Source organism: Vibrio sp. 1078-1 (assembly GCF_033340475.1).
In genome coordinates this window covers 1-114,296 of record NZ_JAWOWM010000001.1, presented here as the reverse complement: position 1 = coordinate 114,296, position 114,296 = coordinate 1, and the positions used below count along the sequence as shown (strand labels likewise).

Genomic DNA, 114,296 nt, shown 5'->3' with positions numbered 1-114,296 from the left:
AGTGCTCACGTTTTGGGTAAAGCAGATAAAGCGGCAAAATCGCATCCGTTTGCCATTCTGGAAGCAAACTCACGAGTTGTTCTTTTTGTGCAGGTTCGAGTTTAGCCAATGCAAATTCATCTAACATGGCTACACCACAGCCAGCCAAAGTAGCATCCAACATGGACTGGACAAGATTAAAACTCAGCGTACTTTCTAACTCAATGCTGCACTGCTGTTGAGTTTGCTTATGCGTAAACGTCCACTTGTCTAACACCAAGTCACGACTTTTATAAAGGATGTGCTCTAAGTCACCAAGCTCCTCTGGCGTACTTACATTTGGTTTATCAGCTAAATACGAGCGATGAGCGATCGGTTTACAGTGTAAAGTGCGTAGCTGATGGCCGACGTATCCCTCTGGGGGAGTATCGGTAAAGTAGAATGCGATATCAAACCCAGCCTCAATCAAGTCGAGAGGTGTCTCTGTGAAGATCACTTCAACACTCACTTGTGGATGTTGCAATCGAAACTCGATCAATGTTTGGCTGAGTAACGCAGCTCCGAAAGAAGCGGACGCCGCTATTCTCAATTTTCCCGATACGATCTCGTTTGCCATGACTTGCTCATTGATCTGCTCAGCGCCTTCGAGCAGTTGCTTTACCTGCTGATAAAACCGCAAACCATCGTAGGTCAAATTAAACTGGCGCGTAGTTCGCTGAATAAGCTGCACCGACAATATGTCTTCAAGCTGTTTAAGTTGCCGACTTACATGCGCATTCGAACAATTCAGTCGCTTTGCTGCACCAGCAATACTTCGTTCCTCACACAAAGCGACGTAAAGTGGTACGTAGCTGAGCCATTTTATTTCCATACAGTAATTCTGAATCTCTAAAATCAAACTACTGGAAATAATAGAAAGCCTCTAAACTCTGTACAACCTAAATTTGAAAGGATGAGTTATGAGTGTTTTCGACACGTGGTTAAAAGGTCAAGTCATTAAAGATCACATCACTAATCCCAATATCATCGTTGGCGATTACAGCTATTACTCGGGCTTCTATCATCAAAAAAGCTTCGAAGAGCAAGCGGTACGCTACTTGTTGGGTGACCCCGTCACACTTCAAGAATGGCAAAGTAGAGAACCCGATAGCATCGACAAATTAATCATTGGCAAGTTTTGTTCCATCGCTTCTGGAGCCACCTTCATGATGGCAGGAAACCAAGGTCATCGCATTGACTGGATTTCGACCTTCCCCTTCTCTCCTGAAGACTTTGGAGAAGGCGTACAAGACGGTTTCGAGCGTGCCGGAGATACAGTGGTGGGGAATGATGTTTGGATTGGCAGCGAGGCGATGATCATGCCCGGAGTAAACATCGGCGATGGAGCCGTCATCGGAGCACGCGCAGTAGTGACGAGAGACGTCCAACCTTATTCGGTGGTGGTTGGAAACAACCAAGTCGTACGTCAACGATTCAGCGATAAAGAGATTGAAACTCTACTCAATATCCAATGGTGGAACTGGCCAATAGAACACATTAAACAAGCAATGAAAGTAATGTGTAGCAGCCAAGTCGGTGCGCTTGCGGACTACTATCAAGAGCACATTGTCGATTTGTAGATAAACAAAAGCCCACACATCTTGTTGCGACGTGTGGGCTCAGTGAGTAAGAAAGCTTAAACCGCAGCGACGTCCTCTTCTTCCAAGTTCGCCGAGACTTTAATTTCGTATTGATTGAAACGGAACGAACAACCGCCATGAGTGCGCTTTGTCGTTACCTGCTCGTCGCCAAACTGCACCGTCACGCGTGTGAAGACACGCTCTTTGGCTTCGACAATATTTTCTTCTAACGCGACTTCAAAGTCGTGTTCCGTTTGTTCTAGCTTTTGCTTTATCGCTTCAAGCTGCTCGTTGTTTTGTGTTTTCATCACGTCAATCTGAGCTTGTTCTTCGTCGGTACGTTCGGCTTTAGGACGTTTCTTAAATTCGAGCTCTTTACGAATCACATCCATCGTGCCTTCTTGAGCGCGTTTGTATTGTTCTTTAAGCTCTGCTAATCGTTCCTTAAATGCAGAATAGCGTGCGAACGCTTCTACCTTAGTGGCGGTGTCGCCTTCTACGCCCAATTGTAAGCACACCACTTTGCCACCGACTTTTGCATCTCCGCCGCTGAGCGTGCCGTTCCTACCGTTCGCGTCTAGCACCGTCAGATTGCGCCCACAAACAATATCGTTATTCATGCTGTGCACCGCCAACTCAATATCTTCGCCGGCTTGCAAATCACAATATTGGGCGTAGCTGGCACGAATCGAACCTTTGGCTTTGACGTGACAACTCTTTGGCTGGCCATCACTCACGGTATGGCCAATGATCCCTTTACCAACTTGGATGTCGTCTTGCGCTTGTACGTCAGCCGATTCAATGAAGCCGCCTACAGTAATAGAACCCGTCGCTTTAACAATCATGCCAGATTCAATGTTGCCACCGATAATCACATTCCCTTTGAATTTCACGTGGCCTGTATTCACGCCAACGCTATTGAGGCAGAGTGCGTTATCAACTTCGATGGTTTTGTCTTTAATCAGAGGCGTACCGGATACCGATGCAATCAATAGGTTTGGGTCTTGCTTGCTTATCTCGGTGCCCTTGCCTGGCTTCATTGGGCTGTCTTTTCCGGCTTGTGGAGGAATCACTCGCCCTTGAACAGTAAAACCAGGCGTACCTTTGGTCGCAGGCGTGCGGCGCATCACCTCATCGCCTACGTCAACCGCGATAGTTTCACCGAGGTTACGTAAATCAATTTTGTCGCTAGCAGATTGGCCGTCTTTGGGTTTGAGGATGCGTTTGGTGATGTCTTTAACGAGAGGAGTAAAAAGAGCGTCTTTGCCTTTGATAGGTTGCTTACCAACCGCTACAGGTTGAGAAAAAGTTTCGCCGGGTTTGAGCTGAGTGCTGACAACCAACACTTTCTTCAAAGCCAGTTTGTTGATGCCTTTCGAAACTCGCGCTTGAGCAAGGGCTTGAACAATCTCGGGGCCACGTAAACCTCGGCCTCCGTACGCACCGACAACGTTCATACTGGCGAGCATGTCATTATTCGATAATTCGACCTCAACTTGCGCGTTGCGTTTTTCCGCAATGACGATGCCTTCGTAAGCTTCGTCTTTACGTTCTTTGGCGCAGTTAATGAATCTCACGACTTCCCCCTCAACAACAAACATCCTTTCAGCGTTCATTGCGACGAGCAGCTCGTTTAATTCATTTTGATTTAGCTCACCACCGAGGTCCACTTCTCCCGGAAGACGGGCTATCACCTTGGTCTTATCTTCAGATAACTCAAGACACAGCTTCCACATACCCTTACCACTTTGCTTCCCATCAACACTTTCAGTCTAACCAAATCCGTTTTCTGAACAAACCTCGCATTTCTTATTATAGGGCTCACGTCACTAAAGAAAGTAATCCATCAATAACGGTTAAACAGCATATTAAGAGAAAACTCGATTTAACCTAAAGCTCAATCAAGATACACGCTGAAACAAAAAGGAGCTGGATTTACAGTGTAAAATCAGCTCCCAATAATTTCATTTACAGTGTAAATTTCCCTTTATTGTTTACAGTGTAAATCGCTCCAAATGTGTCTTACTTCGTCCCTTAACTGCTGCTCAACTTGCCTTCTTCCAGGTAAACCAAATTGCTGAGCACATTCAGTCCAACTGCGGTTAAGAAAAAGCTTACTAATCATCAAGTCGGAAGCAGAGTTCAAACCTAAATTAAGTAACCACTGTTGAAGCCACACAGACACAGACTCATAACTGTTACCACCATCAGCATAACATTCAATTAGTAATAACTTAGCGGGATGAAGTGGACTCATTCCCAAAGGTTGCGACAATAGAGCTCGAAAAATAGGGGCTTCTAATTTTGGATAGACGTCAGCCACATTGTTAGACAACATTTCTTCAAATAGCGCCTGAGATTGGTCGACCCAAGCCGTCTGTTGGGAATCACAAGGTTTGACCATCAAGACTGAATAACAACCGCTAGCAGCATCGCGCATTGACCCTAAGCGAATTGTACGGAAGTTCGATTGTCGCCAGAAATAGAGCAACTCTTCCGTCGCACCAAAACTCGTGGATAAGTAGGCAATGTGTTTAGCAGCCATTTGCTCAAGTTGCTGCAGAATTTTTTGACCAATGCCTTTGCCTTGCAATGCTGGATGAACCGCAATTCTCATGACTCGCAGCGTCGATAGATTCGCGACATTCGGGAATCCTAGGTGGTTTGCAATCGTAATTGGGGCTAAGTGTCCTTTAGGACGACGCTTACCAAGCTGGATTTCTTCAATCAATTCATCGTCAAGGCCCCCCTCTTCGACCGCTAATATCACCCCCACAACCGCATTATCTTGCTTAGCAAAATAGAGCTGACTGTTGTCGTCTTGCAAAAGGTGAATCAAATCATTCGGCGAGGTCTGATAATGAGCATTCACCAAAAGAGCGAAGCACTCACGCAGCAAACTAGGCTGCGATATCAAATGGTTCTTATCGGCTTTAGAAAGGGAAATTGAGTCGACCTGTTTAAGTTGATGGTGCGTTAACTCCGCATCCAACAAAAACGCGTCATAGAGCCATGATTCAAGCGCATCATTCATGCTCCAGCGGATGGGCTGTGTCATGTGCCATGTTTTCATTCCCGAACGCTGTTTCTGAAGCCAATCAACAAATTTAATCGTAAAGCCCCGGCCACAACCTTCATAACCATGAACAGTCGTAGAAAAAACGAGTCGATGATAATGTTCGGTAATGCTTTTGAGCATAGGAACTGGAATTGCAGCCGCTTCATCGACAAGTAACAAATCACATTCAGGTCTGCTCGATAGAAGTTCGTCAGGAGCAATGAATTGAATGGCTCCCTGCCCTGATTCTAATCTGTCCTTCCTAATACGCTGCGCATTTGGAAGTAGCCGCAAAGCATGTTGGTAAACAGGCTCAACGGCTTTTATAGATGGTGCGGTAATTAAGATTCTAAGTGGCTTCTGCTGTAATAAGCTCGCACACGCAATGCCGAGGGCACTTGTTTTTCCACGTCCACGATCAGCGGTCAAAATTAATGGTCGCTTTCGATGTCCTGTCACCACCTTTTCAATTAGAGAAATGGCATGTTCTTGTTCCGTGTAGTGGCTTTCTTTTTCTGCTTGCTTGATGTCTGGAGCCGTTGGCAATGGTTTGTCTTGCTCAATAACAACGAGCTTCTCCCATTGTTTGTGCATCCATTGCTGAGCAAAATTCGCATTTTGTCGCAGCTCAGTAATGACAATAAGAAAACCGCCGCCAACCAATGAGCCAAGCGCGGCGGTAAAACTATTGGCGTCAAAGCCATTTCGAGCATCAAACAATAGAACGTCACACTCTCTGCCTAGCAACATGTGCCCTTGTTTAGACGAAACACTGGATACGTTTTTCAAACCAAAATCACCAACAGAAAACCAACGTTGATGGCGCTGCGTTTTATGGAACTCTGACATCAACGCATTTTGCCAAGAAGCCTCGCCTTGAATGACAATACCAATCCTTTGGAAAGATTGGTGAGCTTGATGTTGAAGTGATGAAAGGAAATCAGATTGTGTCTGCATTTTGTCTATCCAACGTTGAACTGACGCAATGGTATCACATCTTTAATTTGACGCTTCTCAGATATAAAAAAACCGCCCGGAGGCGGTTGATTCAATCATCATTTGTTATTGCAGTTTGGTTTGTACAAACGCAAGAATCTCTTCCATTAAGCTGTCGTCAACTTTCTTCAAGTTCAACGCCAGGCTGCTACCTTTTCGGCTATAGCTTGCTCGACCTTTAACTAAGTCGACTTTTTCCGTCTTCTTACCAGGTTTTGCTGGTGCAAGTTCAGTAATCCAATTTTCGATGCTTTCCGTGACTTCTTTTGTCAGACGAGCAACGCCTTGAGCTGTGCTTCGCTGCCATAAAAACCCTTCGCTAGAGCGACATTTATCTAACAGCTCTTGCTGCTGCTCTGGCGTCAGCGTTGAAAACTGTTTGTGCAGTTTCACGATAGTTGGACGACCGAGATCGCCAACATTCGGATACGCTTGAAGCAGTTCTAACGGTAATGCTGCGGCTTTTAAAGCGCCACTTACCAACGCTTCACTGCACTGGAACATTTTTGCCAATGCTTTCTGATCTTCAGCTTCACCACTATCAAGCTTAGCCTGCATCTCTTTCCCTTTTTCATATAAAGAGAGCGGCTTGTGAGCATTTGCCACATCAGACAAAAACTTAGCATGGTCAGTATTAATGTTGTCAGCAACATAAACCAAAAAGTCTTGTTCAGCGAGGATACAAGACATGCGACGACGGCTACCATCTAAAACTTCGATCTTGCCATCTTCAGTTCTACGACCCACAGCTGGATATTGTTGGCCACGCTCTTTGAGTGTGACTAAAACATCAGATAAAGCATGTTCGTTTAAGAACGATTGCTCACGAGCGTTATCAACAAATACTGTTGTTTCTGTCGCAACTTTATTTGCAGGAATACGCACAAGTTCAAACTGAACAATATTTTCACCTGCAACTGCTAGTTCAATCGTTTGAGCTTTCTCTTTTGCCGCAGTTTGCGCCTCTTGCGGAGTCACAACACGACGCTTATTCGTTTTGCCAAATAATTTCGCGTTTAATTCAGACGTTTTCAAAGCCATTTACTTATTACCCCTGATTCAATGACGGCCAATTAGAGTGCAGCACACGCTCTAATTCCAGTGCGCTTTTATGAACAGCGTCTTGCGCGGTAGCTAGTGTCTTCTTACCGCCTTCAAAATCGCTTACTGTCAGATCAAATACTGTGCTGTAGGTATCGGCACAGGTTTCAAACGCACGGCTACGAGGAATAGTAGCCATCATAACTTGGTCACCTAGAAGATAGTTCATTTCAGTTAAAACAGAAACTTGCTTCTTATTGTCGTCCTCAAACATGGTTGGCATCAAGCGAACAAACTCAAGACCATTCCAGTCCTCCGGGAACATTTCATATACCGTAGGCAAATGCTGGAAGAAGTTTACTGTTGAAGCCCAATCCAGACGCTTAGCCGCACAAGGAATTAGCAAGGCATTTGATGCATACATAGCATTCCATACTAATGGGTCAACGTGTGGACCGGTATCAATCATAATGATATCGAAGTCATCAGCAATTTTATCAATCAGTTGCTCTTTCAGCAGACGGACGATATCGAGTGATGGGTCTTCAGATAGCGTTTGCCATGCTTCCGCATTAAACATCGCGTCTTCTGGAAACGCTGAAATCGACTTTAAGTTCGGATATTGCGTTGGCAGCAATACGTTTTTACGTAAAAATTCACTGTCAATTTCCACACCATCAGGCACGTTACCCAACATAATGTCTACCGCAGAATAGATATTATCATGCTCTGCCATGCTGATTTGCGGGTTGAGGAATAAACGTAGCGAGCCTTGTGGGTCTAAGTCGATTAAACAAATACGGTATCGTTTATCCAAATTTAGCGCTAAACATGCCGCTAAATGAACCGCGGTCATTGATTTACCTGTACCGCCCTTTTGGTTCTGCACATTAATAATCCAAGGTTTGTTACCTGAATTCTTTTTACGCTCATGAAATTTAGGCACTTCAGCCGCATCCATGAGCATGTGTGCTTCTTCTAACGTAATTGAATAATGATTCGCGTTGTTTTTAGTAAATTGATGCCCAGCGGCTTCCATTTTACCAATCGCGTCGTCGAGCTTACGGCGAGTTAGACCAGAACGGGTTTCCATCATCGCTTTCGACATTGGTGGGAAGTAGTTATCGCTTCGCTCTTCTAAAACAATTTCAATACGGTCAGCTTGAACCTGCTGAGTCAGCTCCGCTAACTCAAGAAGGTTTTCAATCGTTTTTTCTCTTTTCATGCCAAATTCCGTTGGAAGGATTTATAATTGCAATTGTACAGCAGTAAAGACCAAAAACAACAAAAAGGTGCACGAACATTTTGAATTACCATCACATAAAAAAACACCCAAATCGACGCTTTTATGATTTATGGTCAAAAAGATAACTATTTTTAATCAAATAATCTTCTCATAAGTGGACACCTAAACTTAAAAATAAAAAGTGTTACAGCGTCACTCATTTACAATGTAAATCAATTTTCTACCGGAACGATTATAATCTTAAGCTAAATTACGGGTTATGTTAGACCAACCTAATTTAAACGATAAATAGTAAGTAATATCGGAACAATAAAGACCTGAACACCTTGATCATGTCTCCGAGCAAAATAGGGCAGTTCCAGCGAAACATCTATGGAAGTATGATCAAGGCATGCTTATGATCATGCTTCCGTGTTAATAAGCAAATCCGAAAGCATGATCATGGAAAAATAGAGCAGAGTACGGTGTAAACACGCAAATAAAATAAGATCCATTAATCGGAAATATGATCAAGCCTTAGAATCTCTCGGAAGCATGAGTTTTCTTCTCTGATTTACGGTTGAGTGCAGACAGAACGGGGGATTGAGCAGAAATTGACGTTATAGAAGCCGGAACAATGAAATTGCTCAAGTTGCTATGATAAATCACGCTCTCATGATCATGCTTCCTGTAAATAAGCAGAGACTAGGATTTACTTCTAAATATGAGCGACTTGAATGTATTTTAATCAGATGAGTGATATCTCATCAATATGGGCGCCAGAACGATAGATATATTGGCTCTTGATCATCGATCCGAGTATAAATAACATCACCAATGCACAATATAATCATCGTGAAGATCATTATTAAATACTGCATCTGTGGATAACCTGTAAAAACATCATGATCATCGTTTCAAGACTCTTTTGATCATCTTTTCATAACCTTAATGATCATGCTTACGAATAAATATGATCATGCTTTCAGGTTATTGTTGATCATACTTTCAGACTTCTTATGATCATAGTTCCGAAACACATGGAAATAATAGTCTTATAGAACAAAAGCTTAGCGAGAAATTTCAAGCCAGATCATTAGATCATATAATCAATTAAGATCAGATTAATCAAAAAGATCAGTTATTTAAAAACAATCTTTTTTCTTTATTTATGATCTGTTTTTCTTTATTCTTCGGAACCATAGCACAACTACGGCTAGTGTGATCTGGATCTAAAATGACGGCTGATGAAAAAATTCTGATTAAAGCACCGAGAAGCCACAAAGATGGCCATCTTTTTGAGGTACATGAATCCTCTGCGGATTGGGTAGAGCAGTACCAACATTTCAAAGGGGTGACCAAAAGCATCTTAGAGTTGCTTAATCTGATCTCATTACGAGGCTTCAGCAGCAAGGATGGTTTGGTTTCAACCACAGAGATTGTGGAAGCAACAGATGGGCAACTCACACGTGCAGCCCTGCAACAACGTTTGCGCGCGGCAGTAAATATTGGTTTATTTACTCAAACTCCAGTGCGTTTTGAAGAGGGACTTGCTGGTAAAACGATGCTACATAAATTTGTGAATCCCAATCAGCTTATATCTGTGTTGGGAGCAACAAGTCTCGTTACCGACAAAGTTCGTCAGAACGAAAAACAAAAACGTTCGAAAGCATTGGCTCAGACTCAAGTAAACAAACGTTTGTTGAATGAGCACGGGTTAAACACACCTCCCACGATGAAAGATGAAGCCGATCAATTTGTTGTATCTCCAACAAATTGGGCTGGGATCATTGACCAAGCACTTGCGCCACCAAGAACTCGAAAAAGTTATCAGAAATCCATGGTGTCGATCTCTGGCACTAAAGCCGTTATTGAGACGCGATCATCCAAAAATATCATGACTGTGGATGATCTCATGACCCTGTTCGCTCTCTTCACGTTAACGGTTCAGTATCATGATCATCACAAAGATCAGTATCAGCTTGATGCTGCTCACGTACCAAACAAAACGCCGCTATACATCACTGATATTTTGTCGCTCAGAGGCAAAAAAGACAGTGGCCCAGCTCGTGATTCCATTCGCGATAGCATTGATCGCATTGAATTCACTGATTTTCAGCTCCATGAACTTACGGGACGTTGGCTAAGTGAAAACATGCCAGAGGGCTTCAAAAGTGATCGTTTTCGTTTTCTTGCTCGAACCATCACGGCCTCTGAAGAGGCACCTGTGGAGGGAAGCGATGGTGAAATTCGTATCAAGCCAAACTTATATATTTTAGTTTGGGAACCTTCGTTTTATGAAGAGCTGTTAACGCGCGATTATTTCTTCTTGTTTCCGCCAGAGATCTTGAAACAACATACTTTGGTGTTTCAACTGTACTCTTTCTTCCGTAGTCGCATGGTTCGTCGTCACACGGATTGCATGCTACTGAGTGAGTTAAATCAGAAGCTTGCACGTAACATTGAATGGCGTCGGTTCTCCATGGATCTGATCCGTGAGCTGAAACGCTTGTCAGACGGCAAAGGGACAGACGATCTTTTTGTGGTGAACTTATGGGGCTATCACTTAACGATCGAAACTATGATCGAGAATGATAAAGTGATGGATTACCAGATCGACATCAAATGTGACGTCGAAGAGGTGTTGCGTTACTCACGTGCTCGTACAACCAACGCAGGAAAGCGTAACATGGCGCCTACGCTGCCAAACCCACTTCGTAATGAGATGGTAACCCGACAACAGCTTGAGGAGCTCTCAGGCATCATAGACGGCGAATTTGAGCCCATTCAACGCAAAGCACCGTCTCCAAGAGGAAATTTAGGGCGACGCGTGAAGCAAAGAAAACATTTGGTAGAGATCAATGCTGATGAGATCACCATTACTCTATCTAAATATACCTCACCAGAGGCTCTAGAACGCAGTATAACGGCTTTGTCTGCGATGACAGGGCACTCGTATGCCTCAATCAAAGAAGAGTGCTCAGATTACATAGAGAAGCTCGATTGGCTAAGGGTAGGGGATGAGCCGATTCCTTATGAGACATTAAGTAAAACCGTCGAGCTGTTTAACACCCAGAACGATGTTAAGCATCTTACCATCGAGCGCTTGATTGCGGGGTTAGCGGTGCGTCGGAAAGTTTGTCGTCAAATCTTCGATGGTCACATGGATGAAATGGTATTTCGTGCCTTGGATGAAATGGCGATTTAAAAGTGTCGCTTGATGTGTATCAAGCTATAGGTGTGATGTATCGGTTTGAAATGTAACAATGTCTTTCGATGATAAAAAACAGACTTAACTCTTACAAACCACTGACATTAGAAGCCAAGCCTAATACTACTATTTATCCCGAATAGACAACCTTTTGTCCTTTCTGATGATTAATAGATTGGCTCATATTGTTACATTCATTCTGAATAGACTTCGCGAGTTTCTCCTCAGGAAACTCGCTTTTTTTTGCCTAAAATTCCGCTAATTAAGCCTTGATCATTTTTCCGGACTAATGAGGTAAACCTTGATCATGCTTCTTGGATTCATTCCAGTGTAATGAACGCATCAACGCAACATGTGATTCGATTAAGCTATGGGCTTGTTCCTGCCACTTGTTTTGATCACACTGCCGATTACAAAACTCTAACGCCACAACGGTGAGATGCTGAAGTCGTCTCAAACACCAATCTTTGATCAGAATATCAGTCGAGACTTGGCATGCTGCTTGTTCAAGCTTTGCACTCGTATAAAGCAAGGTTTGATATGCTTTCTGAGGGTCTTGGTAGCTTGCATGTTGAAACACGCGTAAACATCCATCCAACCAGCAAGCAATCGCTTTACTTTGAAGATCACTCAATTCGGGTCCAAACACGTCATCAGGCACCTGATATAAGATCGTTTCTAATTTTTCTACTTGATCATGTTTCCGCTGTTCGTACCACATGGCGATTTGATCTTGCCAAGTACTCAAATCCATTACGCTGCCTCAGTCCATTGTTTTACATAGTGATTTGGCCCTATTTGATCAAATTCGTCGACAATTATGCTGCTACGTTGACGAATTTCATCGGAATCTATCGAATAGTTTGGCTCATTTTTCACTAAGTTACCAAAAGGTAAGTCAGGATCAGGAACAGCAGAAATCAACAGCTTAGTATAAGGATGCTGCGGATTCTTAAGTATTGAATGAGTGTCGCCCCATTCAACGATTTGCCCTTTGTACATTACTGCGGTTTCTTCCGCTATGTAGTGCGCAGTCGCCAGATCATGAGTGATGTATAAAAAACCAATTCCCAGTTCTTGCTTCATTCGTTGCATTAAATTCAACACTCCCAAGCGAATAGAAACATCCAGCATAGACGTAGGCTCATCCGCAAGAATGATTTGCGAACCTACCGCTAGAGCCCTTGCTAAGTTTACTCGCTGACGTTGCCCACCACTGAGTTCGTGAGGGAACTTACTCAATGTCTCTTCAGGTAGTTCCACCAGCTTTAGAAGCTCTTCCAAGCGGGCTGGGATGTCGCGCTCGTTTTTGACTTGTTTATGAATTTTTAAAGGACGTGTTAGGTGATGGCGAATGGTATGAGTTGGATTGAGAGAGCCAAACGGATCTTGAAACACCATTTGTACTTTACTGCGATATTCTTGTAGAGCCGATCGTGACGTGATCTCATTTATGTCAGTGCCATTGAAAAGGATCTCGCCTTGCGTTGCTGGATAGACTTTGGTTATTAAACGAGCGCAAGTACTCTTACCGCAGCCTGACTCTCCAACCAAAGCCAAGGTTTTTCCTGCGTACAGATCAAAAGTCACTCCTTGAAGCGCACGAAAGGTTTCCTCTGTCGCTAAACCACCGCCCACTTTGAATTCTTTAATCACATTTTTCATTTGGATGATAGGCTGGCTCATGGTTACGCTCCTTGTAACTCTGGTTGTTTTTGGACGTCATGGATGTTTGGGAAAGAAGCCCATAGCTTTTGCGTGTAGGGGTGTTGAGGCTGATTGCGTATATCGTATGCTCGATTGACTTCGACGATTTCTCCGTGACGCATGATTGCAATTCGATCACATAGTTGGCTCATGAGTGCCAGGTCATGAGTGATAAAGAGGACTGAAAAACCGAACTCATCTCTAAGCTGATAAATTTGCTGTAAAATTTCTCTCTGTACCACTACATCTAATGCTGTTGTGGGTTCATCCATAATGATCAGTTTTGGATTTAGAGACAAAGCAATGGCTATCACCAACCGCTGACGCATTCCTCCTGAAAATTGATGAGGATATTCTGCTAAGCGTTCTCGAGGAATATTGACCAAGTCCAACAACTTTTCTGCTCTATCTTTTGCTTGAGCGTTAGTGAGGCCTTGATGGTGTCGTAACACATCTGCAAATTGCTCTTGTATCGTTAAGACAGGGTTGAGTGAGTTCATCGCGCTCTGGAACACCATGGCGATTTCACTCCACCTTAGAGCGGTCAGTTCAGAGTCTGAGATACTAAGGATATCTTTGCCATCAAACCATATTTTACCGCCAGAAATGAACGCTGGCGGCTTATGAAGACGATTTATTGAGAATGCGATTGTGCTTTTACCACATCCAGATTCACCGGCAAGACCAAATACTTCGCCTTTGCCGATATCAAAGCTGACGGACTTTACCGCATTAAAATCACCATTATCAGTGATGTAATCGACGCACAAATCTCGGATCTGGATGACCGGGTCATTGTGGTATGCATGACTTAAGTTAATACCATCCATATAAACACCTTACCAATCTAAAAGATAATTATTATCATTATCAGGTGTGGCGGTTTTTAGAAAGTATCAAACTATGAATCAGTGAAGTGACTCGAAAGTTAGGTGAAACAGGAAGTGGTGTAATGCGTCGTTGATAAAACTAAAGAAGAGCAGAATTGAGAGCTAGATCAGCACACTTTTCGTAGGGGGAATTACTCAAATTTAATCGTAAATTTGTCCCTTGGCAAAACTTAAATGATGAATCTATTAAGGAGTTAACGAAAGGGCGGGAGGGGTCACATTTCCCTACAGTTTTTCTTACCACCTTGTTCCGGTTTTGCTATAGATTACGCATCGAAAACATGGTGTGTTCGGAGGAAATATGTCCATTAATTCTATCGACCATGACGAGATGACCAACATCGCTCACAAATGGGAATTACCTGATGAGGAAACCGTTGTGAAGCCAGAGAAAACAGTGAAATCAGCAGAAGCCAGAAGACGCATTGAAGCGTTACGTGAGATCCGTGAAAGTGGGTTGACCATTGAAGAAGCAAGGGAGCTTGGCTTGATACACTGATCGCCTCAGGTTGGTTTAGCAACCCATAGGGTAGTCGACGGACTGCCCTTTTTATTTTTTCACTCTATTACTCTCTTATTCAAACCCTCCATTTATCTGTCTTGCGCCTCAAAAGCACGAGTTTCACACTCACGTCCCGTCCCGAAGAAGTTTGACAATCTGACCTTGTGTTACTAGATATATCAGTAGCGATATGCTTTTTGTTGATTATCGCAACCACAAAGCAAGGAGCGCAAGTATGGTTGATCAAATCCTTTTTTATGAGCCCGATGAACCCCACGGTTTTCTCTCAAATTTTTGCCATGCCCCAGTCAATATCTCCTCCCAAACTTGGCCCACCAGCGAACATTATTACCAAGCCCAAAAGTTTCTCGATGCTCAGTTGCAAAGTAAAATTCAGCACGCAAGCACCCCTGATGAAGCGTTTGCTTTAAGCCGTAAATACGAACACTTTGTCAGAAGCGATTGGGACGATATAAAGTTGGCTGTTATGGCTTTCATCGTTAGGGAAAAGTTTCTACAAAATCCACCATTAGCGCAGCAATTAATGAGAACGGGTAATGCTTGCCTAACAGAGCATTCTCATAAAGATGCCTTTTGGGGAGACGGGGGAGATGGTAAAGGAGAAAATCATCTAGGAGAGATTCTGATGAATGTTCGAGCAGAGCTGAGACATGTTGAGCCTTACAATCTCGTGAAGTTTATCGATAAAGCCAAATTGCCCACCCAGTGGGGCACATTTATGATGTACGGCTTTATTGAAGCCGCGACAAATAAAGAGCATCTTGCTCTGGTCTATGGCGAGCCAACAAAAAGTGCAGCACCACTTATTCGGTTGCATTCGGAGTGTCTTACCGGAGATGCTCTATTTAGCACGCGTTGTGACTGTGGTTTTCAGCTTAATAGAGCGCTACAAAACATCGTCAAAGAGGGATGTGGCGTGCTGCTTTATTTACGTCAAGAAGGGCGTGGAATCGGCTTGATTAATAAAATTCGTGCCTATCACCTACAAGATGATGGCGCAGATACCGTGGAAGCAAATGAGCGTTTAGGTTTTGCCGCTGATATGCGTGATTACGCGTTCTGTAAAGGAATGCTAGAGCATTTGGGGATTGACGCTGTGCGTCTAATGACGAATAACCCACGCAAGCTCGCCGCCTTAAAAGCGGTTGATATTAACGTCATTGAACGAGTGCCATTACAAGAAGGGAATAACCCAAGTAATCAACATTACCTGCAAACCAAGGCGAGTAAATTGGGGCACATGTTTGATCCTAAGTTTGTTAACCACACTAAGTAAGTGCTACAGATTTCCCAGAAACAAAAACGCCAACGTATCATCGTTGGCGTTTTTGTTAATGAGTTGATTCATTGATACTTTTGAATGATTTCATCAATTTCCCCTGAGGCTTTTAATTCAACGAGTCGTGTATTGATGTAATTTTGAGTTTCTGGTTGCATTTGAGGTGAAAAAGCCAGGTAGATTGAGTAGTCAGGAATAACCGAGCTGAAAGGCTGTATCTGAAAATTCTCTAACGGCAAATTGAGTCGCTTTAAGTTGTAAAGGACTCGGGATTCCATCTCGACAAAAGCTGTATCTCCAGGGGTTCGGCTTATCACTCGGTATGCGGCGTTGTAGTCTTTCACACGCATTTCATTGACACTGCCATTTTCAAAGAACGGTGTTAAATTTGGATAATCAAACCCCAGCAGTAATACAATAGAACGACCATGCATCGTATCCATATTTTTGAATTCTAAAGGCTTCTCGCTACTCGACACCAGTACATGTTTTACAGTGTAAATGGGCTCCTCAGATAAATTTTCCGATTGCACCTTGCCCCAGTTCGGGCTGCCATAAGTTAACCAGTTTGGCTCAGCGCCTTCTTCCAATATGGAAATCATGCGCTTAAATGGATAAGTGTGATAATTCACTTGGTAATCCGACTCCGCGAAGATAGCGCTGACGATATCGGTCACAATTCCGGAGTGCATTTGTCCCTGTTGTTCAATTTGAAATGGTCGAGCTTGTTCAGCAATGACGTAATAGTTCACTTGATTTGCGGTCACATGAGAACTTACAACAATTAAGCTAAAAGCCAATCTAAGTAGAAGTCTTTTCATCGTATCCTCGATTATTATTTGTGCGTAGCTATATTTAGAGTAGCGCAAGTTTATCGGAGCGGTTTCATATGGATGAAAAAGAGCGATCTCAACGTCGTTTTAGTATCGGCAACCAACTTATGTTGGCGGTATTAACGTTGAGTTTAATCTTTACGGTCATCATTTCTACAGTGAGCTTATATCGAGTTTTTCACGAAGATTTAGCCCATTTAGATGTTGAATTAAAGCAGGTTGAGTCTAGCTATTTATCGAGCTTTTCTGCGAGTTTGTGGGTAGAGGATAGGGAGCTGTTGCTGACACAAGCTCAAGGTGCAATGCGTATGCCCTCGGTGGACTACTTACGTATTGCTAGTGAAGACGAAGTTATCATTGAATTAGGTTCGGCGCTTTCTGAGGATGTTGTCGAGAGAAGCTGGCCGATGCAGTATCGGGTCGGCGATAAAACGTATGATCTCGCGATATTAACGGTTCAATCGGATCTTAGCGCGATATATGAAGATCTTTGGCAGCAGTTCTTTTTTCTACTTACGACAGAAGCGATCAAAATTCTTGTTCTCATCATTGGTGTTCTTTGGGTGGCGTTTCGCTTGTTGGTCAATCCGTTACAATTGCTGTCTGGTGCGGTGAGCGATTTTCGTGGCGGTACAGTGCCGAGTAAAGTGACTCTCCCTAAACGATGGTGCTTTGATGAAGTGAGTGTTTTGGCAGAGAAATACAACCGAAGTGTTGAGAAAGTGAAAGAGCACCAGACTGAGTTAGAGGCTGAACGCGATAGGGCAGAAGTCGCTAATCGTAAGAAAAGTGAGTTTCTTGCCACTATGAGTCATGAGATCCGCACACCGATGAATGGCATTATTGGTGTGTCGTCGTTGCTCAATGACACCGACCTCGATCCCCAGCAAAAAGAGTTTGTAGAGATCATTGACAGTTCTTCTCACTCACTAATGACGATCATCGACGACATTTTGGACTTCTCTAAAGTTGAAGCTGGCAAAGTAGAGCTGGAATACACGAGCTATGATCTTCGCGAGCTACTTGACGATGTCATCAGTTTACATAGTGTCAAAGCCAAGCAGAAAAACTTACAGCTGCTCAGCGATATTGATCCTCACTTGCCAATGGAAGTGCAAGGTGATGCCACACGATTGAAACAAGTTCTGAACAATTTGTTGAGCAACGCGATTAAATTTACCGAGCGCGGCCATGTGAAGCTTCTTGTAGCGTTATCTCGACTTGATGGAGAGACCGCTCATATCCGGTTTCGGGTTGTGGATTCTGGTATTGGTATTGCGAAAGAGCACCAACAAGCAATCTTCGAACGCTTCCAACAAGCTGATGGTAGTACCACCAGAAAGTATGGTGGGACAGGGCTTGGTTTGGCGATAGCTGCACAGTTGGTTAACTTGATGGGAGGGGAAATACAACTAACAAGTGAGCTTGGGCTGGGAAGCTGTTTTGAATTTTCGATTCCTGTTGCTGTAATAAATGCGCAATCGACCTATACCGACCAACTTAATGTATTAGATTTCCCGAAAGCGGAAGACAACGAAATCAGCCCTCAAGATAATGATAAACCTTGGGTATTGGTTGTTGAAGATACCATCGTCAATCAGAAGGTAGTTCGCATCATGTTAGAAAAACTGGGTGTGCGAGTGAGTGTTGCCAACCATGGCGAAGAAGCATTGCAGCTGTGTGATCAGCAGCCTTTCGATTTGATTTTTATGGACTGCCAAATGCCTGTGATGGATGGGTTTATTGCTACGGAGCGAATTCGAAAAATGGGAGAGTGGGGGAAACACGTTCCAATTATTGCGCTAAGTGCCAATGTCATTAAAGAGGATCAGCAACATTGCTTCGATGTTGGGATGAACGAGTTCGTGGCTAAACCCGTTACCAAGACTCGATTACAACAAATATTCGAACAGCATTTGCCAAAAGCACTGAAAATCAGCGCTGTGCCTAAATAGTTAACTTGAAATCGATCAAGTTAAGTGCGTTTCTATTCTGTAATTGTAACTCTGTGTGATATAGTGCCCGGCTAGTATTTAAAGTACCTTGAGGCTGTGAATGTCGTTTAATCTATCCCTATTGCCGCCTGACGAAAAAAACAAAATCGAACTGGATAAGCAGGCGTCGTTTTTGGTTTGGAAGCTCAGAGAGGCCAAATCTGGTCCTGAAGCAATAGAAGAACAGTTGTCCAAGATTAACGATGCTGATGAAAAGGCGTTTTTTCAGCAATCGGTCGAAAAGTACAAACGAGTAATGGGTGTCGCTTAACGCGAACCGTGGCAATGGTTCAATCCAATGTGACGAATGAGGTAACCTCCCTATTCCTTTGCTAAGCGAAATTGAAAAGGTTTCGCTTTTTGCTAAAATCCTTCGCATTAAATTTGAATTTAGAGAGACATCCCGATGGGAAGAAGTTTTGAAGTGCGCAAAGCCTCTATGGCGAAAACTGCAGGCGCGAAAATTAAAGTTTATTCCAAATACGGTAAAGAAATTTACATGTGCGCGAAAAACGGTGGTGGTGATCCAGACATGAACTTGTCTTTGAAACACCTGATCGCAAAAGCGAAAAAAGACCAAGTTCCTGCGCACGTTATCGATAAAGCGATCGACAAAGCGAACGGTGGCGGTGGTGAAGACTACACTCCTGCACGTTACGAAGGCTTCGGCCCTGGCGGTACTAGCGTTATCGTTGACTGTCTAACAGACAACGGCAACCGTACTTTCCAAGATGTACGCCAATGCTTTGTGAAAGTCGGTGCGAAAATTGGTGTTGAGGGCTCGGTTTCTCACATGTTCGACCACCAAGCGGTATTCCAGTTCAAAGGCGACGATGATGAAATCATCCTAGAAACGCTAATGATGGAAGACGTAGACGTTACTGACGTTGAGCTAGAAGACGGTGTTATCACTGTATTCGCACCTCACACTGAATTCTTCAAAACAAAAACTGCGCTTAACGGTGCATTCCCAGATCTAACGATCGATGTTGAAGAAATCACATTCGTTCCGCAAACTCATACGCCTGTATCGGGTGAAGATGCTGAGAAGTTCCAGAAATTCCTAGATCTTCTAGATGACTGTGATGATGTTCAGCAGGTTTACCACAACGCAGAGCTGTAATTAATTCGCTCATATCGTTGTAAAAAGGCTTCCTCAGGGAAGCCTTTTTTTGATCGCTTTTTCTCAAGCAGAGCTATGCGTTACGATATTTGGAATAACACAGCGACATGATTACACCAAAACAGATACCTTGAGTTAGCATCGCCGTGCCGCCATAGCTAAAGAAGGGAAGTGGGCTACCCATTACTGGCAACAAGCCACTCACCATGCCCGTATTGATAAAAGCATACAGAAAAAAGCTCATCGCTAATGCGCCACTTACCAGCCGACTAAAAAAGTGGTCAGACTGACATGCAAGCAACATAACGCGTGCAGTAATAAACAAGTACAATGCGAGTAAGACTAAACTGCCAACAAAGCCCCATTCTTCCGCATAGGTCGAAAAAATAAAGTCCGTATGACTTTCTGGAATAAAGCCAAGTGTTCCCTGCGTTGCATTCATCCAACCTTTGCCTTTCATACCGCCTGAGCCAATCGCAATCAAAGATTGGATGATTTGGTAGCCCGAACCCAGTGGATCGGACTCAGGGTGCAAGAACTGTGTTACACGGCTCTTTTGATAGGTTTCCATAACGAAGAACCATAAAATAGGTGTTAACGTTAAAATGCTCGCAATAAACCCGCAGATTATTTTCCAGCTCATGCCAGCCAAAAACAAAACGAACAATGCATAAATGATGGTAAAAACTGCACCGTCTAAGTCCGGTTGTAGCGCGATTAACCCAGCAGGAATCATTGTAATAAGTAAGCAAAACGCAATTTTCCGACTGTCTGGTCGACCTCCTTCAATATGCAGCATCCAGGCGATCATGATCGGAATGGAAAGTTTGATTAGCTCAGACGGTTGAAAGCGGAAGAAGCCGATATCGAGCCAACGTTGAGAGCCATTGGTGCTATCACCAAATAAAGCGACAGCAAGTAGCAGAGCAACCGCAATAATGTAGAGATATGGAGCTGAGCGCTGATAGCTGGACGCTGGAATCGAGGACATGACCAAGATACAAACTAATGTCAGTCCGCAGCGCGCCAAATGTTTGAAGAGCATCGCCTCATTAAAGCTACTGGCACTCCAGAGAGTGAGCGAACTTAACAGCATGATCGGAATGATCGCCATTAGCAGTGGCAAATCAACTCTTGGGAAATAACGCTTATTCATTTTCAACGACCTAATAACGCACCTATTTTGAGTGCGAAAACAACTAAAACTCGAAGAGTTCAAACTATTCCGATGCTAAGAATCTCGATTCGGAAACAACAGACACCATGCAAAGGTGTGTAAGAAAGGAGAGTGCGACACTGTCTGTTATGGGTAGTTGTGAGATGGATAAATACACTAGCCTCAGATTTTAAGCTAGTGTTTTTATTGTGACTGCCGTAAAAATGTAGCGTTACGAATGAGCGGAATTGTATTTTCTGTTTAAGTGAATGTCATTCATCCTCTCTCAATACCATTCACTCTGCATAACTGCCATTGGTCGCATGCAAAAGCAGCGTGCGACCTTCTCCCTTAATCTGAAACCATCAAATCACGTTCAACTAAGGACAGTACATGATGGTTTCTCAATCTCGCTCAATCAAAGCTCTTAAACTGGCAAGTACGTTTATCGCCGCATTTGCACTTAGCAGCACTCTGGCTCTGGCTAATCCAAGTGAGCGCACACTCAGTCAATTCAACCAAGCAGCGCAAGGTGACTCTGGCTTAGTTGATACCGTTTACGGCGAATTATCCAAACAACTCGAAGAGCAAGGCGCAACGCCGGTGACCTTGGTTTACTTGGGCAGTGCGGAGACGTTGCAAGGTCGTGAGGCGTTTATGCCTTGGAACAAGATGAAGTTCACCGAGCGCGGTCTTGCCACTATCCAAAAAGGTTTGGATTTAATGGCGAATCAGCCAGTTCCACTGCAAGAGCAACAGCGCTTACAAGGCTTGCCGGAATACCAATTAGCCACCGCCATGGCAGCTACTACGTTTACCTCTCTGCCAGACATGTTCAATCACTTTGAGCGTGGCTACGAGCTGTACCTTTCTCTGCTCGATGAACCGAGTTTTAGTCAGCAACCTTTCGCCGCAACGTCTTGGATTTATCGCTACGCCATTGAAGCAGCACTAAGAGCTGAAGATGTTCAACAAGCCAAAACATGGTTGGCGCAAATGGAGCAGTTAGGTGATAGCAATCTAGAAACGCAAACCGCAAAAGCGTTGTTAGCGAAATATTAGGGAGGCGCCATGATCGTATTTAATCAACTTAGCCGTGATTACGCCCTTGGTAGCCAAACGGTACGTGCATTGCGAGACGTGTCTGGTGAAGTGTTTTCCGGCGAAATGGTGGCATTATGCGGACCGTCTGGCTCAGGCAAAAGCACCTTACTTAACGTGCTTGGCATGCTGGATACTCAATACCAAGGTCAGGTGACATTTGCAGGCAGCCCATACCCAACCGGACAAATGCAAGCGGCGAAAATGCGCCGCGAAAAGCTTGGCTTTGTGTTCCAAAAATTCAATCTTGTGCCCGTGATGACGGCGCTAGAGAACGTGGCGTATCCGCTGCATCTCAACGGCTTTTCAAAAGCAGAACAAACCGAGCTCGCCACACAAATGCTAGAACACGTTGGCTTGGGCGAGTTTATTCATCACATGCCCGATAACTTGTCGGGAGGTCAGCAGCAGCGTGTGGCAATTGCTCGTGCGTTAGTACACAAACCGGCGTTGGTGATTGCCGATGAACCCACTGCAAGCCTTGATAGCCAAACTGCCAATAAGGTCATCGATATCATGAAAGGGCTCGGACACGAGCTTGGCACCACTTTTATCGTCGCCACACACGACCCTCGTATGGCATCTCGCTGCGATCGAACCATTGAGTTGGTGGATGGCAAAATCACCCAAACGCACGCAAGTGTGGAGGAGGTTTCATGGGCAAGCTAATTCCCGTTTCGGTTCGCCTTGCTTGGTTGAACCTGCAACGCAATCGCCGTCGCAGTTTGTTGTCGATGTTGATCATTGCCATTGCCGTGTTTGCGTTAACCAGTGCGGGCGGTTTTGGTCTGTACACCTACGACAGTTTGAAAGAGTCGACAGCGCGTGACACGGGGCATCTGACGTTAACCACACCGGGTTACTTCGCCAAAGAAGAAGAGATGCCACTGAGTAACGGTTTAACTCACGCCGACGACATCACTAAGCAATTGATTGGCTTAAACGAAGTGCGAGGCGTGCAGCCACGAGTTGAGTTCAGTGGTTTGATTTCCAACGGCAACAAGTCGTCGATCTTTATCGGTATTGGCGTTAACGAACGCGAATTCGATATGAAAGGACCGTTTTTAGACGTGCGTGAAGGGCAAACGCTGTCCAACATTAATGCATCGCGTTATGACCCAGCAGAGCCAGAAGTGATGCTCGGTGTTGATTTGGCGAACAACTTAAGCGTGCACGTTGGCGATTGGATCACCTTGCTGGCGACTACAACCGACGGCGCATTGAACGCGTATGACTTCAAAGTGCGTGGCATCTATTCAACCGGCGTACCAGAGCTTGATAAACGCCAGTTGTACGTGCACATCAACAGCGCGCAATCGCTGCTCGGTTCAGACAAAGTCAGTGCGTTATCTGTCTTCCTGTTCGACACCAGTTTAACTACCCAAGTCGAGCAACAAGTGGCTTCGGTTCTGAGTAAGCAAAAGCAGAACTTTGGTGATCAAGATATTGAGATTACGCCTTGGCAAGAACGCGCGTTCTTCTATCTCAAAGTTAAAGATTTGTACGACCGTATCTTCGGCATCATGGGCGCAGTAATGGCACTGGTGGTATTTGTCGCGCTGTTTAACACCATGACCATGTCGGTAACGGAGCGCACCCGTGAAATTGGCACCTTGTCAGCACTTGGTAGCTACCCTCACGAAATCATTGCTGGGTTCTTGCGCGAAGCAGGGTTACTTGCGGTGATTGGTAGCTTAATCGGCGCTTTGTTTACAGGGTTAGTTACCGTCTTACTGATGGTCGTGGATGTGCAAATGCCGCCACCGCCAGGACGTACAGAAGGTTACCCATTAACGATTTACTTCTCTTGGGAGCTGGTGGCTGTCGCAGGATTTGCAGTATTGATGATTTGTTTGGTTGCGGCGTTTTTCTCGGCGCGCAAAGGGGTGAACAAGCCAATTACGGAGGCACTGATTTATGTTTAATTTCAAATCACTATTACCAATTGCACTGCTGACGGTAAGCGGCGTTGCAAGCATGAATGTCAGTGCAAATGAAACAGCGCTAGATGCACAGCAAGTTGCGCAATTGATTGAAAAAGCTGACAGCTACCGCTTGCAAGATGATTCCTCCAAAGTGGTGTCACTGGTGCGCTTATATCAAGACCAAGAGTTAGATAAAACCCGCCTTTACCATGTGTACACGCGTCCAAATCGTGAATCGTTGGTGGTGTTCAAATCGGCAGTCGAAGCCGGGCAAAAGATGCTGATGATGGGCGATAACTACTGGCTGCAAATGCCAAAGAGCCGCCGTCCGATTCGCATTACGCCGATGCAAAAGCTGCTTGGTGAAGCGTCTATCGGCGACATCTCAACGCTGACGTGGAGCCAAGATTATCAAGGTGAATGGAAAGCGACAGAAACCGTCGCTGTGAACGGAGAAAGTGTCGCGGCTTATCACCTTGCTTTAACCGCGAAAACCAAAGGGGCGAGTTATCAGAAGATCGACTTATGGTTGTCTGAGCAAGATGCGTTTCCAATCAAAGCCGATCTTTACTTGCGCTCTGGCAAACTCGCCAAGCAAGCGCAATACGGACGTGCAAGCGACAACGGTGAAGACTACGTCAGTGAGATGACCTTGCTTGATAGCATTCAGCCGAGCAAAAAGACCGTTATCGAGTATCAAGAAATCGTGCCTTGGCAGCTGGATAACAAGTTCTACAACCCAAGCTATTTGCCGAAAGCCAATACGACTCAGCTTTAGCCTGAACTCCGTAAATAGATCCATGAAAACGAGCAAGGAAATCACATGAAATCGCACCAGCCTAACCTTAACAAAAGCACCAGTTTGTTGATTGCTGCGTCGTTGTGTGTGGGCGCAGCAGCCCCAGTTTTTGCCAATGATGAGCTGAGTTTTGAGTGGGATTGGGCTGTCAGTTACGAAACTGCCAAGCAGCGTGACAGCGCATTTATGCAAGCGCAGGGCAGTTCTCGTGATTCACTTAATGCACTGTTGGATGTGCAGGTGAACTATCAAAACTTCAGTGGCTTGTTTGCTCTGTACAGCCAAGGTTTGTACCTCAATCAACAAGGAAAGAGTGATTGGTGGAGTGAAGCTGATAACCAACTGCTGATTCGAGAACTTGCTTGGCTAGGGGAGTGGCAAGTCGGTGAAACCACACTTGATGTGAGCTTAGGTAAGTTGCGCGTTGATTGGGGCGTGGGTTATGGCTACCGACCTTTGGATCTGTTTAAGCCTTATCGACAAAATCCTGTTGGCTTAGTAGCAGAAGAAGGTGCGGGTGTGTTTTCACTCTCACACTACGATATGGCAGGCGAGTGGACGGTGATTGCAACGGATTCAAGCTGGGGGCAACAAGACCAGAGTGCACTTGATCAAGCCGCAGAGCAGCAAGGTGTTGGTATTCGTCGTTATGCGCTGGTGAGTGACACCGAGTATCAACTTATTGGTTATTACGATGATGTGCGCCGAGGTTTGCTTGGCGCCAGTGCCATTGCTGTGTGGGATGAATCCATCGCCATGCACGGTTCCATGCTGTGGCAAAAGCAAAGTGTCGGCTACCAGTTTCAGCAAGATGACCTTTACCAACCCGTTTCAGTTGAGGAGCAGGGCAGCGTATTCCAAGCCTTAATTGGGTTGAATTGGGCAAACCAAGCCGGACACAACGTGATTGCTGAATATTGGTACGACAGCCGTGCATGGTCGAAAGGCGAATGGCAACAAGCAATAGAGCGTGGCGAATTACTCTCTCAGATCCCCGACCATAATGTATCTCTACTTGCGACAAGCTACGCCCAAGGGTTTCAGCATGCCAATATCGTTCAGCATAACGTAATGTTGCACTGGAGTTGGGATTTGGAAGCATGGGCTGCATGGAACGGCAAAGCGGATATGGGCTGGCTAAGTGATGTAACCCCCACGTTGGATGTGATGCTGTCGCCACAAGATGGTGGTGTGATTGTCACGCAGTGGCTTAACTACCAATGGATTGATACTGGCGATCAAAGTGTAGAAGTGGAAGTTGCCGCACGCTTTTTAACCGGAGACGACCAATCTGCTTACGCACAAATCAATGATAAGCATATGATTGTATTTAACATCAAAGGGAAATTCTAAATGTGTTCAGCAAAATCAGTGGTGAAAAGTGGATGGCCGCGTAGCTTATTAGTGACCACGGCATTTTGTCTCTTTATCGCAGCAATGACGCTCTCGGTTTGGGGCGGTCTATTTTACATTCATGTAGCGGTTAGCTTTGGATTTGGCTATTCGGCTATCTTCTTCTCATGGTTGATTGACCGTTTGTTTCCAACCATCCCGCGTATGATAGAAGTGGTGTGTTCGCTTGTTGCCTGTTTATTGTTTGGGGTGATTAATGCGCAATTTTGGCTCGGAGAGTATTTTGGTATCTCCGATATGATCCCTGTTGGCTTAATGGGATTACTGTTTAGCGGTATGTGTTATTTCTATTTTTACTCGCGTGAGAAAGAGGCGGTTGCTCAACGAGAGTTGGAAGCCATCAAGCGCGAGAAAGCAGAGCAAGATCGTGCGCTGTTGCTGAGTCAGCTTAAGCAGATGCAAAGCCAGATTGAACCGCATTTCTTATTCAATACCTTGGCAAATATCAGTGCGCTCATGTCGCAAGATGTCGATAAAGCCAAGCTAATGCTAGAACAGTTAACCGCGCTGCTGCGTGCGACGCTCAAAAGCTCACGCGAAGAACACACCACCATAGACAATGAAACGGCGTTACTTGAGGCTTACTTAGGCATCCAACAAACTCGTTTGGGTGATCGACTCAGTTACAAGATTGAGGTGGAAGAAGGGCTAGGCAGAACCGAATTACCGCCGATGATGCTCCAACCTTTAATCGAAAACGCCATCATCCATGGTATTGAGCCGAAGCGAGAAGGCGGCGAAATCAGTTTGCTCATCAAGCGTGAACGACAGAACTTGAAGATTGAAGTCAGAGACACGGGTGTTGGCTTGAATCATGTTAGTGGGCACATGGGCTCTGGCGTCGGTTTAAGTAACCTCAAGCAGCGAGTTGAAGCTTTGTTCGCAGGGCAAGGAGAGGTTTCTATCAGTGAGTCTGCTCAGGGTGGTGTTTGTGTTCGCCTGAGTTGGCCAATGGAATCGTAATCAAGGAAGAAAGGAATGAATACAGGGTTTACTGCCATTATTGCTGATGATGAACCGCTATTGAGGCATCATCTTGATAAAAGCCTAGCTGAAGTGTGGCCAGAGCTAGAGGTGATAGCCAAAGTCGCCGATGGTGAACAAGCGTTGCAAGCCATTGAGCAAAGCCAACCTGATATTGCGTTTCTCGATATTCGTATGCCAGTTTTGGATGGCATGACATTGGCGCAAAAACTCAATCAACTCGCCAATCCACCTTTGATTGTGTTTGTTACTGCGTACGATGATTACGCCATCAAAGCCTTTGAACAAAATGCCGCCGATTATTTGCTTAAGCCTATCTCGGATGAGCGCCTCCTGACGACGTGTGAAAGAGTGAAAGCACGCCTTGCTAAGCGAGAGCAACAAAGCAGTAATGTGCAGATGAGCAGCCTGTTAGAACAGTTGCAGCAATTATCCGCGCCACAAACGCCGCAATATCTTCAGTGGATCAAAGCGACGCAAGGGGAAGATATTCATCTGATTGCTACGTCTGATGTATTGTATTTCAAAGCGGAAGAAAAATACGTTTCTGTGTATGCCCAACAAGGACAAGGCAAAGTGCAGGAGTATTTGATTCGCACCTCGTTGAAAGAGTTGATAGGGCAGCTTAACCCAGAACAGTTCTGGCAAGTACACCGTTCAAGCGTTGTGCAAGTGTGCAAAATTAGCAAAGTAAACAAAGACTTTGCTGGAAGAATGTTTGTTCACGTTGGAGAAACTAAGCTCGCTGTGAGCCGTGCATCTCAAAGTTTGTTCAAAGGGATGTAATCGCTAGAACTGCTCACTCTTTACACTGTAAACTCGCTGCTCTTAAGCCACATTATCAAGGAAGATAAATGAGTTATCGCGTAACCCTGTTAAATGCGACGGGAGAACTGTCTCCAATTTCTGAGTATTTGCATCAGAAACTTGATGATCTGAGCTCACAACTTTCTAGTTACTTTGATTTAAGCAACATTGACCTCACCATTAGCCCATTTGATCGCAATGACGTACCGCAGACGGGGATTGGTGGCTATTGCTTAAGCGCCTATCGTGTGGAGATTCTTCTTAATACCCAACGTGCAGATATTAAAAACGTTATTGAGAAAGAACTAGCTGCGGTGTTAGCGCATGAGTTGCATCACCTGTTCCGTATGCGAGCGGGAGAAAGTGGCGTTGCACTTGGTGATGTACTAATTATGGAAGGGTTAGCTTGTCACTTCGAACGTAAGGTGAATGGCGGCGTCACTCCGAGCTTGTTTGAGCAAATCAAAGATCAAGATTGGCGCCCTTTCTACGCTGAGATGAAAGGCAAGTTGACCAGCTTAGATTACAACTTCGACGCTTACTTTCTTGGCAGCGATGAAAGCCGCTGGCCGAAATACATGGGATATTGGGTTGGGTACAACCTTGTTGCTGAATATCTGGCTGATTTTCAAGGCTCTGAACTGGATTTGGTTGGAGCCAAAGCTGAGCTTTTCTATCAATAACTTCGTTATAAGCCCAACTAATCGGCTGAGTCATAAAAACAAAAAGCGCCTAAGTCATCAGACGTTAGGCGCTTTCTTCGTTTTATAGCGACGATTTCTCTGCAGAGGCGAATGGGTTTATTCGCTGATCGTCACTTTCTCGATAATGATTGGATCGCATGGCACATCATCGTGACCAAGCTTAGAGGTCGTTTTTACTTTCGCGATGCGATTTACGACATCCATACCCGCGGTCACTTTACCAAACACGGCATAGCCCCAGCCTAGGTTGGTGGTTGCGGTGTGGTCTAGGAAATCATTGTCTTCCAAGTTAATGAAGAACTGTGCCGTTGCAGAGTGCGGAGCATCGGTTCGTGCCATTGCGATAGTGCCAACAAGGTTCTTTAGACCACGGTTTGCTTCGTTCGCGATTGGTCCGCGTGTTGGCTTTTCTGCCATGTCTTCGGTATGACCGCCACCTTGAATCATAAAGCCGTCGATAACGCGGTGGAAAATGGTGCCGTTGTAGAAGCCATCTTCACAGTATTTTTTGAAGTTCTTTGAGCTAACTGGCGCTCGTTCTAGGTTCAGTTCAATCTCGATGTCACCGAAATTGGTGGTCATAATAATCATCTTGTTTGCCCTTGTGGGTGCTAAGTTGGCGGCATTATAGCTAAGTCGCATTATGATAGCAGAAATAAAAACAGCGACGTTTTGGCGTCGCTGTTTGCATGTTGAGTGTTTGAGGAAAGCTCTAGACCGTAAAGCGACCGACCAAGTCGTACAGCTCGTTAGCTTTGTGGTTGAGGTTGCCACTGCCTGCGCGGTTTTGATTCGCAAGGTGCGCCGATTGGCTGCTTTGTTGAGAGATGACTTCGATGCGTTGTGAAATCTCTTGCCCAACTTGGCTTTGCTCTTCGGTTGCCGTTGCGATCAAGGTGTTCATGTCCATGATGTTAGCAATTGCGGCTTGGATTTCTTGCAGTGCGGCAGAGGCTGCTCGTGCTTCTTCAACCGTTGCTTCACCGCGCGCTTGGCTCGAACCCATGGCTTTCACTGCCGCATCCGAGCCAGACTTCAACTGCTCAATCATTTGGTGAATTTCGCCTGTGCTGTCTTGAGTGCGACTCGCCAGTTTACGAACCTCATCGGCAACGACTGCGAAGCCGCGACCTTGTTCGCCTGCACGGGCTGCTTCAATGGCTGCGTTCAGTGCCAATAGGTTGGTTTGCTCGGCGATATCCTGAATCACTTCTAGAGAAGAAGAAATGTTTTTTACGTCGCTCTCTAAACGAGAAATCACCGTGCTGGCTTCCGACACCTCTAGCGCGAGCGCTTCGACAGAGTTCGCTGCTGAATCAACAATGTGTTTTGCTTGTTGTGAGTTTTCATCGGCGTCTCTGGCTGATTGCGCTGCTTGGTTAGCGTTGTTTGAAATCTCGTGCGCCGTTGCTGTCATCTCGGTCATTGCCGCTGCGACTTGTTCGGTCTCTTCACGTTGACCAGAAGCTAATTCATCCACTTGCGATGCACGCTGTGACATCTCGTTGGTCTCTGAAACCACTTCTTGTCCTACGTGGCTAACGCTCTTAATGATGCCTTGCAGGCTTTCAACGAAGATATTGAAGTTACGGCTAAGTTGGGTGAACTCCGGCACGCTCGATTCTTCCATGCGCGCGGTTAAATCTGCATCGCCTTGCGCGAAAGAGTGAATTGAAGCATCAAACTGCTCAATAGGTTTCATGATGCTGCGGTTAACAAACACGGCAAAGACTGCAACTATCGCTGTAATCGAGGCACAAAACAGGGCTATCGCAGTTAGTGTGGTGTTGAGATCTTCGTGTGCTGCTTTTTCCATGTCTGCCACAATGGCGTCGATATCGTCAGTGTAGAAGCCCGTACCCAACATCAAGTCCCATTCAGGAATAAAGACTGAGTAGCTGAGTTTCGGTAGTGCTTCACTCTGACCGAGTTTCGGGAAGTAATAAGTCGTGAACTCACCAGTTTTGGCATTTTTTAGCAAATCCTGAATCAGGTAATTGCCTTTCTTGTCCTGCAAGTTATAGAAGTTTTCCCCGATGCCTTTGGTGTTTTTACCCACCACGACGCGAACGCCTTTTGAATCATAACCAAAGATGTAGCCGGATTGACCAAACTCTAGTTGTTTCAAGATAGGCAGAGCCTCTTCCAGTGGGGCATTTTGTGCGAGTAGCGGTTCGACAGCGGAACGCGCCATTTGTACGTAACTTTTGAGTTCGGCTTTTTTCATCTCCATCATTCGACTTCGAGTTTGCTCAATCTCGTGCTCGTTGTAGGCCGTGGTTTGTACGTAGGTGAACCACATCATGCCTATTGCCATAGTTAGAATTGGAATTATTGAAAGGATATATAGTCGTTTTCTGATCGTCAGATTCATAGAGACGTCCTTCTCTCGGCGCAGCGTTACAAGTGACAAGCTGAATAAGCTTGCCTGATAAAAGTGTTAATACTTATTGTTGTAATGCTTAGAGATTAACCGAGTTAATCAATCAGAAGTACTGGAAATTTGTAAATCTAGACGAAGGTCGTAGCATTTTTAAGCGGGATCACAATTAACGTGAACACGACCCACTATTGCAACGAGAAGTCCCTGTTAACCAATATGAGACGCGATACCTATTCTTTGCGAATTTGAGGTAAAGCCAGTCAGCAACAGGTTTAACGAGGCGCCAACGCAGCGGTGCGTAGAGCCAACCGCGACCAACTAATTGCCACGCACGATGAGTCACGTCCAACCCAAGCAGAAGCTCCCCCTTTTCGTTGAGGGCGTGCAAAATGGTGTTGGCTTGCTCCGGATCGATCTGCGGATAATCTGCGAATGCATCACTATAGATATCGACGGTTTTGATGTGCTGCTTGGCATCGCGTTGTTTTAGCGCCTTCATCTCTTTGGCACAAAGCGGGCAGGTTCCGTCATAAAATATGATGAGTTTTGTCATTGCGGTTTTCTTGTTTGAGATTTTCTAATCGCTTTTACGTGGCGAATTTTCTTTTGGTTCATTGTTTTGCAAGTAATGCAGCCAATTGTCGCGAATGTTGCCGTAATTGAATTGGCAGAACTCTTTGCGATCACGCAGGTAGTCTTTTTCTACTTCATCGAGTAAGGCTTTGTATTGCTCAGGATCACTACCGTACACCAGACATAACGTTGAAAAGTAACGCTGCAAATCAAAGCTGTGTTCGTCAATGTACTCGCCAAAATCGTAGTAGTCCGGTCTGTCGTCGGATTCGAATGCGAACATGTCGGCGGCGCTAATGGCCATATCTGCGCCATCTTCTAGGAAGTCAATCATTAAAATAGTGGCAAAATTATCGACCGCATCTTCTTCTTTTCCGAGAACAGGGATGCTTTGATCTTCGATGTAAGCATGTCCAGCTTCATGAAGTAAAGTGTGCAATAACGTATCTAGCGCCCCTGTTTTTGGGGATTTTCCGAAGCGTTCTTCATACTGATTATTGGAGAAGTAATTGAGCGACTCCAAATAAAAAGTGTAAGGAACGTATATTGTGTGTGTATCAGGATCATACATTGGACCATCTTCTCCGCCGTAAACCAGCGTGAGAGCTTTATCAAATGGAAAGTAGGCCTGAGACAGCTCAACAAAGATGGTGTTTACATCGCTGCTTTGAATCGATTGTTGGGCGATTTTTTCATGAGTTGTCTCTACGGGAGAATATTGAATACGAATGTTTTCAGCTGCTGTAGCTGATGAGACGATGCTGAGTAATAGCGCAGCGCAAAGCGAATGAATGTTCATGTGGGACTCTTGTTATTGAATAACTTGTATAAAAAATTATACATGTTTTTGTCTGATGCATAGTTGGGGTTGTACTCATTAGCCAAAGTCGGGACGTCGGTCTCGAAAAGCAATCATGATAACATCGCATATTTCGGCTGCTTGGTTCTCTAGGGCGTTTATCAAGACCTCTTGGATAAGAACGGCGGTGAAGTTATTGGCTATGCATCGTTTTCTAAGAAGCTTACTGAGTAACTGTGCTTCGATCTTTATCTGTGAAAATGATAATAGGCAGTTAATCATTGCAAGGTTTAACCATGGGGTTGGTGAATGTCACTGAATTGAAGAAAATTATCAGCGATATGTTATAATCCTGCTCCGTTGTGACGAAAACGTTTGTTGCAGCCTGAGAGTTTCCTTGGATTCGGCTCGTTTATACACCATGAGCCAGAGTTGAAAAGCTACGACAGGAACAGGCAAACCCAATTGTTTTGAACGCGCTCTCGGCGTTTAACGGTTACAACGGGAAGGAACTTTGTTTGATAGTAATTGACACATTCTGTTTAAGTAAGGGAGCCCGAAGTGGTTCAGAAAGTGTCACCCAGAATTTACTCACAACACAACACCCCAAGCGATAACGCACAGGTATTGCGAGGGGCCATTTGAAGGAGCTGTATCAGCTCCTTTCACATTTAAGGGCTTGCTAACAGCGTAAAAACTGACACATCGCTTAAGGAGCGCCCCTTAAACTAGCCTAAGGCGCATCTACACCAACTTTTTGAGTATTTTCGAAACAATAAAGCGAGAAAATTTGCTATTGAACGAAGGTTAAACTAACACTCATTCATTACGGAGAATGAAGAGAACAATAATAAGAGGCGATATGAATCATTTAATATCTGTAGGTGCACTGGAGTCCTTCTTGGTCGCAATTAGTGTGCTTTTCCTGGGGCATTTTATTAATGCTAAGCTACCGATTTTAAAGAAATTCAACATACCTGAGCCGATTGTAGGTGGTCTTATTGTAGCCTGCATGATTACTGCTCTTCATTTCAACGGCATCGATTTAGAGTTCGACTTGCCATTACAAAATACGTTTATGTTAATGTTTTTTGCGACAGTTGGTTTGGCCGCAAATTACACTCAGTTGATGAAAGGAGGTGCGAAGGTTTTTATCTTCTTAGCTGTCGCATCGTTTTACATCATCATACAAAACGGCGTTGGCGTTTCACTTGCGGCGGCGCTCGGTTTAGATCCTTTGATGGGGTTAATTGCTGGCTCGATTACTCTGTCAGGTGGTCATGGTACAGGTGCTGCGTGGTCACAAACCTTTCAAGACGTGTATGGATTGGATAACGTCTTAGAAATTGCAATGGCATCAGCGACTTTTGGTTTGATCATCGGCGGTATCATTGGTAGCCCTGTAGCGCAGCGTCTGGTGGAAAAGAACAGCATAGAGTCTGAGTATGGTCGTGGTGGTCGAGATGCCAAAACTCACGAGAAATTCCCGGAGTTGGTGACTTACAATGAATACGAAGAAGATAAAGTAACGGCGAAAAAAGTTGTGGAGAAACTCTTCTTCCTACTGATCTGTGTTACTGGGGCCAAGTATGTCGAGCAATGGGTAAGCACGTATGAAATCTCATGGCTGATGATTCCAGACTTCGTATATGCGCTATTCATTGGTGTGATCATTACGAATTTCTTGGAAGTGACCAAGATTCGTAAGTTAGATGCCGAAACGGTCGATATGTTAGGTACGGTATCGCTATCTCTGTTCCTAGCGATGGCTCTGATGAGCTTGAAGTTATGGAATATCTTTGATCTAGCGATTCCATTCTTGGTTATTTTAGCTGTGCAGTCTGTCGTCTTAGCTATCTTTACGTACTATGTTACGTTCAAAGTGATGGGAAGCAACTACGATGCTGCGGTTATTGCAGGGGGGCACTGCGGTTTTGGCTTGGGTGCAACCCCAACAGCCGTAATGAACATGGGTTCAATCGTTAACCGATTTGGCCCGTCGCCACAAGCATTTATGGTGGTGCCAATTGTGGGCGCTTTCTTTATCGACATCGTCAACTTAATTATCTTGCAAGGCTACATTTCATTCCTTGGTTAAAGTTAAGTGGATGAGCTCCTAGAGGCGAAATAAAAACGGTCACAACACTGGTTGTGACCGTTTTTTTATGACTTGGTTTGGTCGTTTATTGAACGAAGCATTATTGGATAGTTCGGCTGAACTTGAGGCTAGCTGTCCAACCAAGAATACCAATGAAGGCGTAAATGCCAACGTTTAACCAACCCGCTTGAGGAATGGCATTGAATGGGTTTGGTGTAATAATGGCGTGCAGCGGAAGGTAAAGCACTTCGGAGAAAAACTGATCTAGCCCGTAGAAACCAAAAAGTGCGATAGGCATCCAACGCAGCGCATAAATGGCGATAAACAAAATGACCAGTGGTGAGTTCACTTTTTGTGAAATAGCCATCGCAGTTAATGCCAGCGGTAACAGCAGAATACCGGCGAAAAACATTCTGATTAAAAACTCTCCCCAATGCAGCAGCACGTAACCTAACGAGACTTGGCGGTACAATAAAGCCAATTGGTGATCAGTAGAGATGTTCAGCAACCACAACATTAAATTTGCAGCGAGTACGAGCACCGAGCAGACGAGCGGAATCACCAATAAGCCAAATCCTAGCTTCACTAAATGGGTTTTTATGTCACTGACAGGCATACTGCGCCAAAACATAATGCTGCCTTCCGCCCGTTCTTTGCGTAGCGTTCTTGGGAAGTACTGAACGGCTAACAAGATAGACAGCAGCCCTGCTCCTCCGGTTATCAACGTATTGACATCATCACCAAGCTCTTTGTGAATGTCACTGACATCGCCACCAAAGCTCATTTGGAAAAACATATTGTGTTGTAGAGTGTCGTTACTCATTAAACTCACAAAGAGAATAACTCCACACGCCAACACAAACAGTGGAATACGTAAAACAAGAGGGTTTTCTAACCACTCTTTTTGCAACATCGCGACAACTGAACGCATTACGCTGCCTCCTTCTGCAATGCTAAAAATAAATCCGCTAACTTCACCCCATGGATGGAGCCCATTGTTTCTGCTTGTTGGGCATACTGGGCTTTGAGTAACCATTTCGTTGAACCGAGGCCTTTTTGTGACGAGAGTGGGTTCATCGCTTCAATTTGTGTGCGGTGCTCGTCGTTGGCTTCAAGAATGAAATAGTCTTCACTGATACTGTCCATCGAGGTTTGCAGAACGGGGCGACCATGCTTAAGAATCAGAACATCTGTCAGCAAGTGCTCAATCTCTGATACTTCATGACTGGCGATGATCAACACGCGCTCGCCGTCGTGAAACCATTCCAATAAGTGACGATAAAACGTCTCGCGATACACGAGATCTAACCCGAGTGTCGGTTCATCCAATATGAGGATTTGGGTGTTGGTCGCGATCACAATCGCGAGGTGTAATTGCACCTTCATCCCTTTGGATAAAGATTTGATACGCGCACGAGGTTTGATGTCCGTTTGACGAAGTAGCGTATCTGCTTGGGCGCGATTGAACCCTGGATGCACGCCCTCGGTATAGTTAAGCAGTTGAGCAACGGTCATCCAATCTGGCAGAACGTTGACATCCGAGATGTAGGATAAGCTCTGCATTATCTTGTCGCGTTGCATAATAGGTTCAAATCCGTTGATACGAATAGTGCCCTGATATTCATGTGCACCGAGTAGGGCATTAATAAGCGTTGATTTACCTGCGCCATTATGGCCGAGTAAGCCAAGTACTTGTCCTGCATGTAGGTCGAAACTCACTTCATGCAGTGCTTCTCCTTGTTGCTGATATTGCTTGGAGACGTTGTTTACACTGACTAATGCGCTCATTGGTCACCTTTCAAGTGTGGTTTTAGTTGTTGAATGAATTCGTCGAGTGACATATCCAGACGCTGTATTGTGTCGGCTATCTGCGGAATTTGTTGCTGAAGAAAACGTGCCTTCTCGTCTGCGAGTAATTTGAGCTTTGCTCCTGAAGCGACAAACATACCTTGACCGCGTTTTTTCTCCACTAGCCCGTCATCAACAAGCAATTGATAGCCTTTCATAACGGTGAGGTGGTTAATTTTCATATCTGCAGAGATGCTACGGACGGAGGGCAGAGCATCGCCTTCTTGCCAGACACCTTGCAGTATTTGCTGTGTGATCTGGTCTGCCAACTGTCGAAATATCGGTTGGCGATCATGCCAATTAGTCATGAGTGAATCTCTTGGTTGAGATGGTGTTATATATATGTATAACACCTAGTGCATTAGAGAGAAAGTAATAATTTAAAACCTAGTGTATCCGCCTGTCTCATTCGCTCTAAATATCCACCTATGTGGTCGTTGTTTTGAGGTTTTGTTTTATATGGAAATTAATTGCTTCTCATAAGTTGAGAAGTGTTGTTTTTCTCTTCCCATCAATACACTTATCGCCTGTTTTAAATGAATATTCTCACTGAATGATAATTAACATAATTTTAGGTCTGCTTATTTCTTACTTGATGAGAATTGATGGTCAAAGAGGCCTAGAAAACAAAAGTTTCGAGAGGCAATCTGACTGGCTTAGGCACCTATCTCACGTTGAGCTCGTGCTCAATGAATGAGAAAGAGTAGAGTAAAGAGGTCTCATGAATCAGGTAATATCTATCGGCCCACAGGAGTCGTTCCTCGTCGCAATTTGCGTGTTGTTTTTAGGGCAGTTCATCAATACCAAGTTACCAACCTTAAAAAAATTTAATATTCCAGAGCCAATTGTTGGTGGTCTAGTGGTCGCTTGCGTAATCACGACGATGCACTTAAATGGTGTGGATGTCTCCTTTGATTTACCACTGCAAAACGTCTTTATGCTGATGTTTTTTGCAACCGTTGGCTTAGCGGCAAATTACACCCAACTGATTAAAGGCGGTGCGAAGGTTTTCATCTTCCTAGTTGTGGCATCGGTCTACATTCTTATCCAAAATGCGGTCGGCGTGTCCTTAGCAACAGCGTTGGGGTTAGATCCACTCATGGGGTTGATCGCCGGATCCATTACGCTTTCTGGCGGACATGGAACTGGAGCTGCGTGGTCGCAAACTTTTCAAGAAATGTATGGTTTGCATAATGTTCTAGAGGTGGCAATGGCTTCTGCTACATTTGGCTTGGTGATGGGCGGGATTATTGGCAGCCCTGTTGCACAAAAGCTACTAAACAAACACAACTTGGAATCGGAATACGGACGCACCAATCAAAGTCATCAGAGTTTCCCTGAACTGGTGACGTACAACGAACATGAGGAAGATCGTGTCACAGCGAAAAGAGTCGTTGAAAGCTTGTCCATCATTCTACTTTGCGTGACAGGCGCGAAGTATCTCGAGAGTTGGGTAAGCAGTTTTGACATCAAGTGGTTAATGATTCCCGATTTTGTTTATGCGCTGTTTATTGGTGTTGTTATCACTAACATCATGGAAGTGACGAAGGCGCGCAAGGCTGATTTAGAAACCGTTGATATTCTTGGCACGGTTGCACTATCTCTATTTCTTGCCATGGCCTTGATGAGTTTGAAATTGTGGAATATTTTCGATCTTGCGATCCCATTCCTTATTATTCTTGCTATTCAGTCGGCAGTGTTGGCGATGTTCACTTACTACGTAACATTCCGCATGATGGGAGGCAACTACGATGCGGCGGTGATCGCTAGCGGACACTGCGGTTTTGGGTTAGGTGCTACACCGACTGCGGTCATGAATATGGGCTCCATCGTGAGTCGATATGGTCCATCACCACAAGCATTTATGGTGGTTCCAATTGTCGGTGCATTCTTCATCGACATTGTGAATTTAGTGATTTTGCAAGGATGCATCGCTTTTATTAAATAACATTCGCTTTTTTACCGAAATAACAAAGCCAGCACCTATACGCTGGCTTTGCTATTTGTAACACGAAATCTTGTTTGCCTGACTTCAAGCCGTGAAATCAATGCGTTACTATGACGACATAGTGTTCAATTTTGCAGCAGCATGAGGTACCCACATGTCTGAAAAAATATCGACGTCGGCATTAGCGAAAATGCGCAAGGTAGAAGCTAAGCTGCTGTTTGCCGATCTCAAACGTGCAGGCTACATCGTTCGCCAAGATGAAAAGTGGATTTTGACCGAAGAAGGGGCAAAGTTTGGCGGTGAGTATGTGGATCACCCTAAATTTGGCCAGTTCATCGTTTGGCCGACCAACTTACATATTGAGCTGACTCCCAGCTCAGGGAAAACATTGAGCGCGACACAACTGGGTGAAAAGCTGAAATTGAATGCGAAGCGCATGAACCAGCTTTTGAGTGAACTGGGTTGGTTGACCAAATCCGAAGAGGGATGGAGTGTCACAGAAGCTGGTGTGCGCGCTGGTGGGCAGCAAAGAACCGATAAAGAAACACAAAATACCTTTGTCGTATGGCACGATGTGGTGCTGCGTAACAAGCGTCTTAAGCAGTCTGTCATTGAGTTTTTAGGGCAAGACGCGGAGTCACATTCTACGGATAAATCGTACTCAAGCTTTCGCCAAAAATTTGAAGCCAAGCACCGAACATTAGATGGGCATTACGTGCGCTCTAAGGGGGAGTTGCTCATCGACAACTGGCTGTACTTGGCTGGTGTTGTGCACGCTTATGAGCGTCAGTTGCCGATTGACCAAGATGTCACTAGCGATTTTTACTTGCCAGGTGGCAAAGTCTATTTGCAATTTTGGGGAAGTGACGATGGGGAGATGGCTCAGGCCGACCGTGAGACCATTCGTACTGTTTATGAGCAGCATCATTTCAATCTTATCGAAGTCGAACCGAGTGAACTAGACAAGTTGGATGAAGTGCTTCCTAAGCGTCTTCGTCAGTTTGGTATTAAAGCTTATTGACGACTTAAGCCCGCTGTTCAGATAAGAAAAAACCCGTGTTCAACACGGGTTTTGTATTTTTAGTGTGTTTCTAGGCTGCCATCCTATGGGTTAAAAGCCTTTGATGTTTTCTGCTTCTAGCTCAGAGAAGTACTTCACTGTCTTCACTTTCAGTTCTTGTTGAGCTGGTTCGTCGCATACGATCACCGCTTTAGGGTGAAGTTGAAGAGCAGAAACTGTCCATAGGTGGTTTACACAACCTTCCACGGCTGCTTCAAGTGCCTGAGCTTTGTTATGACCAGTGACCAAGATCATCACTTCTTCTGAGTCTAGAAGCGTACCAACACCGATAGTCAGCGCGTATTTAGGCACTTGGTTGATATCGCCGTCAAAGAAGCGAGAGTTCGCAATGCGAGTGTCTTCAGTGAGGGTCTTGATGCGAGTACGAGAAGAAAGAGATGACGCTGGCTCGTTGAACGCGATGTGACCGTCGTTACCCACGCCGCCCATGAACAGGTTGATCTTGCCGTAAGACTTAATTTTGTCTTCGTAACGCTTACATTCTGCGTCGTGATCGTCTGTGTTACCGTTCAGTAGGTTGATATTTTCTTCTTGAATATCAATGTGATTAAAGAAGTTGTTGTACATGAACGAACGGTAAGATTCTGGGTGATCCGCAGGGATGCCAATGTACTCATCCATGTTAAAAGTCACGACGTTTTTGAAGCTGACTTCGCCGGCTTGGTAAAGCTCGATTAGGGCTTTGTAGGTTGCTAGAGGAGTGCCACCAGTTGGTAGACCCAGAACGAATGGACGCTCAGCAGTAGGTTTAAAGTCGTTGATACGCTTAGCGATATGCGCAGCTGCCCACTTACCTACTTGTGCTGCTCGAGTTAACGGGATAAGTCTCATTTTGTGCCCCTAGTTATTGGAATTGACGATGTACTGAAACATTAATTCGCATTATAAAATAAGTAATGGCGAACTGCTATTGTTTTAGGTCAAAATTTTGCTTTTTCTTTAACCAATGTTGGTTTTGTCGACGATTTTTATATCTAAATGCTTTTATAAGACGATTTTTTACAAAGAAATTGCATTATGAAACTGACGAATCAATAGATAAAATTTATGATCTAAATTAAGTTCTGCCTTCGCACTTAACCTTGTTTTTTAACAACCTACAGAGTGCGAAATCGCACACGAACTTCAAATATTATGGGTTAGATATGGCATGGCGCTCATTCTTTAACCATAATTGAAATGTGTAAACCAGTGAGGAATTCGGTATGAAAAATGAGTTAGATCCGAGCAAAGTACTACAGGCTTACGAATGTGTGATGAACAACGGTACGCCAACCGAATTTGGTAAAATGTATGAAGGTGTAGAAGCGTTTTCTGACTACGATGGGTACAACGTTTTCTTAAGAGGGAATGGTGTTGAGCTAAAAATTGGCTTCCACAACACCTATCACTTGGAATATGACCAAGAGCATTTGAAAGAGAGCTTTCTGAAAAAGATTGCGACGCTCGCCAAGTAAACGATCATCACCCAAATATTAAAAAAGCCCTTGGGAGAATGCCCCCTTGGGCTTTAGGAGAAGAAATGAGCTTGTCTTGCTCGCTCAGTAAAGTCAAACGAGCTTTCGCCTACTGCTAGAAAAAGGCGAGAACTAGGTTATTGGTTATTAATCGTCTTCAACCAAACTCTCTTCAATGTATTCTTCTGTGGCGTCAGGCTTGTTACGACCATTTAGCGTATGGAAGCGCTTGCGACCACGAGCAAGTTGGGTGTACTTTAGCCACGTACGCTCAAGTTTTGTTTTTGCTTTGCCCGGGTTTTCTAACACCTTGATGAAGTGTTTCTCTTCGCTGTTTTCAGGTGTTAATTCGCCTGACTCTAAGCCAAGCATTGTATCCCCATAAATTGTTAGGATTTCCTCTTCTGAAAGAGTAAAATCGCCAGACTTTGCAAAGCCGCGTGGGAATTTTACGTTATCGTAAAAACGTTTTTTGCCATGACGGAATTCAGTGTCAGACATGTCAACAGCCTCTGTAACCGTTATTGATGAATGTAGTGAACTTACGGCGAAAATTAGGCTTAAATCTAACAAAAGAAAAACAAAACTTTTTTGTCGTCATGATTTTAATTAGTTGTTAATCTGGTTTTATATTAACCAGGAGATGGTTTATGGATGTAAAAGTCTTTCGAACATTTTTAGAGCTGGCAAGAGTTCGTCACTTCGGACGTGCTGCTGAGAACCTTTATATTACCCAAGCCGCTGTGAGCGCACGTATCAAACAATTGGAAAGTTACTTCGATACGCAATTGTTTATTCGTGATCGAAATAACATAAAGTTGACCTCTGCAGGTGAGCGCTTAATCAGCTATGCCGAGGTAATGGTCACTACATTGCAACAAGCGAAGCTAGAATTATCGCTTGAAGATGGCAAAGCGCTGCAACTAACGTTAGGTGGCACGCCAAACATTTGGGACGCTTATTTACAGAATTGTTTAAGTGTCGTCACAGATTCGTTTGGTGGTTATGGCTTCATGGCAGAAGTGATGGGACGTGAGATGCTCAGTCGTAGCTTGCTAGAGCGCACGTTAGATATGGCATTTGCGTTCGATCAGATCAAAGCTGATGAGCTTAACTGTAAAAAAGTGGCAGATGTTGTTCTCGTTCTGGTATCAACTGAGAAAGATTCTTTAGACACCGTTTTCGAAAACAAATATGTGTACGTTGACTGGGGGACGCGTTTCTCCTCAGAGCATTCTGAACGTCACCCTAAGATTCCGGCTCCATATTTACGCACTTCAACAGCGCGTATCGCATTGGACTTTATTTTAGAGAAGGGTGGAGCCGCGTACTTACCAATCTCTCTCGTGGAGCCATTTATCGCTAATGGGCAGCTTCACAAGGTGTCTGGAGTAGAAGATTGGTGTCGCCCTATCTATTTGAGCTATCGTAAAGCTAGCTCGTCTGTAGACGCGATTAAGCAAGTGGAAGAAATTGTCAAAGAGATCGATCCACTGACCGCTTACAGTTTTCAGCAAATTGGTTCTGGCACTTCCGACGAATAGCGTTGAATGAAAAGTCAGAAAAACGAAAAAGCCGCCTTGAGAAATCAAGGCGGCTTTGTTTTTATCTCGATGAATCGATAGTTATGGTAAGTCAAACAACAGGGCTGTTGTGCTTTCGTTTGATGTATTGCGCAAAACAACCTTACTCTGGTGTTCAACCTTCGCGCCGTCGCCAGCCGTCAAAGTGGTATTGTCGACACTAAGGCTCCCAGTCACTTGATGGATGAATAGATTTCGGCCCGACTCAATCTCAAAGTTTAGTTCGCTACTTGGCTCAAGAATTAACTGATGCAAAGTCGCATCTTGCTTAATAAGTAGCGTGCCGTTTTCTCCAGTTGGAGTTGCGATAGTCGTTAACCCAGGATTGCGACCAAAATCTTTTTGCTGATAACCTGGTTTGGTTCCAAATGTGTTCGGTTGAATCCAAATCTGTAGAAACCGCAGCGTATCTTGGTTCGATGCATTGTACTCACTGTGGTAAATCCCTTTCCCTGCCGACATGAGTTGGAATTCACCTGCAGGTAGTGTTTTGACGTTACCTTCACTGTCTTTGTGTGCGATAACACCTTCCAACACATAGCTGATGATCTCCATATCACGGTGGCCATGTGTATCAAAACCCGCGCCAGGCTTGACTACATCGTCATTAATGACTCTCAGCTCAGAAAAGCCCATATGTTGAGGATCGTAGTAGCTACCAAAAGAAAACGTATGTTTGCTATCAAGCCAGCCAAAGTTTGCTCGACCTCGGTCTGCCGCATGTCTTACCGTAATCATAAGGCCTCCTTAAGAGAGCTTTTTGTTTAAGAAGTTATCTAACGCTGCTTTACCTGCGCCAGAGAACGCCAGAGAAACGCTTGCTGCCAGTAATGCTAAGCCAAACTCGTAACCGTTGTTTGCCATGAACAGGCCATTTTCAAAGTGGACAGAGAATATCGCTACCACCATCGTGAGCGCCAAAGCAACCGCTGCTGGTCGAGTTAGCAGACCAAGTAAAATGAACAAGCCGCCAAAGAACTCTGCGCTGCCCGCAAGTAACGCCATGAGCACGCCAGGACCTAAACCGATAGATGCCATCCACTGACCTGTGCCTTCTAGCCCGTAGCCACCAAACCAGCCAAATAGTTTTTGTGCGCCGTGCGCCATAAAGATAATGCCGATTGGAACGCGAAGTGATAGTGCGCTGTAACCTGCGTTTGATGTGGTAATTTTCTGTAATAGTGCTTTCATGATTCTGTCCTCTGACTCTTTTCAATGAGTGGGAAGCGTGTGCTCCCGTGCTGTTGAGAACAGTTTAGGTAGAGGCGAATATAAAAATAACGGGAGGATTTTGATAAACTCGTTCTAAAAAATTGAATATTTGGTTTTTATTTATTTAAATCAATGTCTTGATTTTTATATTCGAGTGTTTATTTGCCGATTATTGTCTGTTTTAAATCAAGGTCTGTCATTATTTTCGATAAACATTTTTGCTGTTAAACAAAAAAAGAGCACATGTACTGTGCTCTATTGCTTTCGCTTTTAACAAGGGAGAAAGGTGCGTTAAAGAAAACCGTCAGAGGTTCATTAAGCTCTCTAATGACTCCTCTACATTGTTGTAGTGATAAGTTCGAATATTACGTCCATCCGTCGCATTAATCTGAATTTCTGAGATCTCGTTATCTGAGTCTCGTTCGATAATTCCAATAGAATGATCTACGGATTTACTGGTAATAATCTTTTGGTTTCTTAATACAATTACGCAAGTATGTAAGTCCATGCCAATTCCCTTTAGCCGACGTTGTTGTGATGTTCTGGATCTAACTTTAGTGTACAAAAACGCTAATGCCAATAAATCTCAATATTGAGTTCCGAAAATGGCTAATTGTGGGCGCTTAAGCAAGCTACAATAACACTATATTGAACGATGCCTATGAACAATAAATGACAAAAGGCATGAGCAAGGAAAGCACTATGTTTATTCACCCCCATACCTCACTGACCTTCGAGCAGTGTCACAAGGCGCGAGTCGCGCGAGACAGTCGTTTTGATGGGCGATTTTATGTGGCGGTAAAAACAACGGGAATCTTTTGTCGTCCGATTTGCCCGGCAAATTTGCCTAAAGAAGAAAATGTTGAGTATTTCGCTGATAAGACGCAAGCCCTTCAAGCAGGGTACCGTCCGTGTTTACGTTGTCGACCTGACAGCGCGCCTGGATCTTGGGCATGGAAAGGTGTCGAGACGACCTTTCAACGAGCGATTTCGTTAATTGATAGAGGGGAGTTGCATCACCATTCGGTGTCTGAGTTGGCTGAGCGTGTTGGGATTTCTGACCGTTACTTACGTATGTTGTTTGAGCAGTATCTAGGTATGTCACCCAAGCAGTATGCGCAATATCAGCAACTAATGTTCGCCAAACAGTTGCTTCACTCCAGCTCTATGTCGGTCACCGACGTGGGGTTTGCATCAGGTTTTAACAGTACGCGCCGCTTTAACGATGCTTTTCAAAAGTTTCTCAAACTAACGCCTTCTCAAGTACGCCGTAAAGAGTTTGATGGTGCGGGTTGCAATCGAATTGCCTTACCTTATCGAGGTGAGTTGAATTGGTCGCACATGTTGGACTTCTATCGTTTGCGAGCGGTTGAGGGGGTTGAGCTAGTGAGTGATGAGAGTTATCAGCGCAACGTTTTTTTGGATAACAGCAAAGCCTGGTTTAAAGCGACAAAAGGTGAAGGATACTTAGAACTGGCGTTTGAAATTGAAGACGTAACGAAGCTGCAAAACTTGGTGTCTGACATTCGTCGTATGTTCGATCTTGACGCTGATATTTGTACTGTTGAGCAGCATTTGGAGTATGTCGCGCCTGGGCTCGTGTCGAGTAAAGGTATTCGTATTCCTGGTGTATGGAATGCATGGGAAGCAGGGGTTAGAGCGATTTTAGGCCAGCAGGTGTCGGTTAAAGCTGCGATTGGTCAACTTAACTTATTGGTGGCCACACTTAGTGGAGAGTCAGAAAAACGTTTTTTCCCGACTCCCAGTGATATTGCGAACGCCGACGTGAGCTTTTTGCGCATGCCGCAAAGCCGTAAAGAGACGCTAGTGCGCTTCGCCCAGTTTATGCAGGACAACTCAGAAGCTGACCCCCAGCACTGGCTAGCTTTGAAAGGCATTGGACCTTGGACCGTCAGTTATGCTCAACTGCGAGGGCAATCTCAACCCGATTGCTTTCTAGATAAAGACTTAGTGGTGAAAAAGGCGATGCAGCGTTACCCATCACTGAATACGCACACTGCGGCCCCTTGGGGAAGCTACGCGACGTTTCACTTATGGAATCAATCATGAAAACATTTTATACCGAAATGCCGAGTCCACTAGGAACGGTGACTATCCAATCGAACGCTGAGGGCTTACTTGGCATTTGGTTTGAAACATGCACCACTAAGCCGAGTGAGCTGGGGGTGCGAGACGAGCAGCATCCGGTTTTGCGCCAAGCTGTCACCCAACTGGATGAATACTTTGCTGGTCTGCGCAACGAATTCGACTTACCCCTTGCAGCGACAGGCACTGATTTTCAAAATCAAGTTTGGCAGGCACTAACGACCATTCCATATGGGGAAACGTGGAGCTATCAAGATCTCGCGAATGCGATAGGTAACCCTAAAGCTGTGCGTGCTGTTGGGTTAGCAAACGGGAAGAATCCGATTTCTATCGTGGTACCTTGTCATCGCGTTATTGGCAAAAGCGGAAAACTGACTGGGTATGCAGGTGGAGTGGAGCGCAAGCAACGTTTGCTCGCGCTGGAGCAAGGTACACCGCTTTAAGTGAGGCGATTCTCGTATTGGGATTAAGCGTGCTACACAGGGGTAACGATAGTGTAGAGTTTCATAATCGTTATACGAATAGAAGAAGGACAATAAGGACATGCCTTTCAAAACGGATTTTGATGCCTTCATGAGTGAGTGTTGGCAGCATCACGAGGAAAATCCCGAACAAGTTTATGCTAAGCTAGAAACGGCTCTGAGCTAGGTGGAAGACGTTACCCAAATCGAGCGAATATTCGCATTGATGCTGCATACCGCTATTGGGCATCTCCAGTGCCCAGAAAAGTTTCTTACTTGTTTAGAGCACTTTGATGAACGCAAGGTTGCCGAGAGTTTGGCATTTCAACGCAGTATTGCCGTTGCGCGCTATTTCGTAGATGGCACTGACAATATGGAATTATTGGAAGAGCAAGAACAACGCCGAGTTTACGCTTTGATTTCGAATGAACTTTCTGCACTTGTTCAGCTTGAACTGGCGAGTCAATGGTTGGTGAAGGCAGCGTTAGGAATGACGCCGAACGATGCAGAAGGGCCATTAGCGCGCGCTATCGCGATCACTGCGAACAACTTAGCATGTCAGTACGAAGCGCTGGCTGAGCGCACGTGCATGGAAAAATCGAAGATGCTAGAAGCAGCGACACTCGCGCTAGACTATTGGAAAGTGGCAGGGGGTTGGATGCAAGAAGAGCGCGCAGAGTATCGCTTAGCGATGAGCTTGCTTAAAGCAGATAAACCGCAAGAAGCCAAAGTGCATGCTGAGCGCTGTGAGGTTATTTGTCAGCAAAATGGTAGCGACGCGTTTGAGCTGTTCCACGCACATGACTTGTTGATGCAAGTACACTTCCATCTTAGTCAGAAATATAAAGCTAAATTGGATGAAGAGATGCAGCAGCACTGCAAAACGAGCTCGTTGACGTGATCTTAGCGTTGAATGAAAAAAGCCCCGAGCGACTGGCTGGGGGCTTTAGGGTTGTTGACTATGCAGCGATGATTATGCTGCTTGCGCTTTTGCTTGGTATCGTCCTGGTTTATGGTTCATCGCCAAAATCAAGTTCGTTGCGATGGCACCTAGAACAGATAGAGCGATAAGGTGCACATCTACAATGAACAGTGACATCACCACGATGGCACAATCTAACGCCATTTGAACTTTACCCGCTCGAACTCCAAAACGTTCCTGAAGGTACAACGCTAGAATGTTAAAGCCACCCAAACTCATTTTGTGACGGAAAATTACCAACATACCGATTCCAATCAGCCCACCACCCAAAAGTGCCGCATAGAAAGGTTCGATTCGTGAAATCTCAATCACATGATGCAGATGATCGACCGCAAAAGAGACAATCGAAACCGCAATAAAGGTATTGATAGTGAAGCGCCAACCCATGCGCATCACAGATAAAATATAAAAAGGGAGGTTAAGAGCGAAAAATATCTGACCAAAACTGAAGTCACTCACTTTGGTTAGGAAGATCGCCAAGCCAGCCGTACCGCCAGTGAGCAATCCTACTTTGCTAAAAAATATCACCCCAAGTGACACTAACGCACTGCCGAGCGTCAGAGCCAAGAGGTTCTCTCTTAGGCTATGATCTTTGTCCATAAATTAATTTCCTTGGTTTAAAAACCGCGCCGGAGATAACACGTCTCACGGACGCGATAGACAGTCGCCAAAATAGCAACTAACAAATCGGCCAATAAAATGTCGCGAAAAGTGATGGATGTCGAGTTTTTGGACGAGATTATGATGATATTAACCTGTTTAACATAATGTACACAGATAGAAAAACAACAAGGAAAAGTTATGATTAAGAAAGTTGGCAACACCCAAATCAACACATTACATCGACTGAGTTGCCACTGTGGAAAAGTTGAGCTGGAACTGGCGTTACCCAATGGTATTGAGAAACCGAGACGGTGTGACTGTTCTATGTGTCGACGTCGTGGCGCGATTGTCGCATCTGTACCTTTGAACGGTATTCGTATTATGCAAGGCGAAGACGTCTTGAAGCAGTATCAATTTAATACACACACTGCGAAGCACTTTTTCTGTGGCGAGTGCGGTATTTATACGCACCATCAGCGTCGTTCTGACCCGAGTGAGTATGGCTATAATGTCGGCTGCTTAGAGGGCGTCAACCCATATGAGTTGGGAGCGATTGAAGTGATGGATGGCGTTAACCATCCATCCGACCGCTAGGTTGTGTTGCAAGTTAAGCACCTGATTGTCGGTGCTTTTAAGTAAATAAACCGCTATTCATCCACAAGTGTACCGCAATACTGGCGGCATAACCCAAGGCGATGACGGGAGCCCACTTTAGGTGGCCAAAGAAGGTGTATTGTCCACGCGCGGCTCCCATTAAAGCGACGCCTGCCGCGGAGCCAATGGAAAGCAAACTGCCACCGACACCTGCGGTTAATGTGACCAGTAGCCAGTTGCCCATCGACATGCTTGGTTCCATGGTCAGTACAGCAAACATAACCGGAATGTTATCGACGATTGCAGATAGGACACCAACCATTACGTTTGCCCAGACTGGGTTCCATTGCGTGTACATGACGTTTGAAACCAGTTCGAGGTAGCCAAGTAAACTTAAACCGCCAACACACATTACAACACCGTAGAAGAACAACAAGGTGTCCCATTCGGCTCGAGACACACGATGAAACACATCAAACGGAACCACTGAGCCTAAGCGCTTCAATGCCTGATCATCGCCATTGGCAATTGCCATAGCTGCTTTTTTTGCGAGTGAGTGTTTGAGAGTTTGGCGCAAAAAATATCCGAAAAACTGTAAGTACGCCAAGCCCATCATCATGCCCATAACGGGTGGGAAGTGCAGCACAGCATGGAAAGAGACTGCGGTGGCAATCGTCAAAATGAACAACGCGACAATACGCCTTGCCCCGCGTTTTAGCTCAACGTGTTGGTGAATCGTATTCGGTTTTGTGTTTGGAACAAAAAGTGACATCAAAAATGCGGGAACCAAGTAGTTCACCAATGACGGTACAAACAACGGAATGAACTCAGCAAAGCTGACATGACCGGCCTGCCACACCATCAGGGTTGTAATATCACCAAATGGGCTGAATGCACCGCCAGCGTTGGCTGCGATAACAATGTTGATACAAGCAAGATTGACGAACTTAGGATTATCACCAGAGACTTTCATCACTACAGCGCACATCAAAAGGGCCGTAGTTAAGTTATCGGCAATCGGTGAAATGACAAAAGCGAGAAACCCCGTCAGCCAGAACAACTTTTTGAATCCAAAACCTTTACCAACCATCCACGCCTGTAAGGCATCGAAGAGTTTGCGTTCTTCCATTGCGTTGATGTAAGTCATCGCCACGAGCAAAAACAGCAGCAACTCGGCATATTCCAACAAGTTGTGTTCTAGTGCGGATTTGGCGATTTCAGGCTGATTGTGTTGAGCAAAGGTGTAGCCAATCAGAATCCAAATTAATCCTGCAGCGAGCAGCACTGGCTTGGATTTTCTCATTTTCAGATACTCTTCCAACATAACCAGTATGTAAGCGATCGAAAAGATAATCAGAGCCGCGTAACCGACACCAGAATTAACAAGGTTCAGTTCATTGGTTGATGCAGCAAAGGTGGCGCTAGAGAACAACAAACAGCAGAAAGCCACAATTGGATAGATTGGCATAGACATTTCTCCTTTGTCTGGTTGGAGAAATATTAGCCACAAATGAATGAGTTAGTTGTGAGAGAGCTCGAATTAACAGTAGGAGTTAGGAAATGATAGTGTGCGCCACTATTTTCTGAGTGACGCAATGCTTGCTGCGCCGAATAAAACCGCAGCGGCATATAAACCGTAAGTTAACCAGTGACTAATCTCTAAAAAAGGAACGAGTCCTTGACCTGCCCACATACAGCCTCCGTTTAATGAGCAATGTTGTAATAGTCGAGCCAATTTAAAGGAAATGAACAATGTTTTTTGTGAGTGAAAGCAAATTCTGAAGGATTAGAAAGTCAAAAATTGGTCAGTGAGAGAGAAATCTCATTTTTAACTGGCTAGCTCTAACCCTTTTGAGTTAAAGCTAGCTATATCTAGAGCTGAATGCATTTAGCGTAGGAGCCATTTTTTCAACGGTGAAGCGTCAATTGCTTTCACAAGCAGTATGGTTGCAACAATCGTTGCAGGATAAATAAACACATCTTTCGCGAGGTGTTGCAGCCCGATAAATTCAGCGACATTCATCATGACAATTATGATAAGCAGATGGCTAACATATATTCCTAACACGCAAGGAGATAGTTTGAAGACCCAAGGCATGTCGCCAAAATGAGGGTGAGCCAAAAGCCACATAAAGACACCTACAGCCCAGATAACGGTACCGAATAGGAAGTCGTGCGAGTTGAAAGCGATGTCATGTTGCATCAGCCAGTAAGCTTCACCAAAATGCAGTGCCATGCCAAGAATAATGCATCGAACCGTATTGTTTCGCGACCACCGCCACTGCACTTCTCGTGCGAAATAACCTAGAGCAACTAGCAACGTGCTGAAAAAAGGCCCGTTACGAGTAAAGAAAGGCGCTGGCAGGTCGGTAATGGTCGCGTAACTGCCAGCAAAGGCACCGTATATGTATAGCAATACTGCGGTTGGCAGTATCAGTTGCGCCATATTGATATGCACGAGAAAGGCAATTAACGCTACGGCAATGACCAGAGCCGGAATAAACCACAGATGAACGAGTCCGCCTTCGATGAGTGAATTGATCGGGGTTGACATTAGGTACCCCCAATAACCTTTCCTTTCGGCGAGATACCCAGCCTCAGCGACCGTCTGCCATTGGAATGGCATCAGTAAACTGATCATGCTCCAAATGAGCCAAACCTTCATTAACGGTTTGGCGTAGTTCTTAAGAGTATCGATAGGTGAATGACTCAACTTCGGCTGGATTAGATAACCCGAGATGAGAAAGAACAGCGGAACAGCAAAACGAGCCAGTTGGTTGAGCATATAGCCAACCCATGGTATCCCATTCCACTGCCAGTACGTCAGTGCCATCTGACAATGCAAACCCACAATCGCAAGCATCGCAATGATACGTGCAAACTCTAAGCTGGCTATTTTTTGTTTCTTTGCCATTACATTGTTTACCTAAATAAAAAACTTAGGTGAAAATAGCAGGTTGTTACTGAAGTAATACGTGAAAAAGTCAACAGACTTGCGCTTACATTGAAGCTGTTTTGAAAATTAAGACTTACTTCAAACTTCTTAATTATTAACCTATTAACGCAATCAATACCTGATTCGTGAGTCGAAAATAGCACTGAATAATGGTTAGACCAGTTAACTCGAGATTGCAAAAAAGAACGATCGTGCTAAAAATAAGATTATGCAAAAAGGAAAAGTGACAAAAGAGTTTATTCTGCAGCGGGCTTTTGAGATCGCCAGCGAAGACGGATTAGAAAGTCTTACGATTGGAGAGTTAGCCAAGCAATGCGGTATGTCGAAAAGTGGTCTGTTTGCCCACTTTAATTCGAAGTTGAATTTACAGCTATCGGTGCTTGATCACGCCAATAAAGTGTTCGCTGATCGGGTTATTGAGCCTGCTCGAGAACTCGGGGATGGCAATATCGAGCGTAAAATTCGAGGGTTGCTCGACTCTTGGATGACTTGGAATCACGCATTCCAAGGAAGTTGTATGTTTCTTGACGCTTGGAATGATACGGCAGATAAAGATTGCCCGCTTCAGGCCGGACTGCGTAAATCCATAGACACTTGGCTGAGCTATTTGGAGATCCAAATAACGAAAGGCAAAGAGAAGCAAGAATTTGCAGCAGACTTAGATACACGCCAAGCAACGTTTGATTTGTACGGTCTCTATTTGAGTGCGCATGTTTTTTACTCAATTAAAGGTGAGCAAGAAAGCTTGCGTCTGTTTTGGCAAGGGATCGACAACTTATTTTCTCGCTGGAAAGGCTAATATCGGTTATTCGCTTCCCTGATTCGTAGACATAAAATCACAAAGAGCGGCTGAGTTCGCTCTTTCTTATCAGTATAAAAAGCACGACCGTTCTATTTTGTGCAAAGCTGATAGTTAAGGACATGATTATGAGTGAAAAAATTTACTTTAATACATCGCAACGTTTCAGTATTAAGCGCAGTTTGGTGAACATGAGTACTCGGTTACACCATACACTGGCCCCGTCACATGCAAAGAAGACCGCGCGCAAGCTTCTTCTGACACCTGCTCGTACGCAACCTAAAAATATTGAACCTCAAGGGCTTATCAAAGGTGAAATTAAAGGGCATGCAGGCATCATCAAAACCTATACTTTGGGCTCTGGACCTATTTGGGTGCTAACTCATGGTTGGTCTGGCACGGCAAGTCAGTTTTATCCACTGATGGAACATATTGCGTCGAAAGGGTTTACTGCTTTGGCGTACGATCACCCGGCACATGGTGAGAGTGAGGGGAAGTATGGGCACATTCCGGGGTTTGTCAGAGGATTAGAAGATGTGTTGGATACGGTCGAGGATATTGTTGGCCTAGTTGGGCACAGCATGGGCACCGCTTCTGCTCTTGAGTGTAGGCACAGCAAATTAGAAAACAAGCCTTTGCTGCTTATTGCTCCGGTATTAAATTACGTAGAGAACTTATTCGGTAGCATTGCACGTTCCGGTTACTCGATGAAGCTTTTTAATGCTGTGGTTTCAGAAGTTGAAGACCAATTTGGTTATCCGTTACAGTCCATTGATCCGATGAAGCGTTTGTCTGAGCGTCCGTCTCACACCATTATTATTCATGATGAGCAAGACAAGTTCACCAAATACAGTGTCTCGGCAAAAGCGGCTGAAGAGATTAAAAACGTTGAGTTAGTGACAACACAAGGTCAGGGGCATGGTCGAGTGATGAAGTGTGAGCAAGTCTTCAGTAGTTTTGACCGTTTGCTCGATAGTGCTTGGTAACCCTTACTTTTACTGATTGACTCGCTTCGTTTTGCGCTAATTCGATTTGAAAGTAACACCTCAGATTTTTTCGTCTCTGGTGTTGCTCTTCTCGTTAAGAGGTTAAATCCAAAAAGGACAGCCGAAGCTGTCCTTTGTTTATTTAGCAGAAAGTCTGCAAGGCTGAAATTAGTTACAGTTAGCTACGCCAACTTCTTTCCAAACGCCCCATTCGCCAGATTGGCTAGGATCGTCACCCTGAGTCCACCATTTCGCTTCCCACGTTTTACCTGCGTGAGTCACTTGGTTACCACCTGTGTACACTGCGCTCGCATCCCATGCGTTGTCACAATTACCAGGGTTCGGATCGGTTGTGTGCTGTGCAACAACCACTGTCGCGCTTGCCGATGAAGACGCTTTACCGTCGCTCACACTTACAGTGAAGCTTAAGCTTGTGTCTTGCGGGTATTCCGCAGCAGTGAACGTGACTTTAGAGCCTTCAACCGTTGCATTCAGACCTTGAGGTAGAGTCCAGTTGAATGTCAGGGTATCGTTGTCTGCATCGCTAGACGCAGATGCATCTACAACCACAACGTCACCAGCGTTTGCTGTTGCTGGAGCAACAACTTGCGCTACTGGTGCGTTGTTCACTGGGTCAACAACACCTGCTGGTTTCACTGTTACTACAACGAGGTCAGATGCCGTTGCACCTTCGTTATCAGACACCGTCAGCTTGAAAGTTAATTGCTCTTCAACAGTAACTTCTGCTGCATCAAAGCTTGCTTTCGCTGAGTTTGCACCTGTTAGTACCACTGCTGTGCCAGATACTTGTTCCCAAGCGTAGCTTGCGATGGTGCCGTCAGAGTCTTTTGACAGGCTGCCATCTAGAACCACATTTGCAGGACCTGTTACCGATTGATCTGCGCCAGCGGCTGCGGTTGGCTTACGGTTTGGTTGAGGAACCACACCACCAGCCATACCTTCGTGCATCGCGTTTAGAATGTCACCGTTATCCGCGTCAATTTCCCAAGAGAATAGACCAGCAAGACCAAGAGACTTCGCGTAGCTACCTTTTGCTAGCACTGAACGGTGGTCATCAAATGTGATCAACTCGCCCGTAGTACGGTTCCATACCCATGGTGCTTCTGCTTGTGCATCGTAGCCGTACTCGAAGCCGTTAATGCCAGTGTTGTTTGCACCTAACATGAATGACTTAATGCCTTTGTAGTCAATTACGCCATCTTCCCAAACACCTTGTGCTGTGCTGCCCTTCAGTTTACCTGTAGCAGTACCTGTCATTGGGTCGTTTGGATCGGTTAGCGTATCTGGAGTTACGCCTTCCCAGCCACGACCGTACATTGCTGTACCTAGTACTAGCTTGTTCGCAGGAACGCCTTGAGCAAGAAGAAGTTGGATGCCGTTATCTGCTGTGTAAGCAGGACCTTTGTACGGTTCGCCGTTCTCATCAACGCCACTACCGTCACACTGACTAGGACGCATGAATGAACCACAGTAAAGCGCAGTCTGGTGACCAGGAACGTTATTCCAACCGCCGTAGAAGTCGTAAGTCATTGCGAAGATGTAATCCATGTACTGAACTGCATCTGCGTAGTCTACGTCTTCAATCTTGTCGTAACCGACACCGATAGCGGACGTTAGCTCGTAAGTACGGCCTGTCTCAGCTTCTAATTCATCAAGCATTACGCGCAGTTCACGCATCAGTGCGATGTATGCTGGGCCATCGTTTACAGGGTCGCCCTTATCGGCTGCTGCACCGCCGCCGCCAGGGAATTCCCAGTCGATATCAACACCGTCGTAGAATTTCCAAGTTTTCAGGAACTTCTTAACTGATGCGACGAATGTGTCACGGTTTTTCTTGTCCACGAAATCGAAGAATGGGTCAGACAGTGTCCAACCACCGATCGATGGGATGATTTTTAGATCAGGGTTACGTTGTTTCAATGCCATTAGCATTGCGTAGTTACCCTTGATAGGCGTGCTGTATTCATGACCAGCTTGTGGGAAGCTCTTCTGATAAGCAGCCCAAGGGTCATGGATAACGACTTCATAATCAGGCACACCTGTACAAGCAGTTTGTAGCGCGTTGAAACTGTTGCCGCCAACAGACTTCACAGACTCATTTGGGCCACAAATTGGGATAAAACCGTAAAGGATGTGAGTCAAGTTGTCGACCGGCATATTATCGACGGTGTAGTCACGGCCATAGATGCCCCATTCAACAAAATACGTACCCATCACGACGCTTGGATCGGTATTGTAGGTTTTGTTGTTTGGATCAACATTCATCGTTAGTGGCTTCAGGTGAGAACCATCGGTATCTGCAATTGTGATTTCAGCTGGTGCGCTTTTCGCACAACCTGTCGCATCACATGCTTCGATTTCCATTTGGTATAAGCCACCTTGGCCGTATTCAAACGAAGCTGTTGTTTGGCTACCAGTGATAGGGCCGCTTGCTACTTTTACACCATCAAAATAGACGTTGTAAGTGTCACCAGGTGTGCCACTCCACTGGTTAAATTTAACAGTGATCTTCGCTTGCTCATGGTATTTCACCATGTCGTAGTAGCCTGACGTGGTTTCCATCGCGAGTTCAATTTTAGAAAACTGAAGGTTGTTGGAACCGTACATATCGACACTTGGTGCGGTTGGAGCCGCAACTGCAGCACCTGATAGCGCTAAAGCAACTCCAGCTGCACATAGGTTAAATCGAATCATAACTTCTCTCTCAATCCTTGGATTCATGTTCTACCTAGAACATAGGCTGCTCTTGCACCAGATAAGATGATTGGATTTACTCCACGTGCAAAAGCATCACACTCAGCATTTCAGAGAGTTTTTTTTCGTCAAAAAAAATTAAGACGGTTTTCGAGGCACTTGAGAGAACTTAACTAAAACTCGCACTCTGTTACACAGAAAGTGTCAGACTGAGTCAATAATTTATAAAATCTCAGCAGAAACTAAAATTATTGTTTACTCAGTAACGAGTTAGTTAAATGCGATGAAGGCCTTATTTTGTTGTTTATTAAGGCTTTGTTTCATTGATATAGAAAGAGAATTGAAAGGAAAAATAGCCGTGAAGACATACTAGTCACGGCTGAAGTGTTCACTCAACGCGGCACGACGTTTAGAGGCTGCGCCGGTTTCTGAGCCCTGAACGGTATGCTCAAATCCTTTACGAATGAATCGCTGATCTGGAATAAGAGGCTCAATACGGCGTATTTGAGGTGAAAGATGAGAGCCTGAGATCTGATACGCGGTCTTTCCTAATCCGGTATTCAACGTGATGACCTTGCCATCGAATTCAAATTCCGTCGTAATAAGTCGATGGTTTCGGTATACCCCATCTTCAGTGAAAACGAGACGTTCTGTTTGGTAGGGTGGCGCGCCAATCTCAATCCATTCGCCGTACACCTTTTCCGGATCAATGTGGTCTTGATAGGAGAGGTGGATTTGATAGCCAAAAAACGTCAACAGACCCATCCCGAAGCAGACAAATGTACTCTTGAGGATTTTGGATTGGTGGCGAGCCAAAAATGAAAGTTTTGGTTCTTGTCGTGCTTTTCGCCTTCGGCGAGTCGAGTCCGTCATAGATCTAATTTTCTCCACTTTTTTAACATGGTGGAAACCTTCCTTTTTAAAAACAAACAATCCCGCCATTGAGACGACGAAACTATGATCTAATGTCCACTTTTACATTCAGATACACATCTTATTGATGGTTTTGTTGTTTGCTCACATTCATTACTTCGCAGTTTTTCTTGCTCGGTTTAGGTCGCCTGATTAATCCTCGTGAAAAGAGGTTCTCGCTCAGTAGCAAAGGATGTGCGTTATTACGTTGAGTTTAATGGCTTTCAAAGCTTGAGTAACGGAAAGAAACAAGGTAAAAAAGAGCGGACTTTTGATAAGGAAACCAATAATGAATATTAAGGAAAATAGCTATTTTGCTGGTAGTGTAAAATCACTGGGCTTTAACCAGAAAGATCAGGATGTTAGCGTTGGTGTGATGCTTCCTGGTGAGTACACGTTTGGTACTCAAGCACCAGAGCGTATGACGGTTGTAAAAGGTGCGCTTGTGGTCAAGCGTGTTGGCGAGAGCGATTGGACGACTTATCAAAGTGGTGAGTTTTTTGAAGTGGAAGGTAATTCTTCATTTGAGCTTCAAGTGAAAGAAGCGACTGCGTATTTATGTGAGTACTTCTAGCGTTCATTTGTTGCTCGTCATAAAACCACCTTCGGGTGGTTTTTTCGTCTATGTGCTTCACTTATAACGCATCTTTTTGGTTATTTGGGTATATACTTAATAAAAATGTACCCATCGACCAGGGAGGAAGTGATGGCAGTACAACGCAAGCATTCTGATCTCCCTCCTCGTTACGAGGACAAAGATCTCACCAATGAGCAAAGACAGCGCTTTACCGAAGTTGCCAATGCCGCTCATAAGAGACGTGAATTTTATCGACGTGCTCTAGGAAAGAGCTTAATGGGCAAAATGAAGGGCCGTGCGTTTAAAGATCACCCCACTCGTCAGCAAGACAAGCCGAACAGAACGTTGCAAGTAGTGTGGTTAATCGTATTCCTCGTTGTGGGGCTTTGGGTGATGCATGTGTTCGCTTAGTCATTAGCAAGCTTCTGGTACCGCTGGTGCATCAGATGTTGACAGTTCCTCCGTATTGCAGTGCTCATAAAAGGCGTACTGGTTTTTACCAGTATGTTTAGCTGCGTACATTGCTTTATCTGCACATCGAGTCAATTCAGACAAATCCTTTGCATCTTGCTTATAGATAGCAGCACCTACACTCATCGTTAACTCGTTAATCATATCGTAGCTTCGGTAACCTGTCGGAAACAGATTCACGATCCGTTTTAGGATGCTGTCGAGGTCATCTTTACTTTTTACATCGTAAAGCATGATTACAAACTCGTCGCCCGCAAATCGAGCGATGGAGTAGTCGTGTTTATCGGTTTTTCTGTCTTTGTTGCGAATGTTATTTTTTAATCGAGTTGCGAAGGCTTGAAGTACTTGGTCACCAATATCGTGCCCGTAGGTGTCGTTGATGTGCTTGAAGTTATCGATATCGAGAAAGACCAATGCGGTGATGCTGTCATCAGATGAGTGCTTGATTTCATCGAGCTTTGCGCGCGCCCAAGTCTCAAAGCTCCAGCGATTGGCAAGCCCAGTGAGCTGGTCAAAATATGCTAACTCCTCAATCCCCTCACGATACAGTGTTTGAATGTAATTGAGGACTTTCGTGTAGTAATACGAGAACGTGTGACACACAAACGCGGTCGCTATCAGGGTCAGCATCAATCTCCGCTCTATGATTTCTGTGGCTGTTGGCAGTCGATCTAAAAAAGCGACCCCAAAAAAGATCAGTAAAATGTAGGTGCCACTGAACAACAGACCGACCTTAAACTCATTAATTAATACCAGAGTGGCGACAATAGGATATAGCCATAACATTTTGCCTGACGGAGCGTCGTTATACAGAAGTAACAATAACCCTTCGAACATTAAGACAGCACTTAGCCATAAGTCGGCGTATTGATGGTGCCGCTGGACTTTTATTACATAACTGATTGCTAAGCATGCCAAGGCACACAAAGCATGGAAAAAGCTTAAACCCCAGTTATTCTCAAGTGATTGAGCAATAGAACCATAAGTTAAACAGGCAGCGGCGATACTGGAGCATAAAAAGACAATTTTCTTTTTTCTTGTTGAGCGGATGTCCGCCATTTCTTCTAAGCGCGCCCCAGCCAATGTCGACATTACGTATCCTTGCTTAATTAACGTGTACGCTTATTCTAGGCGGTATTTTCGCGATAAATAGAACAACAAAGTTTCCAAATGTGATATCAGTCATTTTTAGTGCAAAGCCATCAGTGTGATTTGGTGCGAGTGTTCAAAGAGGAATGGTGGCGCATGCAGGTTTTCATGACGGTTCTTCATGGCTCTATATGGTTGGACTGATAACTCAAGGTAATGTATCTAGTTGGAGATATTTCTATTGATTATCCTGATTCTGTTCGGTGCTCGTTGATTGAGAGTATTGTTCACCAATCTCTGCTCTACGTATCGTCAAGGCATATGTCGTTTCGAAAATGCATTAGAAATATTTTTCCGAAACAGGGCGAAATATTGTTGTCGTTATGACCAATATGCGACTAGAATCCGCGCTAAATCACAACCTCATATCGAGCTTCGTTCGAGTCACTATTTTTAAACTGCTTCACAAATATTGTGAGGCAGTTTTTAGTTGTAGGAAAGGTTACAAGCATGCCTAAAAGCCAAAACATCAACCAACGAATGTCCATCGTGGCATTAGCTTGGCCAATTCTTGTCGAAATTTTGCTACGGACGGCTTTAGGAACCAGTGACGTGTTCATGCTGAGTGGCTACTCAGACAAAGCCGTATCCGCTGTTGGTGTGATCACGCAGATTACCTTCTTTTTAATCATCGTTTCGACGTTTGTCAGTAGCGGTACGGGGATTTTGATTGCCCAATACAATGGCGCTGGACGCGAGCAAGAGTCAGTGAGCGTTGGTGTTGCGAGTATTGCGTTGTCTGTGCTCGTCGGTGTGCTATTGAGTGTGATTGCCGTGCTTGGTGCGATATATCTACTCCCGTATTACGGCTTGGAAGCGCAAGTTGAGCAGTACGCTCATGAATATCTGCTGATAAGTGGTGCGATGACGTTTAACGTTACGATTGGCGTTGTTTTTACAACTATTCTGCGTAGTCATGGCTATTCACGTTCCCCAATGGTGGTGAATTTGATCTCGGGTGTGTTCAACATCATTGGTAACTATATTGCGCTTTACCAGCCATTCGGTTTACCTGTGTATGGTGTGCAAGGTGTAGCAATAGCAACCGTCGTCAGCCAAGTCATCGGTACGTTAATGTTATGGTTTATTCTCGCTCGCAGTAGCATTGAACTACCAATGTCGACTATGAAACAAGTACCGGCAGAGATTTACAAAAAGATCTTAAAAATCGGCGGCATGAACGCGGGTGAGGTGCTGTCTTACAACGTGGCGCAAATCTGCATTGTATACTTTGTGGTGCAAATGGGGACGGCATCGTTGGCGGCTTTCACTTATGCGCAAAACATTGCCCGTTTCTCGTTTGCTTTCGCGCTGGCAATTGGTCAGGCTGCGCAAATTCAGACCGGTTACTACATCGGTAAAGGTTGGGTGAGTAGCATTTTAAAACGCGTACAAATCTACTTCTTAGTGGGATTTGTGGCATCAACGGCGGCAACCACACTGATTTACCTGTTTAGAGAAGAGATTCTACGCGTATTTACCGATCAACCGGAAATACTCGCATTGGCAAGTTCGTTAGTCATGGGCTCAATTTTGCTCGAAGCTGGACGTGTGTTTAACCTGATTTTTATCGCGGGGCTCAAAGGCGCGGGTGACATCAAGTTCCCAGTGCAAATGGGGATTTTGAGTATGTGGGGATTAGGCGTGCTTTTCTCTTACATCTTTGGCATCCACTTGGGTTATGGCGTTTTAGGGGCTTGGATGGCAATCGCACTCGATGAATGGGTACGTGGTATCATCATGGCAAGACGTTGGCGCTCTCAGGTGTGGACCAAGTTTAAGGTGAGCTAACGGTTTTCGGTATTGCGCATCACGCTTATTCTGTTGTTAGAAAACAAAAAAGGCACTGATAGTCAGTGCCTTTTTGTTATTTAAAATCGGGAAGACGTTAGAATTCGCACTCAGCTTTGAACACCATGCGCTCTTTGCTGTATGGATGATCCAGCTCTAGCATCTCAGCATGCAGGTGTAAGCGGTTGGCTTTTTCGCCGTATAAACCATCACCAACCATCGGCATGTTTAACCCCATGTGATGAGCACTGTGTACACGTAGTTGGTGAGTACGCCCGGTTTTCGGATACATGTATACCTTGCTGCGCCCATCTTTGACTTCAATCAGTTGCCAGTAGGTTTCTGCATGTTTCCCGTGTTCAAAACACACCAGTTGACGTGGGCGGTCGTCTGGGTCACCACGCATTGGCAGTGAAATTTCCCCTTCAGGCTCGTTTAATACGCCTTCGAGCAGTGCCATATAACGTTTTTGTACGCCGCGAGCCATAAACTGTTTTTGCAGACTTTTGTTCGCGCGCTTAGTTAAGGCAAGCACCAAAATGCCAGAGGTCGCCATGTCGAGACGATGAATCACAAACGGCCCTTCCACATCAGGGTACATCGCTTGTAGGCGCGTATAAGCAGAGTCCTTGATAGTTTTACCAGGCACTGAAAGTAAGCCCGAGGGCTTGTTGACGACGACCATAGCGTCGTCTTGGTAGATTATCTCTAGTTCTTTGTCTTCTGCCCAATTCTCCGCCAATGGATTAGGTTCGACATCCAGCCCTTGCATCATATGGCCCAAAATCGGCTGACATTTGCTGTTGCACGATGGGTAGAATTTTTTGTGTTGGCGAACTTCAGACTTTGGCGACACACCCCACCAAAATTCTGCCAGCGCCAGCGGTTTGAATCCGTGTTTAAACGCGTATTGAAGCAGTTTTGGCGCAGCACATTCCCCCGCACCTGCTGGTGGAACTGGGTTTGTGGTGTCCGCAAAAATGTCCACCAAGTCGCGTGTTTTGCCATGGTTGTTTAGAAAGCGGTATTGTTTATGCAATTTGTGCTGCAAAGCGTTGGAGAGCGTTTTGCGCTGCTCTTTCAGGTGAGCAAGTTGCTGCTCTAACTCAGCCAAGCGCGCTTCTTTGATTGCAAGCTTTTCATCCCACGCTTGCTTTAAGTATTTGAGAACGTTTTTCTCGGCGACACTTTGCTTACCCAACTCATCCAATAAGATTTTGAGGTCATCGGCATTGAGTGTTTGCTCGCCCTGTTGACGCTGTCGTTTGCGTGCGGCGCGGCCGTCAATCATCACTTGGCGCTGTGTTTGCTCTTCTTGTTGATAAGCGGCTCGGTCGGCTTGTATTTGCGCTTTAAGATCTGCCAATTCCGGATTCGCGGCACAGGTTTTGTACTCCGCATTGGCGGCGTTGATGGCATCCGTTTCTGCGCGGAAGAAACCTTCATCGGTCAGCATGTCATACACAGGAGGGACAAACCCTGGAATCAAGTTTTGGTCAGCAATTTTGCCAGAAAACGCACTTAAAAATCCGAGTTCGCCTTGAGGGTTTTCTACCAGCAATACGCCAAACATTTTGCCTCGCCCCGTTTCTTCATTAACCAAACCAAAATCGTGTTCGAAGTCGGTTTGCGCTAATAAGTGCTGTTGCAATTGCTTTGCGGCCATAACGCAAAGAGGATGCGGCGTGTAGTAGAACGGAAACGTAAACTGCGTTGGCAATTCATAGCCAGAAATATCAGCAGTAAAACGAGTAAAACAATGTTCAGGCGAGTGCATGGTGGGTATCCGCGCGAGTAAAAAATCGAGCGAGGATTGTACCTGTTTGAGTCAGGATTGCCATGTCGGTGTTGGCACTCGCTCTTGGATTAAGAACAAGAGCGAGTGGGGAAGAGCTTATTGCAGTTTTTGTAATGCAAGCTTCCACTGTGCCGGTTTGTCGTAGTAGGTCGAGTGCGGCAAGGTCAAGTACTCGCCATTTACTTCTGCAATCAGGGTTGGATAACCACCAACGTGTAACTGTCGCATCAATTGTCGGCTAGAGCGAATTCTCTCATCTAGTTCGGCTTCGCTTAACGCCATGTTTTGCTCCCACGCATCACTTGTTAAACCTAGCGATTCTGCAATGGCTTTGAGCGTCGATGCTTCATTCACTTTTAACCCGAGCTGATAATGCGCAGATTGGATGGCCTTTAGCATGTGCCATGGATTCAGCCCCATTTTCTCCGCACTCAAGATCGCTTGTGTGGGTAGATAAGAATCAAGAACAAACGCATCTTCGCTTTTCACGCGTTGCAGATATGCTTCACCAAACGTTGCTCCGGTTTCGGTTGCGATACGAGCGTCACTGTTGATGATGTGCTGACGAAATTCAGGTTCAATCGCGCGTTTCTCAATCATACCGCCGGGATGAAGCTCTACCTTAAATTGAGAGGTGTCCATCAAGGCTTCGATGAGTGGTGATGCCCCGTAGCACCAACCACACATGGGATCGAAGAAGTAATGCACGGTTACCATGACATTTCACCAGTATGCACTTTCGCACCGATTTCTAGCGCGATTGGCAATTGAGCTTCTGGGTATTTCGCAGACATGGTGTCAATGAGTTGAACGCTGTTATTGCTGTGTTTTTTCGCTTGCTGAAAATCCTGCAAGTATTGTTGCGAGTAGCGAATGGTGTCTGCGTTCAGCTTTGTGCCTGCTTTCATGTGACCAGGAATGACCACTTGAGGTTTAAGCGCAAGCATCTCGCTAAGTTGCTGCTCCCAAGCATTGATGGCGGTCTGGTCAGCGGCATCTGCCATCCACAAATGTACGTTTGAGTACACGGCTACGTTACCTAGAATCGCTTTGTTATCTGGAATCCATAGGTAAGGGCGGTGTGCTGATGTGCCATGGTTACCACGAATTTCAATCTTATGACCTTCTAGCTCCAATGATGCTTTATCGTACGCGACAGGGATCACTGGTTTTACCGGTGCGTTTGCGCCAAGCTTTGGTCCCCAGTACGCCAGCTTTCCAGCCAATTTCTCTTTAATAATTTTTTGAACCGCAGGCGTTGTGATGATCTGCGCATCAGGGAACTGTTGGTGTAAGGCCTCTGCGCCAAAGTAGTAGTCTGGGTCCGCTTGGCTGATAAAAATGGTTTTAAGCGTTTTGCCTGAGTCCAGCACTTTAGCGGCAATGCGCATCGCGTCAGCTTTGGTGAAGCCAGTGTCGATAACCATGGCGTCAGTCTCACCGTATACCAAGGTTGAGTTTACGTGGAAGCTGTTACCGTCGGCGTTGTAAACCTCAAGAGTAAGGGGAGAGGCTAGAACAGGGCTTGCCATTAAAATGGATGCAGTAATCAAAGTGAATTTTTTCATAATAAGCTCCTAAAGAATTTGGGGCCAAGCGACGATGGCTTGGGAACGGGAGCTATATTAGGAAATTGATACGCTCGGAAAAATACACAATAATGTGCATCACTATTTCTTATTTCGAGCAAATATATGGATAGAGTAACGGCAGCAAAAGTATTTGTAGATGTGGTGTATTCTGGCAGTTTTACCGCGACCGCAGAACGGTTAGACATGTCTCGGCCAATGGTAACTCGTTATGTAGAGGCGATGGAGAACTGGCTGCAAACTCGTTTGTTACACCGCACCACGCGCAAGGTGTCCCTCACCACCGCAGGGGAGCGCAGCTTGCCTCAGATTGAGCGCTGGTTAAAACAGGCCGATACATTAACGTCGAACATTGCCGCTGATGGTGAGCTGTCCGGAAAAATCCGTCTTGCGTCTAGTACTTCATTTGGATTCTCACAGTTGATCCCCGTAGTAAACAGTTTTATGCAAAAGCACCCCAAAGTGCATATCGACATAGATCTGCAAGATTCAGTGAGTGATCTAACCGAACAACGTATCGATCTGGCGATCCGAATTGCGTCAGATCCCGATCCTTCTTTGATTGGTAAGCCGATTGCGGTGTGCGAATCGGTGTTGGTAGCATCACCGCAATATTTACAAACTCACCACGCGATCGCGCATCCGCGAGATTTATCTTCACACGACTGTTTGGGATACAAAAACTTTGAGCGTCACGTGTGGCATTTGTCTCAGGGCGACCAGTTCGAATCGGTGGGAATTGAGTGTCGCCTAACCAGCAATGAGGCCACGGCGTTATTGCATGGCGCTTTACAAGGCATGGGTATTTCGATGTTGCCAACTTACTTGAGCAATATCTATCTCAAATCGGGTCAGCTTGAGTCGGTGTTGCCGGATTGGAAGCCCAATGATCTCAACATTTATGCGCTGTATTCATCACGTAAACACTTGTCTCCTGCGGTGAGAGCTTTCATCGATCACAGTGAAGATTACTTTAAACAGCACCCTTGGTGAATGCGAAAAGCGTCGTCATCCCGACTTGAGATTCATACAAGATCCTGTACCTTACATGGATATATTTTCGCAGCATCATTTAGAGTTTTCGTTAATGTCACAAGTTTGCATCAAATTTATTGCTTCCGATATGGATGGCACATTGCTTGACCAGTACGGTCGTTTGGATCCAGAGTTTTTCGATCTGTTTTTGCAACTGGAAGAGCAAGGCATTTTGTTCTCCGCTGCGTCTGGTCGTCAGTATTACAGCCTGCGAGACACGTTCGCGCCAATCAAAGACAGACTGTTGTATGTGGCTGAAAACGGCACCTTGGTGATGTACCAAGACAAAGAGCTCTACAGTTGTACCATTCCTAAAGCGGAAGTGTTGGAGATTGTGAAAGCGGCTCGTGAGATTGACGGGGCGAACATCGTATTGTGTGGCAAGCGCTCGGCGTACATCGAAACGCATGATCAGCTATCGCTGGAAGAATTTCAAAAGTACTACCACCGCTGTGAATATGTGCCGGATTTGCTTGAGGTCGAAGACGAGTTCATTAAGGTGGCAATTTGTCACTTTGGCGGTTCGGAAGAGCTCTTGTTCCCGACCATGAATACGAAGTTTGGCGCAACGCATAAAGTCGTGGTGAGTGCAAAAATCTGGCTGGATGTGATGAATGCCGAGGCCTCTAAAGGCGCGGCCATTCAGCACCTTCAAGAGACGATGAATTTTACTCCGGCAGAAACCATGACGTTTGGTGATTACCTCAACGACCTTGAAATGCTGCAAGTCAGTGAGCATTCGTACGCGGTTGCCAACGCGCACGAAGAGATTAAGAAAATTGCTCGTTATTCTGCGCCAAGCAACCAAGAGGCTGGGGTACTCAAAGTGATTAAAGAGAAAGTATTAGCGAAGTAACGCTCATTCTTTCGATGTTATTTTCTTCTTCACGTAAAAAGCCCCGCAGTGTATGCGGGGCTTTGTTTTTTTGGGGGGAGTAAGGTTCCCGTTTTAGCGTACGTACTTGGCGGTTGCACTGACTAAAAAGTGTTGCAATTTCCCGTCTGATTTTGGCACCCACAAGTCGTTATGATAATGGTAAATACGGCCATTGACGGTCACAGACAAGGTATTATCACCCGTTTTCTCCATGCGAATAAACTGATCCGAAGTGACCAAAAACGGCTCTTGCTCTTCAATGCTCTGGCCCGTTGCCAATACGAAGTAGCCGAATCGGTTGCCAGCATCCGGATCGGTTGAGTAGATTCGATGTCCAACGAGGCTGTAGTCGTCGTTGAGTGCCTGCTCAAGCGTTTTTTGCCCGATGGTTTCGTGCGATGGAATAAATACCCAAGCCAACACACCTGCCGCAATGACTGCCAGTAGAAGCAGTACTTGCATGAACTTTCTCATCATATATACCGTTTAACGTTGAAATTTCATTTTGTACATGCGCTTATCCGCTATGCTGATAAGAAAGTCAACATTGTCACTGTCTTTAGGGTATTGCGCTAAGCCCATGCTTGTTGAAAGTGTTGAGACTTTATCGGAGTTTAATATTTGTGCATCAAAGACGGTATTTATCTGCTCACGTACGTTCTCTTCATTGAGATGTTCACCTTCAAGGATAACCGCGAACTCATCTCCTCCCATGCGATAAACAGTAAAATCATTGAGTGCCATAGAATTAAGCCGCCTAGCGATTTCCCGCAGTACAGTGTCGCCAACTTGGTGTCCGTGTGTGTCGTTGACTTCTTTAAAACCATTTAAATCTAGAATCCAGAGAGAAAAGGGCCTTTTTTCTTGAGTAAATTTGTTTAGGGTTATGAATAGTGCATTGCGGTTCCCTAGGTTCGTCAAAGGGTCGCTGAGCGCCAATTTTCTATGAAAATGGGATTCACGATAAAAGAAATAAGTTAGAGAGATAATCGACAAAACGAACGTCGCAAACAACATATATTGTGCTTGCATTAAGCGCTGGGTTTGACCTTTTTGTGCTTCATAAGCTTTACTGCTTAGGCGGAAGTTTTGATTAACGAAGTCTATTAAGCCTAAATATAGTGTTTGAGTTGAACGATAAAATGCAGCAGCAGCTTGGCTATCACCTGTTCTAGCTTCTACTAGTTGTTTTTCTAGCTCTTTGAATTCTTCAAAAAGATTAATGAAGTAAAGGTGCATGTTGTTCCGAGAAAAGAACTTATTGGCTTTCGTGCTACTGGTCAATAAGTCAAAGCGACTCCACGCTAACTCGTATTGAAGCTCTGCACCATCAATATTCAATACGTTTTCATCTAACCGTCTGGCCTCGCCGACAAGTTCTGATAGTTCTTTGGAGAGTTGGAATAAAAACCAAGTCGCTTGTTTTTGTTCGTTATTAAAATTTTGTGAGAGTGAACGTGTTTGCTGTAAAAGCACGACATTCGCGAGAAGCAAAGAAACGGCAAACACCACCAGCAGCATTTTGCTGGTGGTAGAATATTGCAATATTCTTTGTTTCTTAGAATAGGGTTCTGATAACTTCATTCTTATTATTTTTCTTTTATTTCATTTACTTGCCATACCATTTGCGCATGATATTTATTGTAGTTTAGCTCTGGATAGAGATTGAGTGGATATATCACCCAGAAAGGGCCTTTATTCCTGACTTTTATGTAATTCTGATCTTGTTGATAAGCCAGTATTGGTTGATATCGAAGAATATCTTGTCGGGACAATGTCGAGTGATAGTCGTTTAAGCTGCTGATATCAACCTGCTCTGGTACCTTTCCGTAGACGTGTGTAAGAAGCGTGCTGAGTTTAACGCCTAAAAACTCTGACGAAGCAGGAAGCCAAGGCAATGTCATCGTGTAGCTAGTGGTAGGTAAAGCTTGGATCTCTTCCAGTTCCAGTATGACACTAGGCTGCTGGCTACTACTAAATACGATCGTATTTGCAGACAAGAATGGCGCAACAAAAAACAGACCTAGCGCGACTATCTTTTTCATCATATGCCCTTTTGAGTTTTATTCTTTTTTCTTAGCTAGGACAAAGGTGCTAGCGGTAATTTATTTATAATTATAGAGCCAACCGGATGAGATTTTATAATACGTTATGTTTCAAAAATAACTGTCGGTTTACGTCACGTCAAGGTTATTAAGTTGCTTCTTAATTAAAAGCTCAGAGTATTGGGATGATGGTAGAGTTTCGTAATGATTTCGCGGTATTTAATTGGTTTTTATTGCAACTTTGTGTCATTTTTAATAAAGATACTGTGTCGGAAATGAGAATTTAATAAGGCGAGAAATGGATGTCGAATTTGTTCTTAAGTTACATTATTTTACATATTTAAATCATCGATATTCAGATATGTATTTGTTAGTACGTAAAGAAAATAAAGTCACCTAGTTTTGGTGACTTTATTTTTTATTTCATGAGCTTACTTAAATTAACTATGCAAACAAATATTTTGCATGGAAGTTGAGGTGCTCTTCAATAAAGCTTGAGATGAAGTAATAGCTATGGTCATAGCCTGGTTGCATTCTCAAGGTTAGGTTTGAATCGTGTATTTTTGCCGCAGCAATCAGCGCTTCCGGTCTAAGCTGCTCATTTAAGAAGCCATCAGCATCACCTTGATCAACCAAAATTGGTAATGGTGATTGTTGTTGTTTTAGAAGTTCACTTGCATCGTATTGCTTCCAGCTTTCAAGCTCCTTGCCTAAGTAAGCAGTAAAGGCTTTTTGTCCCCAAGGGCATTGCATTGGGTTACTGATTGGACTGAACGCTGAAATAGAACGGTACTGTTCTGAATTTTTCAGACCAATGGTGAGCGCTCCGTGGCCGCCCATACTGTGACCGGAAATTGACTTCACGTCAGAGACTGGGAAGTTACTTTCGATGATCGCAGGCAACTCCTCAGTCACATAGTCGTACATACAGTAATGCAGTGACCAAGGTGCTTGCGTCGCATTAAGGTAAAAGCCAGCTCCTTTTCCTAGGTCATAGCTTTCGTCGTCAGCGATACCTTCGCCTCTCGGACTTGTGTCTGGTGCAATGATCGCAATGCCAAGCTCGGCCGCCATACGAAATGCGCCCGCTTTCTGCATAAAGTTCTCATCGGTACACGTTAAACCAGAGAGCCAGTATAGCGCGGGTACGGGATTTGATTTCGTTGCGTTAGGTGGCAAGAATATCGCGAAGCGCATGGTGCAGTTTAGGGCATTGGATTCGTGTGTATATTGCTTGTGCCAACCGCCAAACACTTTGGCTTGGCTTACATTTTCAATGGTCATGAATAAACTCTCTAATTAGCAGAAGGAATTCAGGCTCCCCAAAAGGAGAGCCTGAGGCAGCATTATTGATCCATATGGATAACTGTTCGGATGCTCTTACCTTCATGCATCAGATCAAACGCTTTGTTGACGTCTGCTAATCCCATTGTGTGGGTAATGAACTCCTGTAAGCCGAACTCACCAGCCATGTAACGGTTCACGATTTCTGGAAGCTCAGAGCGGCCTTTAACGCCACCGAAAGCGCTGCCACGCCATACGCGACCAGTTACTAGTTGGAACGGACGAGTTGAGATCTCTTGACCTGCACCAGCAACACCAATGATGACTGACTCACCCCAACCTTTGTGACAACACTCAAGTGCTTGACGCATCACGTTTACGTTACCGATACATTCGAATGAGTAGTCAACACCACCGTCTGTCATTTCAACAATCACTTCTTGAATTGGCTTGTCGAATTTTTGTGGGTTGATGCAATCAGTTGCACCAAGTTGTTTCGCTAGGTCGAATTTGCTTTCGTTGATGTCTACACCGATGATGCGGCTGGCACCAGCCATGCGAGCACCGATGATTGCAGAAAGACCGATACCGCCGAGACCAAAGATTGCCACTGTGTCGCCTTTTTCAACTTTAGCTGTGTTTAATACCGCACCCATACCAGTGGTTACGCCACAACCTAGAAGACAAACTTCTTCAAGTGGTGCTTCTTTGTTTACTTTCGCTAGTGAGATTTCTGGAAGAACCGTGTACTCAGAGAAAGTAGAACAACCCATGTAGTGGAAGATAGTTTCGCCGTTGATAGAGAATCGGCTTGTGCCATCTGGCATTAGGCCTTTACCTTGCGTTTCACGAACGGCCTGACATAGGTTCGTTTTGCCAGATTTACAGAACTTACACTCACCACATTCAGCAGTGTAAAGTGGGATAACGTGGTCGCCAACTTCAACGCTTGTTACGCCTTCGCCAACCATTTCAACGATACCACCACCTTCGTGGCCAAGGATTGAAGGGAAGATACCTTCAGGATCATCGCCTGATAGAGTGAATGCGTCAGTGTGGCAAACACCAGTTGCTACGATACGTACTAGCACTTCGCCGGCTTTTGGAAGTTGTACATCAACTTCTTCCATCTTAAGCGGCTCACCTGCAGCCCAAGCGACCATTGCTTTTGATTTTATGTGAGTTTGACCAGGTTTGATTTCAAGCGACATTGGATGTTTCCTTTATATTTTCAGTATATGGAGTGACGTAATAAGCGTAGTTAAGGTTTGCTTACCGCGCTGCGTCGTTTTGTTGGTGCTCATTTTAGGTGTTTCAGTAAAAATGATAATCCGTCCATATTGAAAATGATTTTTACATATGCGTAATAATGATAAGGTGAGCGTGTAAAAAGAGTGCTATGCCTCCTTAAAGCGGAAGGGAAATGGAAAAGGTGATTGACCTGAAGTTAGATAGAGGGGCTAAAGTAGAAAACAGTCAAACCATCAGCTAGGTAAGAGTGATTATGAATAAGACGGATCTGAGTGCCTATTTAACCAAGCTAGGCTTGCCTAGTGAATTGCCCGCCGATTTGGAGTCATTGCACAGAGTTCACGTGGCGCAGCATCGTTGCCTGCCGTTTGAGAATTTTGACATCGCATTGCAGCGAGGCGTCTCTGTTGAGATTGAAGATATTATTCAAAAAACCGTGTACCACTCTCGCGGTGGTTACTGCTTTGAATTAAATGGTTTAATGCTTGATGTGCTCAACACTCTTGGGTTTGAAGCGCGAAGTTTGTTAGGGCGTGTACATGTGTCTGGTACACCAACAGGTCGTAGTCATCAAATCACGTTAGTGACGTTAGAGGAACAAACATGGATTGTCGATGTGGGTTTTGGCTCCAATACCCCTCGAGCGCCATTGCCATTTATCCTTGACCAAGTGATTCAGACGGATTTACAAACCTTCCGTTTTGTCAAAGATGCTCAGTTTGGTTATTTCCTCCAAGTGCTTTCAACCGATGGAACAGACGTGTGGAACAATCTATACAGCTTTGACCTAGAGTTCGTGTGTGCTGGTGACATTGCATGTAGCAACTTCTTTACCTCGACTTCGCCTAATTCGCGTTTTACTAGCGCAAGAGTCGCTGCTAGAGCGACAGAAAGTGGGTTGGTGACGCTGCTTAACTACACACTCAGATGCACCAATCATGAAGAGCTAACAGAAATAGAGCTAGAGCCAGGTCAAACCTACCTGGATGCGTTGAAAGAATATTTTGGCATTGAGCTTGATGCGCAATACGACGAACTTCGTCCGTTACCTGACGCGTAAAGTTTTCCCGTTTTCAAAGCGTAGCGCGACGAGAACAATGTAATCACTATTTGTCTAGAAGAGGTCGACAGGAATACAGCATGGCGAATTGGGAAGGAGTCAGCGAGTTTGTTGCCGTAGCGGAAACTAACAGCTTTACAGCTGCCGCGGCTAAACTGAAAACGTCAGTGGCACAAATCAGTCGCCGCGTATCGGCACTTGAAGAGCGTCTTGCGGTTAAGTTACTGCATCGCACGACGAGAAAAGTTTCTCTGTCTGAAGCTGGACAGCTTTATTATCAGCAGTGCAAACATTTGGTCGAAGGGCTAGAACTGGCCGAGCTTGCCGTAACGCAAATGCAGACCGAACCGCGAGGTTTGCTGCGTGTGACAGCGCCTGTGACCTATGGGGAAATGAACCTCGCGCCGCTCTTGCATCAGTTTTTGGAGAAGTACCCGCGTGTGGACCTCGATTTAGTTCTGACCAATCAAAAACTGGATTTGATAGAGCAAGGGGTAGACGTGGCGATTCGTCTTGGCCGCCTGCAAGATTCCAGCATGATCGCAAAGCGTCTTTCGTCGCGTCAAAATTACGTGTGTGCTAGCCCTATGTATTTGGAGCGATTTGGCGAGCCTCACACATTATCCGAACTGGCTCGACATCAGTGCCTAGTTGGTTCGGTCGATTATTGGCATTTTAAGGAAAATAAACGCGATAAGTCTTTGCGCGTATCGGGGAGAATTAAATGCAATAGTGGTTTTGCGCTAATGGGCGCCGCAAAACGTGGTTTGGGTTTAGTGCAGTTGCCGGACTATTACGTTCAAGAAGCTCTAGATAACGGTGAGCTAGTCGAGGTGCTGACCGATTACCGAGACGACCGTGAAGGCATTTGGGCACTGTATCCACAAAGCCGAAATTTATCGCCCAAAGTGAGGTTGTTAATCGACTTTTTAGCGCAGGAACTAGCGGATTAGAGTTTTCATGAACTTTAATACAACTGAAGTCGCTAAAACGCCCGGTGATGCCGGGCGTTTTTATTAGGATGAGAGCTGGAATCGAAAAGACATGAATCACTATTGGTTGGATTCCGCGTCTTCACGTTTAATCACTTTGTGCCCATCTTCAGATACGCCTTGCTTCCAATAGCTGCTGATGTAGATATTCTCGCGATCGACTTCTTTTTCGTTGCGGAAATATTGGCGCAGCGCACGCATTGAATCGAACTCACACGCACACCATACCGAAGCGTTACCATCTAACCACTCGAGTTCGCGAACGCTATCAGCCAAGGTTTGCTGTTCGGTTAGCCAAATCAACTCCATACCGGCTGGCGTGTTTAGGGGTTGAATGTCGGCTGGAGACATCACGCTGATCACAGCGTAGCCTTTGGCCTCTTCTGGCAGCGTACGAATTTTCGCAGAAAGGGCTGGAAGTGCTGTCATATCGGCAGCCATGAAGAACCAATCCGCCTCAGTATTTAAGTTGGAGATGCTACCTGGCCCAACAATGCTGATCGTGTCGCCTTTTTGCGCAGCCATTGCCCAACGCGCTGCAAATCCGCATTGCAGATCTTGCGTTACGTGTCGGACGAAATCCACTTCGATTGAACTGGTTTCTGGATGAAAGCGTCGAATAGTGTAGGTGCGCATGATTGGTCGGTCGTCTTCTGACAGGATGCTCAGATCCGCGCCGCCCATATCGTTAAACAGTAATTTGATGTAACTGCCTTCGCAGTCACGAGGAAAGTGGCTCAGCGCCTCACCTTGCAAGGTAATGCGCTGCATGTTTGGAGTGATGGTTTCTGTGTCTGTGACAACAAGCGTTTTAGGTTGAGGCTTCTTTTTCATTGTTACTTTACTCGATAATTATTCTCTTTCTCATTTAAAGATTATCAAGTTCCCTAACAAGAGGGTAGCGTCTTTAAACAAATTTACACTGTGAATTAACGCCAAAGCCTCAAGAAAAATATTACCTCTATCCTTTCTCTAACCACGTAAAGTGAGTCGTTTTTTAACCATAAATGGACTTATATCATTGGAATCGTAGACAAAAGCAACAGCGCAGCCATACTGTAGTTGAACCCCTTAACGCGTTTATCGGTGGTCAACCAACGCTGCAATTGCATACCTGCCGCCGTCCAAAATGTCACCGATGGCAAGTTAGCTAAACAGAAGATACCGGCGATAAAAGTCAGTTCGAGCCATGCACCGCCACTGCTGTATACCGTAATGGCCGTCAACGCCATCGACCAACCCTTCGGGTTCACCCATTGGAATGCGACAGCCCCTAAAAAAGACATTGGGCGAAAATCGTGTTTTGCTTCGGTTTTGTCGCTGGTGGCGATTTTGTACGTCAAGTACAGCAAATAACTCAAGCTCAATACTTTCAAAATGGAGTGGGTTAGCGGGTAGGCATGGAACAGGCTCATCAAGCCAATACCCACCAAAATTAGCATGGCACCAAAGCCGAAGGTAATGCCCAACATGTGTGGGATAGTGCGTTTAAAGCCGACATTTGCCCCTGAGGTCATCAACATAATGTTATTGGGACCCGGCGTAAAAGTGGAGACAAAAGCGAACAACGCCAAAGCACCCAGTTGATGATATTCCATAGATTGTTCCTTGAATCAGTTCTCGATAAGTTGAGAACAACTATAAGTAGAACTGAGGTCAATATTGTGCTTTTATTTGATGATTAGAAACTAAATAAGCAATAAAACATCATCATGGATAGATTTGACGAAAGAATATTGCAAGTGCTCAAACGAGATGGAAGAATCTCCAATGTAGAGCTGTCGGAACGCGTTGGTTTATCTCCATCTGCAACCTTACGCCGAGTGCAAGATTTAGAGCGTAAAGGCGTGATCAAAGGCTACCGAGCAGTACTGGATAATCAGCAACTTGGCGTGGGTTTTGTCGCTTATGTGTCGATTGGTTTGGCCTCGCACTCTAAGCAGGCGCAGCTGGGTTTCGAAGAGCATGTGCGTTTTGTAAATGAGGTGGTGGAATGTCACAACATTACGGGATCTAACGAATATCTCATACGCGTAGAGACGCAAGATCTCGCCGCTTATAAAGCGTTCCATGCTGATGTGTTGGGTGAGTGCGAACACGTCAAGTCGATCACAACGATGGTGGTGATGGACACACCAAAAGACGAGCGATAGCCAAACGAGAGTGACAGTTTTTGTGGCACATGAATTTGAAGTGACTCGAAAGAGTCAGTCGAGTATGAGATAAGTACACAACAAATGCTGGAAAGCAGATGGCACTCTTACAATTTCCACCTTTATTCTCACCTTCGAAATAATCTCATCCTGCTAGTTTTGCTTAAACCGCTTGTGTTCATGAGCGGCGAGTCAGCAAATTTAAGGATGAACGATGAAATCACATGTAACACTTCCTCTTTTGAGCTTAAGCGCTGTTGCCGCATTGAGCTCATTTAACGTCAACGCCCACGGCTGGGTAGAATTTCCAAGTGCTCGTCAGAATACGTGTTATTTAGACGGTGGTTTTTGGACCAATGAGATCCCCAACCAAGCGTGTAAAGCGGCTTTTGAAGAATCTGGTGCTTACCCGTTTGTGCAACGCAGTGAAATTGCAGCAAACGTACCAAATTACCGAGATATGGAGCATGTTAAAGCCGTAGTCCGTGACGGCGAACTGTGTTCTGCCGGCGATGCCGCTAAGAAAGGTTTGAACATTCCTTCTCCAAACTGGCAGCGCACCAATGTTACGCCAGATGCAAACAACCAGATTGAATTGGTGTTTTACGGCAAGGCGCCGCACAACCCATCGTACTGGGAATTCTATCTCACCAAGCCGACTTATGATGATTCAAAACCGCTTACTTGGAGTGATTTAGAGCTGATCGACACCGCAGGTGACGTGTATGTTGATGCGGAAAAACGCTACCGTATTCAGGTGACTTTCCCTGCTGATCGTTCCGGCGATGCAGTGCTTTATACTCGTTGGCAGCGCATTGATGTGGCTGGTGAAGGTTTCTACAACTGTAGTGACATTACGTTAAACGGAACAGGTACGACGCCGCCGACTGACCCCGTTGATCCAACCGAACCGGGCAATAATCTGACATCTCTAGGCTACTTTGTTCAGCAAGGTTTCGGACCAGTAGAAGCGGGTGACACCATTCGTTTCCGTACGTTTAATGCGACAGGCAATGAAATTGTCGATATTTCACTGCCAATCAGCGCAAACAATACGACGACTTGGGCGGCAGAAATTGCTGATCAATTTAACGCGCAGCAAACGGGCGATTGGTATGTGGGTATTTGGCATCAAGAGATGAATCACTACATGTTCGACAGTAACAACGTGAATGCGAATCAAGTATTAGCGCCAAGTGCAGACTTCAGTTATGCGTTGTCACTGCTCAAAGCGGATGTCACGCCACCAGTTGAACCAACCAATTTGTGGGACAAGACAGCCGTTTACAACCAAGGTGATGTGGTGACGCACAACGGCAAAGAATGGACTGCCCAGTGGTGGACGTCTGGTGAGGAACCTGGCACAACGGGTCAATGGGGTGTATGGCGTTAAGCCATTTATTCTGGCTCTGAACAATAAAACCCTTCTCATGTGAGAAGGGTTTGTTTTTTCAGTCTAAAACGACCACTTTGGTCGAGTGGTTGTCTTGAAAATCAGAGCACATATCGTTATTCGCTTGCTCTCCACTCGTTCCAGTTGAGCATCGCGTAGTCTGCCAGTTTGAGCATCGGAATGTCTTCGTGCGTATCACCGTAGGCATAAACAGACGCAAATTCGTCGAGCGAAAACGTGGCCCTAACGCGCGAGACTTTTTTTTCTAAACTGCAATCACCTTGCTGGTAAAAGCCACTCAGTTTTGGCTGTTCTGAGATCAGTTCACTGCACAGCAAGTGGTAACCGTTCGCTTCACACCAAGGCTTGAGATACGCATTGAGTGATGCCGACACCACCACAATGGTATCGCCTCTGTGCTGATGCCACGCCAACCTTTCCATCGCTTCTGGCCGTAAGTACAGCGGGATCACTTCGTGGGCAAACTGAGCGCCAATCGCTTCAATTTTCTGCGTTTCTTTCCCTGAAAATGCAATAAAACTGCTGAGAGGACGCATAACACGAGCGGGTAACACTCCGAGTTTGTACAGCGCATAAAATGGCATGATAGCGACCTTTCCCACTCGTTTGCGCAGGCCATAAGCAGAATAGTGGAGGAAAAGGCTAAACATATCCTCTCGGGTGATGGTGCCATCAAAATCAAACAGTGCCAGTGACGGCTTAGTAGTATCGAGCAAACTCAGCGCCTATTTTTTGGTTTAAGATCGTTTTGTGTTTATTGATAAAACACCGCCAACCAGATGGTTTCTTGCGTTGGGTCAGTCCAGCTCACTTTGTGTTTGGTATGAGCTGGAATCGTAACGTGATCGCCTGCCTCAAGTCGTTGCACGACACCTGATTCAAAAGTCAGCTCACCTGCTCCTTTAAGAACCAAGACCCATTCATGTTCTTCTTGATCGTACCAGCCACTTTCGGGAGAGGTTTGCCCCGTTGAGAGAATGCGTTCTATACGCAGGTTTTTGTGGGTCAGCAGGTCTTCGAACACTTCCTCGTCGAGGTTATTCGGTAAGTCTTTAAACAGGTTCATGGCCTTTCCTTAGAGAATGATCAGTCCAAAAGGCGCAAGCAATTGCTCTTGTTGCCAATCACAAATTTTAACACCAAACAGAGAAACGCGGCGAACATCCAGCCCGTCTAGTTCGACATGAGTCAGATCACACTGCTCAACGTTAAAGGTTCCCCATTGTTCTGGCGAGAATTCGCAGCGAGATAAATCCGAGCCTTTGAGAGTTGCCCCTGCGAGGTTCGCACCGTTCCAACGGTTTTCAAAGAGGTCACATTTTTCTAGTAACACTCGCTCGAAGTTACAGTAGGTGAGGTTGCAGCCAGTAATAAAAGCAGAACAGAAAAACATGGTGTTACTGACGCGATTAGCAAAGTTCGCACCTTGGAAGTTTGCCCCTTTGAGATCGCACTTACGTAGCTCCAAGCCCATACAATTTGCGCCGTTAAACAGGCTCATCGCCAACATGCAGTTCGTAAAGCTAGCGTCTTTTAAGTTCGCGAAGCGAAAACTACACCCTTCTAGCGCTTTGGATTCGATAAAGCGACAGTCGATGAACTTAGCATCGCGCAGATCGGCATGGTCGAAACAGCACATATAAAAGTGGCAGTTTTTAAAGGTAGCATTCTGAAAATCGTGATGAGAAAAGTTTTCTCGTTCAAAAATGAGATCGGTTTTTAACATGTCTTCTCCTTAGTTGCGAGCAGACTAGCACTCCAAGTGACTGATTTTCCAGAAAAATAACTTCTTGTATTTCAGTGTTTTACAAACCCCTCAAATCGCGATTTTAAGGGGTCAAACGAGCTTTTTAAGTGGGTTGTTTTTTGAAAATAGAAGACGTAGAGGGCGAAAAAAGTTTTTGCTGGCTACGAGCCTTAACGAGAGGATTCGCATTTATGGGTATGCATGGCAACTCACACGCACAGTTTGCATTACAGAATTGTATCCTATTTGCATAATTTGTTGATCAATATGGCGTTTCTCCATACAAAAAACCTATATTTTTCACAAATTGATTTCCATCAAAATAGTAGGGTTTCTATGTGCTAGATTGCGCACAGCTCAAAAAGATATAGATACCCGTGTGCTTCAAGGCGCTGAGTTTACTTGAAATCTCAGATCAGTTAGCAGGCACCCCTTTGGGTACGACATAACGAAGCCCTACGAAAGGAAATAAAAATGAAAAAAACAATCTGCAGTCTAGCAGTGGTTGCTGCACTCGTGTCACCAAGTGTTTTCGCTCATAAACAAGGTGACTTCGTTCTTCGTGTTGGTGCGGCGTCTGTCGTTCCAAATGACAGCAGTGATAAGATTCTTGGTTCTCAAGAAGAGTTAGAAGTTGACTCAAATACGCAGCTTGGTTTGACGTTTGGCTACATGTTTACAGACAACATCAGTTTAGAGCTTCTAGCAGCAACACCATTCAGCCACGATATTTCAACAGACTTGTTAGGTCTTGGTGATATCGCGGACACCAAACACCTTCCACCAACGCTTATGGTGCAGTACTACTTTGGCGAGCCACAAAGTAAGTTCCGTCCATACGTGGGTGCAGGTCTCAACTACACCATGTTCTTTGATGAGGGCTTCAATAGCACGGGTAAAGGCGCTGGTCTTTCAGATCTTAAGTTGGATGATTCATTCGGTCTAGCAGCGAATATTGGTGTGGATTACATGATCAACGATCAATGGTTCCTCAACGCCGCTGCGTGGTACGCAAACATTGAGACAGAAGCAACTTATAAAGCAGGTGGAGTGAAGCAAAAAACCGACGTCAAAATTAACCCTTGGGTATTTATGATCAGCGGCGGTTACAAGTTCTAAGAAAAACCAGTAGTTACACGCACATTACTATTATTGGCATGACTTTGGGGGCGGTTACGGGGACTGCCCCTCTTTTTTATCCTCGTTTTGATTGCACATCATTTACTCCACTTAGCAACATGCAAAATTGGATCTTTACCTTGCAGATCATTTTATTGTCGGAAGATCGAAAAGTCCTACACTGATCACATAATTGAACAAGTGGACAATATAAATGAGCGACGACATCGCAAAGCATTCTTCCTCCAGATCTAAGCTGGTAAAAACTCTTTTCTTTACTCTCTGTGTTATCGCATTTGGTGCGATGTATTGGTCTTGGCAGTATTCAGACAGTCACCCAAGCACGGAAGATGCCTACGTTAGGGCAAAAATTTTGTCGGTAGCGCCTCAGGTAAAAGGCCAAGTGGTTTCTGTGGATGTTAAAGATTTCCAATCTGTTAATAAAGGTGACCTACTGCTGAAGATAGATTCACGCCCATATTTGTTGGCCGTGAAGCAAGCAAAAGCGGCATACCAATTGGCGGTCCAGCAACATGACGTTGCCGATAAGCAGGTAACTGAAGCTGTTGCGGGCTTAGATGCGGCGCGCTCTAACCTGACAGAAGCGCAAGTAGAGTACAAACGTACGGATTCCCTAGTGAAACGCAAACTGGCGTCGGACCAAGATTTAGATACGGCAAAAAACAAACTCGCCAATGCCCAAGCGAGCCTGGAGCAAGCGCGCGCAACGGTAGAAAAAGCCATTGCGAACCGTGGTGAAGAAGGCGTAGAGGCTGCGGTCGTTCAACAAGCGGCAGCACAGTTAGCGCAAGCGGAGCTGAACTTGAGCTACACCGACATTACGTCACCAGTGGATGGCATTGCCGGTGAAATCAATACGCACGTAGGCTCGGTCGTTAGCGTGGGTCAAACGTTGTTCCCTGTGATTTTAAAAGACAGCTATTGGGTACGCGCGAACTTTAAAGAAACCGATCTTACTCATATTAAACCTGGCATGCATGCGGATGTGGTGATTGATATGTACCCAGACGTGGTGTGGAAAGCAACGGTAGAACAACTATCGCCTGCGAGTGGTACATCGTTCTCCTTGATGCCACCAGAAAACGCAACGGGTAACTGGGTTAAAATCAAACAGCGTTTCCCTGTACGTTTGGCATTAGAAGTACCGGCCGATGCGCCGCAACTTCGCGTGGGTGCGAGCTCAGAAGTCACCATTGATTTGCAAAGTAGCGTGCAATGAGCCATCAAATTACGGCAGACAAACGGGGGATTGCCACCGTCGCCGTGATGCTTTCTGCCATCATGGTGTTAATCGATATGACCGTTGCGAACGTGTCGCTATCGCACATGATGGGCGCGTTGGGCGCAACGGCAGACCAAATTACGTGGGTGTTGACGGGTTACAGCATGGCGGAAGCGATCTTCATTCCGATGACCAGTTTCTGGGTGTCGCGTTTTGGTGAACGCAAAGTCATGTTGGTTGCTGTGATCGGTTTTGTGATTGCCAGTGCGCTTTGTGGGCAAGCACAGTCTCTTGAAGAGATGGTGCTATTTCGCATTATCCAAGGCGCTTTCGGCGCGTCGGTGATTCCATTGGCGCAGTCGACGTTAGTGCAGATTTATCCGTATGAGCAAAAAGGCAAAGCGATGGCGATTTTCTCCATCGGCATTTTGCTTGGTCCTATTTTGGGCCCAGTTGTGGGTGGTGTGATCACCGACAACATTAACTGGCGCTGGATTTTTTACATCAACTTGCCATTCGGTTTGATCTGTACCTCTTTGATTTATCGCTATATCCACATCGACAACAAATCCAAACCTAACTTTGACTGGTGGATCATCGGTTACATGGCGTTAGGTGTGGGCGCGTTGCAGTTTGTGTTGGATAAAGGGAATGAAGAAGACTGGCTCGACTCACGCATGATTCAGACGGCGATATTGCTCGCAGTCATGGGATTGGTGATGTGGATCTATCGCAGTTGGAAAACCAAAAGTCCAATAGCGCCATTGTGGCTGCTGAAAGACCGAAACCTTATGGTCTCGTCATTGATGATTGCCGTGGTGTCGATGGCGATGTTTGGCCTGACGACTCAACAACCAATGCTGTTGGAAAGCTTGCTGGATTATCCGGTCTCAACCACTGGTTTATTAATGGCACCGCGTGGGTTGGCGTCAGCGGCGATGTTGATTTTGGTGATTAAGCTCAATCCGCAATTCGATCCCAGAATCAAAATAGTCTTTGGCTTGAGCTGCATCGGGATTGGTAGCTATTTGATGACGCAGTACTCACTGCAGATCGATACATTTTGGATTGTGATGCCGAGTATGATTCAGGGGATGGGGCTTGGTTTAACCTTCTCGACGCTATCCACCTTGGCGTATTTAACGATTCCGAAAGAGCAATCTGTTGCGGCGGCGAGTATTTACAATCTGTTCCGTACCATTGGTAGCTCGTTTGGTATTTCTATCGCCACCACGTTCCAATATCGTGATAGTCAGCAGCAATGGCATGCGCTGGGAGAGGGTATTAATCCTTATAATCCTAACTTGCATGACTGGGCGGCCAATCAGGGGCTTTCTATTACCGACCCGGTTGCGTTAGACCAATACCAACAGATGTTGCAGCAGCAATCGCAAATGGTCGCGTTTGTGCACACCTTCCAGCTTGTGGGAGTGATGTTCGTGATCATGATGCCGATGCTGGTTTTCATTCGGTCGCGTGAATAACATGAAGTTCCGGTGAATAGTGTAAGAGAACGCCTCTCAAGTTGTGTCAGCTTGAGAGGCGTTTTTTATTGGACAGTGCCAGTGAAAGAAGGACGTTTACTCTAATGTCACTTCGTCAAAATGCGGATTGGTTTTGAGCGCGCGCATTGCGACTAATTGTTCAGTCGGGAAGGCGGTGTGCTCACCATCCATATCTAAAAACAAGCACTCTTGTCGCTGCATGTCGTAGCCTGTGTCGAACGCGTTGCCCTGATGAGTTTCACCATTTTTTAGTGTGATCTCGATAGGGAGCTTAAACATACAGGCGATTTCAATAAAATCGTATTGGCTGCAAGTCACCATAGCTTTCTCCTTTCAAACCGACGCAGTATTCAGAAGGTTTGAGAACCGCTTCCTTAATATAGAAAACGTTTGATTGAAACTGAATCTTCATCTTACACCTCATTTTGGTCACGAAATAGACATACACGCACGTTTTAATAAACCTACTGTTGAGCGTTCGCAAGCGAGACAAAACTACGATATGTCTGAAACGATACTTAAGCGCACATACCTAACGAGTGAACAAAAGACACAAAAGCCAAGTTCACTGATTTCCCCTCAAACCTACCATGCGCAGTTGGCGCACCGTGTTCACCACTCGCCTCAATTTGAAAACGGCCGCGTTAAAAACGAGATGCCAAATATCCCTAGCCCGCAATCATTCTGGCAGGTGTGTTGGAGCTATCTTGGTGGTAGAACGCCATTGAGTCCTAACGAACATCTGCCACATTTCCCAATTCAACCTACGCAGTTTGCGCAGAGAAGTGAATCGATGCGCGTTACTTGGCTGGGCCATTCCACCATGCTGGTGGAGGTCGATGGCATTCGAATTCTGACTGATCCGGTATTTGATTACGCTTCTCCGTTCATCGCAAAAGCGTGGTTTGAACGCAATATTCCCAATACCCATGCCAGAGATTGTTTGCCGATTCCTGAAATTATCGTGATTTCGCACGATCATTACGACCATTTAGAAGCATCGACCATACGTTTCTACGCCGATAAACCCGTGACTTTTTATGTACCCTTAGGGGTTGGCAAGCATCTGATAAAGTGGGGCGTTTGCGCAGACAACATCGTGGAATTCGATTGGTGGGATAGCGTGCACTATGCCGGAATCGAACTGATTTGTACGCCTGCTAACCATAATTCGGGTCGTACTTATTTCGATAAAAACTCGACCCTGTGGGCTTCTTGGGTCATCAAAGGCAAAGAAGAGACGCTCTATTTTAGTGGCGATTCAGCTTACGATTCGCACTTTTCCGAGATCGCACTGCGATGTGGACCAATCGACATTGCCTGTTTGGAAGTGGCTGCTGATGTGAAAGGCCAAGGTTATCCGGTCGAAAACTGGGGGCACATGCAGGCTCATCATACCGTGCAAGCGTTTCGCGATTTAAATGCGAAAAAACTGTTGCCCGTGCATTGGGCTACATACGAGCTATTTACTCACCGCTGGGACGAACCGATTTTAGATTTGCTTACCCATTGTCAAAAAGAACATATAACGCTGCTGACGCCAATGCCGGGGGAGAGTTTTTACGTTCATCAAGAACATATAAATAAACAATGGTGGCGAGAAAAAGAAATAGGTGAGCCAGATATAATTTTGACTTAATAATATGTTCTTACTTCAATAATTATTTTAGAAGTTAACCTTGTTATTTTCAGAATATAACAAGGTTTTTTACTCGCTTACTCATCAATCACTTGAGGTTTTAACTCGACGACATTTCCTTCCGGATCATGTATATAGAGTGATCTACCGAACCCTTGTGCGCCATACCGCTTCGCAAACTCTTCGGTTTCAATGCCGCGCGCACGCAGATATTCCAGTAATTCATCCTCGGAAAAAGGCGCCAATTGCAGGCAAAAATGGTCAATATTACGACCATTTTGAACTGGTGGCTTACCGCCGAGTTGACCCAATTCGCTGTCTACCGTCACTACATCAATCAATGCGTTACCTGCCCTAAGTTGAGTTAAACCAAGTTCCGTTACTTCGCGTTCGACAGGGCAGCCCAAAATGTCTCGATAGAAATGCAACATAGCATCGAGGTTACAGGTCCTTAAAACAACATGATCAAGCGCTTTGATGGCGATTGGATTTTTGGTGGGCATGCTTCACTCCTTTTTGCATTGTGTTGAGGTAAGTATAAAGTGACCTTAAAAGTGGTGAGAGAAATGATCAAATTCCAGATGTTTTTTTGCTAGAGCGAGTGCAGAAACACTGCAACTCAAAGCAAACAAAAAAAGGCTAGCGTATTGCTAGCCTTTTGGAATATGGATGGGGCTATTACTCGTAATCAGAAGCGTAAGTTTCTTCGTAAGTGTGTGAGTAAAGCTCGAATAGGTTGCCGAATGGGTCTTCTAGGTAAACCATTTTCGCAGGCTTATTATCGTCTTCTGGGTGGTAACGCATGATGTCCATGCGAACTTTGCCACCTAGTGCTTCGGTGCGTTTGATAGCACCTTCAAAATCGTCTGTCTGCAAACAGAAATGGAAGATACCGATGCGAGAAAAATCCACTTCATGGCGCTCTTGACGCTCTTTCATTTCGAATAACTCAAGGCCGATGCCATCACTTGTCACAAGGTGCGCAATGTTGAAGCCTTTAAAGCCTTCCCCAAAGACCGCAATACACATTCTGCCAATTGCCGTTTCGCGTTCTTCAATTACTTTCGTGTTGCCCATAACGACTTTTAGACCTAGCGCTTGCGTGTAAAACTCAACCGCTTTGTCCATATCTCCGACCATAATACCGACATGATTCATTTTCATTTGTTTGCTCCCAACATGTGTGTTTGAACGTTGTCTTGTTTCGATGTGGGACAGTATATGGCGTGATATTAATTACATGAAATTATCATAAATTATAAAAATAATAATTTTATTTAATGATGTGGGTGTTGGGATTGAGTTAGTGAGCTAAGGCCTCAACAGCTTGCCTCACCGAGGTGAAATGAATCTTGATAATGCACCGTTGCGCGAGGCTGAATTCATGCGATTGGATTAATGACGTAACCTCTTCTACGGACAGCGTTCGTTCTTTTGGGTGTAAAAGAGTGGTGTTCGAACCATTGTTTTTCAATTCGAACGTGTTGCCATTTGAGTCAATAACGTAATCATCTTGCCCAAAAATGAGGGCTTCGCATTCAGAGTCTAAGTCGGACTGGGAATGCGTGTAGATCAGCTCATCGTCGCCGGCTAGTTTTAGCAAGCATGGCCAGCATACTGCGTGGTCTCTCATGGTTAACTCATTATTCATTGTTATTTAGAAACTTGACCCAGGTTGTTGCAAAAACGCTAACTCTTCGGGAGTGCTCTTTCTTCCCAGTATCGCATTGCGATGAGGATAGCGCCCAAACTGGTCGATGATGGCTTTGTGTTTTAGCTCAAAATCGTAGTTATTTTCAAGCCCTGATGCGCGGAACAATTTTTCAGCTTCGACATGAATGAGGCGAGATTCGCTGTGCATAAACGGCATGTACAAAAAACTTAGCTGCTCAGGCGCTAATTCTTTGTCGTGACCTAACCGAATTGCCTCTTGAGCCAATGCTAATGCGAGTGGGTCTTGTGCAAACGCTTTTGGGGTGTTGCGATACACATTACGTGAAAACTGGTCGAGGACGATGATTTCGGCCAATCGCCCTTGTGCGCTGTCACGCCAATTAAACAGTTCACAACGAGCGGCTTGTTCTAATATCGAGGCAAATCGCGATGTAATACGCTTGTCCAGTTCTGGGTTGTTTTCAAACCAATTTTGGGGCGATAGCTCCTCGAACCAAAATTTGATGACTTCTTGGTACATGGATCTTCCTTCCTATTGCATTAGCTAAAGAATAAAAAGCCAGAAGGCGAGCTCCTGGCTTTCTGTGTTTTATCGACCGTAAGTCTCTACGATGTAACGTTCAAAATCGTCACACATTTGTTCGTCAGAGATGGTGTTGCTTGCCAGCTCTTTACTGCCGTCGACGACTTTAATCGCGGCGTTCAGTGAAGCGACTGATGCTCGCTCTCGCGTCGCAAGTGAGTCGATTTTCTTCTGCTGCACTTCCCATGCCTGTTCTGGTGACAGGTTACACACGTCTGCAAGGTATTTGGCATTGAAGCCTTCGCCAGTCAGGCTGACAATGGTTTCGTTGTGCGACAAGTGATTGCCTGCGTGCCAGTAGTGTTTTGCCAGCAGTGGGCCAATTTCTGGGTTATCCGTCAGGTAACCAAACTTCTCAAGGAAGTATGCACGGGTCTGATACACCGCCATGTGCGCGAGTAGATAACCTTGATACGCACAAGCTGCTTCGTCGGATAGCAAATGTGGAATCGCCATCAGTGGGCGAGGGCTGCATTCCAAACCAAGGATCTGTTTTTCACAATCGCGAGCTAGCTTAGTGATGCGCTCTGGCGTTAACTCGTCATCGCTCAGTTGATACAACGCGCGCTCAAAATATGGCACAACCAAGATGCTACGTTCTTCATAAGCTTTGAATGGCTGACGGCTGTTGATCATTGCTTGAATAATCTCATCAGGAACAGAATTCCCTTCATCATCCAGTGCGTACTGTTTTAGCCAATCGGCATCGGTTAACAGGCTATCACAGAACATCGACTGAGTTTCTGCATAAGCCATTGACGTCGGCGAAAACTCCTGCGAGAAACAAGGCGCGTTCATTTTTACGTTCGCAAAGTGTGCTGCGTGGCCGCCTTCGTGGAACAGCGTGTTAATGCCATCGTAGCCACTGCCCACTTGGTCTGGTTTGGCATTACTGGTGAAGTTCACCTGTGCTGCGACCCATTCGCCTTGATTATAGAAAGAAGGGATAGGGCCGTGGCAGAACCCGTTCGGGTACTTACCTTTGCGATCTAGTAAATCCAGCGTTAGCGTCGCGCCAGAGTAATCAATATTTAGGCGACCAAATGATTCTACCCAGCGTCTCAGAGATTTTGAGAACGGCACGTATGGGTCAAGGTCACGCATAACGTTACCCGCGAATGAGTAAACAAAGTTGTAGCCTGCTAGTGCGCTTGCGCCTTTCTCTTTCGCCAAGTTTTCTAAGCTGTTTAGGTGCGCATCTCGCGTGCGTTGTTCGAAATCTTCCAAAATCTCGAATAGCTGCTCAGTGCTCATCTTTTCCGTTTTTTGCACGGAGTAATCAAAGAAAGTCGCATAACCCAGTGAGCGAGCGAACTGGTTGCGCAGTTTGATCAGTTCAATAAAGCCGTTTTGCAGTAGCCATTGTTCAAGGTTCAGCAACGCTTGATGAGCCGATTGGCGAACTTCTTCATGATTGCTGGTGCGAATGGTTGAGCTTAATACTGGAAGTGAACCTTCTACTTGCTCGCCGTTCTCATCGGTAAATGTTTGTACGTGGTTCTGTTTTTTCTCGAAGAGCTCAGCTTCAAAGGCAATGAGCTGATTTTTCAACGCTTGTGCTTTTTCGCCCTCGATAGCGTGAGATTCAAACATCGCCAGCCAACCAGATAGACCCGTAATGGTTTGTTGTTTCTCTTGTGGGTCGGTAATTGAGTCCGCGGCTTCAAGCTGTTGTTTGATGGCGGTAATTTGCTCGGCGTTGCTTAAAAAGCTTGTCCATGCCGTTTGTGCTTGCGTCGAGCCATCATGGTCATCGCTGATCCCCATGTAAGTTTCCCAAAAGAAATCTTCTTTGGTGCGGTGAATCGCAAGGTAACGTTGATTGAGGTCGTTGAGATAATCCGTTGCGGTCATTTTGATCCTTCAAATGGTTTCGTTATGTAGACAGTTGATTATTGCACGCTTGGTCGCGAGAAAGGAACGCTAATCTCATATGTCGATTTTGCATCGCGTAAAGGTGATTTTACTATTTGTTTACATTTGGGTGAGTTAATAGGAGTTATGAGCTTGCAGTGTTAAGACTGGTATGGAGTTTACAGTTTATTAAGTAATTAATCTGCGGTGCGCTATCGATGATCCTTATCAGGTGTAATAAGATTTCCATATCGTGGCGATACAGTTGGAAACGATATGATAAATAAGACAAAAGTTACGTTATTGGCGGTAGGTACGATTTTAGTTGGATGTTCCACAGTCGCGCCACCAAGAAATGATGCGGTTGAAAGCATTCAACAAAAGTGTTCTGTGATTTTAAGCAATGATGTTGCGGGCGATCAGCGCTGGCAGACGTACAACGGCTTGCTTGTAGAATATGCCGTGCATGGCGTTAAGAGTCAGGTACAACTGGAACGTTTTGAAGCGTTTATGCAGAGCGTGCAAGATGATGAGTCTGGACAGTTAGTTACTGAGTTGATTGAGGTCACCGACTGGGGATGCTCAAACGGCAATTATCTTGAAGAGATGAGCTTGTTTATTCAAGAAGTTCAGAAGTAAAAAACCGAGCGTTAAGTCGCTCGGCTTTTCTGTTTGTGGAACGCTTTTGTACGCTGGTTAGTCAGGACGTTTACTCCTCTGGATACTCGCCCATACCTTGCGTTTTACCTTCAGCTTTCCAATGCTCTCCAGGAGCAAATGCTTCATCGCATAAATCTACGGTGTAGCCCATTTCTGTGATTTCCTTCAAAGTGAGGTTATCAGCAATATTTGCAACTTCCCCCGATTTATTCCGTAACTCCATGTTGATCTCTCCTCTGTAGGTAGACGAGTGGCATCAATGCACAGTGAAGAATGCATTGGTAACCTTTGTTCTAAGTATATAACCCTCTGCTAAAAATGAAGGTTTAATCCACTTTTTAAATATGGGTAATTGGATAATGCTTTGAGCTGCTTCCGTTATTTAGAACCGCAGCATCGCGATAGTTTGCCATTTGTGATTTATTGAGTGGTTAAACGGTCAATTTGGAAACTCGAAATGGTGATTCTCGACCACGCTTTAGCACAACAAATTGTTGATCGAACCATGTCCATCATTGGTCACAATGTGAATGTGATGAACTCGGCAGGCATCATCATTGGCAGTGGCGACCCTAAACGTGTTGGGCAAGTGCATGATGGCGCGGTACTGGCGCTGAATCATGGCGATTCGCTAGAGCTTAATGAGCAACAATGTTTGACGTTGCAGGGTGTCAAACCCGGTATCAATATGTTGTTGAAATTACATGGCGACGTGGTCGGTATTGTTGGCGTCACAGGCGAGCCGGAGAAAATCCGAGATTTTGCAAAACTGGTTAAAATGACCGCTGAACTGACAATCGAGCAAGCCGCGCTGGTGGAAAAATTTCAGTGGGACAGACGTCATCGCGAAGAGTTTATTCTGGCTTGGATCAATGGGAAATTGACCGATGAAGAGCTGAAAGATTGGGCGATGCGTCTTTCTATCGATGTTACTCAACCACGGGTGGCAACGGTGATTGAAGTCTCGACGCCGTCCGCCTCGAAAAGCATGAAGAGTGTGCGCAATATTGTTGAGCTGCTTGAATACCCAGAGCGTAACAACCTAGTTGCGATTGTCTCGGTGAATGAAATTGTGGTGTTGAAACCGTGTCATTCCGCCAAGCAGTGGGATAGCCAAGTTGAAAGTGAGCGCATTGATAAGTTGATGTCGCGTTTAAGCGATCACGATTCGCATACGTTTCACATTGCGCTAGGACAGTTGTTTAATGAGCCTAAAGATGTCGCGTTGTCATACCAAAGCGCGAAGCAGGTATTAGCCATTGGCAAGCAGTTCTACCCAGAGAAACGTAAGTACCTGTTCGATGAACTTCGTTTGCCTGTTTTGTTAGCGCCGTTGGCGGATATTTGGCAAGGTGAACAAATTATTGATGGCGTGAAACGGTTGAAAGAGAAAGACAAATCTGGGCAATTATTGAAAACCCTAGATGCACTGTTTGAATGCAATGGCAATGTAACAGAATGCTCTAAAATGCTGTTTATTCACCGGAACACTCTGCGCTATCGGTTAGAGAAAATCACCGAGATAACAGGGCTACCAACAACCAATTTTGTGGGGTTAGCGGAGCTTTATATTGCGACTCGGCTCTCAAAAATGTCGTGATGTTGTGCATTTGCACAATACGCGTTATTTTTTGACCACATCATTTGTCACTCCGCCTAAAGGAATTCGAAAGCAAACGATTAATAATTCATGCGTCCCTACATGTTGAGTGAGCCAACACGGACTCGCTCAGCAAAATAAGAATAAATGGAGTTATCATGAACCTTATATTAATCCTGCTCGGGGTGATCGCATTTATTGTGCTCACGACCACCAAATTCAAATTACATCCCTTTTTAGCGCTGATCATCGCGGCGTTCCTTGCGGCATTTGCTTACGGCTTACCGGCAGATAGCATTGCCAAAACCATTGCTTCTGGCTTTGGCGGCATCCTTGGTTACATTGGTTTGGTTATCGTTTTAGGTACCATCATTGGTGTTATTTTGGAAAAAAGTGGTGCGGCGATCACCATGGCCGATACGGTCATCAAAGTGTTGGGTGAGCGTTTCCCAACATTGACCATGAGCATCATCGGTTACATCGTTTCTGTTCCAGTATTTTGTGATTCAGGCTTTGTCATTCTGAACTCGCTCAAAGAATCACTCGCTAAGCGTTTAAAAACCTCAAGCGTTGCGATGAGTGTGGCGTTGGCAACTGGCCTATACGCAACGCACACGTTTGTGCCGCCAACTCCTGGCCCGATTGCCGCTGCGGGTAACTTAGGCCTGGAATCTAACCTTGGTTTAGTGATTGGTGTGGGTGTGTTTGTTGCAGCGGTTGCGGCGTTAGCGGGTATGTTGTGGGCGAACCGATTCCAACATGTTGAACCAGATGGCATTGAAGCCGTAGAAGAAATTCAGCAAGACTGGCAAGCACTCAAAGCGTCTTACGGCAAATTGCCAACGGCGAGCCAAGCATTCGCTCCTATTTTTGTTCCTATCTTATTGATCTGTTTTGGCTCTATCGCGAAATTCCCAAGCCTACCGCTGGGCGAAGGTTTTGTGTTTGATGTTCTGACTTTCTTAGGACAGCCACTAACGGCATTGGTGATTGGCCTGTTCCTTTCTGTTTGCCTACTCAAGTCAGACAACAAGATTGAAGAATTTGGCGAGCGAATCAGCCAAGGTATTACGGCTGCTGCGCCTATTCTTTTGATTACCGGTGCGGGTGGTGCATTTGGCGCGGTATTAAAAGCAACGCCGCTAGGTGAATACTTGGGTACGACGCTATCGGCGCTGGGCGTGGGTATTTTCATGCCATTTATCGTTGCGGCTGCGCTAAAATCGGCGCAAGGTTCGTCAACGGTTGCACTAGTGACCACATCGGCTTTGGTTGCGCCTATGCTTACGCAATTGGGGCTAGATTCAGAAATGGGCCGCGTATTAACGGTGATGGCGATCGGTGCAGGTGCGATGACGGTTTCTCATGCAAACGACAGCTTCTTCTGGGTAGTTTCGCAGTTTAGCCGCATGTCAGTGGGCTTAGCGTACCGCGCGCAAACCATGGCTACGCTCGTTCAAGGTGTCACGGCAATGGCATTGGTGTACATTTTGAGTCTCGTTCTCTTATAAGTCTCTGGAAATACGTATGAAAGTGGTAATTGCACCTGATTCATTTAAAGAAAGCTTAACCGCCAAACAAGTGAGCGAGGCGATCAAAACGGGTCTTGCTCGCGTATGGCATGATGCCGAGTTTGTTACGGTTCCGGTCGCAGACGGTGGCGAAGGCACGGTTCAATCTTTGATAGATGCAACTCAAGGCGAACAAGTCTTCACAACAGTGACTGCGCCATTAGGGAATGATGTTGAAGCGTTTTATGGCATCCTCGGCGACGGCGAAACTGCGGTTATTGAAATGGCGGAGGCCAGTGGGCTACACCTTGTGCCGAGTGACGCTCGCGACCCAAAACTGACCAGTAGCATTGGTACCGGACAGCTGATCAAACACGCGCTAGACAGAGGCATTCAACGTTTAATCATTGGTTTGGGCGGCAGCGCTACCAATGATGGTGGCGTGGGCATGTTGACCGCGTTGGGGGTGGCGTTTCTTGATGAATCTGGTCATGCAATTACCCCAAATGGAGGCGGGTTAGCGGCGCTTGCGTCCATCGATATTTCTGGTCTTGACCCTCGTTTAGCAACTTGCGAAGTGTTGGTAGCGTGCGATGTTGATAACCCACTCTGTGGTGACAAAGGCGCGTCGGCTATCTTTGGCCCTCAAAAGGGAGCGACGGTATCAGACGTCACTCTGCTCGATAACGCATTGCGCAAGTTTGGCGAGTTGACGGAACAAGCGACGGGTAAGCATGTACTGACTCGTGAAGGGGCGGGTGCTGCTGGTGGTATGGGCGCGGCCTTGCTCGGGTACACGCCAGCACGTTTGCAACCAGGAATTGAGATTGTGCTTGAAACGGTCAAACTTGCTCAGCATGTTGAGGATGCGGATATCGTATTTACAGGCGAGGGTCGAATCGATCATCAAACCGCACATGGCAAAACGCCGATGGGCGTTGCTCAGGTGGCTAAGCAGTGTAATTTACCAGTCATTGCATTAGCAGGCTGTGTGGGCGACAACTATCAGGCGGTTTATGAGTGCGGCATTGATGCGGTGTTTGCTTGTGTACCAAGGGCGATGAGCTTACCTGAGGCCATGAAAGAGGCCGACGTCAACGTTGCTAATTTAGCCGAAAACGTCGCGAGAATGTGGCAAATTAAGTCGAACTGAAGGCGATGACGATATGAAAAAACTCCACCTTTGTGTGGAGTTTTTTGTTGTTACCTGTTTGCGTATGTCGGCATAAGTTCATTTAGCAAGAGCGAGTTAACAGGCATGTTTTTTTATCAATTTTGCCAGAGTTTGCATCGCGTGACTCCAATCGGTTTCATGACCAAAGTTTGCCACGCTGAGGCGTACGCAATGCCGATATTGCCCTTGAGTGCCAAATACGGTACCGGGAAGTAGGCTGATTCTGTGCTTATTGCATGCTTGATACAACGCATAGCTGTCCGTGTCTTCGGGCAGTCGCAACCAAAGTAAGAACGAGCCTTGTACGGCGTTGATCTGGTATCGATTTTTTAGAGGTTCGTATTCATCCAAGTATTGATGAAGCATCTGGATAAATCGTCGCATGTTGTTTTGATAAACCCGACCCATTCGCGCAGTATGCGTTCGATACTTGCCTGACGTTAGAAACGTTGCCACGGCGGATTGCATCAGGTTCAAACTGCCCATGTTCTCACACAGTAGATATTGTTCAATTTGGTCTCGATATCGCCCCGCCAACATCCAACCAATTCTCAAACGCGAATCGAGCGTTTTGGATAACGAATTCACGTAAATTACGCGTTGCTTGTCATCGAGCAATCTCAAGCTTGGCAACGGCTTATCATAACTTAACCCGCCAAACACATCGTCTTCGATAATAGGAATATTGCCGGACGCCAATAGCAATTGCTGGCGCTTTTCTAACGGCATCATGGCACCAGTAGGGTTGGTGAAGTTTGGTGTTACGATGATCGCTTTTATGTCCCATGTCGCCATTGCTTTTGCTAAGGCTTCGGGGCACATACCGTCTCGTGGGCAACTCGGGATTTCCACCACTTTGAGGCCGAGTGATTCGAGCATCAATAAGTTTCCAAAATAACAAGGAGACTCCACCGCGACGATATCGCCTTTTTGTGTCGTTGCGCGCAGCGCTAGGCTTATTGCTTGTTGCGCGCCGTGCGTCACCATGATTTCATCCAATTTGGCTGGTGTGCCCAAATCTTGCGTGATTTTCGCCAGTTGTTTAATTAAGAGGTGATCACCGGGTGGCAACTGGTAATGGCTCGGTACATGTGTTTGCTGGCGGCTGTGACGGCCGATCTCGGCGTACAAGCTTTTGATCGCGGGAGAGTCAATGTTTGGGTGGGCAGAACCGGTAGGCAAACGCTCTTGGTATTCAGGATAAGTAAGGATTTCTTTGCAGATCGAGAGCAAATCCACGCGAGTCGGATCCGGAATTGAGCGAGAGGTCGGCAAAGCGACTTTAACTCGATAACCCGATTTGGGAACCGAGTACACCAAGTTTTGTGCTTCCAGCTCTTGATACGCACGAATCACGGTATTTTTACTGACGTTTAATTCTTGGCTCAACGAGCGAATGGAGGGCAGTCGATCATCCGCCTGATAAACGCCACCACTGATGGCTTGTTTGAGGTGTTTTTCCACCACGAGGTACTTATTCCCTTCACCGCTTCCCAATAAATCTGTACCCATAAAAACACTTCCATCTGTCACTTTTTGAAAACACTGTACCTAATTACATTAGCAGTATCTCAAAACATAAAACAAGCGTGAGTGAGGCGATCATGTTAATCCGAGCCATCCCTTTTGTATTTGTCATCCTTTGGGCTTCTGGATTCGTTGGTGCGCGTTTTGGTTTGCAATATGCCGAGCCAGCGACACTACTTTCTATCCGTATGGCATTCAATGTCTTATTGTTTTTGGTTCTTGTGGCGGTATTGCGTAGAAGGTTGCCGACAGGAAAAGATTTATGGCACAGCTGTGTGGTTGGTGCATTGATCCACGGTTTCTATCTGGGCGGTACTTATTTCGCTATCGCCTTAGGTATGCCTGCGGGGTTGAGTTCGTTGCTGGTGGGTATTCAACCGATTTTAACCGCGGCTTTGCTGGTGGTGTTTGTTCGTGAGGAATTTAAACCCTCGCAATGGTTGGGTTTGGCTCTTGGTTTTGTCGGTATCGCTATGGTGTTGATGGGCAAAATGGAGTGGCAATCCGAGCAGCATAAAGTGTTGGCCATTGGTTTGTGTTTGTTGGCTTTGGTTGGTATCACGCTAGGGACGCTTTATCAGAAAAAACATTGCCAACAAGTGGATATGGTGGGTGGTGCGACGGTGCAATATTTGGCCGCGCTCGTCATGTTTCTGCCCGTTGCGATGCAGTTTGAAACCATGCAAGTGCAGTGGGAACTGGAGTTTATTTTGACTGTGTTGTGGTTGGTCGTCGTGCTCTCTTGTGTAGCTATTCTACTGCTGCTGTACATGGTTAAGAACGGTGCTGCATCGAGCGTAGCTTCTGTATTCTACCTGGTGCCGCCAACGACGGCGATTCAGGCTTGGCTCGCGTTTGGAGAGTCATTTGATTGGATGGGGATTTCTGGTTTCGTACTGGCAGCTACGGCGGTGTATTTGGTGGTTAAAAAGCCGGATCTGACGATAAAGAAATCGATTCAAACAGAATATACCTAAATTGGGTAGGGACATTTGCGTATCAGTGGGTACAATCTGCTTCATCTTAATCCGTGGAGCAGAATGATGAAGGTAAAGCCAGATCGAATGACCGCCATGCGTAGCATCATCGAGCAAGTAAAAGCGGAACTACCAATTTATGAACCAGAAACGTTTGTATGTGGACCAGAAGGGCAGTGCATTGGCTGTCCGAAGAAATTGTTGGAAATGGTCGATTCAGAAGTCACTTATTGGGAGTCAGCCATGGAGCGCGGCATTGTTCCGCAGTTCGATGAGATTCGTCGTTTTGGCAAAATGTGCACGAATGTTCGTCGTGGTCTGGTGCGAAATAATGTGCCTTTACTCAGTAACTAGAGAGTAAAAACCGTCTAATATCTGACACATAGCGTCGTTTTGTTACACTGCTCTTTGGCTGCTGTTCTCAAGTTTGAGTGGTGTTTGTCTCTTCTTACCCCTTAAGCCTTTAATCGTAAGAAATTGGCGATATATTGGCTCGGTCTCACATGGATGTGGGGCTATTGTCTTGGGCTAGTTGAGATAAGAAACGTGAAATCAAAGGGATTTACGCTGATGGAAATCACCATAGTGCTTACCACTTTGGCTTTCATCGCATTAGCTGCTTTACCAGTACTACTCGATATTCATCGCCAAGCATACGCTGCGATGCTGCACAGTTCTCAGTCTTCTTTGGGTACGGCTCTCAAATTCTTTCATGCTCAATCAGTGATTGATAACGCTTACGGCCAAGAGCACGTTCACTACATTGACCGACATGTCAAAACACGCAAAGGCATGCCAGAAGCGAGTGCCGATAGTATTCGAGCTTTGTTAGAAATCGATCTACCAGCCAGAGGTTATTCGAAAATTGACGTGCCGTGCAAAGGCAGTGATTTTTGCATCATCGGTCAGCAGCACCCAAACAGTGCTCATTTTGTCGCTATTCCTGATTATCAGTTCTTAGATAAATCGGGTGTTGATCGCGTGGTGTACATTTGGCCGCAAGGTTACACACTGGCAGAAGAAGCATGCTATTTCTACTACGTGAATCAAGCCTCTAACGATTCAATTGTTCGAGGGTATGTGACGCAAGGGTGTTAATCCCGAATAAGTGTTGCGAACAACGGTTATCGTGAGTCTACAAATCGGGGTTTTTCGAAGGGCTTTGCGCTTTATACAATACCATTTTTTGACTCATCAAGACTTTACCATTTGGCAAGGTCACTTCCCCAAGTTCCCCCTGATGTTCAAATCCAAACCGTTCATATAAAGCAATCGCTGGTGTGTTGGTTGTGTATACGTAGAGTGCGATTTGGTCGTAACCAAATTCCCAACCACGTGCGATCGCGACTGCCAATAGTTTCCGCCCCAATCCTTTGCCTCGGTAGTTTTTGTCGATGTGAATACCAAGAATACCGACGCGAAGGCGTTGCCCTCTTTCGTAACCGCACATCTCAGCTGGGTAGATTTCAACACTACCGATAAGTTTTTGGCGGTCAAACGCGACAAACTGAGGGATGGACTCGTTTTCCACACGTTGCAGGATTCTGCGAAGCGTTGCGTTATCGGGTGCAGGAGAAATCAAAAATTCCCCTTCGGAGTACACTCGATTCCACAGCGCGGTGAAGCGCGCGATATCGCTCACCTTGATGGATCTGATTTGCATTCATCTTCCTTGATTAGTGCAGGTTAGTAACGGTTAGGGGATAAGCTCAGATAAACAACGAATTTGGTTAGGAATGGCTTCGGCTGGTGCATCAGCGCCCGTTGGGTTAAACCAAATTGTGTTTACGCCCGCTTTCATCGCAGGGTAAATATCTTTGTGAGGTAAATCGCCAACCATGGTTATTCCACTCACGTTAACCCCTAACTGTTTTGCGATGGCGAGATAAAACTCAGGTTGGTTTTTAGCGATACCGAGGTTGGCAAAACAAAAATAGCCATTTAAGTATTGGTCTAAGTCGACGCGAACAAATGCACGCTGAACCTCTTCCATGTTGGAATCAGATGCACTGGTCGCAATGTAGATGGGATGATTTTGGGAAAGTATTGCCAGTGTTTCTCTGGCTTGAGGAACTGCTTCTACGTGTTCCCAATCGCACATTTTTCCTTGTGCGTGAGGGAAATCTACCATCAAGGTGTTCCCCCAATCGAAAAGATAAATCATGTTCGAATCTCCTTATCCGCACATCATATCGTCTTTTTCTAAAATCAGGGGGGTAAATTGCATCGATAAATGCGATTTAGGTGGGTTTAGTCGTGAAAAGCGCTTAATTGTCGTTATCGTTACAAATGTTTCAGCATAATGCGTGAGTTAGTTTTAAAACCTTGATTATCGTAAAAGCGCTGTGCTGGCTGATTGAATTCCATCACTTCCAATCGAACTTGTGTGGCATTGGCATCGCGCGCCCATTGCTCACAGGCTTGGAGCAGTTGGCGGCCGATTCCTTGCTGCTTTTGCGCTTCATCGACAACAATTGTTCCCACGCGACAAATTGGGTCTTTGATCAGAAAACTGACGGTGTCGTTTTGGGTGATCATCGCGGTTAAGAAGCCGAGAATTTGCTGTTCGCGTTCGGCAATCAAAAAGAGTCGCTCTTTGTTCTCTAGTGCTTGTGCAAGAAATTCTCGATCAGCTTCTGATGGCGCAACAAAGGCTTCTGGCGCATTCGCAAAATGCAGTGAATTAATTTGAAAATTAAGCTGAAAAATTCCGTCTAAATCATCGGGAATCGCTTGTCGGATATGGACTTGCATTCTATCTGCCCCCTGCAATATCGATAAATGATCCTGTGACATAAGAGGCTTCGTCATTTAATAGCCAAGCGATCGCATTTGCTACTTCTTCTACCGTGCCACCGCGTTTAAGAGGAATTTGAGGGCTGAGTCTATCTACTCGGTTTGGTTCTCCGCCGTCGGCATGCATATCAGTGTAAATGAAACCAGGTCGAACGCCATTGACGCGAATATTGCGCTCTGCCAACTCTAGCGAGAGCCCTTTAGTTAAGGTATCCATCGCGCCTTTTGATGTGGCGTAATCGACATACTCAAATGGCGCGCCTGAGCGCGACGCTCCAGAGGAGACATTCACAATTGCACCGCCTGCACTGAATCGCCTCGCCGCTTCTCGACAGCAGAGAAAACAGCTATTCACATTGGTGTTCATTACTTTCTGAAAGCGTTCCAAGCTGATTTCTGACAAAGGCGATTGAGTAAATAGGATGCCAACGTTGTTGACCAAGTGCGTCACTGCACCAAATTCACGTTCTGTTTCATCAAACAAGGAGAGCACTTGCTTCTCATCGGCTACGTCTGCGGCGATGGCAATCGCTTTGCCACCGTTTGCTTGTATTTCTGCCACAACTTGGTCGGCGGCCTCTTGCTGAGTGCGGTAATTAACGCAAACGCGATAGCCTTGCTCGGCCAGCTTTTTCGCCGCTGCGGCTCCAATGCCTCGGCTTGCGCCGGTAATGATGACTACTTTATTCAAAATACGTCCTTATTTTTGTAGTGAGTAGATTTTATCGGCGTAGGGTTTGCCACCAATTTGGTATGCGTCTGGAATGACCTCAATGAGTTCGAAACCACATTTTATCAGGACACGTTCTGACGCAATATTGCCTTCAGTGACCGTCGCGGAAAAGTGGTTGATGTTATGTGTCGAGGTTGCCCAGTATAGAAGCGCTTGAAGAGTTTCTGTTCCAAACTGTTGGCCATGAAATTCCGGCAAAAGTAAGTAACCTACTTCTGCCTTACCGTTTTCAATAGCAAAGCCAGTGATGCCGATGGGTTGTTCAGATTGCTTATCGAGTATTACAAGGCAAAGCCAATGCTGGCAATTTGGGGTCCATGGTAATAATCGCGAAGCAAATTTTTCTCTTATTTCTGTTTCGCTGGGACGATCGAAACAGAGCGCAATAACCTCTTGTTCGGAGAGTAATCGTTGAAAGAGTTCCCAGTCACTGGCTTTGATGGGTCTTAATTGGCTTCTGTGCGTCTCGATATAAACTGACATGCGTGTCCTTACTGCATCAATGTGGAGATTCAGTCTCTCATCCTCTTATCTGTTTAATCAAATAGTTGCATTCATAAAAGTGATTTATGTGGTGAATAGTTGGCTGGGTAATGGATTATTGCCATATATTCATCTTTGAGATGCAAATAACAAAATTTCATACTTGAGGCATACAGAGCAACACGGAAATGATGTGGATCAAGAGAGGGCTACCCATAAAGTAGTAATTTGCGACCTATAATTACATTTTATTTGGAAGTGTTGCTAATTATGTCAATAAAAAAACGATATGTTGCACTGCTGGTTGCTGCCGGCATTGGTGTGGGCTGGTTAACTTTGGGGGGGAGTGCGGCAGTAATGCATTACACCTCAGATACTGAATTTTGTCTCTCGTGCCACTCTATGGAAACCCCTTACAAAGAGTACCAAGGCTCAGTGCACTTCAGTAATGCGAAAGGCATTCGCGCGGAATGTTCTGACTGTCATATTCCTCAAGAACCAATGGATTACCTGATCACCAAAATTCGTGCGTCGAAAGACATTTACCACGAATTTGTGACAGGCAAGATCGACACGCCAGAGAAATACGAAGCACATCGTAAAGATATGGCTGAAACGGTATGGGCTCAGTTCCGTGAAAACGATTCAGCGACGTGTCGTTCGTGTCATGATTTCGATGCAATGGAAGAGTTTGAGCAATCACGTGATGCGGCGAAGATGCACGCTTACGCGAAAGCAAACGATCAAACGTGTATCGATTGTCATAAAGGTGTGGCGCACTTTGCACCAGAAGCAGAGCTAGACAGCAAGGCATTTGAAACGTTGATGAGCTTCACCACAAAAACATCACCTGGTGCCAAAGTCGTTTACCCTGTGACTGAAATCGCAATGGGTGAGATGGGTAAAATTAACCCAACGACGAAGTTGGAAGTAATCAGCTCTGAAGGCGACAACCGCACTGTTAAGTTGAACGCATTCCAAATGAAAGGCGCAGAGCAAGTGCTTTACATGGGAGAAGGTCAACGTGCCATCGTAGCAACGCTAACAGAGCAAGGCCAACAAGCGCTTGAAACTGGTGAATTTGAGGCAGATGTTTACGGCAACGAATGGCGCGCGGTTTCTTTAACTGGCGCTATTGATTCTCCAGTTGTTGACACGCTTGAACCAGTATGGTCATACGCAGAAGAGTTGGACAACGTTTACTGTGCAACTTGTCACGCGAAAATTCCTTCAAATCACTTCACAGTGAATGCATGGGGACCGGTAGCGAAGAGTATGGGTGATCGAACTGATATTTCAGCCGAGAACCTAGAAATTCTAACCAAGTTCTTCCAGCACCATGCAAAAGATGTGGTTGGTCACTAACGATAAATAGAAGGATAAGATTATGACTAATATGACCCGTCGCGGATTTCTAAAAGGCACTGGTATGGCGGCTGGTGCAATGGCATTCACTTCATTTGCACCTATGTCTGTTGCGTCTTCAAACCAGCGTGGCAAGGGCATTTTGACAGCGGGCCGTATGGGCCCAATGCTGTGTGAAGTGCAAGACGGTAAGCTGGTTTCAACCACGAACGCATTGCCACAAACGGTACCAAACAGCCTACAAAGCACCGGTCCTGACCAAGTGCACACTAAAGCGCGTGTCAAGTACCCAATGGTTCGCAAAGGTTACTTGGCAAACCCATCAGCTCCCGAAGGAGTTCGTGGCAGCGATGAATTTGTACGGGTGTCTTGGGATGAAGCTTACAAGTTGATACACGAGCAGCACATGCGCATTCGTAAAGAATATGGCCCGGCTTCTGTGTTTGCTGGTTCTTACGGCTGGCGTTCAAGTGGCGTGCTGCACAAAGCACAAACCTTGCTGCAACGTTACATGAGCATGGCGGGTGGCTATTCAGGCCACTTGGGTGACTACTCAACGGGTGCTGCGCAGGTCATCATGCCGCACGTTGTGGGCTCTATCGAAGTGTACGAGCAACAAACCACGTACCCAGTGGTACTAGAGCACAGCGATGTGGTTGTGCTTTGGGGCTTAAACCCAATTAACACTCTAAAAATCGCGTGGAGCTCAACAGACTGTGCTGGTCTTGAGTTCTTCCATCAGTTGAAAAAATCAGGCAAGACGGTTATCGCTATTGACCCTATTCGTTCTGAAACCATCGAGTTCTTTGGTGAGAATGCGGAGTGGATTGCTCCTCACCCAATGACCGACGTGGCAATGATGATGGGTATCGCACACACCTTAGTGAAACAAGGTAAGCACGATAAAGCCTTCCTCGATAAATACACCGCAGGTTACGACAAGTTTGAAGCGTACCTGATGGGCGAAGAAGACGGCGTAGAAAAATCAGCAGAATGGGCATCACAAATCTGTGGCGTACCTGCGAAGCAACTTGAGCTACTGGCTGACATCTTCAGTAAAAACCGCACCATGCTGATGGCGGGTTGGGGCATGCAGCGCCAACAATACGGTGAGCAGCGTCACTGGATGCTGGTTACACTGGCAACGATGTTGGGTCAAATCGGTTTACCGGGCGGTGGTTTTGGTTTCTCTTACCACTACTCAAACGGTGGTAACCCTGCTCGTGATGCTGGCGTACTTCCTGCGATTTCGGCATCGCTGGGTGGCGGCTCTTCTGCGGGGAACGACTGGGCGGTGTCTGGCGCGGTGCAAAGCTTCCCTGTGGCGCGTATTGTCGAGGCGTTGGAAAACCCAGGTCAATCCTACCATCATAACGGTCATGAACTGACGTTCCCGGACATCAAGATGATTTGGTGGGCAGGTGGTGCGAACTTTACTCACCACCAAGACACCAACCGTCTGATCAAAGCGTGGCAAAAGCCTGAGCTGATCGTGATTTCAGAGCCTTACTGGACGGCGGCTGCGAAGCACGCGGACATTGTTCTGCCAATCACCACATCGTTCGAGCGTAACGACTTAACGATGACGGGTGACTACAGTAACCAACACTTGGTGCCAATGAAGCAAGTGGTTGAGCCGCAAGGTGAAGCGCGTAATGACTTCGATGTATTCGCGGACATGGCAGAGATGCTAGCTCCGGGTGGCCGTGACGTATACACCGAAGGCAAAACCGAAATGGAATGGCTGTACGGCTTCTACAAGGCGGCGCAACAAGGTGGCCGTGGCTCTCGCGTAGCAATGCCGAACTTCAGCAAGTTCTGGGAAGATAACCAACTGATCGAGATGAAGTGGAACGAGAAGAACGCACAGTTTGTTCGTTACGCAGATTTCCGTGAAGACCCGATCATGAATCCACTCGGTACACCAAGTGGTAAGATCGAAATCTTCTCGAAAACCATTGAAGGCTATCAGTTGGAAGACTGTCCTCCACATCCAACGTGGATGGCACCAACCGAGTACACGGGTACTGCGAAAGATGGCGAGTTGCAGCTAATGACCGCGCACGCAGCGCATCGTCTACACAGCCAATTCAACTACGCGAAGATTCGCGAAGAGTACGCAATTGCAAACCGTGAACCTATTTGGATTCACCCTGAAGATGCGAAAGCGCGTGGTATTAAAACGGGCGATCTAGTTCGTGCGTTTAACAACCGTGGCCAAGTATTGGTTGGTGCAGAAGTGACTGACCGAATCAAGCAAGGTTCAGTGTGTATTCATGAAGGCGGTTGGCCGGATTTGGATCCTAAAACCGGCATTTGTAAGAACGGCGGTTGTAACGTGTTAACGTTGGATATTCCGACCTCTCGACTTGCAAACGGCTGTGCGGCGAACTCGGCACTGGTTCGTATTGAAAAATACACTGGCCCAGAATTAGAACTAACAGCGTTTGAACCACCAAGAAATGGCTAGAAAAAAGTAGCGATTGAAAGCAAGAAGCCAGCGAATCGCTGGCTTCTTTTTATCTAGTCATCGTTCACATTAGCGCGAAGCGAGAGAAACAAACGGCATCTATTTCTTAATCTGAAATGTCGGGAGTAAAGTAAATACAATCGCGACAAACAAGACCGAGCCTATTAAATCTTCAGGGCGATGCATGCCCAGCCATAAGCGGCTATATGCGACGCTCATTCCCCACATCCACAATGACAGTGCAGAGATATAGCACTTGTTCTGTAAGAACAAACCACCAAAGAAAGCCAAACAAATCGAAACGAAAATCGTATGGCCGGATGGGAAAGAATAGTCTTTCTCGCCTTGCCAATGGCGCGTTCGCCAATCACTGACGTGTTCAGAAATCTGGTTAATTACGTTGGCTTGCTGCTTTGTATCCAACTGATAAAACGCTTCTGGGTGCTCAATCAATTGCTCTGCAGCAAGCAGTTCGGCGTAGGGACGCGGGCTTTCTGTCATCAGTTTTAGCCCCGTTTTGCTGGCAAAACCAATCACCAGTAACAACCCTAACATTGAGAGTTTTTGTATCCACTCAATGCGACTTGGTTTAAAGCGAAATAAAGAAAGCAGTAGCAGTGTTAACGTAATTAAAAAACCTTTGCTACCAGCAGAATCTGTGAGCAAAGTAAAAGTAATACCCAGACTTTCAGGCACCTGTGAAGTGAGATTGTGATAAGAGCCAAACAGCGACATTGGGATGATGCCAAGAACAAACAAGGCGAGCATCATCAATCCATATTTTTTGGTTTTCATTGAGAGCGTTTTGTTTTTATTGAGGGTTATTCAACCACGTGAAAATAATGGGCTTATCTTACGTTATCTGGCGTGAAAAACTTATCAACGCTCTGTCAATTTGACGAGAGAATGAAGGTTGAGTGATGAATTGATGACACTTATCCGGAGGGTAAAGGCGCTCATCCTTAAGCGCTGGGGTCTTAATCCATCAGAGAAAGTAAGTATTCTGCTGCTTTGGTTGGGTTTTCTGCATGACAAATGGCAGAAACCAAAGCCAAACCATGTACACCTGTCGCACTCAGGGCAGGAATGTTGGTTTCGTTAATGCCGCCAATGGCAACAATCGGCAGTGAAGTCGTCTCTAACGCCATTTTCAAACCATCAATACCCCAATGTTTTTTGGTGTTGGTTTTGGTTGGCGTCGCGAAGATTGCGCTCAAACCGATGTAATCAATTGGAAGAGAATCCGCTTGTGCAAGCTGCTCTTCATTTTCGATGGATAAGCCGAGGATTTTGTTTGGTCCAATCAACTCACGAGCGATATTTGCTGGCATGTCTGATTGCCCGAGGTGAACCCCATCAGCATCGACAGCCAGTGCGACATCAACGCGGTCATTGATGATCAAGGGCACATCGGTATCTTTAAGGATGTCTTTGACGGCTTGAGCACGTTCGATAAACGCACGCACATCGCCGTGTTTTTCGCGGACTTGTACCATGGTCACGCCACCTTCCACGGCTTTTCTCACGACACGTTTTAGTGTGGCTAAATCTTGTTGGTCGTCGGTGACCAAATACAAACGATAGGCGTTCATTGTGTTTCCTTTCGCCTCCCACTTTCGTTGGAGTGAGAGGCGTTTAAAGCATTGAGAAGCGATTTATCTCACTTGTAATTTAAGGCGTGTTGCCAGTGTTTCTTCATCCAGTTGGTAAAGCTCATCCAAAAGATGCATTTGCAAGCTACCTGGCCCTCGCGCTTGCTCAGCCGCAATTTCACCCACAACGCCAAGCACCGCTGCCGCAGCAAGGCCCGTTTCGTCGCCGATTGCTGCGAAAGCGCCTGTTAGAGCCGTTAGTGTACAACCCATTCCGGTTACGTATGGCATCATCTCGTGACCGTTGTTTAGCTGCACGGTTTGCCCTTTCGTGACGATGTAATCAGTCTCGCCAGAAATCACTACGCTCGCGCCGTACTCTAAGACTAAGAAGTTCGCTGCGCCAAGTGCTGCGTCGCTGCTGTCTAACGCATCGACGCCTTTGCTTTGTGCTTGCTCGCCAGCGAGTGCAATGATTTCTGAGGCGTTACCACGAATGATCAGCTTGTTTGCAAGGCGTGCGATCTCACGTGATGTCTCGGTACGTAGTGAGCTTGCTCCGCAACCGACAGGGTCGAGTACAACGATTTTACCATTGGAATTGGCTTGCTCTACGGCATAGCTCATGCGCGGTGTCCAAACGCTGTCTAGGGTACCGATGTTGATAACCAGTGCGCCAGCGAACGACATCATCTCTGCCATCTCTTGTTTGGAGTGCGCCATGATTGGAGAAGCGCCGATCGCTAATAGTGCGTTTGCTGTGTTATTCATCACCACGTAGTTAGTGATGTTGACGACTAACGGCTTTTGCTGGCGTACTGCGGTTAATGCTTGGGTGATTTGTTCAATTAACATGAGACTCTCCGATTAATCTTGCTGAGCGTTTAGACCTTGTTGCCAGAATGCCACTTCCATACGCGTTGCAGTTTTGAATACCTGAATCAGGTTTTGACCACGCTGACTATTGATATCGATTTCCGCCAATAACTGATTAAAGTGTTCTGCACCTTTTGCGACACCAGATTGGAATTCCTCACCACCGTAGAGGTTGATCCAACTTGCGTATGGGTTACCTTCGAGCACAGTGCTTTCGTCTTCAATCAGCATCTTACCGATTACGGCATAACCGATAGAGCATGGTGCTAGTGCCGCGTATAGATCAACAAGATCGCCCGTCATGCCAGCATCTAATACGTAACGGGTGTAAGCCACAGTGCCGAAATCTTCTGGCTCGTTTTCTAAGTCGGATTCTGTCAGTCCCCATTGCTCACAGTAAGTCACGTGGTGGGCGATTTCAGAATCGAGCAATGCGTGTACGCTTGGTAGGGCACGGCGCATGTCATCCAAAGTACGTGCTTTGTAGATCGCTAATGCGTAAGCTCGTGCGTACTGCTTTAGGAAAAGAAAATCCTGCTTTAGGTAATGCAGAAAACAAGGCTGAGCCAGAGTGCCTTGCGCCAATTGCTGCACGAAAGCATGCTCAGTGTATTCTTGCCAATCTTGGCGGCAAGCGTCGATCAAATCTTGGTATTTCATTATGAGTATCTCGTTATCAAAAGACCCTAGGCTTAGATCCTAAGGTCAGTAGAATTAGTCAAAGCTCGGTACGTAATCTTTCGCTTTTGGCAGTGTTTCGATGATGTTTTGTGAATACATGAACTGCGCATAATCATCGTAGCGTTTCAGATCTACTGCGGATGGACGAAGAGCGAAACGAGTTAGCGTGTCGTTCCAAGCGCGTTGGTTAAGCTCGTTGTTGAGCGTGTCTGGTGAATAAGCCACGAACTCTTTCCACGACTCTTTTGGATGGTTAACGATGTAAGTGGTCGCTTGCTCTAGTGCTTTGTTGAATGCCTTGATGGCTTCTTTGTCGTAGTTTTTTGCATTGGCTACGAAGACTAACTCGTCATACGCTGGCACGCCGTGTTCTTCAGGGAAGAAGGCCTTAGCTTTATAACCTTCTAGTGCCAGTTGGTTGGTTTCGAAGTTACGTAGACCGCCCCAAATCGCATCCACCTTGCCAGACGCAAGAGACGAAGACAGCGCCCAACCTACGTTGATGATTTGTACGTCAGAAAACTTCACGTTTTCTTGCGCTAGCATGGTGCCGATTGTCGCTTCTTCGTTGCCTGCGATCGCAATACCGATCTTCTTGCCTTTCAAGTCGCCAAGGTTTTCATTCTTACCGTTATCCAGCACCATCAACGTGTTGAGTGGCGTAGCAATCAAAGTCGCAGAGCGGATTAGTGGCAAACCCGCCGCGACATCGATAGTTAGGCTTGGTTGGTAAGAAATCGCCATGTCGACTTTACCCGCCGCGACCAACTTAGGTGGCGTGCTTGGATCTGCCGGCTCTTGAATGTTGACCTTCAAACCTTGTTCTTTGAAGTAACCACGCTCTTTGGCAATCACGATAGGACCATGATTTGGGTTGACGAACCAATCCAACATCAGTGTCATCTCTTTTTCTGCTGCAAGCACATTGGTTGATACCACTGAAGCGAGTAGAGCAGCAGCGCTCATAAGTTTGTTTTTATTCACGGGGTTCTTCCTTTTCTTTCCCAATTTTCTTTGGTTATTTTCTGTAATTATTTGCTTTCCCAAGGGATGGCTTTTTTCAATAATTTATCGGTGATGAAGTAGAGTGAGATAGACAGCACGGCTAGGATAAACAGCGCCGCAAACATCTCATCAATGATCATGCGAGCATTAGCTTGGAGCATCAGATAACCCAAGCCTTCACTTGAACCTACCCACTCACCGACCACTGCTCCAATCGGCGCAATAACGACGGCAACACGAATGCCTGAGGCTAAAGTTGGTAGGGCGGCTGGCAATTGAATATGACGAAGTAACTGCCATTTAGACGCGCCCATGGTCTTGGCAAGGTCGAGGTAACCTGTTGGTGTATTACGTAAGCCGTCGTAGCAACATGTGGTGACGGGGAAAAAGATGATGATCGCCGCCATGACGACTTTCGATGCAATGCCGTAACCCAGCCAAAGCATGAGTACTGGCGCGATGGCGAACACAGGGATCGCTTGGCTAGCAATCAGAATGGGCAGTAACCAACGCTTCAGCGGTTCGAACATCAGCATTTGCAATGCGAACAGCAAACCCATTGATAATCCAAGCGCCAAACCAAGTAAAATCTCTTGCGCGGTAACCCAAGTATGTTTGAGCAAGACATCGTAACGAGTGACCAATCTATCCAGCACTTCAATTGGTGAAGGTAAGATGAAGCTTGGCATGTCGAATACCACAACAACCAACTGCCACAATCCCAAGATCACCGCTGTGCTAATGACCAAGCGCAGAGCCGGATGGGTCACGCGTTCTTTTTTACTAATGCGTGCCGAAACGGAGTTGTACTGAGTCATATCACTCATAGTCTTTCTCCAGTTGATCCAAAATCGCTTGTTGTAACGCCGCGCACTCTCCATCGAGAACTCGGGGCGGCTTGGAGTCTGGAACGACCAAGTGCTGAGCTTGCGCAGGTGTGCCTTGCAACACATAGAGTTGGTGAGCTAATCGCACCGCTTCTTGTGGGTCGTGGGTAATCAGAACAACCGTCTTATCTTTCAGCAATTCGGCAGACAAGGTTTGCAACTTATGACGAGTAACCGCGTCCAGTGCAGAGAAAGGCTCATCCATCAGAACTAGAGGCTTGTCTTGCATCAGAGTGCGAGCAAGGGCAACACGTTGTCTCATGCCGCCAGAGAGCTGAGCTGGCTTAGCATCCGCGTAATCGGCGAGTCCCACTTGGCTTAGTAAAGTCAGTGCACGTTGTCTATTTTGCTCTGGTGATTGGTCTTGAGAAAATCGAGAACTGAGGCAGACGTTGTCTAACACATTTAACCACGGCAGTAACAAGTCTTGCTGCGCCATGTAGGCAATACGCTTGTGTAAGGTGATGCCATCCGTGGTCGTTAACTCGCCATGCCATTCAACTTTGTCGTCTAACAAACCCGCTAGATAACGAAGGATCGTCGTTTTTCCGCAACCACTGCGACCAAGTAACACCGTCCATTGATTGGCAGGGATGGTCATACTCAACCCAGCTAATGTTGGTGTTTGGCTGTCTTTGTATTGCAGACTTGCTTCGGTAAGCTGAATGCCGAGTGCATTAGCGCACATGCGTGTGACCTGCAAAAAAATGGTTCACAGGACCATGACCTTTACCGACATCCAATTCGTCAGCGTGTGCGATAGCTTGGCTGATGTACTGCTTACCAAGGTGCACCGCTTTGTGCAGGTTGTTGCCTTGACCAAGGTAAGACGCGATAGCAGAAGACAGTGTGCAGCCTGTGCCATGGGTGTTTTTGGTTGGAAAGCGTTTAGCGCTAATTAACTCGGCATTGTCTTGCATGATCAGCAGATCGTTGCTGTTTTTGTCTTTTTCCAGATGACCGCCTTTTAACAGCACCGCTTTTGCCCCTAATGCGCGCAAGTCAGCAATCATATCGTTCATTTCAGATTCTGATTGAGGCATTGGCTTACCCGTCAATGCTGCGCCTTCGGGTAGGTTAGGGGTAATGATGTCTGCGAGCGGAATCAATTCTTCTTTTAAAGTGCTGATTGCCGACTGTTCCAGTAATAGATCGCCGCTGGTGGCCACCATCACAGGGTCAATCACGAGGTGTTTTGGCTGGTATTGTTTAATTTTGTCTGCAACGACTTTGATGATGTTGGAATCTGCCAGCATGCCCACTTTGACTGCAACGATGTTGAGGTCGGTAAATACTGCATCAAGTTGGCTCTCTACATGGTCGAGAGGAATGGGGAAAATCGCAGAAACGCCTTGGGTATTTTGCGAAGTAATCGCCGTGATTACCGAGCAAGCAAAACTGCCGGTTGCGGACATCGCTTTGATGTCGGCTTGAATACCTGCACCGCCACCACTGTCTGAGCCCGCGATGGTCAATACGATAGGGGTAGGCAAGGCTGGCGTGTGATGTGAATGAGGTTGTGATTGCTGCGTCATGGTCGCTCCTACTACAAGACGTATAGGAACTGACTTTGACCGTTGCAGATAGATCGATTTTTCGATCGCTATCGCTTACCTAAGAGGGGCGACGAAAGGCAAAGTGTGCATAGTTCCCTACGTCAGTGCTAACTGAATCAGGTTCAACGGGTCTCGAATTTCGATCTCAGCCAACACTTGTCGTGTGGCCCCCCGACTATTTCGTTCGGATGATAGCAGGACCATTGCGGAAGGGATACGTTTTTTGAGCGTAATTATAATGAGTATTCAATTATGCGAGGTGAGTGATAAAGTAAGCACCTAAATGGTTTGCTGGGTGGAATTTACTAGTGCAACGCTCTGGTGAATGAGCAGAACCTGGAATATTTAATAAATAATCGTGGTCTCGTTAAGCAAGGATTAGCACAAAACAAGGTTAAAAAACTGTTAAAATTTAACGTGTTGCCAATTTAACTTTGTTGAACTTTTTCACAGTTAATTAGGAAGGCTAAGACGATCATCGAGCAAGGAGACTTCATGCTTAATTCTGTAACAGCGAAGTCAGTGATCGATCATGCGCTCTTTTTGGGGGCTGATTTCGCTGAACTATTCGTTGAACATCACCAAACCAACACTGTCCAGATCGCATCTGGTGAAGTGGATAAGGTTAACTCGGGTATCGATTTTGGTATCGGTATTCGTCTTTTTTTCGGTCATAAGGTGCTTTACGGTTACACCAACAGCACAGATGAAGCCGAACTAAAGCGCGTAACCTCGCTGCTTGCTGCAAAAGACAAGCGTGAGCAAATCGCGTCAGCGGGTTCTTTGAATTTGAACCGCTACCCAATCCAACATGGTTGCCGCATGCCGCTAGGTAAGGATGCTAACCTAGATTCAAAAATCGCGTTTCTATTGAAAGTTGACCAAGCCGCACGTGCTGAGAGTGAACATATCAGCCAGTTTATTGGCAGCGTTCTTCAGCGCGAGCAACAAGTGTCTATCTTCAACTCAGAAGGTCTACACGTTGACGATACTCGCCACTACATTCGTGTTGCTGGTAACACTGTCGCGCAAAAAGGTAATGAGCAGTCTTCTGGTATGGAAGGTCCTGGCGCTCTTGCTGGTTGGGAATTCAGTGAACAGCTTGATGCCAAAGAGCTAGGTCAAACTATCGCGCAGCAAGCGTTAGTAAAACTTGGCGCGGATGCTTGTCCATCGGGTGAAATGCCGGTGGTGATTGGTAACGGCTTTGGCGGCGTTATCTTCCATGAAGCATGTGGTCACTTGCTAGAAACCACTTCAGTTGCGAAGAAAGCATCAGTCTTCCACGACAAGATGGGCGAAATGGTTGCTCACACCGCAGTGAATGCAGTCGATGATGGCACCATGACCAACGAATGGGGCTCGATTCACATTGATGATGAAGGTATGAAGACTCAGCGCACTCAACTGATCAAAGACGGTAAGCTAACCAGCTTCATGGTCGATAAAATGGGTGGCATGAAGACAGGTTATGAGCCTACGGGTTCTGGTCGTCGTCAAAACTACAAGTTCGCACCAACCTCGCGCATGCGTAACACCTTTATCGAAGAGGGCGAGCATTCACTTAATGACATGCTGGCAGGCATCGAACGTGGTATCTATGCGAAGAAGATGGGCGGTGGCTCTGTTCAACCGGGTACGGGGGAGTTTAACTTTGCTGTTCGTGAAGCCTACCTCATTGAAAATGGCAAAATCACCAAGCCTCTGAAAACAGCAACGCTGATCAGCACGGGTCCAAAAGTGTTGAAAGAAATCAGCATGGTCGGCAAAGACATGGCGCTTGCGCCGGGCATGTGTGGTTCCGTGAGTGGTTCAGTACCAACAACTGTCGGTCAGCCAACGCTGAAAGTAGATAACATTCTGGTAGGAGGCGGTAACTAATGAGCCAAGAACAACAACTTCTTAATGCGGTTGATTACGTCCTATCAGAAGCAAAACGCCAAGGTGCAGAAGCGGACGTCATTGTAAACCGTAACAGTAGCTTTTCTTTGAAAGCGAACCAAGGAAAGCTGGATGAGTACAAAGTAAGCTCAAGCCAAGTTCTGGGTGTTCGTGTTGTGAAAGATGCGCGTGTTGCAACAAGCTATTCTGAGTCGTTAGAGCAACCAAGCTTGGATTTGATGCTGACCAACGCACTGCAAAGCGCTCGCTTTTCCAAGCAAGATGAACATCAGACGATTAGTTGCGTGAACAGTCAAATCGCGACTGATGTTGCTGAGATTGCGCAAGAAGATACAACTTCTGTTGACGAAAAAATCGAACTGTCTCTCGCTCTTGAGCAAGGCGTAGTGGCTCTGCCTCACGCCTCTAGCGCACCTTACAATGGTTACAGCGATGGCGAAACACAACTGATCATTGCCAATACTCAAGGCACATTGTGTCAACACTTCGAGCGCTCGTTCACTTGTTACGCGTATACCTTGTTTGAAAAAGACGGCAAACAGTCAATGGCGGGTAGAATGTCACTGGGTCGCCGTTTTGATGAGTTGAATCCAGCTTACTGTATCGAGGGTGGCTACAACCTTGCTCGCGATCTTCTTGAAGGCGCACCGGTTGCGACGGGTAACTACCCTGCTATCTTCCACATCAATGCGCTAGCAAGTTTATTCGGTGCTTTCGGCAGTGCTTTCTCTGGCGTAAGCGCGATGAAAGGCATTACGCCACTGGGTGACAAGCTTGGTCAACGTGTTGCGAGTGATTTAATTACCTTTACTGATACGGCTTACATGCCAAATGGTATGGCAATCGCGAGTTTTGATAGTGAAGGCTTCGCTACTCAAGATAATGTCATGATTGCTAATGGTGAGTTGAAAACCTTGCTACACAACAGCCAGACCGCAAGTTACTTGGGCGCAGTCTCGACAGCAAGTGCCGCTCGCGGTGCAAAATCGAGCCTAGACGTATCAGCGAATCACAAAGTGATTGCGACAGGCAACAGCAGTGCGTCAGAAGTAAAAGCGGGTGAGTACCTAGAGTTAGTCGAGCTTCAAGGTGTCCATTCTGGTGCGGATGCAGTGAGTGGTGATTTCTCATTTGGTGCGAGTGGCTTCTTGTGCTGTGATGGAGAGCGCGTTCAACCAGTTCGTGGGATCACGGTAGCGGGTAACTTCTACAAGATGCTGCAAGAAGTTGAGGCAGTGGGTGATACTCAGTTAATTAACGATAGCCGAACTTTCTTCTCGCCAGACGTTCGTTTTGCTCGTTTGAGCATTGGTGGTAAGTAAACTTAGCATCCCTATAGAAACAAAAAAGAGGACTCAATGGAGTCCTCTTTCATTACCTAGCAACGTGTGCGCGAATAACTAGAATTCGCGTATGTCCAACTCATTGTGGATCAATACCACACACTGAGAAGCGAAAAGCATCTTAGGACCTAAGCTGATCTTCTCTGTGCCAAGGCGCTTTAAGCTGTTAAAAGACTTTTTCGGCATCGGTATATGGTCAGTTAGCAAGAAACATGGATTTTCACCAATTTCTGCATCACGAACAAATTCGCCTTTCTTATCCAACATATATAGTTGGTGATCTTCTGCCAGCTCTTGTACTAGGCGTTCAAAGCTCACTGTACGAACGGTAATACCAGGTTCGACTTCACGAAGTTGCTCTTTACCCATACCAACCGAAGCATCCAAAGCGCGAGCCACTGCTGCAATCAAGGTTGACTCATGGAAGCCGCCAATGTTGGTGATGTCGTTGGAGCGAATAGTAATGGTGCGTGAGAAGTCTTTTGTGCTTTCCAAAACCAAGTGAACAACCACATCTTCACGGTGTGATTGAGCAACGAACATAGTGTTCATCATGGTATGAGCAAGAATCTCTGTATGCGCTTCATTACCAACACCTTCTAACAGTGCTTTGCTGGTGGTTGGCGCCGCGCGAGCTCGTAAAACAAAAGAGCGCATGAATTTAGCCTCTATATAGGAAGAGTGAATGCGCGGAAGTATATACCCAAGCAGGGAAGGGATGCGAGTTTAATAGCAAATGTGAACTTACTTACAAAGCTTCGATTGTCGTGCGGAGTGTGCTGGTTAAAATAGAGGTAACCTGTTAGGAGCGGTATATGGAAATCAAACAGATAAATAAAGACATTTATAAAAAGAAAGTAAACCTTGTGATTGGCGGTTTTGTTGCGTTGCTCGCCATCTCCTCTCTTGCCTTTAGTACCTTGTTGATTGTTTTGTTTGGCAACACTGAAGTCGTACCAGAACAATCAACGGGCAATTTCCATTGGAATTTGATTGGTGTCGTTCTCGCAGTTGCAACTTCCCTCTCTTTATTGAATCACATTAAAACTCGACCATACATGGAAGAAGTGCTGTACGTTTGGAAACTCAAGCAACTGCACAACAAAATCTTTCGTAAACTAAAAAGCATTAAAGCAGCCGCGAGCAATGACGATGTAAAAGCGCTCACTACGCTTAAGTTCTATTACACCACGCAACGCCAAGTGTTTGAGCTAGACAACAACACATTAACGATGAGCAGTGTAAATAAAGAACTAGAGGCTATCGAGCAAATCGAAGCGGCGCAATCACTGAGTCTCGATATCACAGGCTTTGAAGAGTCTTGGATAGACACATATTGATTGCCTATTTGCTACTTGAAGTTAACAACTGAGTGCTAAAAATAAGCGTTTGAGTGAGATTTAATCATTCGACGCTTTTTTTTGAATTTTTTTCTGAAAAGGGGTTGCTAAGAAAAATCATCTCCCTATAATGCGCCTCCGTTGTCAGGGCAAAGCGGAAACGCAAAAGCGGTTGGCAAGAAGGCGAAAGAAAACTTCTAAAAATTAATTTAAAAAAGTGTTTGACACTGAAAATTAATTCCTTAGAATACGCCTCCGCTTCGATAGCAAAGCTTACGAAGCAAGCTCTTTAACAATATAGACCTATCAATCTGTGTGGGCACTCGTTGATGATAATCCAATTAGATACCTCGGTATCAAATTAGGTTTCAATGAAACGAAGTGACCATTGAATCTTCGGATTCAGCACAGTCAATTCAAGCATTACTTTATGTAATGTTCAGTATTCATTGAGCCGAACAAAATCTTAAATTGAAGAGTTTGATCATGGCTCAGATTGAACGCT

At 45.6% G+C, this 114,296-nt stretch carries 113 protein-coding genes, 1 pseudogene and 1 riboswitch (1 of these 115 running past the window's edge); of the genes and pseudogenes, 51 read left to right on the top strand and 63 right to left on the bottom strand.

Going from position 1 to position 114,296, the window contains the following annotated elements; translation table 11 throughout:
• Nucleotides 1-850, bottom strand: partial view of a LysR family transcriptional regulator gene (locus R7190_RS00570; RefSeq protein WP_054700560.1) — the 5' portion only. 62 nt of this gene lie to the left of the window's left edge; 850 of the gene's 912 nt are visible here — the first part of the coding sequence; the start codon lies at nt 848-850; its stop codon lies beyond the left edge, outside the window.
• A gap of 88 nt (nt 851-938) precedes the next feature.
• Between R7190_RS00570 and catC the strand changes: the two genes are divergently transcribed.
• Nucleotides 939-1,598 (top strand): type C chloramphenicol O-acetyltransferase, encoded by a 660-nt coding sequence (gene catC / locus R7190_RS00565; RefSeq protein WP_042522290.1) that lies wholly within the window; start codon nt 939-941, stop codon nt 1,596-1,598.
• A gap of 56 nt (nt 1,599-1,654) precedes the next feature.
• On the opposite strand, the gene R7190_RS00560 is transcribed toward catC, so the two are convergent.
• From R7190_RS00560 to R7190_RS00545, 4 genes are all read right to left on the bottom strand, one after another.
• On the bottom strand, nt 1,655-3,334 hold the full coding sequence (locus tag R7190_RS00560) for a DUF342 domain-containing protein (RefSeq protein ID WP_186585562.1): 1,680 nt from the start codon (nt 3,332-3,334) through the stop codon (nt 1,655-1,657).
• Between the two features lie 251 nt (nt 3,335-3,585).
• Nucleotides 3,586-5,613, bottom strand: coding sequence for a tRNA(Met) cytidine acetyltransferase TmcA (locus R7190_RS00555; RefSeq protein WP_186585561.1), 2,028 nt, complete (start codon nt 5,611-5,613; stop codon nt 3,586-3,588).
• A gap of 105 nt (nt 5,614-5,718) precedes the next feature.
• Nucleotides 5,719-6,693 carry a ParB/RepB/Spo0J family partition protein gene (locus R7190_RS00550; RefSeq protein ID WP_005374504.1) on the bottom strand — a complete coding sequence of 325 codons (975 nt, stop codon included), beginning with the start codon at nt 6,691-6,693 and terminating at the stop codon, nt 5,719-5,721.
• Between the two features lie 7 nt (nt 6,694-6,700).
• The gene (locus R7190_RS00545; protein WP_005374503.1) at nt 6,701-7,918 is read right to left on the bottom strand and encodes an AAA family ATPase; all 1,218 of its coding nucleotides are present in this window, start codon (nt 7,916-7,918) and stop codon (nt 6,701-6,703) included.
• Between the two features lie 1,237 nt (nt 7,919-9,155).
• Here R7190_RS00545 and R7190_RS00540 point away from each other — a divergent pair.
• A complete protein-coding gene (locus R7190_RS00540; protein ID WP_005374502.1) occupies nt 9,156-11,126 on the top strand; it encodes a replication initiator protein RctB domain-containing protein in 1,971 nt (656 codons plus the stop codon).
• Between the two features lie 289 nt (nt 11,127-11,415).
• On the opposite strand, the gene R7190_RS00535 is transcribed toward R7190_RS00540, so the two are convergent.
• Genes R7190_RS00535 through R7190_RS00525 form a run of 3 tightly spaced genes read right to left on the bottom strand, consistent with a single transcriptional unit; the run spans nt 11,416 to nt 13,666 of the window.
• Entirely contained in the window at nt 11,416-11,883 is a 468-nt protein-coding gene (locus tag R7190_RS00535; RefSeq protein WP_186585560.1) for a transcriptional regulator, read from the bottom strand.
• A complete protein-coding gene (locus R7190_RS00530) occupies nt 11,883-12,815 on the bottom strand; it encodes an ATP-binding cassette domain-containing protein (RefSeq protein ID WP_186585559.1) in 933 nt (310 codons plus the stop codon). The genes R7190_RS00535 and R7190_RS00530 overlap by 1 nt, the downstream gene beginning before the upstream one ends.
• A 2-nt stretch (nt 12,816-12,817) precedes the next feature.
• Complete coding sequence (locus R7190_RS00525) at nt 12,818-13,666, bottom strand: ABC transporter ATP-binding protein (protein WP_186585558.1); 849 nt, start codon at nt 13,664-13,666, stop codon at nt 12,818-12,820.
• Between the two features lie 361 nt (nt 13,667-14,027).
• Here R7190_RS00525 and R7190_RS00520 point away from each other — a divergent pair, with 361 nt between their 5' ends.
• Both R7190_RS00520 and ribA read left to right on the top strand, forming a co-directional pair.
• Nucleotides 14,028-14,225 (top strand): PA3496 family putative envelope integrity protein, encoded by a 198-nt coding sequence (locus tag R7190_RS00520; RefSeq protein ID WP_005374493.1) that lies wholly within the window; start codon nt 14,028-14,030, stop codon nt 14,223-14,225.
• Nucleotides 14,226-14,463: 238 nt separating this feature from the next.
• On the top strand, nt 14,464-15,525 hold the full coding sequence (ribA, locus tag R7190_RS00515; RefSeq protein WP_017635221.1) for a GTP cyclohydrolase II: 1,062 nt from the start codon (nt 14,464-14,466) through the stop codon (nt 15,523-15,525).
• 68 nt (nt 15,526-15,593) lie between these two features.
• On the opposite strand, the gene R7190_RS00510 is transcribed toward ribA, so the two are convergent.
• The gene (locus tag R7190_RS00510) at nt 15,594-16,349 is read right to left on the bottom strand and encodes a substrate-binding periplasmic protein (protein WP_005374490.1); all 756 of its coding nucleotides are present in this window, start codon (nt 16,347-16,349) and stop codon (nt 15,594-15,596) included.
• 68 nt (nt 16,350-16,417) lie between these two features.
• Between R7190_RS00510 and R7190_RS00505 the strand changes: the two genes are divergently transcribed.
• From R7190_RS00505 to R7190_RS00495, 3 genes are all read left to right on the top strand, one after another.
• Nucleotides 16,418-18,316, top strand: a complete 1,899-nt coding sequence (locus R7190_RS00505) for an ATP-binding protein (protein ID WP_017633805.1) — start codon at nt 16,418-16,420, stop codon at nt 18,314-18,316.
• A gap of 100 nt (nt 18,317-18,416) precedes the next feature.
• The gene (locus R7190_RS00500; protein ID WP_005374484.1) at nt 18,417-18,626 is read left to right on the top strand and encodes a DUF3283 family protein; all 210 of its coding nucleotides are present in this window, start codon (nt 18,417-18,419) and stop codon (nt 18,624-18,626) included.
• A gap of 135 nt (nt 18,627-18,761) precedes the next feature.
• Complete coding sequence (locus tag R7190_RS00495; RefSeq protein WP_005374482.1) at nt 18,762-19,478, top strand: YebC/PmpR family DNA-binding transcriptional regulator; 717 nt, start codon at nt 18,762-18,764, stop codon at nt 19,476-19,478.
• A gap of 73 nt (nt 19,479-19,551) precedes the next feature.
• Here the strand turns inward: R7190_RS00495 and rodA are convergent, their stop codons facing one another.
• On the bottom strand, nt 19,552-20,634 hold the full coding sequence (gene rodA, locus R7190_RS00490) for a rod shape-determining protein RodA (RefSeq protein ID WP_186585557.1): 1,083 nt from the start codon (nt 20,632-20,634) through the stop codon (nt 19,552-19,554).
• A 393-nt stretch (nt 20,635-21,027) separates the two neighbouring features.
• Here rodA and R7190_RS00485 point away from each other — a divergent pair, with 393 nt between their 5' ends.
• The 8 genes from R7190_RS00485 (at nt 21,028) to R7190_RS00450 (ending at nt 28,346) form a co-directional block, all read left to right on the top strand.
• Nucleotides 21,028-21,696, top strand: a complete 669-nt coding sequence (locus R7190_RS00485) for a hypothetical protein (RefSeq protein ID WP_186585556.1) — start codon at nt 21,028-21,030, stop codon at nt 21,694-21,696.
• Nucleotides 21,697-21,705: 9 nt separating this feature from the next.
• Nucleotides 21,706-22,404, top strand: a complete 699-nt coding sequence (locus R7190_RS00480) for an ABC transporter ATP-binding protein (RefSeq protein WP_005383201.1) — start codon at nt 21,706-21,708, stop codon at nt 22,402-22,404.
• Complete coding sequence (locus tag R7190_RS00475) at nt 22,392-23,660, top strand: ABC transporter permease (protein WP_047102482.1); 1,269 nt, start codon at nt 22,392-22,394, stop codon at nt 23,658-23,660. The genes R7190_RS00480 and R7190_RS00475 overlap by 13 nt, the downstream gene beginning before the upstream one ends.
• Nucleotides 23,653-24,438 carry an outer membrane lipoprotein-sorting protein gene (locus R7190_RS00470; protein ID WP_047102483.1) on the top strand — a complete coding sequence of 262 codons (786 nt, stop codon included), beginning with the start codon at nt 23,653-23,655 and terminating at the stop codon, nt 24,436-24,438. The genes R7190_RS00475 and R7190_RS00470 overlap by 8 nt, the downstream gene beginning before the upstream one ends.
• Nucleotides 24,439-24,483: 45 nt before the next feature.
• Nucleotides 24,484-25,812, top strand: a complete 1,329-nt coding sequence (locus R7190_RS00465) for a hypothetical protein (protein WP_186585555.1) — start codon at nt 24,484-24,486, stop codon at nt 25,810-25,812.
• Entirely contained in the window at nt 25,813-26,835 is a 1,023-nt protein-coding gene (locus tag R7190_RS00460) for a sensor histidine kinase (protein WP_047102485.1), read from the top strand. It abuts the gene before it with no gap.
• Between the two features lie 15 nt (nt 26,836-26,850).
• On the top strand, nt 26,851-27,642 hold the full coding sequence (locus R7190_RS00455) for a LytR/AlgR family response regulator transcription factor (RefSeq protein WP_047102486.1): 792 nt from the start codon (nt 26,851-26,853) through the stop codon (nt 27,640-27,642).
• A 68-nt stretch (nt 27,643-27,710) separates the two neighbouring features.
• Nucleotides 27,711-28,346, top strand: coding sequence for a DUF2268 domain-containing putative Zn-dependent protease (locus R7190_RS00450; RefSeq protein WP_186585554.1), 636 nt, complete (start codon nt 27,711-27,713; stop codon nt 28,344-28,346).
• A 117-nt stretch (nt 28,347-28,463) separates the two neighbouring features.
• Here R7190_RS00450 and R7190_RS00445 read toward each other — a convergent pair whose 3' ends face one another.
• From R7190_RS00445 to R7190_RS00430, 4 genes are all read right to left on the bottom strand, one after another.
• A complete protein-coding gene (locus R7190_RS00445; protein ID WP_041059372.1) occupies nt 28,464-28,958 on the bottom strand; it encodes a peptidylprolyl isomerase in 495 nt (164 codons plus the stop codon).
• 121 nt (nt 28,959-29,079) lie between these two features.
• Entirely contained in the window at nt 29,080-30,741 is a 1,662-nt protein-coding gene (locus R7190_RS00440) for a methyl-accepting chemotaxis protein (protein WP_025768726.1), read from the bottom strand.
• Nucleotides 30,742-30,916: 175 nt separating this feature from the next.
• Complete coding sequence (locus R7190_RS00435) at nt 30,917-31,303, bottom strand: thiol-disulfide oxidoreductase DCC family protein (protein WP_186585553.1); 387 nt, start codon at nt 31,301-31,303, stop codon at nt 30,917-30,919.
• A gap of 24 nt (nt 31,304-31,327) precedes the next feature.
• Nucleotides 31,328-32,122, bottom strand: a complete 795-nt coding sequence (locus tag R7190_RS00430; RefSeq protein WP_186585552.1) for a DUF4344 domain-containing metallopeptidase — start codon at nt 32,120-32,122, stop codon at nt 31,328-31,330.
• Nucleotides 32,123-32,984: 862 nt separating this feature from the next.
• On the opposite strand from R7190_RS00430, the gene gltS (R7190_RS00425) reads away from it, so the two are divergent.
• A complete protein-coding gene (gene gltS, locus R7190_RS00425; protein ID WP_005374448.1) occupies nt 32,985-34,220 on the top strand; it encodes a sodium/glutamate symporter in 1,236 nt (411 codons plus the stop codon).
• A gap of 100 nt (nt 34,221-34,320) precedes the next feature.
• Here the strand turns inward: gltS (R7190_RS00425) and R7190_RS00420 are convergent, their stop codons facing one another.
• The 3 genes from R7190_RS00420 to R7190_RS00410 are packed head-to-tail and all read right to left on the bottom strand — an operon-like array spanning nt 34,321 to nt 36,376.
• Nucleotides 34,321-35,151, bottom strand: a complete 831-nt coding sequence (locus R7190_RS00420) for a membrane protein (protein ID WP_047102488.1) — start codon at nt 35,149-35,151, stop codon at nt 34,321-34,323.
• Entirely contained in the window at nt 35,151-36,008 is an 858-nt protein-coding gene (locus R7190_RS00415) for an ABC transporter ATP-binding protein (RefSeq protein WP_005383221.1), read from the bottom strand. The genes R7190_RS00420 and R7190_RS00415 overlap by 1 nt, the downstream gene beginning before the upstream one ends.
• Nucleotides 36,005-36,376 (bottom strand): GntR family transcriptional regulator, encoded by a 372-nt coding sequence (locus R7190_RS00410; protein ID WP_005374444.1) that lies wholly within the window; start codon nt 36,374-36,376, stop codon nt 36,005-36,007. Before R7190_RS00410 ends, R7190_RS00415 begins: the two co-directional genes overlap by 4 nt.
• A gap of 413 nt (nt 36,377-36,789) precedes the next feature.
• On the opposite strand from R7190_RS00410, the gene gltS (R7190_RS00405) reads away from it, so the two are divergent.
• Together gltS (R7190_RS00405) and R7190_RS00400 are read left to right on the top strand one after the other, a co-directional pair.
• On the top strand, nt 36,790-38,016 hold the full coding sequence (gltS, locus tag R7190_RS00405) for a sodium/glutamate symporter (protein WP_017821044.1): 1,227 nt from the start codon (nt 36,790-36,792) through the stop codon (nt 38,014-38,016).
• 154 nt (nt 38,017-38,170) lie between these two features.
• Nucleotides 38,171-39,037 carry a hypothetical protein gene (locus R7190_RS00400; RefSeq protein WP_005374442.1) on the top strand — a complete coding sequence of 289 codons (867 nt, stop codon included), beginning with the start codon at nt 38,171-38,173 and terminating at the stop codon, nt 39,035-39,037.
• 90 nt (nt 39,038-39,127) lie between these two features.
• Here R7190_RS00400 and nagB read toward each other — a convergent pair whose 3' ends face one another.
• The gene (gene nagB, locus R7190_RS00395) at nt 39,128-39,928 is read right to left on the bottom strand and encodes a glucosamine-6-phosphate deaminase (protein WP_005374441.1); all 801 of its coding nucleotides are present in this window, start codon (nt 39,926-39,928) and stop codon (nt 39,128-39,130) included.
• 374 nt (nt 39,929-40,302) lie between these two features.
• Between nagB and R7190_RS00390 the strand changes: the two genes are divergently transcribed.
• Entirely contained in the window at nt 40,303-40,554 is a 252-nt protein-coding gene (locus tag R7190_RS00390) for a DUF3081 domain-containing protein (protein ID WP_005374440.1), read from the top strand.
• A gap of 147 nt (nt 40,555-40,701) precedes the next feature.
• On the opposite strand, the gene R7190_RS00385 is transcribed toward R7190_RS00390, so the two are convergent.
• Nucleotides 40,702-41,055: a DUF413 domain-containing protein gene (locus R7190_RS00385; protein WP_005374439.1), complete on the bottom strand. Its 354-nt coding sequence runs from the start codon at nt 41,053-41,055 to the stop codon at nt 40,702-40,704.
• Nucleotides 41,056-41,204: 149 nt separating this feature from the next.
• On the opposite strand from R7190_RS00385, the gene R7190_RS00380 reads away from it, so the two are divergent.
• A complete protein-coding gene (locus tag R7190_RS00380) occupies nt 41,205-42,098 on the top strand; it encodes a LysR family transcriptional regulator (protein ID WP_005374436.1) in 894 nt (297 codons plus the stop codon).
• 81 nt (nt 42,099-42,179) lie between these two features.
• Here the strand turns inward: R7190_RS00380 and R7190_RS00375 are convergent, their stop codons facing one another.
• The 3 genes from R7190_RS00375 to R7190_RS00365 all read right to left on the bottom strand — a co-directional run bounded on the left by R7190_RS00375 (nt 42,180) and on the right by R7190_RS00365 (nt 43,857).
• Nucleotides 42,180-42,875, bottom strand: coding sequence for a pirin family protein (locus tag R7190_RS00375; protein ID WP_017821043.1), 696 nt, complete (start codon nt 42,873-42,875; stop codon nt 42,180-42,182).
• A 9-nt stretch (nt 42,876-42,884) separates the two neighbouring features.
• Nucleotides 42,885-43,328 carry a DoxX family protein gene (locus tag R7190_RS00370; RefSeq protein WP_186585550.1) on the bottom strand — a complete coding sequence of 148 codons (444 nt, stop codon included), beginning with the start codon at nt 43,326-43,328 and terminating at the stop codon, nt 42,885-42,887.
• Nucleotides 43,329-43,653: 325 nt separating this feature from the next.
• On the bottom strand, nt 43,654-43,857 hold the full coding sequence (locus R7190_RS00365) for a hypothetical protein (protein WP_318137502.1): 204 nt from the start codon (nt 43,855-43,857) through the stop codon (nt 43,654-43,656).
• Nucleotides 43,858-44,051: 194 nt separating this feature from the next.
• Between R7190_RS00365 and R7190_RS00360 the strand changes: the two genes are divergently transcribed.
• The 3 genes and pseudogenes from R7190_RS00360 to R7190_RS00350 all read left to right on the top strand — a co-directional run bounded on the left by R7190_RS00360 (nt 44,052) and on the right by R7190_RS00350 (nt 46,817).
• Nucleotides 44,052-45,419, top strand: a complete 1,368-nt coding sequence (locus tag R7190_RS00360; RefSeq protein ID WP_085569478.1) for an AlkA N-terminal domain-containing protein — start codon at nt 44,052-44,054, stop codon at nt 45,417-45,419.
• Nucleotides 45,416-45,898 (top strand): methylated-DNA--[protein]-cysteine S-methyltransferase, encoded by a 483-nt coding sequence (locus R7190_RS00355; protein ID WP_005374431.1) that lies wholly within the window; start codon nt 45,416-45,418, stop codon nt 45,896-45,898. The genes R7190_RS00360 and R7190_RS00355 overlap by 4 nt, the downstream gene beginning before the upstream one ends.
• A gap of 100 nt (nt 45,899-45,998) precedes the next feature.
• Nucleotides 45,999-46,817, top strand: a pseudogene (locus R7190_RS00350) (hypothetical protein).
• A 72-nt stretch (nt 46,818-46,889) separates the two neighbouring features.
• Here the strand turns inward: R7190_RS00350 and R7190_RS00345 are convergent.
• A complete protein-coding gene (locus R7190_RS00345; protein ID WP_005374427.1) occupies nt 46,890-47,498 on the bottom strand; it encodes a YitT family protein in 609 nt (202 codons plus the stop codon).
• A 201-nt stretch (nt 47,499-47,699) separates the two neighbouring features.
• On the opposite strand from R7190_RS00345, the gene R7190_RS00340 reads away from it, so the two are divergent.
• Nucleotides 47,700-48,095, top strand: coding sequence for a GFA family protein (locus tag R7190_RS00340; protein ID WP_053308033.1), 396 nt, complete (start codon nt 47,700-47,702; stop codon nt 48,093-48,095).
• A gap of 37 nt (nt 48,096-48,132) precedes the next feature.
• On the opposite strand, the gene nhaD is transcribed toward R7190_RS00340, so the two are convergent.
• Both nhaD and R7190_RS00330 read right to left on the bottom strand, forming a co-directional pair.
• Nucleotides 48,133-49,563, bottom strand: a complete 1,431-nt coding sequence (gene nhaD, locus R7190_RS00335; protein WP_005374422.1) for a sodium:proton antiporter NhaD — start codon at nt 49,561-49,563, stop codon at nt 48,133-48,135.
• A gap of 420 nt (nt 49,564-49,983) precedes the next feature.
• Nucleotides 49,984-51,009, bottom strand: coding sequence for an acyltransferase (locus R7190_RS00330; protein ID WP_318137501.1), 1,026 nt, complete (start codon nt 51,007-51,009; stop codon nt 49,984-49,986).
• A 250-nt stretch (nt 51,010-51,259) separates the two neighbouring features.
• Here R7190_RS00330 and R7190_RS00325 point away from each other — a divergent pair, with 250 nt between their 5' ends.
• A complete protein-coding gene (locus R7190_RS00325) occupies nt 51,260-51,850 on the top strand; it encodes a TetR/AcrR family transcriptional regulator (RefSeq protein ID WP_047102492.1) in 591 nt (196 codons plus the stop codon).
• Between the two features lie 128 nt (nt 51,851-51,978).
• On the top strand, nt 51,979-52,836 hold the full coding sequence (locus R7190_RS00320; RefSeq protein WP_047102493.1) for an alpha/beta hydrolase: 858 nt from the start codon (nt 51,979-51,981) through the stop codon (nt 52,834-52,836).
• A gap of 168 nt (nt 52,837-53,004) precedes the next feature.
• Here the strand turns inward: R7190_RS00320 and R7190_RS00315 are convergent, their stop codons facing one another.
• A complete protein-coding gene (locus R7190_RS00315; RefSeq protein ID WP_186585548.1) occupies nt 53,005-55,551 on the bottom strand; it encodes a glycosyl hydrolase family 18 protein in 2,547 nt (848 codons plus the stop codon).
• 369 nt (nt 55,552-55,920) lie between these two features.
• Entirely contained in the window at nt 55,921-56,424 is a 504-nt protein-coding gene (locus R7190_RS00310) for a DUF2850 domain-containing protein (RefSeq protein WP_005374408.1), read from the bottom strand.
• A gap of 328 nt (nt 56,425-56,752) precedes the next feature.
• Between R7190_RS00310 and R7190_RS00305 the strand changes: the two genes are divergently transcribed.
• Nucleotides 56,753-57,037: a pyrimidine/purine nucleoside phosphorylase gene (locus R7190_RS00305; RefSeq protein WP_005383244.1), complete on the top strand. Its 285-nt coding sequence runs from the start codon at nt 56,753-56,755 to the stop codon at nt 57,035-57,037.
• A 132-nt stretch (nt 57,038-57,169) separates the two neighbouring features.
• Nucleotides 57,170-57,451 carry a hypothetical protein gene (locus R7190_RS00300; RefSeq protein ID WP_005374405.1) on the top strand — a complete coding sequence of 94 codons (282 nt, stop codon included), beginning with the start codon at nt 57,170-57,172 and terminating at the stop codon, nt 57,449-57,451.
• A gap of 3 nt (nt 57,452-57,454) precedes the next feature.
• Here R7190_RS00300 and R7190_RS00295 read toward each other — a convergent pair whose 3' ends face one another.
• A complete protein-coding gene (locus tag R7190_RS00295) occupies nt 57,455-58,603 on the bottom strand; it encodes a GGDEF domain-containing protein (RefSeq protein WP_186585546.1) in 1,149 nt (382 codons plus the stop codon).
• 507 nt (nt 58,604-59,110) lie between these two features.
• Here R7190_RS00295 and R7190_RS00290 point away from each other — a divergent pair.
• On the top strand, nt 59,111-60,451 hold the full coding sequence (locus tag R7190_RS00290) for an MATE family efflux transporter (protein ID WP_017633826.1): 1,341 nt from the start codon (nt 59,111-59,113) through the stop codon (nt 60,449-60,451).
• A gap of 97 nt (nt 60,452-60,548) precedes the next feature.
• On the opposite strand, the gene R7190_RS00285 is transcribed toward R7190_RS00290, so the two are convergent.
• The 3 genes from R7190_RS00285 to R7190_RS00275 all read right to left on the bottom strand — a co-directional run bounded on the left by R7190_RS00285 (nt 60,549) and on the right by R7190_RS00275 (nt 63,817).
• Nucleotides 60,549-62,228 carry an RluA family pseudouridine synthase gene (locus R7190_RS00285; RefSeq protein WP_047102495.1) on the bottom strand — a complete coding sequence of 560 codons (1,680 nt, stop codon included), beginning with the start codon at nt 62,226-62,228 and terminating at the stop codon, nt 60,549-60,551.
• Nucleotides 62,229-62,345: 117 nt separating this feature from the next.
• Entirely contained in the window at nt 62,346-62,966 is a 621-nt protein-coding gene (locus tag R7190_RS00280; RefSeq protein WP_047102496.1) for a DsbA family protein, read from the bottom strand.
• Nucleotides 62,960-63,817: an MBL fold metallo-hydrolase gene (locus R7190_RS00275; protein ID WP_186585544.1), complete on the bottom strand. Its 858-nt coding sequence runs from the start codon at nt 63,815-63,817 to the stop codon at nt 62,960-62,962. Before R7190_RS00275 ends, R7190_RS00280 begins: the two co-directional genes overlap by 7 nt.
• 126 nt (nt 63,818-63,943) lie before the next feature.
• Between R7190_RS00275 and R7190_RS00270 the strand changes: the two genes are divergently transcribed.
• Together R7190_RS00270 and R7190_RS00265 are read left to right on the top strand one after the other, a co-directional pair.
• Complete coding sequence (locus R7190_RS00270; protein ID WP_005383264.1) at nt 63,944-64,831, top strand: LysR family transcriptional regulator; 888 nt, start codon at nt 63,944-63,946, stop codon at nt 64,829-64,831.
• A gap of 94 nt (nt 64,832-64,925) precedes the next feature.
• Nucleotides 64,926-65,729: an HAD family hydrolase gene (locus tag R7190_RS00265; RefSeq protein WP_186585543.1), complete on the top strand. Its 804-nt coding sequence runs from the start codon at nt 64,926-64,928 to the stop codon at nt 65,727-65,729.
• A gap of 93 nt (nt 65,730-65,822) precedes the next feature.
• On the opposite strand, the gene R7190_RS00260 is transcribed toward R7190_RS00265, so the two are convergent.
• The 5 genes from R7190_RS00260 to R7190_RS00240 form a co-directional block, all read right to left on the bottom strand.
• On the bottom strand, nt 65,823-66,212 hold the full coding sequence (locus tag R7190_RS00260) for a hypothetical protein (RefSeq protein ID WP_005374387.1): 390 nt from the start codon (nt 66,210-66,212) through the stop codon (nt 65,823-65,825).
• A 24-nt stretch (nt 66,213-66,236) separates the two neighbouring features.
• Complete coding sequence (locus R7190_RS00255) at nt 66,237-67,334, bottom strand: GGDEF domain-containing protein (RefSeq protein ID WP_005383270.1); 1,098 nt, start codon at nt 67,332-67,334, stop codon at nt 66,237-66,239.
• 5 nt (nt 67,335-67,339) lie between these two features.
• A complete protein-coding gene (locus R7190_RS00250; RefSeq protein WP_005374384.1) occupies nt 67,340-67,795 on the bottom strand; it encodes a hypothetical protein in 456 nt (151 codons plus the stop codon).
• 444 nt (nt 67,796-68,239) lie between these two features.
• On the bottom strand, nt 68,240-69,079 hold the full coding sequence (gene fghA, locus R7190_RS00245) for an S-formylglutathione hydrolase (RefSeq protein ID WP_005374382.1): 840 nt from the start codon (nt 69,077-69,079) through the stop codon (nt 68,240-68,242).
• A 62-nt stretch (nt 69,080-69,141) separates the two neighbouring features.
• Nucleotides 69,142-70,290, bottom strand: a complete 1,149-nt coding sequence (locus R7190_RS00240; protein ID WP_017821027.1) for an S-(hydroxymethyl)glutathione dehydrogenase/class III alcohol dehydrogenase — start codon at nt 70,288-70,290, stop codon at nt 69,142-69,144.
• A 293-nt stretch (nt 70,291-70,583) separates the two neighbouring features.
• On the opposite strand from R7190_RS00240, the gene R7190_RS00235 reads away from it, so the two are divergent.
• On the top strand, nt 70,584-71,390 hold the full coding sequence (locus tag R7190_RS00235; RefSeq protein ID WP_017821026.1) for an arylamine N-acetyltransferase family protein: 807 nt from the start codon (nt 70,584-70,586) through the stop codon (nt 71,388-71,390).
• An 80-nt stretch (nt 71,391-71,470) separates the two neighbouring features.
• Nucleotides 71,471-72,343, top strand: coding sequence for a LysR family transcriptional regulator (locus R7190_RS00230; protein ID WP_017633836.1), 873 nt, complete (start codon nt 71,471-71,473; stop codon nt 72,341-72,343).
• Between the two features lie 99 nt (nt 72,344-72,442).
• On the opposite strand, the gene R7190_RS00225 is transcribed toward R7190_RS00230, so the two are convergent.
• On the bottom strand, nt 72,443-73,216 hold the full coding sequence (locus tag R7190_RS00225) for a siderophore-interacting protein (protein ID WP_053303996.1): 774 nt from the start codon (nt 73,214-73,216) through the stop codon (nt 72,443-72,445).
• Between the two features lie 179 nt (nt 73,217-73,395).
• Nucleotides 73,396-73,980 (bottom strand): LysE family translocator, encoded by a 585-nt coding sequence (locus R7190_RS00220; protein WP_054578560.1) that lies wholly within the window; start codon nt 73,978-73,980, stop codon nt 73,396-73,398.
• Between the two features lie 114 nt (nt 73,981-74,094).
• Here R7190_RS00220 and R7190_RS00215 point away from each other — a divergent pair, with 114 nt between their 5' ends.
• Both R7190_RS00215 and R7190_RS00210 read left to right on the top strand, forming a co-directional pair.
• Nucleotides 74,095-74,535: an Lrp/AsnC family transcriptional regulator gene (locus tag R7190_RS00215; protein WP_005374369.1), complete on the top strand. Its 441-nt coding sequence runs from the start codon at nt 74,095-74,097 to the stop codon at nt 74,533-74,535.
• Nucleotides 74,536-74,749: 214 nt separating this feature from the next.
• A complete protein-coding gene (locus tag R7190_RS00210) occupies nt 74,750-75,928 on the top strand; it encodes a lytic polysaccharide monooxygenase (RefSeq protein ID WP_054578559.1) in 1,179 nt (392 codons plus the stop codon).
• 116 nt (nt 75,929-76,044) lie between these two features.
• On the opposite strand, the gene R7190_RS00205 is transcribed toward R7190_RS00210, so the two are convergent.
• The 3 genes from R7190_RS00205 to R7190_RS00195 are packed head-to-tail and all read right to left on the bottom strand — an operon-like array spanning nt 76,045 to nt 77,675.
• On the bottom strand, nt 76,045-76,665 hold the full coding sequence (locus tag R7190_RS00205) for an HAD-IB family hydrolase (protein ID WP_031778857.1): 621 nt from the start codon (nt 76,663-76,665) through the stop codon (nt 76,045-76,047).
• A gap of 38 nt (nt 76,666-76,703) precedes the next feature.
• Nucleotides 76,704-77,015, bottom strand: a complete 312-nt coding sequence (locus R7190_RS00200) for a cupin domain-containing protein (RefSeq protein WP_005374359.1) — start codon at nt 77,013-77,015, stop codon at nt 76,704-76,706.
• 9 nt (nt 77,016-77,024) lie between these two features.
• Nucleotides 77,025-77,675 (bottom strand): Qnr family pentapeptide repeat protein, encoded by a 651-nt coding sequence (locus R7190_RS00195; RefSeq protein WP_005374358.1) that lies wholly within the window; start codon nt 77,673-77,675, stop codon nt 77,025-77,027.
• A gap of 495 nt (nt 77,676-78,170) precedes the next feature.
• Between R7190_RS00195 and ompW the strand changes: the two genes are divergently transcribed.
• The 3 genes from ompW to R7190_RS00180 all read left to right on the top strand — a co-directional run bounded on the left by ompW (nt 78,171) and on the right by R7190_RS00180 (nt 81,542).
• Entirely contained in the window at nt 78,171-78,815 is a 645-nt protein-coding gene (gene ompW, locus R7190_RS00190; RefSeq protein ID WP_054576497.1) for an outer membrane protein OmpW, read from the top strand.
• A gap of 214 nt (nt 78,816-79,029) precedes the next feature.
• On the top strand, nt 79,030-80,055 hold the full coding sequence (locus tag R7190_RS00185; protein ID WP_054576496.1) for an HlyD family secretion protein: 1,026 nt from the start codon (nt 79,030-79,032) through the stop codon (nt 80,053-80,055).
• Entirely contained in the window at nt 80,052-81,542 is a 1,491-nt protein-coding gene (locus R7190_RS00180) for an MDR family MFS transporter (RefSeq protein WP_054576495.1), read from the top strand. Before R7190_RS00185 ends, R7190_RS00180 begins: the two co-directional genes overlap by 4 nt.
• A 96-nt stretch (nt 81,543-81,638) precedes the next feature.
• Here R7190_RS00180 and R7190_RS00175 read toward each other — a convergent pair whose 3' ends face one another.
• The gene (locus tag R7190_RS00175; protein WP_054576494.1) at nt 81,639-81,884 is read right to left on the bottom strand and encodes a Rho-binding antiterminator; all 246 of its coding nucleotides are present in this window, start codon (nt 81,882-81,884) and stop codon (nt 81,639-81,641) included.
• A gap of 181 nt (nt 81,885-82,065) precedes the next feature.
• Here R7190_RS00175 and R7190_RS00170 point away from each other — a divergent pair, with 181 nt between their 5' ends.
• Complete coding sequence (locus R7190_RS00170; RefSeq protein ID WP_054576493.1) at nt 82,066-83,202, top strand: MBL fold metallo-hydrolase; 1,137 nt, start codon at nt 82,066-82,068, stop codon at nt 83,200-83,202.
• Between the two features lie 77 nt (nt 83,203-83,279).
• Here R7190_RS00170 and R7190_RS00165 read toward each other — a convergent pair whose 3' ends face one another.
• The 5 genes from R7190_RS00165 to R7190_RS00145 all read right to left on the bottom strand — a co-directional run bounded on the left by R7190_RS00165 (nt 83,280) and on the right by R7190_RS00145 (nt 87,313).
• Nucleotides 83,280-83,705 carry a VOC family protein gene (locus R7190_RS00165; RefSeq protein ID WP_017634369.1) on the bottom strand — a complete coding sequence of 142 codons (426 nt, stop codon included), beginning with the start codon at nt 83,703-83,705 and terminating at the stop codon, nt 83,280-83,282.
• 175 nt (nt 83,706-83,880) lie between these two features.
• Nucleotides 83,881-84,366, bottom strand: a complete 486-nt coding sequence (locus R7190_RS00160) for a VOC family protein (protein WP_005374344.1) — start codon at nt 84,364-84,366, stop codon at nt 83,881-83,883.
• A gap of 139 nt (nt 84,367-84,505) precedes the next feature.
• On the bottom strand, nt 84,506-84,835 hold the full coding sequence (locus R7190_RS00155) for a DUF4144 domain-containing protein (RefSeq protein WP_186585542.1): 330 nt from the start codon (nt 84,833-84,835) through the stop codon (nt 84,506-84,508).
• A gap of 24 nt (nt 84,836-84,859) precedes the next feature.
• Complete coding sequence (locus R7190_RS00150; protein ID WP_054576492.1) at nt 84,860-85,396, bottom strand: DUF924 family protein; 537 nt, start codon at nt 85,394-85,396, stop codon at nt 84,860-84,862.
• Nucleotides 85,397-85,465: 69 nt separating this feature from the next.
• Nucleotides 85,466-87,313 carry a M3 family metallopeptidase gene (locus R7190_RS00145; RefSeq protein ID WP_054576491.1) on the bottom strand — a complete coding sequence of 616 codons (1,848 nt, stop codon included), beginning with the start codon at nt 87,311-87,313 and terminating at the stop codon, nt 85,466-85,468.
• 276 nt (nt 87,314-87,589) lie between these two features.
• On the opposite strand from R7190_RS00145, the gene R7190_RS00140 reads away from it, so the two are divergent.
• A complete protein-coding gene (locus R7190_RS00140; RefSeq protein ID WP_005374335.1) occupies nt 87,590-87,952 on the top strand; it encodes a hypothetical protein in 363 nt (120 codons plus the stop codon).
• A 70-nt stretch (nt 87,953-88,022) separates the two neighbouring features.
• Here the strand turns inward: R7190_RS00140 and R7190_RS00135 are convergent, their stop codons facing one another.
• Nucleotides 88,023-88,196: a hypothetical protein gene (locus R7190_RS00135; protein WP_005374332.1), complete on the bottom strand. Its 174-nt coding sequence runs from the start codon at nt 88,194-88,196 to the stop codon at nt 88,023-88,025.
• 234 nt (nt 88,197-88,430) lie between these two features.
• On the opposite strand from R7190_RS00135, the gene R7190_RS00130 reads away from it, so the two are divergent.
• From R7190_RS00130 to R7190_RS00120, 3 genes are all read left to right on the top strand, one after another.
• The gene (locus tag R7190_RS00130) at nt 88,431-89,573 is read left to right on the top strand and encodes a sugar diacid recognition domain-containing protein (protein WP_005374330.1); all 1,143 of its coding nucleotides are present in this window, start codon (nt 88,431-88,433) and stop codon (nt 89,571-89,573) included.
• Nucleotides 89,574-89,731: 158 nt separating this feature from the next.
• The gene (locus R7190_RS00125; RefSeq protein WP_005374327.1) at nt 89,732-91,084 is read left to right on the top strand and encodes a GntP family permease; all 1,353 of its coding nucleotides are present in this window, start codon (nt 89,732-89,734) and stop codon (nt 91,082-91,084) included.
• 16 nt (nt 91,085-91,100) lie between these two features.
• Nucleotides 91,101-92,237, top strand: a complete 1,137-nt coding sequence (locus tag R7190_RS00120) for a glycerate kinase (RefSeq protein WP_005374325.1) — start codon at nt 91,101-91,103, stop codon at nt 92,235-92,237.
• A gap of 96 nt (nt 92,238-92,333) precedes the next feature.
• On the opposite strand, the gene R7190_RS00115 is transcribed toward R7190_RS00120, so the two are convergent.
• Entirely contained in the window at nt 92,334-93,770 is a 1,437-nt protein-coding gene (locus tag R7190_RS00115; RefSeq protein WP_005374322.1) for a PLP-dependent aminotransferase family protein, read from the bottom strand.
• 92 nt (nt 93,771-93,862) lie between these two features.
• Between R7190_RS00115 and R7190_RS00110 the strand changes: the two genes are divergently transcribed.
• The 3 genes from R7190_RS00110 to R7190_RS00100 all read left to right on the top strand — a co-directional run bounded on the left by R7190_RS00110 (nt 93,863) and on the right by R7190_RS00100 (nt 95,860).
• A complete protein-coding gene (locus R7190_RS00110) occupies nt 93,863-94,762 on the top strand; it encodes a DMT family transporter (protein ID WP_005374320.1) in 900 nt (299 codons plus the stop codon).
• A 66-nt stretch (nt 94,763-94,828) separates the two neighbouring features.
• A complete protein-coding gene (locus R7190_RS00105; protein ID WP_005374318.1) occupies nt 94,829-95,116 on the top strand; it encodes a hypothetical protein in 288 nt (95 codons plus the stop codon).
• A 153-nt stretch (nt 95,117-95,269) separates the two neighbouring features.
• Entirely contained in the window at nt 95,270-95,860 is a 591-nt protein-coding gene (locus R7190_RS00100; RefSeq protein WP_225474250.1) for a type II secretion system protein, read from the top strand.
• A 37-nt stretch (nt 95,861-95,897) separates the two neighbouring features.
• Here R7190_RS00100 and R7190_RS00095 read toward each other — a convergent pair whose 3' ends face one another.
• The 5 genes from R7190_RS00095 to R7190_RS00075 form a co-directional block, all read right to left on the bottom strand.
• The gene (locus R7190_RS00095) at nt 95,898-96,425 is read right to left on the bottom strand and encodes a GNAT family N-acetyltransferase (protein ID WP_005374314.1); all 528 of its coding nucleotides are present in this window, start codon (nt 96,423-96,425) and stop codon (nt 95,898-95,900) included.
• Between the two features lie 33 nt (nt 96,426-96,458).
• Nucleotides 96,459-96,926: an HAD family hydrolase gene (locus R7190_RS00090; RefSeq protein WP_005374312.1), complete on the bottom strand. Its 468-nt coding sequence runs from the start codon at nt 96,924-96,926 to the stop codon at nt 96,459-96,461.
• 119 nt (nt 96,927-97,045) lie between these two features.
• Nucleotides 97,046-97,516, bottom strand: coding sequence for a GNAT family N-acetyltransferase (locus R7190_RS00085; RefSeq protein WP_005374310.1), 471 nt, complete (start codon nt 97,514-97,516; stop codon nt 97,046-97,048).
• Nucleotide 97,517: 1 nt separating this feature from the next.
• Nucleotides 97,518-98,249 (bottom strand): glucose 1-dehydrogenase, encoded by a 732-nt coding sequence (locus R7190_RS00080; RefSeq protein ID WP_005374308.1) that lies wholly within the window; start codon nt 98,247-98,249, stop codon nt 97,518-97,520.
• Nucleotides 98,250-98,258: 9 nt separating this feature from the next.
• Nucleotides 98,259-98,774 carry a GNAT family N-acetyltransferase gene (locus R7190_RS00075; RefSeq protein ID WP_017634358.1) on the bottom strand — a complete coding sequence of 172 codons (516 nt, stop codon included), beginning with the start codon at nt 98,772-98,774 and terminating at the stop codon, nt 98,259-98,261.
• 270 nt (nt 98,775-99,044) lie between these two features.
• Between R7190_RS00075 and R7190_RS00070 the strand changes: the two genes are divergently transcribed.
• Nucleotides 99,045-100,139: a NapC/NirT family cytochrome c gene (locus R7190_RS00070; RefSeq protein ID WP_017634357.1), complete on the top strand. Its 1,095-nt coding sequence runs from the start codon at nt 99,045-99,047 to the stop codon at nt 100,137-100,139.
• Between the two features lie 22 nt (nt 100,140-100,161).
• Nucleotides 100,162-102,609 (top strand): trimethylamine-N-oxide reductase 2, encoded by a 2,448-nt coding sequence (locus tag R7190_RS00065; protein WP_167415783.1) that lies wholly within the window; start codon nt 100,162-100,164, stop codon nt 102,607-102,609.
• Between the two features lie 99 nt (nt 102,610-102,708).
• On the opposite strand, the gene R7190_RS00060 is transcribed toward R7190_RS00065, so the two are convergent.
• From R7190_RS00060 to thiD, 8 genes are all read right to left on the bottom strand, one after another.
• Nucleotides 102,709-103,404 carry a phosphatase PAP2 family protein gene (locus R7190_RS00060; RefSeq protein WP_167415782.1) on the bottom strand — a complete coding sequence of 232 codons (696 nt, stop codon included), beginning with the start codon at nt 103,402-103,404 and terminating at the stop codon, nt 102,709-102,711.
• A 182-nt stretch (nt 103,405-103,586) separates the two neighbouring features.
• Complete coding sequence (gene thiE / locus R7190_RS00055) at nt 103,587-104,201, bottom strand: thiamine phosphate synthase (protein ID WP_167415781.1); 615 nt, start codon at nt 104,199-104,201, stop codon at nt 103,587-103,589.
• Between the two features lie 63 nt (nt 104,202-104,264).
• Nucleotides 104,265-105,056 carry a hydroxyethylthiazole kinase gene (gene thiM / locus R7190_RS00050; RefSeq protein ID WP_186585541.1) on the bottom strand — a complete coding sequence of 264 codons (792 nt, stop codon included), beginning with the start codon at nt 105,054-105,056 and terminating at the stop codon, nt 104,265-104,267.
• Between the two features lie 12 nt (nt 105,057-105,068).
• A complete protein-coding gene (gene tenA, locus R7190_RS00045) occupies nt 105,069-105,737 on the bottom strand; it encodes a thiaminase II (RefSeq protein WP_053304011.1) in 669 nt (222 codons plus the stop codon).
• A gap of 54 nt (nt 105,738-105,791) precedes the next feature.
• Nucleotides 105,792-106,742 carry an ABC transporter substrate-binding protein gene (locus R7190_RS00040; protein ID WP_005374293.1) on the bottom strand — a complete coding sequence of 317 codons (951 nt, stop codon included), beginning with the start codon at nt 106,740-106,742 and terminating at the stop codon, nt 105,792-105,794.
• A gap of 47 nt (nt 106,743-106,789) precedes the next feature.
• Nucleotides 106,790-107,590 (bottom strand): ABC transporter permease, encoded by an 801-nt coding sequence (locus tag R7190_RS00035; protein WP_009706843.1) that lies wholly within the window; start codon nt 107,588-107,590, stop codon nt 106,790-106,792.
• Nucleotides 107,583-108,338 carry an ABC transporter ATP-binding protein gene (locus R7190_RS00030; RefSeq protein WP_186585540.1) on the bottom strand — a complete coding sequence of 252 codons (756 nt, stop codon included), beginning with the start codon at nt 108,336-108,338 and terminating at the stop codon, nt 107,583-107,585. The genes R7190_RS00035 and R7190_RS00030 overlap by 8 nt, the downstream gene beginning before the upstream one ends.
• Nucleotides 108,328-109,185 (bottom strand): bifunctional hydroxymethylpyrimidine kinase/phosphomethylpyrimidine kinase, encoded by an 858-nt coding sequence (thiD, locus tag R7190_RS00025; RefSeq protein ID WP_186585539.1) that lies wholly within the window; start codon nt 109,183-109,185, stop codon nt 108,328-108,330. Before thiD ends, R7190_RS00030 begins: the two co-directional genes overlap by 11 nt.
• 97 nt (nt 109,186-109,282) lie before the next feature.
• Nucleotides 109,283-109,390: riboswitch (TPP riboswitch) on the bottom strand.
• A gap of 311 nt (nt 109,391-109,701) precedes the next feature.
• On the opposite strand from thiD, the gene R7190_RS00020 reads away from it, so the two are divergent.
• Together R7190_RS00020 and R7190_RS00015 are read left to right on the top strand one after the other, a co-directional pair.
• A complete protein-coding gene (locus R7190_RS00020) occupies nt 109,702-111,087 on the top strand; it encodes a TldD/PmbA family protein (RefSeq protein WP_017820998.1) in 1,386 nt (461 codons plus the stop codon).
• Nucleotides 111,087-112,430 carry a TldD/PmbA family protein gene (locus R7190_RS00015; protein ID WP_054575237.1) on the top strand — a complete coding sequence of 448 codons (1,344 nt, stop codon included), beginning with the start codon at nt 111,087-111,089 and terminating at the stop codon, nt 112,428-112,430. Before R7190_RS00020 ends, R7190_RS00015 begins: the two co-directional genes overlap by 1 nt.
• Nucleotides 112,431-112,508: 78 nt before the next feature.
• Here the strand turns inward: R7190_RS00015 and trmY are convergent, their stop codons facing one another.
• A complete protein-coding gene (gene trmY / locus R7190_RS00010; RefSeq protein ID WP_017634347.1) occupies nt 112,509-113,108 on the bottom strand; it encodes a tRNA (pseudouridine(54)-N(1))-methyltransferase TrmY in 600 nt (199 codons plus the stop codon).
• A 158-nt stretch (nt 113,109-113,266) separates the two neighbouring features.
• Between trmY and R7190_RS00005 the strand changes: the two genes are divergently transcribed.
• Nucleotides 113,267-113,791, top strand: a complete 525-nt coding sequence (locus tag R7190_RS00005) for a DUF3087 domain-containing protein (protein WP_170893875.1) — start codon at nt 113,267-113,269, stop codon at nt 113,789-113,791.
• Nucleotides 113,792-114,296 lie beyond the last annotated feature (505 nt).

Coding starts and splice junctions, on each gene's coding strand:
- catC (WP_042522290.1), top strand. CDS start 939: ATGAGTGTTTTCGACACGTGGTTAAAAGGTCAAGTCATTAAAGATCAC.
- R7190_RS00560 (WP_186585562.1), bottom strand. CDS start 3,334: ATGTGGAAGCTGTGTCTTGAGTTATCTGAAGATAAGACCAAGGTGATA.
- R7190_RS00555 (WP_186585561.1), bottom strand. CDS start 5,613: ATGCAGACACAATCTGATTTCCTTTCATCACTTCAACATCAAGCTCAC.
- R7190_RS00550 (WP_005374504.1), bottom strand. CDS start 6,693: ATGGCTTTGAAAACGTCTGAATTAAACGCGAAATTATTTGGCAAAACG.
- R7190_RS00545 (WP_005374503.1), bottom strand. CDS start 7,918: ATGAAAAGAGAAAAAACGATTGAAAACCTTCTTGAGTTAGCGGAGCTG.
- R7190_RS00540 (WP_005374502.1), top strand. CDS start 9,156: ATGACGGCTGATGAAAAAATTCTGATTAAAGCACCGAGAAGCCACAAA.
- R7190_RS00535 (WP_186585560.1), bottom strand. CDS start 11,883: ATGGATTTGAGTACTTGGCAAGATCAAATCGCCATGTGGTACGAACAG.
- R7190_RS00530 (WP_186585559.1), bottom strand. CDS start 12,815: ATGAGCCAGCCTATCATCCAAATGAAAAATGTGATTAAAGAATTCAAA.
- R7190_RS00525 (WP_186585558.1), bottom strand. CDS start 13,666: ATGGATGGTATTAACTTAAGTCATGCATACCACAATGACCCGGTCATC.
- R7190_RS00520 (WP_005374493.1), top strand. CDS start 14,028: ATGTCCATTAATTCTATCGACCATGACGAGATGACCAACATCGCTCAC.
- ribA (WP_017635221.1), top strand. CDS start 14,464: ATGGTTGATCAAATCCTTTTTTATGAGCCCGATGAACCCCACGGTTTT.
- R7190_RS00510 (WP_005374490.1), bottom strand. CDS start 16,349: ATGAAAAGACTTCTACTTAGATTGGCTTTTAGCTTAATTGTTGTAAGT.
- R7190_RS00505 (WP_017633805.1), top strand. CDS start 16,418: ATGGATGAAAAAGAGCGATCTCAACGTCGTTTTAGTATCGGCAACCAA.
- R7190_RS00500 (WP_005374484.1), top strand. CDS start 18,417: ATGTCGTTTAATCTATCCCTATTGCCGCCTGACGAAAAAAACAAAATC.
- R7190_RS00495 (WP_005374482.1), top strand. CDS start 18,762: ATGGGAAGAAGTTTTGAAGTGCGCAAAGCCTCTATGGCGAAAACTGCA.
- rodA (WP_186585557.1), bottom strand. CDS start 20,634: ATGAATAAGCGTTATTTCCCAAGAGTTGATTTGCCACTGCTAATGGCG.
- R7190_RS00485 (WP_186585556.1), top strand. CDS start 21,028: ATGATGGTTTCTCAATCTCGCTCAATCAAAGCTCTTAAACTGGCAAGT.
- R7190_RS00480 (WP_005383201.1), top strand. CDS start 21,706: ATGATCGTATTTAATCAACTTAGCCGTGATTACGCCCTTGGTAGCCAA.
- R7190_RS00475 (WP_047102482.1), top strand. CDS start 22,392: ATGGGCAAGCTAATTCCCGTTTCGGTTCGCCTTGCTTGGTTGAACCTG.
- R7190_RS00470 (WP_047102483.1), top strand. CDS start 23,653: ATGTTTAATTTCAAATCACTATTACCAATTGCACTGCTGACGGTAAGC.
- R7190_RS00465 (WP_186585555.1), top strand. CDS start 24,484: ATGAAATCGCACCAGCCTAACCTTAACAAAAGCACCAGTTTGTTGATT.
- R7190_RS00460 (WP_047102485.1), top strand. CDS start 25,813: ATGTGTTCAGCAAAATCAGTGGTGAAAAGTGGATGGCCGCGTAGCTTA.
- R7190_RS00455 (WP_047102486.1), top strand. CDS start 26,851: ATGAATACAGGGTTTACTGCCATTATTGCTGATGATGAACCGCTATTG.
- R7190_RS00450 (WP_186585554.1), top strand. CDS start 27,711: ATGAGTTATCGCGTAACCCTGTTAAATGCGACGGGAGAACTGTCTCCA.
- R7190_RS00445 (WP_041059372.1), bottom strand. CDS start 28,958: ATGATTATTATGACCACCAATTTCGGTGACATCGAGATTGAACTGAAC.
- R7190_RS00440 (WP_025768726.1), bottom strand. CDS start 30,741: ATGAATCTGACGATCAGAAAACGACTATATATCCTTTCAATAATTCCA.
- R7190_RS00435 (WP_186585553.1), bottom strand. CDS start 31,303: ATGACAAAACTCATCATATTTTATGACGGAACCTGCCCGCTTTGTGCC.
- R7190_RS00430 (WP_186585552.1), bottom strand. CDS start 32,122: ATGAACATTCATTCGCTTTGCGCTGCGCTATTACTCAGCATCGTCTCA.
- gltS (WP_005374448.1), top strand. CDS start 32,985: ATGAATCATTTAATATCTGTAGGTGCACTGGAGTCCTTCTTGGTCGCA.
- R7190_RS00420 (WP_047102488.1), bottom strand. CDS start 35,151: ATGCGTTCAGTTGTCGCGATGTTGCAAAAAGAGTGGTTAGAAAACCCT.
- R7190_RS00415 (WP_005383221.1), bottom strand. CDS start 36,008: ATGAGCGCATTAGTCAGTGTAAACAACGTCTCCAAGCAATATCAGCAA.
- R7190_RS00410 (WP_005374444.1), bottom strand. CDS start 36,376: ATGACTAATTGGCATGATCGCCAACCGATATTTCGACAGTTGGCAGAC.
- gltS (WP_017821044.1), top strand. CDS start 36,790: ATGAATCAGGTAATATCTATCGGCCCACAGGAGTCGTTCCTCGTCGCA.
- R7190_RS00400 (WP_005374442.1), top strand. CDS start 38,171: ATGTCTGAAAAAATATCGACGTCGGCATTAGCGAAAATGCGCAAGGTA.
- nagB (WP_005374441.1), bottom strand. CDS start 39,928: ATGAGACTTATCCCGTTAACTCGAGCAGCACAAGTAGGTAAGTGGGCA.
- R7190_RS00390 (WP_005374440.1), top strand. CDS start 40,303: ATGAAAAATGAGTTAGATCCGAGCAAAGTACTACAGGCTTACGAATGT.
- R7190_RS00385 (WP_005374439.1), bottom strand. CDS start 41,055: ATGTCTGACACTGAATTCCGTCATGGCAAAAAACGTTTTTACGATAAC.
- R7190_RS00380 (WP_005374436.1), top strand. CDS start 41,205: ATGGATGTAAAAGTCTTTCGAACATTTTTAGAGCTGGCAAGAGTTCGT.
- R7190_RS00375 (WP_017821043.1), bottom strand. CDS start 42,875: ATGATTACGGTAAGACATGCGGCAGACCGAGGTCGAGCAAACTTTGGC.
- R7190_RS00370 (WP_186585550.1), bottom strand. CDS start 43,328: ATGAAAGCACTATTACAGAAAATTACCACATCAAACGCAGGTTACAGC.
- R7190_RS00365 (WP_318137502.1), bottom strand. CDS start 43,857: ATGGACTTACATACTTGCGTAATTGTATTAAGAAACCAAAAGATTATT.
- R7190_RS00360 (WP_085569478.1), top strand. CDS start 44,052: ATGTTTATTCACCCCCATACCTCACTGACCTTCGAGCAGTGTCACAAG.
- R7190_RS00355 (WP_005374431.1), top strand. CDS start 45,416: ATGAAAACATTTTATACCGAAATGCCGAGTCCACTAGGAACGGTGACT.
- R7190_RS00345 (WP_005374427.1), bottom strand. CDS start 47,498: ATGGACAAAGATCATAGCCTAAGAGAGAACCTCTTGGCTCTGACGCTC.
- R7190_RS00340 (WP_053308033.1), top strand. CDS start 47,700: ATGATTAAGAAAGTTGGCAACACCCAAATCAACACATTACATCGACTG.
- nhaD (WP_005374422.1), bottom strand. CDS start 49,563: ATGCCAATCTATCCAATTGTGGCTTTCTGCTGTTTGTTGTTCTCTAGC.
- R7190_RS00330 (WP_318137501.1), bottom strand. CDS start 51,009: ATGGCAAAGAAACAAAAAATAGCCAGCTTAGAGTTTGCACGTATCATT.
- R7190_RS00325 (WP_047102492.1), top strand. CDS start 51,260: ATGCAAAAAGGAAAAGTGACAAAAGAGTTTATTCTGCAGCGGGCTTTT.
- R7190_RS00320 (WP_047102493.1), top strand. CDS start 51,979: ATGAGTGAAAAAATTTACTTTAATACATCGCAACGTTTCAGTATTAAG.
- R7190_RS00315 (WP_186585548.1), bottom strand. CDS start 55,551: ATGATTCGATTTAACCTATGTGCAGCTGGAGTTGCTTTAGCGCTATCA.
- R7190_RS00310 (WP_005374408.1), bottom strand. CDS start 56,424: ATGACGGACTCGACTCGCCGAAGGCGAAAAGCACGACAAGAACCAAAA.
- R7190_RS00305 (WP_005383244.1), top strand. CDS start 56,753: ATGAATATTAAGGAAAATAGCTATTTTGCTGGTAGTGTAAAATCACTG.
- R7190_RS00300 (WP_005374405.1), top strand. CDS start 57,170: ATGGCAGTACAACGCAAGCATTCTGATCTCCCTCCTCGTTACGAGGAC.
- R7190_RS00295 (WP_186585546.1), bottom strand. CDS start 58,603: ATGTCGACATTGGCTGGGGCGCGCTTAGAAGAAATGGCGGACATCCGC.
- R7190_RS00290 (WP_017633826.1), top strand. CDS start 59,111: ATGCCTAAAAGCCAAAACATCAACCAACGAATGTCCATCGTGGCATTA.
- R7190_RS00285 (WP_047102495.1), bottom strand. CDS start 62,228: ATGCACTCGCCTGAACATTGTTTTACTCGTTTTACTGCTGATATTTCT.
- R7190_RS00280 (WP_047102496.1), bottom strand. CDS start 62,966: ATGGTAACCGTGCATTACTTCTTCGATCCCATGTGTGGTTGGTGCTAC.
- R7190_RS00275 (WP_186585544.1), bottom strand. CDS start 63,817: ATGAAAAAATTCACTTTGATTACTGCATCCATTTTAATGGCAAGCCCT.
- R7190_RS00270 (WP_005383264.1), top strand. CDS start 63,944: ATGGATAGAGTAACGGCAGCAAAAGTATTTGTAGATGTGGTGTATTCT.
- R7190_RS00265 (WP_186585543.1), top strand. CDS start 64,926: ATGTCACAAGTTTGCATCAAATTTATTGCTTCCGATATGGATGGCACA.
- R7190_RS00260 (WP_005374387.1), bottom strand. CDS start 66,212: ATGCAAGTACTGCTTCTACTGGCAGTCATTGCGGCAGGTGTGTTGGCT.
- R7190_RS00255 (WP_005383270.1), bottom strand. CDS start 67,334: ATGAAGTTATCAGAACCCTATTCTAAGAAACAAAGAATATTGCAATAT.
- R7190_RS00250 (WP_005374384.1), bottom strand. CDS start 67,795: ATGAAAAAGATAGTCGCGCTAGGTCTGTTTTTTGTTGCGCCATTCTTG.
- fghA (WP_005374382.1), bottom strand. CDS start 69,079: ATGACCATTGAAAATGTAAGCCAAGCCAAAGTGTTTGGCGGTTGGCAC.
- R7190_RS00240 (WP_017821027.1), bottom strand. CDS start 70,290: ATGTCGCTTGAAATCAAACCTGGTCAAACTCACATAAAATCAAAAGCA.
- R7190_RS00235 (WP_017821026.1), top strand. CDS start 70,584: ATGAATAAGACGGATCTGAGTGCCTATTTAACCAAGCTAGGCTTGCCT.
- R7190_RS00230 (WP_017633836.1), top strand. CDS start 71,471: ATGGCGAATTGGGAAGGAGTCAGCGAGTTTGTTGCCGTAGCGGAAACT.
- R7190_RS00225 (WP_053303996.1), bottom strand. CDS start 73,216: ATGAAAAAGAAGCCTCAACCTAAAACGCTTGTTGTCACAGACACAGAA.
- R7190_RS00220 (WP_054578560.1), bottom strand. CDS start 73,980: ATGGAATATCATCAACTGGGTGCTTTGGCGTTGTTCGCTTTTGTCTCC.
- R7190_RS00215 (WP_005374369.1), top strand. CDS start 74,095: ATGGATAGATTTGACGAAAGAATATTGCAAGTGCTCAAACGAGATGGA.
- R7190_RS00210 (WP_054578559.1), top strand. CDS start 74,750: ATGAAATCACATGTAACACTTCCTCTTTTGAGCTTAAGCGCTGTTGCC.
- R7190_RS00200 (WP_005374359.1), bottom strand. CDS start 77,015: ATGAACCTGTTTAAAGACTTACCGAATAACCTCGACGAGGAAGTGTTC.
- R7190_RS00195 (WP_005374358.1), bottom strand. CDS start 77,675: ATGTTAAAAACCGATCTCATTTTTGAACGAGAAAACTTTTCTCATCAC.
- ompW (WP_054576497.1), top strand. CDS start 78,171: ATGAAAAAAACAATCTGCAGTCTAGCAGTGGTTGCTGCACTCGTGTCA.
- R7190_RS00185 (WP_054576496.1), top strand. CDS start 79,030: ATGAGCGACGACATCGCAAAGCATTCTTCCTCCAGATCTAAGCTGGTA.
- R7190_RS00180 (WP_054576495.1), top strand. CDS start 80,052: ATGAGCCATCAAATTACGGCAGACAAACGGGGGATTGCCACCGTCGCC.
- R7190_RS00175 (WP_054576494.1), bottom strand. CDS start 81,884: ATGGTGACTTGCAGCCAATACGATTTTATTGAAATCGCCTGTATGTTT.
- R7190_RS00170 (WP_054576493.1), top strand. CDS start 82,066: ATGTCTGAAACGATACTTAAGCGCACATACCTAACGAGTGAACAAAAG.
- R7190_RS00165 (WP_017634369.1), bottom strand. CDS start 83,705: ATGCCCACCAAAAATCCAATCGCCATCAAAGCGCTTGATCATGTTGTT.
- R7190_RS00160 (WP_005374344.1), bottom strand. CDS start 84,366: ATGAAAATGAATCATGTCGGTATTATGGTCGGAGATATGGACAAAGCG.
- R7190_RS00155 (WP_186585542.1), bottom strand. CDS start 84,835: ATGAGAGACCACGCAGTATGCTGGCCATGCTTGCTAAAACTAGCCGGC.
- R7190_RS00150 (WP_054576492.1), bottom strand. CDS start 85,396: ATGTACCAAGAAGTCATCAAATTTTGGTTCGAGGAGCTATCGCCCCAA.
- R7190_RS00145 (WP_054576491.1), bottom strand. CDS start 87,313: ATGACCGCAACGGATTATCTCAACGACCTCAATCAACGTTACCTTGCG.
- R7190_RS00140 (WP_005374335.1), top strand. CDS start 87,590: ATGATAAATAAGACAAAAGTTACGTTATTGGCGGTAGGTACGATTTTA.
- R7190_RS00135 (WP_005374332.1), bottom strand. CDS start 88,196: ATGGAGTTACGGAATAAATCGGGGGAAGTTGCAAATATTGCTGATAAC.
- R7190_RS00130 (WP_005374330.1), top strand. CDS start 88,431: ATGGTGATTCTCGACCACGCTTTAGCACAACAAATTGTTGATCGAACC.
- R7190_RS00125 (WP_005374327.1), top strand. CDS start 89,732: ATGAACCTTATATTAATCCTGCTCGGGGTGATCGCATTTATTGTGCTC.
- R7190_RS00120 (WP_005374325.1), top strand. CDS start 91,101: ATGAAAGTGGTAATTGCACCTGATTCATTTAAAGAAAGCTTAACCGCC.
- R7190_RS00115 (WP_005374322.1), bottom strand. CDS start 93,770: ATGGGTACAGATTTATTGGGAAGCGGTGAAGGGAATAAGTACCTCGTG.
- R7190_RS00110 (WP_005374320.1), top strand. CDS start 93,863: ATGTTAATCCGAGCCATCCCTTTTGTATTTGTCATCCTTTGGGCTTCT.
- R7190_RS00105 (WP_005374318.1), top strand. CDS start 94,829: ATGAAGGTAAAGCCAGATCGAATGACCGCCATGCGTAGCATCATCGAG.
- R7190_RS00100 (WP_225474250.1), top strand. CDS start 95,270: ATGTGGGGCTATTGTCTTGGGCTAGTTGAGATAAGAAACGTGAAATCA.
- R7190_RS00095 (WP_005374314.1), bottom strand. CDS start 96,425: ATGCAAATCAGATCCATCAAGGTGAGCGATATCGCGCGCTTCACCGCG.
- R7190_RS00090 (WP_005374312.1), bottom strand. CDS start 96,926: ATGATTTATCTTTTCGATTGGGGGAACACCTTGATGGTAGATTTCCCT.
- R7190_RS00085 (WP_005374310.1), bottom strand. CDS start 97,516: ATGCAAGTCCATATCCGACAAGCGATTCCCGATGATTTAGACGGAATT.
- R7190_RS00075 (WP_017634358.1), bottom strand. CDS start 98,774: ATGTCAGTTTATATCGAGACGCACAGAAGCCAATTAAGACCCATCAAA.
- R7190_RS00070 (WP_017634357.1), top strand. CDS start 99,045: ATGTCAATAAAAAAACGATATGTTGCACTGCTGGTTGCTGCCGGCATT.
- R7190_RS00065 (WP_167415783.1), top strand. CDS start 100,162: ATGACTAATATGACCCGTCGCGGATTTCTAAAAGGCACTGGTATGGCG.
- R7190_RS00060 (WP_167415782.1), bottom strand. CDS start 103,404: ATGAAAACCAAAAAATATGGATTGATGATGCTCGCCTTGTTTGTTCTT.
- thiE (WP_167415781.1), bottom strand. CDS start 104,201: ATGAACGCCTATCGTTTGTATTTGGTCACCGACGACCAACAAGATTTA.
- thiM (WP_186585541.1), bottom strand. CDS start 105,056: ATGTTAATTGAACAAATCACCCAAGCATTAACCGCAGTACGCCAGCAA.
- tenA (WP_053304011.1), bottom strand. CDS start 105,737: ATGAAATACCAAGATTTGATCGACGCTTGCCGCCAAGATTGGCAAGAA.
- R7190_RS00035 (WP_009706843.1), bottom strand. CDS start 107,590: ATGAGTGATATGACTCAGTACAACTCCGTTTCGGCACGCATTAGTAAA.
- R7190_RS00030 (WP_186585540.1), bottom strand. CDS start 108,338: ATGTGCGCTAATGCACTCGGCATTCAGCTTACCGAAGCAAGTCTGCAA.
- thiD (WP_186585539.1), bottom strand. CDS start 109,185: ATGACGCAGCAATCACAACCTCATTCACATCACACGCCAGCCTTGCCT.
- R7190_RS00020 (WP_017820998.1), top strand. CDS start 109,702: ATGCTTAATTCTGTAACAGCGAAGTCAGTGATCGATCATGCGCTCTTT.
- R7190_RS00015 (WP_054575237.1), top strand. CDS start 111,087: ATGAGCCAAGAACAACAACTTCTTAATGCGGTTGATTACGTCCTATCA.
- trmY (WP_017634347.1), bottom strand. CDS start 113,108: ATGCGCTCTTTTGTTTTACGAGCTCGCGCGGCGCCAACCACCAGCAAA.
- R7190_RS00005 (WP_170893875.1), top strand. CDS start 113,267: ATGGAAATCAAACAGATAAATAAAGACATTTATAAAAAGAAAGTAAAC.